This window comes from Pseudomonas sp. KK18, assembly GCF_037094675.1.
In the GTDB taxonomy this organism is placed as follows: domain Bacteria; phylum Pseudomonadota; class Gammaproteobacteria; order Pseudomonadales; family Pseudomonadaceae; genus Aquipseudomonas.
Genome location: NZ_CP146605.1, coordinates 977,737 through 1,092,766 on the forward strand (window position 1 = coordinate 977,737; position 115,030 = coordinate 1,092,766).

97 protein-coding genes, 5 tRNA genes, 3 rRNA genes and 2 pseudogenes (2 of these 107 running past the window's edge) are annotated in these 115,030 nt (G+C 59.9%); 60 read left to right on the plus strand and 47 right to left on the minus strand.

Going from position 1 to position 115,030, the window contains the following annotated elements:
- Nucleotides 1-172 carry the 5' portion of a ribosome assembly RNA-binding protein YhbY gene (gene yhbY, locus V6607_RS04145; RefSeq protein WP_003212205.1) on the minus strand. 137 nt of this gene lie to the left of the window's left edge, so only the first 172 of its 309 coding nucleotides appear in the window; the start codon lies at nt 170-172; the stop codon falls past the left edge of the window.
- 105 nt (nt 173-277) lie between these two features.
- Here yhbY and rlmE point away from each other — a divergent pair, with 105 nt between their 5' ends.
- From rlmE to V6607_RS04225, 16 genes are all read left to right on the plus strand, one after another.
- A complete protein-coding gene (gene rlmE, locus V6607_RS04150; protein WP_003212203.1) occupies nt 278-928 on the plus strand; it encodes a 23S rRNA (uridine(2552)-2'-O)-methyltransferase RlmE in 651 nt (216 codons plus the stop codon).
- Nucleotides 929-1,128: 200 nt separating this feature from the next.
- Nucleotides 1,129-3,039 carry an ATP-dependent zinc metalloprotease FtsH gene (gene ftsH / locus V6607_RS04155; protein WP_008436840.1) on the plus strand — a complete coding sequence of 637 codons (1,911 nt, stop codon included), beginning with the start codon at nt 1,129-1,131 and terminating at the stop codon, nt 3,037-3,039.
- An 8-nt stretch (nt 3,040-3,047) separates the two neighbouring features.
- Nucleotides 3,048-3,899: a dihydropteroate synthase gene (gene folP, locus V6607_RS04160; RefSeq protein ID WP_087693399.1), complete on the plus strand. Its 852-nt coding sequence runs from the start codon at nt 3,048-3,050 to the stop codon at nt 3,897-3,899.
- Nucleotides 3,900-3,915: 16 nt separating this feature from the next.
- Nucleotides 3,916-5,253 (plus strand): phosphoglucosamine mutase, encoded by a 1,338-nt coding sequence (gene glmM / locus V6607_RS04165; protein WP_003212196.1) that lies wholly within the window; start codon nt 3,916-3,918, stop codon nt 5,251-5,253.
- Between the two features lie 66 nt (nt 5,254-5,319).
- Nucleotides 5,320-6,075: a triose-phosphate isomerase gene (tpiA, locus tag V6607_RS04170; protein WP_003212194.1), complete on the plus strand. Its 756-nt coding sequence runs from the start codon at nt 5,320-5,322 to the stop codon at nt 6,073-6,075.
- A 4-nt stretch (nt 6,076-6,079) separates the two neighbouring features.
- Nucleotides 6,080-6,463, plus strand: coding sequence for a preprotein translocase subunit SecG (secG, locus tag V6607_RS04175; protein ID WP_026078118.1), 384 nt, complete (start codon nt 6,080-6,082; stop codon nt 6,461-6,463).
- Between the two features lie 21 nt (nt 6,464-6,484).
- Nucleotides 6,485-6,570, plus strand: a tRNA-Leu gene (locus V6607_RS04180).
- 96 nt (nt 6,571-6,666) lie between these two features.
- A tRNA-Met gene (locus V6607_RS04185) sits at nt 6,667-6,743 on the plus strand.
- A 140-nt stretch (nt 6,744-6,883) separates the two neighbouring features.
- Nucleotides 6,884-7,342 carry a ribosome maturation factor RimP gene (gene rimP / locus V6607_RS04190; RefSeq protein WP_003235029.1) on the plus strand — a complete coding sequence of 153 codons (459 nt, stop codon included), beginning with the start codon at nt 6,884-6,886 and terminating at the stop codon, nt 7,340-7,342.
- A 47-nt stretch (nt 7,343-7,389) separates the two neighbouring features.
- Nucleotides 7,390-8,871: a transcription termination factor NusA gene (gene nusA / locus V6607_RS04195; RefSeq protein WP_003212187.1), complete on the plus strand. Its 1,482-nt coding sequence runs from the start codon at nt 7,390-7,392 to the stop codon at nt 8,869-8,871.
- A 27-nt stretch (nt 8,872-8,898) separates the two neighbouring features.
- Nucleotides 8,899-11,421, plus strand: a complete 2,523-nt coding sequence (gene infB, locus V6607_RS04200; RefSeq protein WP_003212186.1) for a translation initiation factor IF-2 — start codon at nt 8,899-8,901, stop codon at nt 11,419-11,421.
- 159 nt (nt 11,422-11,580) lie between these two features.
- Nucleotides 11,581-11,982, plus strand: a complete 402-nt coding sequence (gene rbfA / locus V6607_RS04205; protein WP_003212184.1) for a 30S ribosome-binding factor RbfA — start codon at nt 11,581-11,583, stop codon at nt 11,980-11,982.
- A gap of 3 nt (nt 11,983-11,985) precedes the next feature.
- Complete coding sequence (truB, locus tag V6607_RS04210) at nt 11,986-12,903, plus strand: tRNA pseudouridine(55) synthase TruB (protein ID WP_003212182.1); 918 nt, start codon at nt 11,986-11,988, stop codon at nt 12,901-12,903.
- Nucleotides 12,904-13,062: 159 nt separating this feature from the next.
- The gene (rpsO, locus tag V6607_RS04215) at nt 13,063-13,332 is read left to right on the plus strand and encodes a 30S ribosomal protein S15 (RefSeq protein WP_003177875.1); all 270 of its coding nucleotides are present in this window, start codon (nt 13,063-13,065) and stop codon (nt 13,330-13,332) included.
- 194 nt (nt 13,333-13,526) lie between these two features.
- Nucleotides 13,527-15,632: a polyribonucleotide nucleotidyltransferase gene (gene pnp, locus V6607_RS04220; RefSeq protein WP_003212180.1), complete on the plus strand. Its 2,106-nt coding sequence runs from the start codon at nt 13,527-13,529 to the stop codon at nt 15,630-15,632.
- 295 nt (nt 15,633-15,927) lie between these two features.
- Entirely contained in the window at nt 15,928-16,548 is a 621-nt protein-coding gene (locus tag V6607_RS04225; protein ID WP_003212178.1) for a BON domain-containing protein, read from the plus strand.
- Between the two features lie 330 nt (nt 16,549-16,878).
- Here the strand turns inward: V6607_RS04225 and V6607_RS04230 are convergent, their stop codons facing one another.
- From V6607_RS04230 to dksA, 14 genes are all read right to left on the minus strand, one after another.
- A complete protein-coding gene (locus tag V6607_RS04230) occupies nt 16,879-19,818 on the minus strand; it encodes a DUF748 domain-containing protein (RefSeq protein ID WP_003212176.1) in 2,940 nt (979 codons plus the stop codon).
- A 108-nt stretch (nt 19,819-19,926) separates the two neighbouring features.
- Nucleotides 19,927-20,943 carry a class I SAM-dependent methyltransferase gene (locus V6607_RS04235; RefSeq protein ID WP_134325717.1) on the minus strand — a complete coding sequence of 339 codons (1,017 nt, stop codon included), beginning with the start codon at nt 20,941-20,943 and terminating at the stop codon, nt 19,927-19,929.
- A gap of 43 nt (nt 20,944-20,986) precedes the next feature.
- A complete protein-coding gene (locus tag V6607_RS04240; protein ID WP_134325718.1) occupies nt 20,987-21,862 on the minus strand; it encodes an oxygenase MpaB family protein in 876 nt (291 codons plus the stop codon).
- 6 nt (nt 21,863-21,868) lie between these two features.
- Nucleotides 21,869-23,806, minus strand: a complete 1,938-nt coding sequence (gene acs, locus V6607_RS04245) for an acetate--CoA ligase (RefSeq protein WP_134325719.1) — start codon at nt 23,804-23,806, stop codon at nt 21,869-21,871.
- A gap of 184 nt (nt 23,807-23,990) precedes the next feature.
- Entirely contained in the window at nt 23,991-25,655 is a 1,665-nt protein-coding gene (pgi, locus tag V6607_RS04250; protein WP_076013744.1) for a glucose-6-phosphate isomerase, read from the minus strand.
- Between the two features lie 225 nt (nt 25,656-25,880).
- On the minus strand, nt 25,881-26,732 hold the full coding sequence (gene panC, locus V6607_RS04255; RefSeq protein ID WP_134325720.1) for a pantoate--beta-alanine ligase: 852 nt from the start codon (nt 26,730-26,732) through the stop codon (nt 25,881-25,883).
- The gene (gene panB, locus V6607_RS04260; RefSeq protein WP_008436874.1) at nt 26,729-27,529 is read right to left on the minus strand and encodes a 3-methyl-2-oxobutanoate hydroxymethyltransferase; all 801 of its coding nucleotides are present in this window, start codon (nt 27,527-27,529) and stop codon (nt 26,729-26,731) included. Before panB ends, panC begins: the two co-directional genes overlap by 4 nt.
- A gap of 348 nt (nt 27,530-27,877) precedes the next feature.
- Nucleotides 27,878-28,366: a 2-amino-4-hydroxy-6-hydroxymethyldihydropteridine diphosphokinase gene (gene folK / locus V6607_RS04265; RefSeq protein WP_003212163.1), complete on the minus strand. Its 489-nt coding sequence runs from the start codon at nt 28,364-28,366 to the stop codon at nt 27,878-27,880.
- Between the two features lie 4 nt (nt 28,367-28,370).
- On the minus strand, nt 28,371-29,777 hold the full coding sequence (locus V6607_RS04270; protein ID WP_003212161.1) for a polynucleotide adenylyltransferase PcnB: 1,407 nt from the start codon (nt 29,775-29,777) through the stop codon (nt 28,371-28,373).
- Between the two features lie 711 nt (nt 29,778-30,488).
- Complete coding sequence (locus V6607_RS04275; RefSeq protein WP_003212159.1) at nt 30,489-31,928, minus strand: sigma-54 dependent transcriptional regulator; 1,440 nt, start codon at nt 31,926-31,928, stop codon at nt 30,489-30,491.
- Nucleotides 31,929-31,950: 22 nt separating this feature from the next.
- Complete coding sequence (locus V6607_RS04280; protein WP_023659379.1) at nt 31,951-34,905, minus strand: sensor histidine kinase; 2,955 nt, start codon at nt 34,903-34,905, stop codon at nt 31,951-31,953.
- On the minus strand, nt 34,889-35,065 hold the full coding sequence (locus tag V6607_RS04285) for a hypothetical protein (RefSeq protein WP_003176118.1): 177 nt from the start codon (nt 35,063-35,065) through the stop codon (nt 34,889-34,891). Before V6607_RS04285 ends, V6607_RS04280 begins: the two co-directional genes overlap by 17 nt.
- Nucleotides 35,066-35,127: 62 nt before the next feature.
- Complete coding sequence (gene gluQRS, locus V6607_RS04290) at nt 35,128-36,015, minus strand: tRNA glutamyl-Q(34) synthetase GluQRS (RefSeq protein WP_134325721.1); 888 nt, start codon at nt 36,013-36,015, stop codon at nt 35,128-35,130.
- An 84-nt stretch (nt 36,016-36,099) separates the two neighbouring features.
- Entirely contained in the window at nt 36,100-36,534 is a 435-nt protein-coding gene (dksA, locus tag V6607_RS04295; protein ID WP_003212154.1) for an RNA polymerase-binding protein DksA, read from the minus strand.
- A 321-nt stretch (nt 36,535-36,855) separates the two neighbouring features.
- On the opposite strand from dksA, the gene V6607_RS04300 reads away from it, so the two are divergent.
- Together V6607_RS04300 and sfsA are read left to right on the plus strand one after the other, a co-directional pair.
- Nucleotides 36,856-38,028 (plus strand): pyridoxal phosphate-dependent aminotransferase, encoded by a 1,173-nt coding sequence (locus V6607_RS04300; RefSeq protein ID WP_102604513.1) that lies wholly within the window; start codon nt 36,856-36,858, stop codon nt 38,026-38,028.
- Complete coding sequence (gene sfsA / locus V6607_RS04305) at nt 38,028-38,741, plus strand: DNA/RNA nuclease SfsA (protein ID WP_003212151.1); 714 nt, start codon at nt 38,028-38,030, stop codon at nt 38,739-38,741. Before V6607_RS04300 ends, sfsA begins: the two co-directional genes overlap by 1 nt.
- Here the strand turns inward: sfsA and V6607_RS04310 are convergent.
- Nucleotides 38,738-39,055, minus strand: coding sequence for a Rieske (2Fe-2S) protein (locus V6607_RS04310; protein WP_003212149.1), 318 nt, complete (start codon nt 39,053-39,055; stop codon nt 38,738-38,740). The genes sfsA and V6607_RS04310 overlap by 4 nt on opposite strands.
- Before the next feature lie 207 nt (nt 39,056-39,262).
- Between V6607_RS04310 and V6607_RS04315 the strand changes: the two genes are divergently transcribed.
- The 3 genes from V6607_RS04315 to V6607_RS04325 are packed head-to-tail and all read left to right on the plus strand — an operon-like array spanning nt 39,263 to nt 41,942.
- Complete coding sequence (locus V6607_RS04315) at nt 39,263-40,141, plus strand: ABC transporter substrate-binding protein (protein ID WP_102368088.1); 879 nt, start codon at nt 39,263-39,265, stop codon at nt 40,139-40,141.
- Nucleotides 40,138-41,175 (plus strand): iron ABC transporter permease, encoded by a 1,038-nt coding sequence (locus V6607_RS04320; RefSeq protein ID WP_134325722.1) that lies wholly within the window; start codon nt 40,138-40,140, stop codon nt 41,173-41,175. The genes V6607_RS04315 and V6607_RS04320 overlap by 4 nt, the downstream gene beginning before the upstream one ends.
- Entirely contained in the window at nt 41,175-41,942 is a 768-nt protein-coding gene (locus tag V6607_RS04325; protein ID WP_134325723.1) for a heme ABC transporter ATP-binding protein, read from the plus strand. Before V6607_RS04320 ends, V6607_RS04325 begins: the two co-directional genes overlap by 1 nt.
- Nucleotides 41,943-42,191: 249 nt before the next feature.
- Here V6607_RS04325 and V6607_RS04330 read toward each other — a convergent pair whose 3' ends face one another.
- From V6607_RS04330 to V6607_RS04340, 3 genes are all read right to left on the minus strand, one after another.
- Nucleotides 42,192-42,464: a TfoX/Sxy family protein gene (locus tag V6607_RS04330; RefSeq protein ID WP_003212140.1), complete on the minus strand. Its 273-nt coding sequence runs from the start codon at nt 42,462-42,464 to the stop codon at nt 42,192-42,194.
- Nucleotides 42,465-42,665: 201 nt separating this feature from the next.
- Entirely contained in the window at nt 42,666-43,010 is a 345-nt protein-coding gene (locus tag V6607_RS04335; protein ID WP_008436884.1) for a pentapeptide repeat-containing protein, read from the minus strand.
- A gap of 94 nt (nt 43,011-43,104) precedes the next feature.
- On the minus strand, nt 43,105-44,661 hold the full coding sequence (locus tag V6607_RS04340) for a bifunctional aminoglycoside phosphotransferase/ATP-binding protein (RefSeq protein ID WP_003212136.1): 1,557 nt from the start codon (nt 44,659-44,661) through the stop codon (nt 43,105-43,107).
- A 118-nt stretch (nt 44,662-44,779) separates the two neighbouring features.
- Here V6607_RS04340 and mrcB point away from each other — a divergent pair, with 118 nt between their 5' ends.
- From mrcB to V6607_RS04425, 17 genes are all read left to right on the plus strand, one after another.
- Entirely contained in the window at nt 44,780-47,104 is a 2,325-nt protein-coding gene (gene mrcB / locus V6607_RS04345) for a penicillin-binding protein 1B (protein WP_003212132.1), read from the plus strand.
- Nucleotides 47,105-47,120: 16 nt separating this feature from the next.
- Nucleotides 47,121-47,861 (plus strand): hypothetical protein, encoded by a 741-nt coding sequence (locus tag V6607_RS04350; RefSeq protein WP_008436887.1) that lies wholly within the window; start codon nt 47,121-47,123, stop codon nt 47,859-47,861.
- On the plus strand, nt 47,861-48,190 hold the full coding sequence (locus V6607_RS04355; protein WP_003212129.1) for a YqcC family protein: 330 nt from the start codon (nt 47,861-47,863) through the stop codon (nt 48,188-48,190). The genes V6607_RS04350 and V6607_RS04355 overlap by 1 nt, the downstream gene beginning before the upstream one ends.
- A gap of 431 nt (nt 48,191-48,621) precedes the next feature.
- Nucleotides 48,622-50,346 carry an acetolactate synthase 3 large subunit gene (locus tag V6607_RS04360; RefSeq protein ID WP_008436892.1) on the plus strand — a complete coding sequence of 575 codons (1,725 nt, stop codon included), beginning with the start codon at nt 48,622-48,624 and terminating at the stop codon, nt 50,344-50,346.
- A 2-nt stretch (nt 50,347-50,348) separates the two neighbouring features.
- Nucleotides 50,349-50,840: an acetolactate synthase small subunit gene (gene ilvN / locus V6607_RS04365; RefSeq protein WP_003176102.1), complete on the plus strand. Its 492-nt coding sequence runs from the start codon at nt 50,349-50,351 to the stop codon at nt 50,838-50,840.
- Nucleotides 50,841-50,890: 50 nt separating this feature from the next.
- A complete protein-coding gene (ilvC, locus tag V6607_RS04370) occupies nt 50,891-51,907 on the plus strand; it encodes a ketol-acid reductoisomerase (protein WP_003212125.1) in 1,017 nt (338 codons plus the stop codon).
- 144 nt (nt 51,908-52,051) lie between these two features.
- Nucleotides 52,052-52,909 (plus strand): CDP-diacylglycerol--serine O-phosphatidyltransferase, encoded by an 858-nt coding sequence (gene pssA, locus V6607_RS04375; protein WP_003212123.1) that lies wholly within the window; start codon nt 52,052-52,054, stop codon nt 52,907-52,909.
- Nucleotides 52,910-52,972: 63 nt separating this feature from the next.
- Nucleotides 52,973-53,986 (plus strand): protein-methionine-sulfoxide reductase catalytic subunit MsrP, encoded by a 1,014-nt coding sequence (gene msrP / locus V6607_RS04380; RefSeq protein WP_003212121.1) that lies wholly within the window; start codon nt 52,973-52,975, stop codon nt 53,984-53,986.
- On the plus strand, nt 53,986-54,606 hold the full coding sequence (gene msrQ / locus V6607_RS04385) for a protein-methionine-sulfoxide reductase heme-binding subunit MsrQ (RefSeq protein WP_134325724.1): 621 nt from the start codon (nt 53,986-53,988) through the stop codon (nt 54,604-54,606). The genes msrP and msrQ overlap by 1 nt, the downstream gene beginning before the upstream one ends.
- A 544-nt stretch (nt 54,607-55,150) precedes the next feature.
- Nucleotides 55,151-56,687 (plus strand): 16S ribosomal RNA (locus V6607_RS04390).
- A 124-nt stretch (nt 56,688-56,811) separates the two neighbouring features.
- A tRNA-Ile gene (locus V6607_RS04395) sits at nt 56,812-56,888 on the plus strand.
- Nucleotides 56,889-56,898: 10 nt separating this feature from the next.
- Nucleotides 56,899-56,974, plus strand: a tRNA-Ala gene (locus V6607_RS04400).
- A 224-nt stretch (nt 56,975-57,198) separates the two neighbouring features.
- Nucleotides 57,199-60,092 (plus strand): 23S ribosomal RNA (locus V6607_RS04405).
- A 153-nt stretch (nt 60,093-60,245) separates the two neighbouring features.
- Nucleotides 60,246-60,361, plus strand: a 5S ribosomal RNA gene (gene rrf / locus V6607_RS04410).
- Together the 16S, 23S and 5S rRNA genes with 2 tRNA genes alongside form the textbook arrangement of a ribosomal RNA operon.
- A gap of 256 nt (nt 60,362-60,617) precedes the next feature.
- A complete protein-coding gene (locus V6607_RS04415) occupies nt 60,618-61,277 on the plus strand; it encodes a paraquat-inducible protein A (protein ID WP_003214364.1) in 660 nt (219 codons plus the stop codon).
- Nucleotides 61,264-61,887 (plus strand): paraquat-inducible protein A, encoded by a 624-nt coding sequence (locus V6607_RS04420; protein WP_003214366.1) that lies wholly within the window; start codon nt 61,264-61,266, stop codon nt 61,885-61,887. The genes V6607_RS04415 and V6607_RS04420 overlap by 14 nt, the downstream gene beginning before the upstream one ends.
- The gene (locus V6607_RS04425; RefSeq protein WP_003214369.1) at nt 61,880-64,183 is read left to right on the plus strand and encodes an MlaD family protein; all 2,304 of its coding nucleotides are present in this window, start codon (nt 61,880-61,882) and stop codon (nt 64,181-64,183) included. The genes V6607_RS04420 and V6607_RS04425 overlap by 8 nt, the downstream gene beginning before the upstream one ends.
- 170 nt (nt 64,184-64,353) lie before the next feature.
- On the opposite strand, the gene mksF is transcribed toward V6607_RS04425, so the two are convergent.
- From mksF to mksB, 3 genes are read right to left on the minus strand one after another with little or no spacing between them, the layout of a single operon-like run.
- Nucleotides 64,354-67,194, minus strand: coding sequence for an Mks condensin complex protein MksF (mksF, locus tag V6607_RS04430; protein ID WP_008437530.1), 2,841 nt, complete (start codon nt 67,192-67,194; stop codon nt 64,354-64,356).
- Nucleotides 67,191-67,898, minus strand: a complete 708-nt coding sequence (mksE, locus tag V6607_RS04435; RefSeq protein WP_003214375.1) for an Mks condensin complex protein MksE — start codon at nt 67,896-67,898, stop codon at nt 67,191-67,193. The genes mksF and mksE overlap by 4 nt, the downstream gene beginning before the upstream one ends.
- A complete protein-coding gene (gene mksB / locus V6607_RS04440; protein ID WP_003214377.1) occupies nt 67,888-69,165 on the minus strand; it encodes an Mks condensin complex protein MksB in 1,278 nt (425 codons plus the stop codon). Before mksB ends, mksE begins: the two co-directional genes overlap by 11 nt.
- Nucleotides 69,166-69,371: 206 nt before the next feature.
- Between mksB and V6607_RS04445 the strand changes: the two genes are divergently transcribed.
- Nucleotides 69,372-70,109, plus strand: coding sequence for a hypothetical protein (locus V6607_RS04445; RefSeq protein WP_003214379.1), 738 nt, complete (start codon nt 69,372-69,374; stop codon nt 70,107-70,109).
- Nucleotides 70,102-70,554, plus strand: a complete 453-nt coding sequence (gene rimI, locus V6607_RS04450; RefSeq protein WP_003214382.1) for a ribosomal protein S18-alanine N-acetyltransferase — start codon at nt 70,102-70,104, stop codon at nt 70,552-70,554. Before V6607_RS04445 ends, rimI begins: the two co-directional genes overlap by 8 nt.
- 73 nt (nt 70,555-70,627) lie before the next feature.
- Here rimI and V6607_RS04455 read toward each other — a convergent pair whose 3' ends face one another.
- Nucleotides 70,628-71,032: a hypothetical protein gene (locus tag V6607_RS04455; RefSeq protein ID WP_003214383.1), complete on the minus strand. Its 405-nt coding sequence runs from the start codon at nt 71,030-71,032 to the stop codon at nt 70,628-70,630.
- 150 nt (nt 71,033-71,182) lie between these two features.
- On the opposite strand from V6607_RS04455, the gene can reads away from it, so the two are divergent.
- Nucleotides 71,183-71,827, plus strand: a complete 645-nt coding sequence (gene can, locus V6607_RS04460; RefSeq protein WP_003214385.1) for a carbonate dehydratase — start codon at nt 71,183-71,185, stop codon at nt 71,825-71,827.
- Here the strand turns inward: can and V6607_RS04465 are convergent.
- From V6607_RS04465 to acpA, 3 genes are all read right to left on the minus strand, one after another.
- A complete protein-coding gene (locus tag V6607_RS04465) occupies nt 71,824-72,348 on the minus strand; it encodes a hypothetical protein (RefSeq protein ID WP_003214386.1) in 525 nt (174 codons plus the stop codon). The genes can and V6607_RS04465 overlap by 4 nt on opposite strands.
- Before the next feature lie 171 nt (nt 72,349-72,519).
- Nucleotides 72,520-73,689 carry a hypothetical protein gene (locus tag V6607_RS04470; RefSeq protein ID WP_134325725.1) on the minus strand — a complete coding sequence of 390 codons (1,170 nt, stop codon included), beginning with the start codon at nt 73,687-73,689 and terminating at the stop codon, nt 72,520-72,522.
- Nucleotides 73,690-73,811: 122 nt separating this feature from the next.
- Nucleotides 73,812-75,512 carry an acid phosphatase gene (gene acpA, locus V6607_RS04475; protein ID WP_134325726.1) on the minus strand — a complete coding sequence of 567 codons (1,701 nt, stop codon included), beginning with the start codon at nt 75,510-75,512 and terminating at the stop codon, nt 73,812-73,814.
- A gap of 159 nt (nt 75,513-75,671) precedes the next feature.
- Here acpA and V6607_RS04480 point away from each other — a divergent pair, with 159 nt between their 5' ends.
- The gene (locus tag V6607_RS04480; protein ID WP_003214393.1) at nt 75,672-75,962 is read left to right on the plus strand and encodes a nucleotidyltransferase; all 291 of its coding nucleotides are present in this window, start codon (nt 75,672-75,674) and stop codon (nt 75,960-75,962) included.
- A pseudogene (locus V6607_RS04485) lies at nt 75,959-76,302 on the plus strand (DUF86 domain-containing protein). The gene V6607_RS04480 and the pseudogene V6607_RS04485 overlap by 4 nt, the downstream one beginning before the upstream one ends.
- Nucleotides 76,303-76,325: 23 nt before the next feature.
- Here V6607_RS04485 and V6607_RS04490 read toward each other — a convergent pair.
- Nucleotides 76,326-77,744 (minus strand): TIGR00366 family protein, encoded by a 1,419-nt coding sequence (locus V6607_RS04490; RefSeq protein ID WP_008437512.1) that lies wholly within the window; start codon nt 77,742-77,744, stop codon nt 76,326-76,328.
- 188 nt (nt 77,745-77,932) lie between these two features.
- Here V6607_RS04490 and V6607_RS04495 point away from each other — a divergent pair, with 188 nt between their 5' ends.
- Entirely contained in the window at nt 77,933-79,216 is a 1,284-nt protein-coding gene (locus V6607_RS04495) for an MFS transporter (protein WP_134325728.1), read from the plus strand.
- 105 nt (nt 79,217-79,321) lie between these two features.
- On the opposite strand, the gene V6607_RS04500 is transcribed toward V6607_RS04495, so the two are convergent.
- Nucleotides 79,322-80,692 carry a gluconate:H+ symporter gene (locus V6607_RS04500; protein ID WP_023659163.1) on the minus strand — a complete coding sequence of 457 codons (1,371 nt, stop codon included), beginning with the start codon at nt 80,690-80,692 and terminating at the stop codon, nt 79,322-79,324.
- A 217-nt stretch (nt 80,693-80,909) separates the two neighbouring features.
- Between V6607_RS04500 and V6607_RS04505 the strand changes: the two genes are divergently transcribed.
- Entirely contained in the window at nt 80,910-81,815 is a 906-nt protein-coding gene (locus V6607_RS04505) for a cation diffusion facilitator family transporter (RefSeq protein ID WP_008437507.1), read from the plus strand.
- A 3-nt stretch (nt 81,816-81,818) separates the two neighbouring features.
- On the opposite strand, the gene V6607_RS04510 is transcribed toward V6607_RS04505, so the two are convergent.
- On the minus strand, nt 81,819-82,493 hold the full coding sequence (locus tag V6607_RS04510; RefSeq protein ID WP_008437506.1) for a heavy metal response regulator transcription factor: 675 nt from the start codon (nt 82,491-82,493) through the stop codon (nt 81,819-81,821).
- Nucleotides 82,494-82,654: 161 nt separating this feature from the next.
- On the opposite strand from V6607_RS04510, the gene V6607_RS04515 reads away from it, so the two are divergent.
- The 3 genes from V6607_RS04515 to V6607_RS04525 are packed head-to-tail and all read left to right on the plus strand — an operon-like array spanning nt 82,655 to nt 88,189.
- Complete coding sequence (locus tag V6607_RS04515; protein WP_134325729.1) at nt 82,655-83,878, plus strand: TolC family protein; 1,224 nt, start codon at nt 82,655-82,657, stop codon at nt 83,876-83,878.
- A gap of 18 nt (nt 83,879-83,896) precedes the next feature.
- Nucleotides 83,897-85,009, plus strand: a complete 1,113-nt coding sequence (locus tag V6607_RS04520; protein WP_003214413.1) for an efflux RND transporter periplasmic adaptor subunit — start codon at nt 83,897-83,899, stop codon at nt 85,007-85,009.
- Nucleotides 85,010-85,027: 18 nt separating this feature from the next.
- Entirely contained in the window at nt 85,028-88,189 is a 3,162-nt protein-coding gene (locus V6607_RS04525; RefSeq protein WP_134325730.1) for a CusA/CzcA family heavy metal efflux RND transporter, read from the plus strand.
- 37 nt (nt 88,190-88,226) lie between these two features.
- On the opposite strand, the gene V6607_RS04530 is transcribed toward V6607_RS04525, so the two are convergent.
- From V6607_RS04530 to V6607_RS04545, 4 genes are all read right to left on the minus strand, one after another.
- Entirely contained in the window at nt 88,227-89,630 is a 1,404-nt protein-coding gene (locus tag V6607_RS04530; protein ID WP_134325731.1) for a heavy metal sensor histidine kinase, read from the minus strand.
- The gene (locus V6607_RS04535; RefSeq protein WP_003214417.1) at nt 89,627-90,301 is read right to left on the minus strand and encodes a heavy metal response regulator transcription factor; all 675 of its coding nucleotides are present in this window, start codon (nt 90,299-90,301) and stop codon (nt 89,627-89,629) included. Before V6607_RS04535 ends, V6607_RS04530 begins: the two co-directional genes overlap by 4 nt.
- 219 nt (nt 90,302-90,520) lie before the next feature.
- On the minus strand, nt 90,521-90,706 hold the full coding sequence (locus V6607_RS04540) for a hypothetical protein (RefSeq protein WP_008437498.1): 186 nt from the start codon (nt 90,704-90,706) through the stop codon (nt 90,521-90,523).
- A gap of 160 nt (nt 90,707-90,866) precedes the next feature.
- Nucleotides 90,867-92,195, minus strand: coding sequence for an OprD family porin (locus tag V6607_RS04545; RefSeq protein ID WP_134325732.1), 1,329 nt, complete (start codon nt 92,193-92,195; stop codon nt 90,867-90,869).
- Between the two features lie 238 nt (nt 92,196-92,433).
- Between V6607_RS04545 and V6607_RS04550 the strand changes: the two genes are divergently transcribed.
- The 3 genes from V6607_RS04550 (at nt 92,434) to V6607_RS04560 (ending at nt 94,819) form a co-directional block, all read left to right on the plus strand.
- Nucleotides 92,434-92,766, plus strand: coding sequence for a DUF2790 domain-containing protein (locus V6607_RS04550; RefSeq protein WP_134325733.1), 333 nt, complete (start codon nt 92,434-92,436; stop codon nt 92,764-92,766).
- 106 nt (nt 92,767-92,872) lie between these two features.
- Nucleotides 92,873-94,189 carry a PAS domain-containing methyl-accepting chemotaxis protein gene (locus tag V6607_RS04555; protein ID WP_003214422.1) on the plus strand — a complete coding sequence of 439 codons (1,317 nt, stop codon included), beginning with the start codon at nt 92,873-92,875 and terminating at the stop codon, nt 94,187-94,189.
- A gap of 54 nt (nt 94,190-94,243) precedes the next feature.
- Entirely contained in the window at nt 94,244-94,819 is a 576-nt protein-coding gene (locus V6607_RS04560) for a flavin reductase family protein (protein WP_003214424.1), read from the plus strand.
- Nucleotides 94,820-94,983: 164 nt separating this feature from the next.
- Here the strand turns inward: V6607_RS04560 and V6607_RS04565 are convergent, their stop codons facing one another.
- Nucleotides 94,984-95,868, minus strand: a complete 885-nt coding sequence (locus V6607_RS04565) for a LysR family transcriptional regulator (RefSeq protein ID WP_134325734.1) — start codon at nt 95,866-95,868, stop codon at nt 94,984-94,986.
- Between the two features lie 94 nt (nt 95,869-95,962).
- Between V6607_RS04565 and V6607_RS04570 the strand changes: the two genes are divergently transcribed.
- Nucleotides 95,963-97,360: an MFS transporter gene (locus V6607_RS04570; protein WP_134325735.1), complete on the plus strand. Its 1,398-nt coding sequence runs from the start codon at nt 95,963-95,965 to the stop codon at nt 97,358-97,360.
- 121 nt (nt 97,361-97,481) lie between these two features.
- Here the strand turns inward: V6607_RS04570 and V6607_RS04575 are convergent, their stop codons facing one another.
- Nucleotides 97,482-98,285: an AraC family transcriptional regulator gene (locus V6607_RS04575; RefSeq protein ID WP_076014932.1), complete on the minus strand. Its 804-nt coding sequence runs from the start codon at nt 98,283-98,285 to the stop codon at nt 97,482-97,484.
- Nucleotides 98,286-98,488: 203 nt separating this feature from the next.
- On the opposite strand from V6607_RS04575, the gene V6607_RS04580 reads away from it, so the two are divergent.
- From V6607_RS04580 to ddlA, 4 genes are read left to right on the plus strand one after another with little or no spacing between them, the layout of a single operon-like run.
- Nucleotides 98,489-99,043: a DUF2975 domain-containing protein gene (locus V6607_RS04580; protein ID WP_134325736.1), complete on the plus strand. Its 555-nt coding sequence runs from the start codon at nt 98,489-98,491 to the stop codon at nt 99,041-99,043.
- 7 nt (nt 99,044-99,050) lie between these two features.
- Nucleotides 99,051-99,266: a helix-turn-helix transcriptional regulator gene (locus V6607_RS04585; RefSeq protein WP_010177071.1), complete on the plus strand. Its 216-nt coding sequence runs from the start codon at nt 99,051-99,053 to the stop codon at nt 99,264-99,266.
- A 40-nt stretch (nt 99,267-99,306) separates the two neighbouring features.
- Entirely contained in the window at nt 99,307-99,945 is a 639-nt protein-coding gene (locus V6607_RS04590) for a LysE family transporter (RefSeq protein ID WP_134325737.1), read from the plus strand.
- A gap of 43 nt (nt 99,946-99,988) precedes the next feature.
- Nucleotides 99,989-101,083 carry a D-alanine--D-alanine ligase gene (ddlA, locus tag V6607_RS04595; protein WP_134325738.1) on the plus strand — a complete coding sequence of 365 codons (1,095 nt, stop codon included), beginning with the start codon at nt 99,989-99,991 and terminating at the stop codon, nt 101,081-101,083.
- A 13-nt stretch (nt 101,084-101,096) separates the two neighbouring features.
- On the opposite strand, the gene V6607_RS04600 is transcribed toward ddlA, so the two are convergent.
- The 4 genes from V6607_RS04600 to ggt form a co-directional block, all read right to left on the minus strand.
- The gene (locus tag V6607_RS04600; RefSeq protein WP_087693783.1) at nt 101,097-101,411 is read right to left on the minus strand and encodes a helix-turn-helix domain-containing protein; all 315 of its coding nucleotides are present in this window, start codon (nt 101,409-101,411) and stop codon (nt 101,097-101,099) included.
- Nucleotides 101,398-101,718, minus strand: coding sequence for a transcriptional regulator (locus V6607_RS04605; protein WP_087693782.1), 321 nt, complete (start codon nt 101,716-101,718; stop codon nt 101,398-101,400). The genes V6607_RS04600 and V6607_RS04605 overlap by 14 nt, the downstream gene beginning before the upstream one ends.
- Before the next feature lie 159 nt (nt 101,719-101,877).
- The gene (locus V6607_RS04610) at nt 101,878-102,600 is read right to left on the minus strand and encodes a polyphenol oxidase family protein (protein ID WP_134325739.1); all 723 of its coding nucleotides are present in this window, start codon (nt 102,598-102,600) and stop codon (nt 101,878-101,880) included.
- Nucleotides 102,601-102,623: 23 nt separating this feature from the next.
- Nucleotides 102,624-104,450, minus strand: coding sequence for a gamma-glutamyltransferase (gene ggt / locus V6607_RS04615; RefSeq protein ID WP_134325740.1), 1,827 nt, complete (start codon nt 104,448-104,450; stop codon nt 102,624-102,626).
- A gap of 142 nt (nt 104,451-104,592) precedes the next feature.
- Between ggt and V6607_RS04620 the strand changes: the two genes are divergently transcribed.
- Nucleotides 104,593-105,537 carry a bifunctional helix-turn-helix transcriptional regulator/GNAT family N-acetyltransferase gene (locus V6607_RS04620; protein WP_134325741.1) on the plus strand — a complete coding sequence of 315 codons (945 nt, stop codon included), beginning with the start codon at nt 104,593-104,595 and terminating at the stop codon, nt 105,535-105,537.
- Between the two features lie 42 nt (nt 105,538-105,579).
- On the opposite strand, the gene V6607_RS04625 is transcribed toward V6607_RS04620, so the two are convergent.
- The 4 genes from V6607_RS04625 to rimJ form a co-directional block, all read right to left on the minus strand.
- Nucleotides 105,580-107,988 (minus strand): TonB-dependent siderophore receptor, encoded by a 2,409-nt coding sequence (locus V6607_RS04625; RefSeq protein ID WP_134325742.1) that lies wholly within the window; start codon nt 107,986-107,988, stop codon nt 105,580-105,582.
- Nucleotides 107,989-108,063: 75 nt separating this feature from the next.
- Entirely contained in the window at nt 108,064-109,008 is a 945-nt protein-coding gene (locus V6607_RS04630) for a FecR domain-containing protein (RefSeq protein WP_087693777.1), read from the minus strand.
- Nucleotides 109,005-109,520 carry a sigma-70 family RNA polymerase sigma factor gene (locus V6607_RS04635; protein ID WP_087693776.1) on the minus strand — a complete coding sequence of 172 codons (516 nt, stop codon included), beginning with the start codon at nt 109,518-109,520 and terminating at the stop codon, nt 109,005-109,007. The genes V6607_RS04630 and V6607_RS04635 overlap by 4 nt, the downstream gene beginning before the upstream one ends.
- Nucleotides 109,521-109,553: 33 nt before the next feature.
- Entirely contained in the window at nt 109,554-110,138 is a 585-nt protein-coding gene (rimJ, locus tag V6607_RS04640; protein ID WP_087693775.1) for a ribosomal protein S5-alanine N-acetyltransferase, read from the minus strand.
- A gap of 145 nt (nt 110,139-110,283) precedes the next feature.
- Between rimJ and V6607_RS04645 the strand changes: the two genes are divergently transcribed.
- Nucleotides 110,284-111,324 carry a DMT family transporter gene (locus V6607_RS04645; RefSeq protein WP_087693774.1) on the plus strand — a complete coding sequence of 347 codons (1,041 nt, stop codon included), beginning with the start codon at nt 110,284-110,286 and terminating at the stop codon, nt 111,322-111,324.
- A gap of 81 nt (nt 111,325-111,405) precedes the next feature.
- Here V6607_RS04645 and V6607_RS04650 read toward each other — a convergent pair.
- Nucleotides 111,406-111,482: transfer RNA gene (locus V6607_RS04650), tRNA-Met, on the minus strand.
- A gap of 269 nt (nt 111,483-111,751) precedes the next feature.
- Nucleotides 111,752-111,994 carry a DUF3077 domain-containing protein gene (locus V6607_RS04655; RefSeq protein ID WP_087693773.1) on the minus strand — a complete coding sequence of 81 codons (243 nt, stop codon included), beginning with the start codon at nt 111,992-111,994 and terminating at the stop codon, nt 111,752-111,754.
- A 306-nt stretch (nt 111,995-112,300) separates the two neighbouring features.
- Between V6607_RS04655 and V6607_RS04660 the strand changes: the two genes are divergently transcribed.
- Nucleotides 112,301-113,518 (plus strand): MFS transporter, encoded by a 1,218-nt coding sequence (locus tag V6607_RS04660; protein WP_093201834.1) that lies wholly within the window; start codon nt 112,301-112,303, stop codon nt 113,516-113,518.
- A gap of 108 nt (nt 113,519-113,626) precedes the next feature.
- On the opposite strand, the pseudogene V6607_RS04665 reads toward V6607_RS04660, so the two are convergent.
- Nucleotides 113,627-113,746: pseudogene (locus tag V6607_RS04665) on the minus strand (RNA polymerase subunit sigma); the annotation flags it as partial.
- Nucleotides 113,747-113,870: 124 nt separating this feature from the next.
- On the opposite strand from V6607_RS04665, the gene V6607_RS04670 reads away from it, so the two are divergent.
- Complete coding sequence (locus tag V6607_RS04670; protein WP_087693771.1) at nt 113,871-114,095, plus strand: hypothetical protein; 225 nt, start codon at nt 113,871-113,873, stop codon at nt 114,093-114,095.
- Between the two features lie 368 nt (nt 114,096-114,463).
- On the opposite strand, the gene ychF is transcribed toward V6607_RS04670, so the two are convergent.
- On the minus strand, nt 114,464-115,030 hold the 3' portion of the coding sequence (gene ychF, locus V6607_RS04675) for a redox-regulated ATPase YchF (RefSeq protein WP_008432257.1). 534 nt of this gene lie beyond the right edge of the window; the window shows 567 of its 1,101 coding nt (coding positions 535-1,101); its start codon lies beyond the right edge, outside the window; it ends in the stop codon at nt 114,464-114,466.

The window sequence follows — 115,030 nt, forward strand, 5'->3', positions numbered from 1 at the left end:
CCTCGCGATCAAGGATGCTGACCTTGATCTTGATTAGCTCGTGATCGCCCAATGCGCGTTCAAGTTCGGCTAACACACCTTCAGTCAAACCGTTGTCAGCCACAATCAAAACTGGTTTCAGATGGTGGCCAATGGATTTGTACTGTTTCTTCTGCTCTTGAGTGAGCGGCATAATCTGACCCCTGCGTCTGATCTTGTAAAAAGCGGCGGCCAGTTTACCCGAGCGAGTCCGGGACCGCCCAGTTAATCACGACCCGTTTTATTTTCGAGGTGGCCCGTGGCCCGTTCCAAAACTAGCCTTAAATGGCTGCAAGAGCATTTCAACGATCCTTACGTCAAAATGGCGCAAAAGGATGGCTACCGTTCCCGGGCCAGCTACAAACTGCTGGAGATCCAGGAAAAGGACAAGTTGATCCGTCCTGGCATGAGCGTTATCGACCTGGGTGCCGCCCCGGGTGGCTGGTCCCAGGTGACCAGTCGTCTGATTGGTGGGCAAGGTCGTTTGATCGCTTCCGACATCCTGGAAATGGACAGCATCCCCGACGTGACCTTTGTTCACGGCGATTTTACCCAGGACGAAGTGCTGGCACAGATCCTTGAGGCCGTCGGAAATTCGCAGGTAGACCTTGTGATTTCCGATATGGCCCCCAATATGAGTGGATTACCGGCTGTTGATATGCCGCGAGCCATGTTCTTGTGCGAATTGGCACTGGACCTGGCAGGACGGGTACTGCGTCCGGGTGGTGACTTCCTGGTCAAGGTCTTCCAGGGTGAAGGCTTCGACGAGTATCACAAGAACATCCGCAAACTGTTCGACAAGGTACAGACACGCAAGCCTGACTCTTCCCGGGACAGGTCTCGCGAGCAGTATTTGCTGGGTCGCGGCTTCCGTGGCATTGAAGGCGCTGCCAGTGAAGAGCGTTTTTGAGAAAATTGACGGAGGCGATAGGTTTTTTTATATCGCTTTCGTCACGAAGCTTTACGAATATTGTGTAGTCAAAGTTTCACAAAGGGTTACAGACGGCGCCTGCCAGAGTTGTAGGTAATGTAGTAAGTTAGGCCGGTGAATATCATGCGAAGCACGCGCCAGTAGCGGAGCTTGCTTCAGAGGGTAGTTAATTGAACGATATGGCAAAGAATCTGATCCTGTGGTTGATCATCGCGGCTGTCCTCGTGACGGTGATGAACAACTTCTCCAGCCCTAACGAGCCGCAGACCCTCAACTATTCCGACTTCATCCAGCAAGTTAAGGATGGCAAGGTCGAGCGCGTAGCGGTTGATGGCTACGTGATTACCGGCAAGCGCAACGATGGCGACAGCTTCAAGACCATCCGTCCGGCAATCCAGGACAATGGCCTGATCGGCGACCTGGTGGATAACCATGTGGTTGTCGAAGGCAAGCAGCCTGAGCAGCAGAGCATCTGGACCCAGCTCCTGGTGGCCAGCTTCCCGATACTGGTGATTATCGCCGTGTTCATGTTCTTCATGCGCCAGATGCAAGGTGGTGCGGGAGGCAAGGGCGGGCCGATGAGCTTCGGCAAGAGCAAGGCACGCCTGCTTTCCGAAGATCAGGTGAAAACCACCCTGGCTGACGTTGCCGGCTGCGACGAAGCCAAGGAAGAAGTGGGCGAACTGGTTGAATTCCTGCGCGATCCGGGCAAGTTCCAGCGCCTGGGTGGCCGTATTCCTCGCGGTGTGCTGATGGTTGGCCCGCCAGGTACCGGTAAAACCCTGTTGGCCAAGGCCATTGCCGGCGAAGCCAAAGTACCTTTCTTCACCATTTCCGGTTCCGACTTCGTCGAAATGTTCGTCGGTGTAGGTGCCAGCCGTGTTCGCGATATGTTCGAACAGGCCAAGAAGCACGCTCCGTGCATCATCTTCATCGATGAAATCGACGCCGTTGGTCGCCATCGTGGCGCCGGCATGGGCGGCGGTCATGATGAGCGTGAGCAGACGCTTAACCAGTTGCTGGTTGAGATGGACGGCTTTGAAATGAACGACGGCATCATCGTGATCGCCGCAACCAACCGTCCAGACGTACTCGACCCCGCTTTGCTGCGTCCGGGCCGTTTTGACCGTCAGGTCGTTGTCGGGTTGCCAGACATCCGTGGTCGTGAGCAGATCCTGAAAGTGCACATGCGCAAAGTGCCAATGGGCGACGACGTGGCTCCGGCCGTGATTGCCCGTGGTACTCCAGGCTTCTCCGGTGCCGACCTTGCCAACCTGGTGAACGAGGCGTCGCTGTTTGCCGCCCGTACCGGCAAGCGCATCGTTGAAATGAAGGAGTTCGAGCTGGCGAAAGACAAGATCATGATGGGCGCCGAGCGCAAATCCATGGTCATGTCCGAGAAAGAGAAGCAGAACACCGCTTATCATGAAGCCGGTCACGCCATTGTTGGTCGCGTTGTGCCTGAGCATGACCCGGTCTACAAGGTATCGATCATTCCTCGTGGCCGGGCGCTGGGCGTCACCATGTTCCTGCCGGAAGAGGATCGCTACAGCCTCTCCAAGCGTGCCTTGATCAGCCAGATCTGCTCGCTGTATGGCGGCCGGATCGCCGAAGAGATGACCCTGGGCTTCGACGGTGTTACCACCGGTGCCTCCAACGACATCATGCGTGCCAGCCAGATTGCACGGAACATGGTGACCAAGTGGGGTCTGTCGGAGAAACTCGGTCCTTTGATGTATGCCGAGGAAGAAGGCGAAGTATTCCTGGGTCGCGGTGGTGGTGGTCAAGCTGCCAGCTTCTCCGGCGAGACAGCCAAGCTGATCGACTCCGAGGTGCGCAGCATCATTGACCAGTGCTACGGCACGGCCAAGCAGATCCTCACCGACAACCGCGACAAGCTCGACGCCATGGCTGATGCCCTGATGAAGTACGAGACCATTGATGCCGAGCAGATTGACGACATCATGGCTGGTCGTACGCCTCGCGAGCCTCGCGATTGGGAAGGTGGTTCGGGTACTTCGGGCACGCCGCCAGTGGTACAGAACGAACGCCCTGAAGCCCCGATCGGCGGCCCTGCTGCTGACCATTAAGGTTTGAAATGACTTCTGCGTTGTCCTCGACCCGGTTGCCTTGCGGCAGCCGGGTTCTTGATTTGGCCCATACACACGTTATGGGCATTCTTAATGTAACCCCTGATTCCTTTTCCGATGGTGGTCGCTTCAGTCAGCTTGATGCTGCCTTGCGCCATGCGGAAGCGATGGTGGCTGCCGGTGCGACTCTGATTGACGTCGGTGGCGAATCAACCCGGCCCGGCGCGCGCGCAGTTTCTCCCCTGGAGGAACTGGAACGGGTTGCTCCGATTGTCGAGCGCATCCATCAAGAGCTGGACGTCATCATCTCTGTCGACACCTCGACCCCTGCCGTTATGCGCGAAACTGCGCGGCTGGGTGCAGGGTTGATCAACGATGTGCGCTCTTTGCAGCGCGATGGCGCTCTGGATGCGGCCGCCGCGACGGGGCTGCCGGTTTGCCTGATGCATATGCTTGGCGAGCCGGGCACGATGCAGGACGACCCGCATTACGACAATCTGGTCGGTGAAGTGAAAGGTTTTCTTGCCGAGCGCATGGCTCAATGCGCGGCTGTGGGGATTGCTCCCGAGCGGATAATCCTCGACCCGGGATTTGGCTTTGCCAAGACCTTGCAGCACAATTTAAGCCTGTTCAAGCATATGGAATCCCTGCATGCCCTTGGTCGCCCCTTGTTGGTCGGGGTTTCGCGCAAGAGCATGATAGGTCTGGCGTTGAATCGTCCCGTGGGTGAGCGGCTGCATGGCGGCCTGGCACTTGCGGCACTTGCCGTGGTCAAGGGTGCGCGCATCTTGCGCGTGCATGACGTGGCCGAGACGATAGATGTAGTGCGGATGATCGCAGCGGTTGAATCAGCCGAATAAGAATGATGGAGCACTTATGACTAAAAAGTATTTTGGCACCGATGGCATTCGCGGTCGGGTCGGCGAATTCCCGATTACTCCCGATTTCATGCTCAAGCTGGGCTGGGCCGCCGGCATGGCGTTCCGCAGCATGGGGGCCTGCCGTATCCTGGTGGGTAAGGACACGCGTATCTCGGGTTATATGTTTGAGTCTGCGCTGGAGGCAGGTCTGTCTGCTGCCGGCGCTGATGTGATGCTGTTGGGGCCGATGCCTACGCCGGCGATCGCTTACCTGACGCGTACCTTTCATGCTGAAGCCGGTATCGTGATCAGCGCTTCGCACAATCCCCACGATGACAATGGCATCAAGTTCTTCTCGGGCCAGGGCACCAAGCTGCCGGATGAGATCGAGCACATGATCGAAGAGTTGCTGGATGCGCCGATGACCGTCGTCGAATCGAGCAAGCTGGGCAAGGTATCGCGGATTAACGACGCTTCCGGCCGTTACATCGAATTCTGCAAAAGCAGCGTGCCTAGCAGCACCAATTTTGCCGGGTTGAAGGTCGTCATCGACTGCGCCCACGGCGCGACGTACAAAGTCGCACCGAGTGTGTTCAAGGAGCTTGGCGCAGACGTTACTGTACTGTCGGCGCAGCCGAACGGCCTGAACATCAACGACAACTGCGGCTCAACCCACATGGGGCAGTTGCAGGCGGCTGTCCTGGCTGAGCATGCCGACTTGGGCATCGCGTTCGATGGTGATGGCGACCGCGTATTGATGGTCGACCACACTGGCGCGATCGTCGATGGCGACGACCTGTTGTTCATCATCGCCCGTGACCTGCATGAGCGTAACAAGCTGCAAGGCGGCGTCGTCGGTACCTTGATGAGCAATCTTGGCCTGGAGCTGGCCCTGGCAGATCTGGGGATCCCGTTTGTGCGCGCCAATGTCGGTGACCGCTACGTGATTGCCGACCTGCTGGAGCGTAATTGGCAGGTGGGTGGCGAAAATTCCGGTCATATCGTCTGCTTCCAGCACACGACTACCGGGGATGCGATCATTGCGGCGCTGCAGGTGCTGCTGGCGCTGCGTCGCCGTGAAGAAAGCCTGGCCCAGGCGCGGCAGGCGTTGCGCAAGTGCCCGCAAGTGCTGCTCAACGTGCGCTTTGCAGGCGGTGACAACCCTATCGAGCATCCAGCTGTCAAAGAGGCCAGTGAGCGCGTGACTGCCGCCATGGCGGGGCGTGGCCGGGTCTTGCTGCGCAAGTCGGGTACCGAGCCTTTGGTGCGTGTAATGGTCGAGGGCGAGGACGAAACACAGGTTCGCGGCTATGCCGAAGAGCTGGCAAAACTGGTAACTGAAGTTTGCGCCTGAATTCGGCTTGCCAGTGATGATGTGGTTGGGTAACATCTGCGCCCACTTTGACCGACGAGGTACAGCATGCGTCGCACTATGGTAGCTGGTAACTGGAAGATGCACGGTACCCGCGCCAGTGTCGCTGAGCTGATCAATGGCCTTCGTCATTTGGCCTTGCCTAGCGGTGTTGATGTCGCGGTATTCCCGCCTTGCTTGTATATCAATCAAGTGATTGATGGCTTGAAAGGCAAGTCGATCCAGGTCGGCGCGCAGAACTCTGCGGTGGAATCCATGCAAGGTGCGTTGACCGGTGAGATTGCACCGAGTCAGCTGGTTGATGCGGGTTGTTCCCTGGTGCTTGTTGGGCACTCCGAGCGCCGCCAGATCATGGGCGAGCGTGATGGGACACTCAATCGCAAATTCGCGGCGGCACAGGCTTGCGGCTTGGTTCCGGTGTTGTGCATAGGGGAGACCCTTGAGCAGCGTGAGTCCGGTAAAACTCTTGAGGTTGTCGGGCGTCAGCTGGGCAGCATCATCGAGGAGCTGGGAGTCGGTGCCTTTGCAAATGCAGTAATTGCTTACGAGCCGGTCTGGGCCATTGGCACCGGGCTGACTGCTTCGCCGCAACAGGCGCAGGATGTGCACGCAGCCATCCGCGCGCAGTTGGCGGCAGAGAATTCTGAGGTCGCACGAGGTGTGCGGCTTCTATACGGCGGCAGCGTGAAGGCGGCCAATGCGGTCGAACTGTTCGGCATGCCGGATATCGATGGGGGGCTCATTGGTGGAGCTTCCCTGAATGCAGATGAGTTCGGTGCGATTTGTCGCGCCGCGGGAAACTGAAAAAATGCTGGAAACAGTCATCGTTGTTTTTCATCTGCTGGGTGCACTGGGCGTAGTTGCTCTGGTTTTGCTGCAGCAGGGTAAAGGTGCGGACGCTGGTGCGTCTTTCGGGGCAGGTGCTTCAAATACTGTGTTCGGAAGCCAAGGTTCCTCTACCTTTCTTAGTAAGTTTACTGCTATACTTGCCGCCGGTTTCTTCATAACCAGCTTGGGGTTAGGTTACTTTGCTAAAGAGAAAGCTCATGTGCTGACTCAAGTAGGTCTCCCAAACCCAGCAGTGTTGGAAGTACCAAAAGCAAAACCGGCTTCTGATGATGTCCCGGTGCTTCAAGAGCAAAAGTCGGCTACTCCAGCGACTGACGTACCTCCAGCTCAAGAGCAGAAGTAAGAAGGTTGTAAACGCTGTATTGCCGAGGTGGTGGAATTGGTAGACACGCAACCTTGAGGTGGTTGTGCCCATAGGGTGTAGGGGTTCGAGTCCCCTTCTCGGTACCAATTATCAGGAGAGCCCGCTGTTGCGGGCTTTCTTGTAGGTGGAAGGTTACATTGACCCTGTAAGGGATCGGTCGTATACTTCCGCCCCAGCTTTGTCGCGGGGTGGAGCAGTCTGGTAGCTCGTCGGGCTCATAACCCGAAGGTCGTCGGTTCAAATCCGGCCCCCGCAACCAGTTTTAGCGGAGCCCCTTTTAAGGGGCTTTTTGTTAGCTGGACACTTTCAACGCCGCTGTTCGACGGCGTTTCAAGGATGGGCGTTTCGCCCATTTTTTTATTTTGCACAGCATGCACATACATGCACGAGGGGGTTCAGGTGTCGAGCAAGCTAGAAGAGTTGCAGGCCTTGTTGGCCCCGGTGGTCGTGGCCCTAGGCTATGAATGCTGGGGTATTGAGTTTTCGGCTCAAGGTCGCCACTCAATGTTGCGCGTTTATATCGATAAAGAGGGCGGCGTGCTGGTGGACGATTGTGCCATTGTCAGCCGTCAGATCAGCGGTGTCCTGGATGTTGAAGACCCGATCTCCGTTGAATACACCCTCGAAGTTTCCTCGCCTGGCATGGAACGCCCACTGTTCACTATTGATCAGTTTGCAAAATTTGCCGGTGAACAAGTGAAGATCAAGCTGCGCTCTCCCTTTGAAGGGCGACGCAACTTTCAGGGCCTTCTGCGCGGTGTAGAAGAGCAGGACGTCGTGGTGCAGGTAGAAGACCATGAGTTCCTGTTGCCGATCGATATGATCGACAAGGCCAACATTATTCCCAGTTTTGACTGAGACGCGGATCCCGCGGATCCAATGGCTTGCGAAAGGCGAGGCGTACGATGAGCAAAGAAGTACTGCTGGTTGTTGAGTCGGTATCCAATGAAAAGGGCGTACCGGCAAACGTGATTTTTGAAGCGCTGGAGCTGGCCCTGGCCACTGCTACCAAAAAGCGTTTTGAAGACGAAGTTGATCTGCGTGTGGAAATCAACCGCCACACCGGTGCCTACGAGACTTTCCGTCGCTGGACGGTCGTCGAAGAAGCCGATCTTGATGATCCGGCCATCGAAACCTGGCCGAGCAAGGTTGCTGAAACGCATCCGGGCGCCCAGGTCGGTGATGTCGTCGAAGAAAAGATCGAATCCATCGAGTTCGGCCGCATCGCTGCACAGACTGCCAAGCAAGTCATCGTGCAGAAGGTCCGCGAAGCCGAGCGCGCTCAAGTCGTTGACGCTTATCGCGAGCGCCTGGGGGAAATCATCTCCGGCACCGTGAAAAAAGTCACTCGCGACAACGTGATCGTCGACCTGGGTAACAACGCTGAAGCGTTGCTGGCCCGCGAAGACATCATTTCCCGCGAAACTTTCCGGGTTGGCGTGCGCTTGCGTGCGCTGCTCAAGGAAATCCGCACCGAGAACCGCGGCCCTCAGTTGATCCTGTCGCGTACCGCGCCGGAAATGCTGATCGAGCTGTTCCGCATCGAAGTGCCGGAAATTGCCGAAGGCCTGATCGAAGTCATGGCTGCGTCCCGCGATCCGGGTTCACGCGCCAAGATCGCGGTCCGCTCCAAGGACAAACGCATCGACCCGCAAGGCGCTTGCATTGGTATGCGCGGTTCGCGCGTCCAGGCAGTGTCGGGCGAATTGGGCGGTGAGCGTGTGGACATCGTCCTGTGGGACGATAACCCTGCGCAGTTCGTGATCAACGCAATGTCGCCTGCTGAAGTGGCGGCAATTATCGTTGACGAGGATGCCCATGCAATGGACATCGCCGTTGGCGCAGACAATCTGGCTCAGGCCATCGGTCGCGGTGGTCAGAACGTACGTTTGGCCAGCCAGTTGACCGGCTGGACCCTGAACGTGATGACCGAATCGGACATCCAGGCTAAGCAGCAAGCAGAAACCGGTGACATCCTGCGCAACTTCATCGACGAGCTGGAAGTCGACGAAGACCTGGCACAGGTGCTGGTAGATGAAGGCTTCACCAGCCTGGAAGAGATTGCCTACGTACCGTTGGAAGAAATGCTCAACATCGACGGCTTTGACGAAGACACCGTCAACGAGCTTCGCGCTCGGGCCAAGGATCGTTTGTTGACTAAAGCCATCGCTACTGAGGAAAAGCTGGCAGACGCCCATCCGGCCGAAGACCTGCTCTCGCTTGAGGGTATGGACAAGGATTTGGCGATGGAACTGGCGGTGCGCGGCGTAATTACCCGCGAAGACCTGGCCGAGCAGTCTATTGACGACCTGCTCGACATCGACGGCATTGACGATGATCGTGCCGGCAAGTTGATCATGGCCGCCCGAGCCCATTGGTTCGAGTAATTAGGCGCGGCCTGAGGAGAGAAGTGCATGACGCAAGTCACGGTGAAACAACTGGCCGATGAGGTCAAAACACCGGTAGAGCGCCTGTTGCAGCAGATGCGTGAGGCAGGTCTGCCGCACACCGCCGCCGATGAAGGTGTGAGCGATAGTGAGAAGCAGTCTTTGCTGACTCACTTGAAGAGCAGCCACAAGGCGAAAGTGGAAGAACCGCGCAAGATTACATTGCAGCGCAAAACCACCAGCACCCTGCGTGTTGCTGGCAGCAAGAGCATCAGCGTTGAAGTACGCAAGAAGAAAGTCTTCGTACAGCGCAGCCCGGAAGAAATCGAAGCCGAGCGCAAACGCGAACTGGAAGAACGTCGCGCAGTAGAAAATGCTGCTCGTCAGAAGGCTGAAGAAGAAGCCAAGCGTCGCGCCGAAGAAGAAGCGCGTCGCCAGCCTGCTGCTGCGCAACCTGCTAACACTGAGGCCGTTGCTGCGCCTAGCGCGCCTGTTGAAGCTGTTCGTGAGGCCGCTCCGGTTGCCGCCGCGCCAGCTCCTGCAGCCGACGCTCGCAAACGCGAAGAACCTCGCCGCCCGGACAAACCACGTGCCGACGATAACAATCGTCGTGGCAGTGGCGATGGTGAGCGCAAAAACGCTCCACATCGTGCTTCGGTCAAAGAGAAGGCGCCAGCACCACGTGTTGCCCCACGTACTACCGACGAAGAAAGCGACAGCTTCCGTCGCGGTGGTCGCGGCAAGGCCAAGCTGAAGAAGCGCAACGCCCACGGTTTCCAGAGCCCAACCGGCCCTGTCGTGCGTGACGTGCAGATCGGCGAGACCATCACTGTTGGCGACCTCGCCAATCAGATGTCGGTCAAGGCTGCTGAAATCATCAAGTTCATGTTCAAACTGGGTACCCCAGCGACCATCAACCAGGTACTGGACCAGGAAACTGCCCAACTGGTTGCTGAAGAGCTGGGCCACAAAGTGACCCTGGTCAGCGACACCGCCCTGGAAGATTCCCTGGCCGAGTCCCTGAAGTTTGAAGGCGAGACGTTCTCCCGTGCGCCAGTCGTGACCGTAATGGGCCACGTTGACCATGGTAAGACCTCGCTGCTCGACTATATCCGTCGTGCCAAGGTAGCTGCAGGCGAAGCCGGCGGCATCACCCAGCACATCGGCGCATACCACGTTGAAACCGAACGCGGCATGGTCACCTTCCTCGACACCCCTGGTCACGCCGCGTTTACCGCCATGCGTGCCCGTGGTGCCAAGGCGACTGACATCGTGATCCTGGTAGTTGCAGCGGACGACGGCGTAATGCCGCAGACCATTGAAGCTGTCCAGCACGCTAAAGCCGCTGGTGTTCCTCTGGTTGTTGCAGTGAACAAAATCGACAAGCCGGGCGCCGATCTCGATCGCATCCGTAGCGAACTGTCGGTTCACGGCGTGACTTCCGAAGAGTGGGGCGGTGATACGCCATTCGTTTCGGTTTCGGCGAAAGTCGGTACCGGTGTAGACGAACTGCTCGAAGCTGTCCTGCTGCAAGCCGAAGTTCTTGAACTGAAAGCAACTCCATCGGCCCCGGGTCGTGGTGTTGTGGTTGAATCGCGTCTCGACAAGGGTCGTGGCCCGGTTGCAACCGTTCTGGTTCAAGACGGTACCCTGCGCCAAGGCGACATGGTCCTGGTCGGTTCGAACTATGGCCGTGTACGTGCCATGCTCGACGAGAACGGCAAGCCAATCAAGGAAGCCGGTCCTTCCATCCCTGTCGAGATCCTCGGCCTGGACGGTACCCCGGACGCTGGCGACGAGATGAGCGTGCTGTCGGACGAGAAGAAAGCCCGTGAAGTGGCTCTGTTCCGTCAAGGCAAGTTCCGCGAAGTCAAGCTGGCCCGTGCTCACGCCGGCAAGCTGGAAAACATCTTCGAGAACATGGGCCAGGCAGAGAAGAAGACGCTTAACATCGTCCTCAAATCTGACGTTCGTGGTTCCCTCGAAGCGTTGAACGGCGCCTTGAATGGCCTGGGTAACGACGAAGTGCAAGTGCGTGTGGTCGGCGGCGGTGTCGGTGGTATCACCGAATCCGATGCCAACCTGGCGCTGGCCTCCAACGCTGTACTGTTCGGCTTCAACGTGCGTGCCGATGCTGGCGCACGGAAGATCGTCGAGCAGGAAGGCCTGGACATGCGTTACTACAACGTCATCTACGACATCATCGAAGACGTCAAGAAAGCCCTCACCGGCATGCTTGGCAGCGACGTCCGGGAGAACATCCTGGGTGTGGCCGAGGTGCGTGACGTGTTCCGCTCGCCGAAATTCGGCGCGATCGCCGGTTGCATGGTTATCGAAGGTGTTGTGCACCGTAACCGTCCAATCCGTGTACTGCGTGAAGACATCGTTATCTTCGAAGGCGAGCTGGAATCCCTGCGCCGCTTCAAGGATGACGCTTCCGAAGTACGTGCCGGCATGGAATGCGGTATTGGCGTCAAGAGCTACAACGACGTCAAGGCGGGTGACAAGATCGAAGTCTACGAGAAGGTCCAGGTTGCTCGCAGCCTCTAACTCGCGTACTTCAAGGGCCACGCAGCGCCCGGGCATGCAAATGCCTGGCGCTGTGTCCGGACTCTAAACGCAACGCCCGGTCTGGCTTTTGTCAGGCCGGGCGTTTGCCGCTTTCAGACCCCACGGGTTTCACCGTGTGGCAGCAACAGGTAACAAGACATGGCAAAAGAATACAGCCGTACCCAACGTATCGGCGATCAGATGCAGCGTGAGCTGGCACAGCTGATCCGTCGTGAAGTAAAAGACCCACGTGTTGGCCTAGTCACCATCACCGCCGTTGAAGTCAGCCGTGACGTTGGTCACGCCAAGATCTTCATCACCGTGATGGGTCAGGACAACAGCGAAGAAATCGCGCAAAGCATCAAGGTGCTCAACTCCGCCGCAGGTTTCCTGCGTATGCAGTTGGCCCGCGAAATGAAGCTGCGCAGCGTTCCTCAGTTGCACTTCCACTACGACGAAAGTGTCGTGCGTGGCGCGCACCTGTCGGCACTGATCGAGCGGGCCGTGGCTGAAGACAATCAGCACCCGGAATCCGCCACGCCTGAAGACGCCAAGGAGTAATCGGTGGCTCAGGTCAAACGTATCCGTCGTAATGTCAGCGGCATCATTCTGCTCGACAAGCCCATTGGTTTTACCTCCAATGCGGCGTTGCAGAAGGTTCGCTGGCTGCTCAATGCCGAGAAGGCAGGGCACACCGGCAGCCTCGACCCCTTGGCCACCGGCGTGTTGCCGTTGTGCTTCGGCGAGGCCACCAAGTTTTCGCAATACCTGCTCGATTCCGACAAGGGCTACGAGACCCTGATGCAACTGGGCAAGACCACCACCACGGCAGACGCCGAAGGTGATGTTTTGCAGGTTCGCGAGGTGACCGTTGGTCGTGCTGATATCGAAGCTGCCTTACCTGCTTTTCGTGGGCAAATCAGTCAGATACCGCCGATGTACTCGGCTCTCAAGCGTGATGGCCAGCCTCTTTACAAGCTGGCACGTGCAGGGGAAGTGGTGGAGCGCGAACCGCGTTCTGTTACTATTGCGCGCTTGGAATTGCTCGCCGCTGAAGGCGACACTGCCCGGTTGGCGGTGGACTGCAGCAAAGGCACCTATATCCGCACCCTCGTGGAAGATATCGGTGAGCAACTAGGCTGTGGCGCATACGTTGCAGAACTGCGACGCACCCAGGCAGGCCCTTTCACCCTGGCCCAGACGGTCACGCTGGAAGAGCTGGAAGCAGTGCATGCCGAAGGCGGCAACGAAGCGGTTGATCGCTTCCTGATGCCATCGGACAGCGGTTTACTGGATTGGCCATTGCTGCACTTCTCGGAGCACAGCGCGTTCTACTGGCTTAACGGCCAGCCGGTACGTGCACCGGATGCCCCGAAGTTCGGCATGGTGCGGGTACAAGATCACAACGGTCGCTTTATCGGTATCGGTGAAGTGAGCGAAGACGGGCGCATCGCGCCGCGTCGACTGATTCGGTCAGAATGACCGAAACCAGTTTGTGGTAAAAGCGCAGTAGCTTTTACTCAAACTGGAACGAGGGTGGCTGTTAGCAGGCATGGTCACTACTCATTTTTAGATACAGGGATTTGTCCCTGGCCTGTTGAAACTGCCCTTTGGGTGGTTTCCTGAAAAAAGGATTGCCTCATGGCTCTCGACGTTCAAGAAAAAGCACAAATCGTTGCTGACTATCAGCAAGCTGTTGGTGACACTGGTTCGCCAGAAGTGCAAGTTGCACTGCTGACCCACAACATCAACAAGCTGCAAGGTCACTTCAAGGCCAACGGTAAAGATCACCACTCCCGTCGTGGTCTGATCCGCATGGTAAACCAGCGCCGTAAGCTGCTGGACTACCTGAAAGGCAAGGATCTGGGTCGTTATCAGACTCTGATCGGTCGCCTGGGTCTGCGTCGCTAATAAGCGATTGCGCTAGAGGTTGGTTGGCTGTCGTGTGTCAGTGGGTTTCCCGCTGGCCCATGGCAGGCTTCCAGCCTCAAGTTTTATCTGGATACACGTTTTACCCTGGACAGGCGTTGGGCCGATTCCCGACATTGCCCAAGAATTTCGCAAGAAGACAAGTTCCCCAAGAGCCACAAAGAAGGTAGGACACCGTGAACCCGGTTATCAAAAAATTCCAGTTCGGTCAGTCGACCGTTACCCTCGAGACAGGCCGTATCGCCCGTCAAGCCTCCGGCGCAGTGCTGGTTACCGTTGACGACGACGTCACCGTATTGGTGACCGTTGTAGGCGCCAAGACCGCTGACCCAAGCAAAGGCTTCTTCCCTCTTTCCGTTCACTACCAGGAAAAGACTTACGCTGCAGGTAAGATCCCTGGTGGTTTCTTCAAGCGTGAAGGCCGTCCTTCCGAGAAAGAAACCCTGACTTCCCGACTGATCGACCGTCCGATCCGTCCGCTGTTCCCAGAAGGCTTCATGAACGAAGTGCAGGTTGTCTGCACCGTCGTTTCCACCAGCAAGAAGACCGATCCGGACATCGCTGCGATGATCGGTACCTCGGCGGCCCTGGCCATCTCCGGTATTCCTTTCGATGGCCCGATCGGCGCTGCCCGTGTTGCATTCCACGAAAGCACCGGCTACCTGCTGAACCCGACTTACGAACAGCAGAAAGCTTCGAGCCTGGACATGGTCGTTGCCGGTACTTCGGAAGCCGTGTTGATGGTTGAATCGGAAGCCAAAGAGCTGACCGAAGACCAGATGCTGGGCGCTGTACTGTTTGCTCACGACGAGTTCCAGGTTGTGATCAACGCTGTAAAGGAACTGGCCGCTGAAGCTGCCAAGCCAACCTGGACCTGGGCTCCTCAGCCAGAAGCTACCGCACTGCTGGGCGCTATCCGCTCCGAGTTCGGCACCGCTATCTCCGACGCCTACACCATCACCATCAAGGCCGACCGTTACGCTCGCCTGGGTGAGTTGAAGGACCAGGTTGTTGCCAAGCTGTCCGGTGAAGAAGGCCAGCCTTCTTCCAGCGAAGTCAAAGCAGCCTTCGGCGAAATCGAATACCGCACCGTTCGCGAAAACATCGTTAACGGCAAGCCACGTATCGACGGCCGCGACACCCGCACCGTACGTCCGCTGAACATCGAAGTCGGCGTTCTGCCAAAAACCCACGGTTCGGCCCTGTTCACCCGTGGTGAAACCCAGGCCCTGGTTGTTGCAACACTGGGTACTGCCCGTGACGCACAGCTGCTGGACACCCTGGAAGGCGAGAAAAAAGACCCGTTCATGCTGCACTACAACTTCCCTCCATTCTCGGTAGGTGAGTGTGGTCGCATGGGTGGCGCTGGTCGTCGCGAAATCGGTCACGGCCGTCTGGCCCGTCGTTCGATTGCAGCCATGTTGCCTGCCGCCGACGTGTTCCCGTACACCATTCGTGTTGTGTCGGAAATCACCGAGTCCAACGGTTCCAGCTCCATGGCTTCGGTCTGCGGCGCTTCCCTGGCTCTGATGGATGCCGGCGTTCCGATGAAGGCACCGGTTGCCGGTATCGCCATGGGCCTGGTTAAAGAAGGCGAGAAGTTCGCCATCCTGACCGACATCCTGGGCGACGAAGACCACCTGGGCGACATGGACTTCAAAGTAGCCGGTACCGCCAAAGGTGTTACCGCGCTGCAGATGGACATCAAGATCAAGGGCATCACCGAAGAAATCATGGAAATCGCTCTGGGCCAAGCCCTGGAAGCGCGCCTGAACATCCTCGGTCAGATGAACCAGATCATTGGCCAGTCCCGTACCGAACTGTCGGAAAATGCTCCGACCATGATCGCGATGAAAATCGACACCGACAAAATCCGTGATGTTATCGGTAAAGGCGGCGCGACCATTCGTGCGATCTGTGAAGAGACCAAGGCTTCGATCGACATCGAAGACGACGGCTCGATCAAGATCTTCGGCGAAACCAAGGAAGCGGCTGAAGCGGCACGTCAGCGCGTCCTGGGTATCACTGCTGAAGCCGAGATCGGCAAGATCTACGTCGGTAAGGTTGAGCGCATCGTCGACTTCGGCGCATTCGTCAACATCCTGCCGGGCAAGGACGGTCTGGTTCACATCTCCATGCTGAGCGATGCTCGCGTTGAGAAAGTGACCGACATCCTGAAAGAAGGCCAGGAAGTGGAAGTGCTGGTACTGGACGTGGACAACCGCGGCCGTATCAAGCTGTCCATCAAGGACGTAGCAGCAGCCAAGGCTTCGGGCGTTTAATCACCCCGTCGCTGCAAGCTGAAAAAGGACTCTTCGGAGTCCTTTTTTTATGCCTGCGGGAAAGTGTCGCGAAATCAGGCGTTTAGCCATACCCCAAAAGCCGCAACTTGCATGCAGGCACGTTCGTCTTCATGCAAGTTGCACGATTCCGAAAATCACCTGTTTTCATAACGTATTGTTTTATAAGGATTTAATTGTTCGCATCGAGTTGGCACACTGTCTGCAATATCCCTGTTAACGCTGCAGCATCAAGGTTTACGTACTGCAGACTTTTAATAAAACAGGAGTTACTCGTATGAAGAAGTTCGCTCTCGCTACTGCTACCGCTCTGACCCTGGCCATGGGTGCTAACGTAGCCTTTGCTCAGACTTCCCAAGCCCCTATGACGCTGGCGGCCGGTGAAGTCACCAAGGCTAAAGAGTCCACTTCGGATACCTGGATCACCACCAAAGTCAAAGCTGACCTGCTGACCGAGAAAGGTATTCCTGGTTCGGACATTAAGGTTGAGACCAACAAAGGTGTGGTTTCCCTGTCCTCGACAGTTGCTATCTCCGACGCTCAGAAAGCTACTGCTGTAGCGATCACCAAGAAAATCAAAGGCGTAACCGCAGTTTCGGCTGACGGCCTGATGGCTGGCGGCGCTACCAAGGCTGATAACGTCGACAAAACCAAAAGCGCAGCTGCTGGTGCCAAAGAGTCCACCTCGGACACTTGGATCACCACCAAAGTGAAAGCTGACCTGGTAACCGAGAAAGGTATTCCTGGCACCGACATCAAAGTCGAAACCAACAAAGGCGTAGTTTCCCTGTCGTCGACCGTCGCAGTGACTGAAGCGCAGAAAACTACCGCGGTGAACATCACCAAGAAAATCAAAGGCGTTAAAGCTGTATCGGCCGACGGCCTGAAAGCAGAGTAACGCTTAAAGAATCGCCTGAGCTAGGCGGAGGCGGCCACGAGCGAGTTAGATATCCGCTCAATGCACCTCACAGGTTCATGCGACCGACCACACGGATGTGGTCATTACAGGCCCCGGCACTTGTGTCGGGGCCTGTTCTATTGTGGGTAGAAAAGTGGGGAGGTCAGCGAGGCTCTTGTGGCGAGGGGGCTTGCCCCCGTTGGGCTGCGTAGCGGCCCCTTGGTATGACGACGGTGATCCGCCTGAATGACCGCGACGCCCTCATTGGGGCCGCTACGCAGCCCAACGGGGGACAAGCCCCCTCGCCACAGGTGCTCAGCGGGTGCCGGTTTATTCGGCATCCAGATGCATCGGTGTTACCACCCGACCATCTTTCTCCGCTTCCCCAAGGTTTGCATCGATAAAGTAAACCCGCTCATCTTCCAGCTGCGCCTTGTCTACCAGGTAGTCCTTGATCGCGCTGGCGCGGTCCTGGCCCAGTTGGCGCAGCAACACGTCACTGCCACTCCAGAACTTGATCACACCGTCCCGCAGCTTGGCGGTGCGCTCGTCATTGCTCAGGTCTTTCCATTCGGCCGGAGGCTGTTGTTTCAGGCGGGTGCGGTAGATGCCTTCCAGCAGCGGCGCCTTTTCCTTTTCCGGTACTTCAAGCAGCGACGCCTGGGCCGGCACCTTGTCGCCACGGCGCTGGAGGATCTTGTAGTAGTTGTACTGGTATTCGCGTTCCAGCCGTTGTGCGGCCAAAAGCGGGCCGTCACTGCTGGCAGCGGCGGTGCCTTCGATCTCCAGGCGCAGCGCAGGGCGCTCCTTGAGGGCTTTGGCCAGGCTGTCGAGGGCCGACTGGGAATCCTTGCTCAGCTCGCTGGAGCCTGCGGCAAACGACACGTTGCCAAGGTCTTGGGCACCACCACCGCTGATCAGGCCGCCAATGAACTTGAATGGCGCCGTGGCCGCACGCACTACCAGGTTGCGCAGGGTCTGCCAGACAATCGGCATGACGCTGAACTGCGGGTTGTTCAAGTCGCCGGTCACCGGCAGTTCGATCGAGATCTTGCCGTCGGAGTCCTTGAGCAGGGCTATCGCCAGGCGAATCGGGAGGTCCACGGCGTCGGCGCTGTCGACCTTCTCACCCAGTTGCAGTTGCTCGACCACCACCTTGTTTTCGGCCTTCAACTGGCCCTTGGTGATGACGTAATGCAGGTCAAGGTTGAGCCGACCCTTGCGGATGCGGAACCCGGCAAACTTGCCCGAGTATGGCGTCAGGGTGGTCAGTTCGACGCGTTTGAAGCTGGTGGCGATATCCAGTGCGGCCATCGGGTCAAACGGATTCACGCTGCCCTTGATGGTGACCGGTGCATAACGGTCAACCTTGCCCTTGACGTCGACGCTGGCCGGTTTGGCCTGGCGACTGTCAATGGTGCCGATCTGGCCGTTGAGCTGCTGGATGGCCGTGGCGAAGTTCGGGGTCAGGCTGAAGTCGGCGAAGTTGGCCGAGCCGTCGTTGATCGCAATTTGACCAATATGAATGCCCAGGGGCTTCTCTTTGCTGGCCGCAGGTTTCGCCGCGGACTTGCCGGGGCTGTTGGCCGGCTGCGGGATCAGCAGGTCATCGATGTTGGTGGTGCGGTCATCGTTGATCATGAAGCGCGCATAGGGCTGCAACAGGTTGACCTTGTCGATCGACAGGCTGTCGCCATGTTGATAATTCACGCCTTCCAGCACCAGGCGCTGCCACTTGAGGAAGTCGCGGGTCTTCATGGTGTCCAGGGTGTGCAACTGGTCGACCTGGGCCCGGCCGGTCACCTGGAATGCCAGGGGGGCGGTGCTTTTCAGGTTCACGTCGAGGTTGCTGCCGAGCATGCCGCTACGCAGTTCCAGGCGGATAAACGGGCTGATATAGGACTGGGCGACGCGCAGGTCGATGTCTTTGGTGTCCACTTTCAGCTTGGCGCTGACCGGGCTCAGGTTGACCTGGCCGGTCGCCTCGAGCTTGCCTTGTTTGCCTACGCCGGTATCGAGCTTGAGGGTAAAAGGGCTCTGGTTAAGGCTGTCGAAACCCTGCAGGTCAAGGTTCAGCGGCCCGACTTCCAGGGCGACTGCCGGTTTGGCCGAGCGGTCAGCCAGATGCACTTGATAGTCGCGCAGTTGCACGTCCTTGAGCAGCACTTGCCAAGGCTTGCTCGGCGCTGCCGGTGCAGGTTTTGGCGAGTCGGCGGTAGCGGGTGCGGTGGCTGGCTCGGCTGCGGGTGCAGTTGCAGGTTTGCTCGGTTGGCTGGCAAACAGCTTCTGCCAGTCCAGCTGGCCGTCGGCTTCAAGGGCGGCCCAGGTTTCGAGTTTATTACTGCGGATCTTGCCGACGATCACTTGCTGTTTGGCCAGGTCCACGGTGGTTTCGCTGACGTCCAGCTTCTGCAGGCGCGCGAGCGGCCGGCCATCCGGTGCCTTGATCGCAAACGGCGCGACACTCAGGGCGACGTTGGTCAGGTTCAGCTCGGTTTCCTTGGCCAGGCTCAGCTTGTAGTCGGTGCTGAAGTTGAGGATGCCGTCTTCCAGAACCAGCGGCACCGCGTCACGCACATACGGCCACCAGACTTTCATCTTGCCGTCGGTAACCTTGAGTTTGCCCTCGGAGGCGATCGGGATCAGGCTGAAGTTACCGGTCCAGTCGATCTGGCCGCCTTCAGGGCCGGCTGCTACCAGGGTCATGTCGGCGTTGTCATCGGGCAGCGTGCTGAGGTTTTTCAGCTCGAAATCGAGTTTGTCGTAGAGAAACTCGATCGGCTCGCTCGGGCGCAAATCCTGGAAGTGCACATAGCCGCCTGCCAGCTTGATGTTATCGATGCGCAGCGGGAATGGCTTGGCGTTCGGATCGGTTGGTGTCGGTTCGCTGGCCGGGAGTTTGAACAGCTGCGCCAGGTTGAGCTGGCCGGATTTGTCGAACAGCAGCTCGGTCTTGGGCTTGTCGAGTTGTACGTCGGCCAGGTGCAGGGCGCGGGTCCACAGGCTGTCGATCTGCAGGTTGGCATAGAGGCGTTCAAAGGCCACTTGCTCCTTGCCCGGCTCACCGATATTCAGGCCCCACACGGTCAGTTCGAGGCTGAACGGGTTGAGCTCGATACGCTCGACACGCGCCGGCACCGTGGCGTAGTTGGCCAACTGTTGGTTGGCCACGCGAAGGGCAATGCCGGGGAGAATCAGGAAGCCCAGCAAGCTGTACAGGGCAAGGGCGGTCAGCAAGGCGCCAGCGGCGCGAATCAATCCTTTGGGCATATGTGACGCCATCTATGTCAATCAAGAGTGCCTTGGAGTATGGCACGGGTTTACGGTTCCGAAGAGTCGGGCCTTTATTACTGCGCCCTGACCCTTTTGGGACAAGTCCTACAGTTGCAGGATCAGGGTCTTCAGCGGTGGTTGCTGGTCGTGGGACGGGAAGTCTGCGCCGGGTGTCATGACCTGCCAGTCGCGCACCGGGCGCCCGGCCTTTTCCGCGCAGCGCAGGACCTGGTCACGCCAGTCGTCCATGCCGACTTTCGCCAGGTTGTTGCAGCAGATCAGCACGCCGTTGTCGGCCGTGGCCAGCAGCGCCGGCTTGAGCAGGCTCTGGTAGTCGCGCAGCAGGTCGACGGTACCGAAGGCGCTCTTGGCCCAGGCGGGTGGGTCGAGCAGTACCAGATCGTATTGACGCTGCTCCAGGCGCGGGTAACTCGGCAGCTTCTGCCCCCGACGCTGGCTGATGGGCAGGCCGGCCAGCTGGCGGATTGCCGGGAAGTAGTCGGACTGGATGAATTCCATCGTCGGCAATTGCGGGTTGAGTTGACCGTTTTCGCGACCGACCGCCAGGTTGCCCTCGGCAAAGTCCAGGTTGCACACCTCACGAGCGCCACCGGCAGCAGCACTCAGGCCTACGCCGCAGGTGTAGGCAAACAGGTTCAGCACGCTTTTGCCGGCGCTGTGTGCCTTGACCCAGCCACGGGTGTTGCGCAGGTCCAGGAACAACAGCGGGTCTTGCCCGGCATGGCGGCCGCGCACGCGGTAATTGAGGCCCCATTCGTGGCCGACCAGGTCTTCCAGGGCTGCGGGCTCGGCGCGGTACACCGTGTCTTCACGGTCGATGCGCGAGTTGCCCCGGGAGCGGTCGTTGTAGACCGGCAGCAGTTCAAGCCCCAGGTGCTGGTTGATTGCTTGATGCAGGTGCAACAGGTCGTCGCTTTCCAGCGACTGGTGAAAACTCTGCACCAGCAGTTGCGGGCCGTAGCGGTCGATCGTCAGGCCGCCGGCGCCTTCCTGGCTGCCGTGGAACAGGCGATAGCAATCGGTACCTTGTGCATGCAACTCGGCGAGCAGGTCCTGGCGATGATCGAGGGCGGCGCGCAGCGCCTGATTCAAGGAAGACATAGTGCGCGCCTTGCAGAGTAATTGGGGCGCGGGAGTTTAACAGTTATGGCTCCAGCAGGCCCATTCGCCTGTGGGCCCGCTGCACCGAACCATTGCGCATGGCCCAGCGCAACAACGGCGCGCTGCGCCTGACCCCGGCACGAATCATCTGGCGCTGGATCGGGCTTTGCTTCTGCCCGAGCATGTCGCTGGCCCAGTCCGGCAGCAGGTCGATACCGGCCTGCATCATCAGCGAGCCAAACGGCTTGGCCAGGGTGCTCGGAGACGGCGCATTGAGCAGCAGGCGCAGGACTTCGTCGCTGCGCTGGTCACACAGCAGTTGCGGGCGGATACGCTCAAGGTAATCGGAAATTTCCTGGCGCGAACGCGGCACATGGCGCGCGCCCAATTGCTCGGCCACCAGGGCGATTTCGCTGTAGTACCGGTCTTGATCCCTCGGAGATAAATCCGGGTTGCGATAACGCAGGTGGGCCGCGAGAAAGTTGCTGACCTCCGCCACATGCACCCAGGTCAGCAACTCGGGATCACTGGCGGCATACGGTCGGCCGTCCGGTGCATGGCCGACCACTTGCAGGTGAATGGTGCGCACTTTCTCGATCAGCCATTCGGCGTCACGCCGCGAACCAAACGTGGTGCCGGAAATGAACTGCGAGGTGCGTCGTAACCGCCCCAGCATGTCCTGCCGAAAGTTCGAGTGGTCCCACACGCCGGCCAACGCCAGCGGGTGCAATGCCTGCAACATCAACGCGCTGATGCCGCCGATCAACATGCTGCTGAAGTCGCCATGGACCTTCCAGCTCACCGAGTTCGGCCCAAAGAGACCCGGATCGCCCTTGGGGTTCTCCAGGTCGAGTTGGCCCAGCGACAAGCCGGTCAGGCTCATCAGCTGGTTTTCGATGCGGCTGCGAATGAATTCCATGGGTTCCTAGCGGTTGAGGCGCTTGTCGATCAGGCCATCCACCACGCTCGGGTCGGCGAGGGTGGACGTATCCCCCAGGCTGTCCAGCTCGTTGCAGGCAATCTTGCGCAGGATCCGCCGCATGATCTTGCCTGAGCGGGTTTTCGGCAAGGCCGGCGCCCATTGAATCAGCTCGGGCTTGGCGAAGCTGCCGATTTCCTTGCTGACCAGGTCCAACAGGTGCTTTTTCAGCGCGTCGTCGGGCTCGACGCCATTCATGGGCGTGACGAAGGCATAGATGCCCTGGCCTTTTACGTCGTGTGGATAACCGACCACCGCGGCTTCTGCGACCTGATCATGCAGCACCAGGGCGCTTTCGACTTCGGCGGTGCCGATGCGGTGCCCGGAAACGTTGATCACGTCGTCGATGCGGCCGGTGATCCAGTAGTCACCGTCCTCGTCGCGCCGCGCGCCGTCGCCGGTAAAGTAGTAGCCGGGGTAGGGTTTGAAATAGGTGTCGATCATCCGCTGCGGGTCGCCGTACACGCTGCGGATCTGCCCTGGCCAGCTGGATTTGATCGCCAGCACGCCGCTGCCGGCGCCACTGATTTCCTTGCCTTGCTCATCAAGCAGCACCGGCACTACGCCAAACATCGGCTGGGTAGCGCAGCCGGGCTTGATGCGCTGGGCGCTGACCAGCGGGCTGAGCATGATGCCGCCGGTTTCGGTCTGCCACCAGGTGTCGACAATCGGGCAGCGTTGTTCGCCGACCGCGTTGAAGTACCAGTCCCAGGCCTCCGGGTTGATTGGCTCGCCGACACTGCCCAGCAGGCGCAGGCTGGCGCGGGAAGTGTTTTCCAGTGGCCCGTGGCCTTCCCGCATCAGCGCGCGTAACGCGGTCGGCGCGGTGTAGAAGATGTTGACCTTGTGTTTGTCGATCACCTGCCAGAACCGCGAGCTGTCGGGGTAGCTCGGCACGCCTTCGAACATCAGCGAGGTCGCACCATTGGCCAGTGGCCCGTACACGATATAGCTGTGGCCGGTGACCCAGCCGACATCGGCGGTGCACCAGAACACTTCGCCGTCACGGTAATCGAGCACGTACTTGAAGGTCATCGCAGCCTGCAGCAGGTAACCGCCGGTGGTGTGCAACACACCTTTGGGTTTGCCGGTGCTGCCGGAGGTGTAGAGGATAAACAGCGGGTCTTCCGCATCCATCGGCTCGGGCGGGCAGTCGTCGCTGGCTGCATCCAGGGCCTGTTGATACTTGAGGTCGCGCCCTTCAGTCCAATTGACTGCCGCGCCAGTGCGCTGCACCACCAGTACCGTGCTGACACCCGGGCAACTGGCCAGGGCCTTGTCGACATTCTGTTTCAGCGCCACCGGCTTGCCGCCGCGCACGCCTTCATCGGCGGTGATCACCGTGTGGCAATCGGCGTCGAGAATGCGGTCGCGCAGGGCGTCCGGCGAGAATCCGCCAAACACCACCGAATGCACCGCACCGATCCGCGTACAGGCCAGCATCGCGTAGGCCGCCTCGGGAATCATCGGCATGTAGATGCACACCCGGTCGCCTTTCTTCACGCCACGGCTTTTCAGCACGTTGGCCAGGCGGCTGACGTTTTGGTGGAGCTGGCGGTAGGTAATTTTGGAAGACGTCGCAGGATCATCGCCCTCCCAGATGAAGGCCGGCTGATCAGCGCGTTGCGCGAGGTGACGGTCGATGCAGTTGTAACTGACGTTCAGTTGGCCTCCGGCAAACCATTGCGCGGCGCCGGTCTTGATGTCGGATTTCTGGACGGTCTGCCAAGGCGTGCTCCAGTCGAGAAAACGCTTGGCCTGTTCGGCCCAGAACGTATCGGGTTGCTCGACGGATTGGCGGTAGAGGCGCTGGTATTCCTCTTGACTGAGTTGCGCAGCCCGGCGGACGGCATCGGCGGTGGGGAACGTGCTGATATCGAACATGAGGGATCCTTATTCTTGTTTTTTGCGACAAGAGGGGAGCTTTGCGACCCTCGTAGGAGCTGGCTTGCCAGCGATTGCATCACCTCGGTAGTGAGTTTCACCGAGGTGTTGCAATCGCTGGCAAGCCAGCTCCTACAAGGGTCCGCTCCCGCAGGTTCAGACCCTCATTGTAGTGCTGATACCATCAACCGCGGTGACGGCCGCGGAAGTAGTTGATCAACCCTTGGGTGGACGCGTCGTCCGCAGGCTGTTCTTCGGTGCCGGTCAGGCGGTTGTAGACGCCTTTGCCCAGCTCCTTGCCCAACTCCACGCCCCACTGGTCGAACGCGTTGATGCCCCAGATGACGCTTTGCACGAACACTTTGTGTTCATACATCGCCACCAGTGCGCCAAGACGGCGAGGGCTGATGCGTTCAACCACAATGGTGTTGCTCGGACGGTTGCCCGGGATCACCTTGTGCGGTGCCAGCTTCTGCACTTCGGCCTCGTCCATGCCTTTGTCGCGCAGCTCGGCTTCAGCTTCGCTGCGGGTCTTGCCGAGCATCAGGGCCTGGCTCTGGGACAGGCAGTTGGCGTACAGCCACTGATGGTGGTCGGAGACCGGGTTGAAGCTGACGATCGGCACGATGAAGTCGGCCGGGATCAGTTGGGTGCCCTGGTGCAGCAGCTGGTGGTAAGCATGCTGGCCGTTGCAGCCTACGCCGCCCCAGATAACCGGGCCGGTGTCGGTGGAAACCGGCGTACCGTCCTGGCGCACGCTCTTGCCGTTGGATTCCATGTCCAGCTGTTGCAGGTGCTTGGTGATGTTACGCAGGTAGTGATCGTACGGCAGGATTGCGTGGCTCTGCGCGCCCCAGAAGTTGCCGTACCACACGCCCAGCAGGCCGAGCAGCACCGGCATGTTCGCCTCGAATGGAGCGGTCTGGAAATGCTGGTCCATGGTGTAGGCGCCGGACAGCAGTTCCTTGAAGTTGGACATGCCGATGGCCAGCGCGATGGGCAGGCCGATGGCCGACCACAGCGAGTAACGACCGCCCACCCAGTCCCACATCGGGAAAATGTTCTCTTCGCGGATACCGAAGGCCACGGCCGCCGCGTTGTTGCTCGATACGGCGATGAAGTGGCGATACAGCTCGGCTTCCGAGCCACCCTGGGCCAGGTACCAGGCGCGGGCGGCCTGGGCGTTTTTCAGGGTTTCGAGGGTGTTGAAGGATTTTGACGAGACGATGAACAGCGTGGTCTCGGCGCGCAGCTTCATGGTCAGCTCGTGGAACTCGCTGCCGTCGATGTTCGCCAGGTAATGGCAGCGCACGCCTTTGTGGGCGTAGGACAACAGCGCTTCAGACACCAGCTCCGGGCCGAGGAACGAGCCACCGATACCGATGTTCACCACGTCGGTGATCGGCTTCTCGGTGTAGCCACGCCACAGGCCGTCGTGGATGCGGCCGACCAGGTCAGTGATCTGGTTCAGCACCTTGTGCACGTCCGGCATGATGTTCACGCCGTTGACCGACAGCTTGTCACCCACCGGGCGACGCAGTGCGGTGTGCAGCGCCGGGCGGCCTTCGGAAGAGTTGACCGGCTCGCCGTTGAACAGCGACTTGATCGCGCCCTGAAGGTCGACTTCCTTGGCCAGGCCTACCAGCAGGTCGCGGGTTTCGCTGGTGATCAGGTTTTTCGAGTAATCGAGGAAAAGTCCGCAGCTGCTCAAGGTGAACTGGGTAAAGCGCTGGGGATCGGCATTAAAGGCTTCGCGCATGCTGAAATCCTGCATGGCTTGGCGATGTTGATTGAGCGCTTGCCAGGCGGGCAGAGCGGTAACGTCATGAGGAGTGCGGTAGTACGCCATCGCTGCGGGTTTCCTTTTTATTGCTGGGACTGCTTTTAGGACACTTGAAAGCCGGGAATGTCCTGTCTTTGTGAAGATGACAGGCTCCGGTCAACGCCAACGAAGAGCGTAGGGCGAATACATTAAACCTAGCGTGTCGATCTGTCTTGGCTTTGTCTGCGCTGTGGCCGGTACTTTTTTATACCGGCCGATCAGGCAGTGCAACAGGCGGGGTGTGCGGCGGGGTCAGTTCAGGTGCAGATGCAGGTTGTCGATCAGCCGGGTGGCGCCCAGGTAGGCGGCGACCAGGATCACCAGGTCCTTGTCTTCGGCGGTGGCCGGACGCAGGTGCAGGCCCTGGCGAACCTCCAGGTAGTCCATGCGAAAACCTGCCGCTTCGATCTGCTGGGCCTGTGCGGCGCGCAGTTTGGCGAAGTCGCGGTCGCCCGCTTCAATGGCGGCGGCGATCTGGCTGAGGCTGCGGTACAGCACCGGTGCGATCGCGCGCTGCTCGTCGGTGAGGTAACCATTGCGCGACGACAGCGCGAGGCCGTCGTCGGCGCGCACGGTCGGCTCGCCGATAATCTGGATCGGCATGTTCAGGTCATGGACCATGGCGCGAATCACCGCCAGTTGCTGGTAGTCCTTCTGGCCAAAGATCGCCAGGTCCGGCTGGACCATGTTGAACAGCTTGCTGACCACCGTGGCCACGCCTTCAAAATGCCCGGGCCGGCTGGCGCCGCACAGGCCTTCGGACAGTTGCGGCACGCTGACGCGTGTCTGGCCGGCCATGCCGTCGGGGTACATCTCCTCGACGGTCGGGGCGAACAGCAGGTTGCAACCGGCTTGCAAGAGCTTCTCCTGGTCGGCCGCCAGGGTGCGCGGGTATTTGTCCAGGTCTTCGCCGGCGCCAAATTGCAGCGGGTTGACGAAAATGCTCGCCACCACGAAATCGGCTTGTTGCGCAGCCTTGGTGACCAGCGTGGCATGGCCGCTGTGCAGGTTGCCCATGGTGGGCACGAAGCCGATGCGTTTGCCCGCGCTGCGGGCATGGGTGACGGCGGCGCGCAGTTCGCGCACGGTCTTGACGGTGTTCATGCGGAGAATCCGTGTTCGGCGCCCGGGAAGGTGACGGCTTTGACTTCGCTGACGTAGGCGGCGAGGGCTGATTGGATACTGTCCTGGCCCGCCATGAAGTTCTTCACGAACTTGGGTACGCGGCCGGTAAGGGACAGGCCCAGCATGTCATGCAGTACCAATACCTGGCCGTCTGTGGCAGAACCGGCGCCGATACCGATCACCGGTACTTTAACGGCCTGGGTGATTTCCGCTGCCAGCTCGCTTGGCACGCATTCGAGCAGAATCATGCACGCACCGGCCTGTTCAAGGGCGATGGCATCGGCCCGCATCTGGCGCGCCTGGGCTTCGCCGCGGCCTTGTACCTTGTAGCCGCCGAGGATATTCACCGACTGTGGCGTCAGGCCCATGTGCGCGCAAACCGGCACGCCGCGTTCAGCCAGCAAACGAATCGACTCGGCGAGCCAGGCGGCACCTTCAACCTTGATCATGTGTGCACCGGCACGCATCAGTTGAGCACTGTTGGTCAGGGTCTGTTCGATGGTGGCATCGGCCATGAAGGGCAGGTCGGCAATGATGAAGGCGCCTTCGTTGCCGCGCTTGACGCAGGCCGTGTGGTAAGCGATTTCATCATTGGTGACGGGCAGGGTGCTGTCATTCCCTTGTAGAACCATGCCCAGGGAGTCCCCCACCAGCAACACTTCAACTCCTGCCTGGCTGCTGGCCTGGGCAAAAGTGGCGTCGTAGCAGGTCAGCATGGTGATCTTTTCACCTTTGAGCTTGAGGCTCTGCAAGGTGCTCAGGGTAACGTTTGGCATGAAAAGGGTCCTCATTCAGGCGCTTGGAAACAGCGAGTAACGCGCGTGAGTCTTCGTTTATACAGGCGCACTTTCTTAAGGATCAGTGCTTATAAGGCCTGGATTGCGCCCTTTAGCGCCGGGTAGGCGGCAGCGGGACGCCTATAGTCGTGAGGAGGACTCTGGAAGTCAATTGGATGTGTTACCGCATTGTTACGGCGGTGGTGTTACCGCTGTTACTGATGCGATTCAGCAGTAAATGATGCGTAGTAAATGCAGGAGCGAGCTTGCTCGCGAAGGTCGTCAATGATGACGCGGGAAGCCTGGCGCCCAGCGGTGCTCTCAGGTTTTTCGCGAGCAAGCTCGCTCCTACAGGTTTGAAGGCAGGCGTTCCAGGCCGACAAACGGGCAGGCATCCAGCAGGTCGCCGAGCAGGCGGCCATCGGCCAGTTGCAGGCTGGCCGGGGCCAGTTCTGCCAGCGGGTAAAGCACGAACGCCCGCAGGTGCATTTGATAGTGCGGCACCTTCAAGCGCGGCTCATCGATCAGCCGGTCGCCAAACACCAGGATATCCAGGTCCAGGGTGCGCGGGCCCCAACGCTCAAGACGCTCGCGGCCCTGGTCATTCTCGATGGCTTGCAGCGCATCGAGCAGTTCCAGTGGTGCAAGCGCGCTGTCCAGGGCCGCGACCGCATTGGTATAGCGCGGCTGGCCCGGGAGCAGGGAATCACTTTGATAGAAGGCGGAGACGCCCGCCAGCGTGGTGTCCGGCAATTGCGCGAGGGCCTCGATGGCGTCGCGCAATTGTTGTTCAGGGGCAGCCAGGTTGCTGCCCATGCCGACGTAGATACGTTCCACGTGCTTACTCGCCCGACGCGCTCGATGAATCGCCAGCGCTGCGTTTGCGCTTGCTGCCACTGCTGCGGCGACGTTTTTTCGGGCCATCGCCGGTGGCTTCGCCTTTGCTGCTGAGCTCTTTGATCATCTCGCGGCGCTGGCTGTCGTTGGCGTCCTGGTAGTCGGTCCACCATTCGCCCAGGCCGTCGGTCTGTTCGCCGGCGCTTTCGCGCAGCAGCAGGAAGTCATAGCCGGCACGGAAGCGCGGGTTGTCCAGCAGCAGATCGGCGCGTTTGCCGCTGCGGCGTGGCAGGCGCTCCTGCATGTCCCAGATCTCGCGGATCGGCATGGTGAAGCGTTTCGGGATGGCGATGCGCTGGCATTGCTCGGCGATCAGCTCGTGAGCGGCTTCCTGCATGGCCGGAATTGCCGGCATGCCACGGTCTTGCAAGCGCATGACGCGTTTTGGAAGCGCTGGCCACAACAGGGCGGCAAACAGGAACGCCGGGGTTACCGGTTTGTTCTGCTTGATGCGCAGGTCGGTGTTGATCAAGGCTTCGCTGATCAGCGTGTGGGTGTAGGTCGGGTTGTACTCCAGTGCTTCGGCGCTGGCCGGGAACAGTGGGTCGAACAACTGCAGGTCAACCAGCATTTCGAAGGTGTCGGCAGCATAGCCGGAGAGGAACAGCTTGAGCACCTCTTCGAACAGGCGTGCCGACGGGATTTCCCGCAGCATCGGCGCCAGGTCGCGAATCGGCGCGGCCGTGTGCTTCTCGATGCCGAAGTTCAGCTTGGCGGCAAAACGCACGGCCCGCAGCATGCGCACCGGGTCTTCCTGGTAGCGTTGCGTCGGGTCGCCGATCAGGCGCAGCAAGTTGTTGCGGATGTCGTGTACGCCATTGGCGTAATCGAGGATGCGCTCGCTGACCGGGTCGTAATACAAGGCGTTGATGGTGAAGTCGCGGCGTTGCGCGTCTTCTTCCAGGGTGCCATAGACGTTGTCCCGCAGGATGCGCCCGCTTTCATTGCGGGAAGACTGGTTAGTGTCTTCTTCTTCATCGTTTTGCGGATGGTTGGCGCGGAAGGTCGCGACCTCGATGATCTCGCGACCAAAGTGGATGTGCACCAACTTGAAGCGCCGGCCGATGATCCGCGCATTGCGGAATTCGGCACGCACTTGTTCCGGCGTGGCGCTGGTGGCGACGTCGAAATCCTTGGGAGTGATATTGAGCAACATGTCGCGCACGCAACCGCCAACCAGGTAGGCCTGGTAGCCGGCGTTCTGCAAACGTTCGACGATGTTCACCGCATAACGGCTGAACTGGGCGCGTTGCAGCGAATGCTGGCTGCTATTGAGCACTTCAGGCGTGCTGCGTTTGTGTTGCGTACGACGCAAGGGAGAACGGAATGACTGGAACAACTTCTTCAGCATGGGATGCACTGTTTGAAGGAATGTTCGGCCATAACGAAGAATGACCGCATGATGGGCCGGGATTCTAGCATTTAGTCAGGGGATGGTGTAGGAACTAGCTGCAAGGCTTGAGCCAGAAGCTTAAAAGAAGGGTGGCAAGTGCCAAATCGCAGAAACTACAAGGGGAGCCGAAGCTCCCCCAGAAGTAGTTGCGTGCTCTATTTTTATTATTGGTTTCGGGCTTCTTGTTTTTGTTGATCGCCCTCGCCATGAAGCTTCACCTTCATGACACTCCCAATCGGGAGCCAAGAGCAAACGGATTGCTTTGGTCGCTGTGTTGCTGATCTACGATCCAACCAGTTCAGGCTCTGCCTTAGGGCAGTTTTTGTTGTTCTCGGCCTGGTTGCGGGGCAAGCCCCAAATGCAACGCCTCTCCAAAAGAATCAGTTAGCTGCGCCTCCGCCGTGTTGTTTTTGTTATGCGTGAGTCGATTCGTCTTATTTTTATTGTCTTGTACATTTGCTTGTTATTGTTTTTGTACTAAGCATATAGCAGGGTGCGTGCCAACTTTTGCGAGGCCCAGCAAAATAAGGGGTTCGGGGCGTTTTCAGGTTTTTTGAAGGCGAAAAAAAGCCGGGGCTTCGTTACCGTAAGCCCCGGCTTTTGTTACGTGAAAAATCAGCGGTAACAGTTTTTTCACATCTGCGGGTGTTACCTGTGGGGGCAGCCCACTCAGCTTTCGCTGGCAACCCCGGTCTTGCGCCGCGGGATACCCAGGCGCTGGCGCCGTTCCCACAGGCATTTACGGCTGACGCCCAGTTTGCGCGCCAGTTCGGTCTCGGTCATGTGGTCCTGGTGCTCCAGCACGAAATGCTGGAAGTAATCTTCCAGTGACAAATCTTCTGTCGGCTCGTGGCTGTTGTTACTGCCGCCACCTTGCTGCGGTGGCAAACCGATGAAGTCATCATCATCCAGGTCGCTGAGCTCGATATCGATCCCCAGCAGCTCGGCGGAAATTTCCGGGCTCTCCGACAGAATCACCGCACGCTCTACCGCGTTTTCCAGCTCCCGCACGTTACCCGGCCAGGAGTAGTGACGAATCGCCTGCTCGGCATCGGCAGCAAACTTCAGGTCGGTACGGTTGATGCGCGCACTCTGGCGCGCCAGGAAGGCCGTGGCGATTTCGTTGACGTCGGCGCCGCGCTCACGCAGGGCCGGCAGTTTGAGAGCTATCACGTGCAGGCGGTAATAAAGGTCTTCACGGAACTGGCCAATCTTGGCCAGGCTCTTCAGGTCACGGTGAGTGGCCGCAATCAGTCGTACGTCGACCTTTTGCGACTGTACCGAACCGACGCGACGTATTTCGCCTTCCTGGAGTACCCGCAGCAAGCGTGCCTGGGCTTCCAGCGGCAGTTCGCCAATCTCGTCGAGGAACAGCGTGCCGCCGTCGGCGGCTTCAACCAAACCCGCACGGCCAGCACTGGCGCCGGTAAAGGCGCCTTTTTCATGGCCGAACAATTCGGATTCGATCAGGGATTCGGGGATCGCCGCGCAGTTCACCGAGATCATCGGTGCCTTGGCGCGTTTGGACAGGTTGTGCAGGGCGCGGGCCACCAGCTCTTTACCGGTGCCGGACTCGCCCTGGATCAGTACATTGGAGTCGGTTGGCGCCACTTTGCGGATCTTGCTGTAAAGGTCCTGCATGGGTGGGCAGGAGCCGATGATGCCGATTTCGCCGTTACTGTTATCAATACCGGGTTTTTCAGAACCATTGGCGGCCTTGCCCGCTGCCGGGCGTTCAGCCGGTGCGCTGCTGGCCGATTGACGGTCACGCAGGATGCGCGCTACGGCCTGGAGCATTTCGTCGTGGTCGAAGGGCTTGGCAATGTAGTCCACCGCGCCCATCTTCATGGAGTCCACGGCCGAGCGCAGGCTGGCGTAGCTGGTCATGATCAGCACCGGAGTGCCTTGGCCGAGCTTGATCAGCTCGGTGCCGGGGGCGCCTGGCAAACGCAGGTCACTGACGATCAGGTCGAACGTGGGAATGCTGAAACGCTCTTGGGCTTCCTGCACCGAGCCGGCTTCGCTGACCTGGTACTGATTACGTTCAAGCAGGCGACGCAAGGCAGAGCGGATAATGGTTTCGTCTTCGACGATCAAAATGTGCGGCATTGATTCAACTCTCTCGACGGTCTCAGTTCACAGCGGACGTCGCTTCGACATGACGCGGCAAGGTCACCCGAATACGGGTGCCGCGTTGGCTTTCGGTGTCAGCCGGGCTGTCGATGGTGATTTGTCCATAATGCTCTTCAACGATGGAATAGACCAGTGCAAGGCCCAGACCGGTACCTTCACCCGGATCCTTGGTGGTGAAGAAGGGTTCGAACAATCGATCCATGATGTTCTGTGGAATGCCGCTGCCTTCGTCCTCGACGATCAGATCGACCGTGTGCTCGAAAGCCTCGCTCTTGACCCGTACTGCGCTGCCGGCCGGCGATGCGTCGCGGGCGTTGGACAGCAGGTTGATCAGCACTTGGGCCAGGCGTTGTGAATCACCGTCGACCCAGTGTTCCGGGTCGCACAGGTTGAAGAACTGTACTTCGAAATTGCGCCGGTTCAAGGCCAGCAGCCCAATGGCATCCTGGGCCACTTCGGCCAGGCACACCGCTTCGTCGTGATTCTGATGGGCGCCCGCGTGGGCAAAGCTCATCAGCGACTGCACGATGCGCGAAACACGCTTGGTCTGCTCGAGAATCTGCCCGCTGATTTCGATGATTTCGCCGTCTTCTTCGCGCTCTTCCCGCAGGTTTTGCGCGAGGCAGGCGATACCGGTGATCGGATTGCCGATTTCATGGGCCACACCCGCGGCCAGGCGCCCGATGCTGGCCAGGCGCTCGGAGTGCACCAGCTTGTCTTCGAGCATCTGGGTTTCGGTCAGGTCTTCCACCAGCAGCACCAGGCCGCTGTTGCCGGGCGCCAGTGGCTCGTCGATGGCGGCCTTGTGCAGGTTGAGCCAGCGGGTCTGGCCATCCAGCGCCAGGTGCTGTTTGTGCAAGTGTTCGTCGGGCAGGTTGATGAAGCCCTGGAGCAATTCTTTCCACGGGTCGCCAATGGTGTTCAGGCGCGAGCCCACCACACGTTGGGCGGCGATGCCGGTAAGCTCTTCCATGGCCTTGTTCCACATCAGGATCTCTTGATCCTTGGCCAGGGAGCAGACGCCCATCGGCAGTTCCTGCAACGTCTGGCGGTGATAGCGGCGCAGGGCGTCGAGTTCGGCGGCAAGGCCGGTGAGGCGGGAGTGGTAATCCTCCAGCCGGCTCTCGATGAAGTGGATGTCTTCGGTCACGTAGTTTTCGCCGCCGGCCTTGTAGGGCAGGAAGGTCTCGACCATGTCCTGGGACACGCTCGGGCCCATCAGGCCGGAGAGGTTGGCTTCGATACGGTCCCGCAGGCGGCGCAGGGCATAAGGCCGGCGCTCGTCGAACGGCAAGTAGAGATCGCGCAGGGCCTGCTCGACCTCCTTTTGTGCGGCCTTGGCGCCCAGCGGCTTGGCCAATTGCGTCGCGAATTCCTGGGGTGAGGCGGCGTGCAGTTCGCGGCGTTGCGGGCGACGGACGTTGTCCACTGCGCAGGCTTCGGCGGCGCTGGTTTCTTCGGGGCTGGCGTTGGTGAACAGCGAGATCAGGGTGAACATCAGCACGTTGGCCGCCAGCGAGGCAATTGCCGCCATGTGCCAACTGGTGTCATCCAGCACGTAGATCATGTTCAGCAGCGGGATGTAGAAGCCCTGCAGGTTGCCCACCAGCGGCAGCAGCATGGTCACGGTCCATACCAGGATCCCGGCGAGCAAACCGGCGATAAAGCCTCGGCGGTTGGCGGTCGGCCAGTACAGCACCGACAGCACGCCCGGCAGGAACTGCAAGGTGGCGACGAAGGCGACAATCCCCAGGTTGGCCAGGTCCTGTTCTGCACCCAGCAACAGGTAGAAGCCATAGCCGGCCATGATGATCGCGACGATCAGGGCCCGGCGGGTCCATTTCAGCCAGCGGTAGATATTGCCTTCGGCCGGCGGCTGGTAGAGCGGCAGCACCAGGTGATTCAGCGCCATCCCCGACAGCGCCAGGGTACTGACGATGATCAGCCCGCTGGAGGCCGATAATCCGCCGACATAGGCCAGCAATGCGAGGGATTTGCTGTTGGCGGCAATACCCACGCCCAGCGTGAAGTATTCGGGATTGGTGGTGGCGCCAAGTTTCAGGCCGGCCCACAGGATCAGCGGCACCGCCAGGCTCATCAACAGCAGGAACAGCGGCAAGCCCCAGCTGGCGCTGACCAGCGAGCGCGGGTTGAGGTTTTCGGTGAAGGTCATGTGGTACATGTGCGGCATCACGATGGCCGAGGCGAAGAACACCAAAAGCAGCGTGCGCCATGGGCCTTCCTGCAACGGCGTGTGCAGTGCGGCCAGGGCGGTCTGGTTTTGCAGCAGCCACAGTTCCAGCTGTTGCGGGCCGTCGAATACGCCATACAACGCATACAGACCGACACCGCCGATGGCGATCAGCTTGATCACCGATTCAAACGCGATCGCAAACACCAGTCCTTCATGTTTCTCACGGGTGGCGATATGCCGTGAGCCGAAGAAAATCGTGAACAGAGTGATCAGTGCGCAGAAGCTCAATGCCACGCGGTGTTGCACCGGTTCGCGGGTGAGGATGCTGATGGAGTCGGCCACGGCCTGGATCTGCAATGCCAGCAACGGCAGCACGCCGATCAGCATGAAAATCGTGGTCAGTGCACCGGCCCAGGTACTGCGAAAACGGAACGCAAACAGGTCGGCCAGGGACGACAACTGATAGGTGCGGGTGATTTTCAGGATCGGATACAACAGCACTGGCGCCAGCAAAAACGCGCCGGACACCCCGAGATAACTGGACAGAAAGCCGTAACCGTACTGATAGGCCAGGCCCACGGTGCCATAAAACGCCCAGGCACTCGCGTACACGCCCAAGGACAAGGTGTAGGTCAATGGATGGCGAATGATCGCCCGCGGAATCATCCCGCGTTCACTGATCCAGGCTACCCCGAACAACGCGGCCAGGTAGGCGGCGCTGATCAGCAGCATCTCGGTCAGGCTAAAGCTCATCGGCATCTTTTTGGCTCTGCAGGATGAAAGTCACGACGATCAGAATCAGCCAAAGCAGATAGGGCCGGTACCAGGCGCCTGTGGCGTCGATCCACCAATCCATGATGGCGGGAGAAAACAGGTAGATCCCGACGACCAGCAGCAGGACCAATCGATAGATGTACATGTTGGCCTCTGATTGAAAAACTGCGGCGATGGTAACGGATGGCTCGCAAGCTGCAAGCGCCTTCAGCGCAATTGCGCTTCGGCCAGCGTGAGTGTGCGCGGGATCTGTGCGGCATCCCAGTGTTCAATGCCCCAATCCAGCAGTTCCCGTGGGCTGGCGTGGTGCAGTTCGTCGCCCGCCGGCTGGCCCAGGGCGCGCAGTGCTCTTAACAGCAAAGGCGTGGCCTGGTCAGTGGTCAAGGGCGGTGAGCGGTAGGATTTGCCCAGCTTGTTACCGTCCGGCTGGATGATCAACGGCACATGCAGGTAACGCGGTTGGCGTAGGCCCAGCAGTTCTTGCAGATACAGTTGGCGCGGCGTGGAGTCGAGCAGGTCGGCGCCACGCACGATGTCGGTCACACCTTGCCAGGCATCATCGAGGACTACCGCCAGTTGGTAGGCATACAGGCCGTCGCGACGGCGGATGATGAAGTCGCCTACGTCGCGACCCAGATGCTGTCGGAATTCGCCTTGTACGCGGTCGGTAAAGTGGTACTCCAGCTCCGGTACTCGCAGGCGGATGGCGGCATCTTGCTGGTCATGCCCGGCATTGCGGCACAGTCCCGGATAAATCCCGTTATAGGGCTCCAGTTGCTTGCGCGAGCAGGTGCAGGCGTAGGCCAGGCCATGATTGAACAGGCGGTTGAGCACTTCAGCGTAGGCATCGTGCCGCTCGCTTTGTCGGACCAACTCCCCGTCCCATTCAAAACCATAGCGTTCCAGGGCATTCAGGATGGCGGCCTGGGCGCCGGGTTCTTCCCGTGGCGGGTCGAGGTCTTCCATGCGCATCAGCCAGCGGCCTTGATTGGCACGGGCGTCGAGGTAGGAGGCGAGGGCGGCGACCAGGGAACCGAAGTGCAGGTGTCCGCTGGGCGTGGGGGCGAAACGCCCGATATAGGAGGAGGCTGTCATGGGCCGGATATTACTGGAAAACCAGCAAACGCCAGAAACAAAAATGGGGCGTTCGCACGCCCCATTTGTCCAGCCCGGCAGTGATTACTTGCCGACCTGTTTTTCCTTGATTTCAGCCAAGGTCTTGCAGTCCACGCACAGGTCGGCGGTAGGACGCGCTTCCAGGCGGCGAATACCGATCTCGACGCCGCAGGACTCGCACCAGCCGTACTCTTCGTCTTCGATGAGTTGCAGGGTCTTGTCGATCTTCTTGATCAGCTTGCGCTCGCGATCACGGGCGCGCAGTTCAAGGGCGAACTCTTCTTCCTGGCTGGCACGGTCTGCCGGGTCCGGGAAGTTGGCCGCTTCGTCCTTCATATGGTCAACGGTACGGTCAACCTCTTGCATCAAGTCCTGTTTCCACTGCTTCAGGATCTTGGAGAAGTGTTCGCGCATGGGCTTGCCCATGTATTCCTCACCCTTCGCCTCGACGTAGGGTTGGAAGCCGCTGATGCTCTGTTGCTTTGCTTGGGTGGGCATGAATGGACCGCCTCTCACTCTTCTAATCCATTGCGCAGGATTGCAACATCACCGACACCTGCCGGCCCTGCGGCTGCAAGCGGGCGAACTTACCAGATAGATTCGGGGTGCGCCACTCCCGGTTGTCGAGGCACCGTCTCCTGAGGCTTGCAAACCGCCGCAGGCCCCAGCAGGGCGGGCTTGTACGGTCTCGAATGTTGATTTTAGCTGTTTTGCAGGTAGTTGCTTGCCGTGCTTGCTACATGTCTTGGGGCAATAGAGCAGGTTTTGCGCGGCGGGTTGGGTAGAATCGGGGTTTGTCCTCAGAGTTAAGGAAGGCTAATGGCTCAGCCCTACAGTGCGCGCAGCCGCGCTATCGAACCTTTCCATGTCATGGCGTTGCTGGCGCGGGCCAATGAATTGCAGGCCGCCGGTCACGACGTGATTCACCTGGAAATCGGCGAGCCGGACTTCACCACCGCCGAACCCATCATCAAGGCCGGGCAGGCGGCGCTGGCCAATGGCAAGACCCGCTATACCGCGGCCCGCGGGCTACCGGAGTTGCGGCAAGCCATCAGCGGTTTCTACCAGCAGCGCTACGGGTTGAGCATCGATCCCGAGCGAATTCTGATTACACCCGGCGGCTCGGGAGCCTTGTTGCTGGCGAGCAGCCTGCTGGTGGATCCCGGCAAGCACTGGCTGCTGGCAGACCCAGGCTACCCCTGCAACCGCCACTTCCTGCGGCTGGTGGAGGGCGCGGCCCAACTGGTCCCGGTGGGCCCCGAGGTGCGTTATCAACTGACCGCCGACCTGGTGGCGCGCCATTGGAATCAGGACAGCGTGGGCGCGTTGGTCGCTTCGCCTGCCAACCCTACCGGCACCATCCTGACGCGGGACGAGTTGGCGGGGTTGTCGAGCGCCATCAAGGCGCGCAATGGGCATTTGGTGGTGGATGAGATCTACCACGGCCTGACCTACGGCACCGATGCCGCCAGCGTGCTGGAAGTTGACGATGAAGCCTTCGTTCTAAATAGTTTTTCGAAGTATTTCGGAATGACCGGCTGGCGCCTGGGCTGGCTGGTGGCGCCGCCTGCTGCGGTGGGTGAGCTGGAGAAGCTGGCGCAGAATCTCTACATCAGCGCGCCGAGCATGGCCCAGCATGCGGCCCTGGCCTGCTTCACCCCGCAAACATTGAACATTCTTGAAGACCGCCGGGCCGAGTTTGGCCGGCGTCGCGATTTCCTGCTGCCAGCGCTGCGCGAGTTGGGTTTCGGTATTGCCGTGGAGCCGGAAGGCGCGTTCTACCTGTATGCCGATATCAGCGCATTCGGCGGCGATGCCTTCGCGTTTTGCCGGCACTTCCTCGAAACCGAGCACGTTGCGTTCACGCCGGGCCTGGATTTCGGCCGTTATCAAGCCGGTCACCATGTGCGTTTTGCCTACACGCAAAACCTTGATCGCCTACAGCAAGCCGTTGAACGGATTGCCCGCGGCCTGCGGAGTTGGCAAGGCTGATGCGCTTTAATCCTCCCCTTGAAGAAGGCCGGCTGATCCGCCGCTACAAGCGATTTCTCGCCGATATCGAAACCGTTACCGGCGAGTTGTTGACCATTCACTGCCCGAACACCGGCTCGATGTTCAACTGCATGGTGGAAGGTGGCCAGGTCTGGTTCAGCCGCTCCAATGACCCCAAGCGCAAGCTGCCGGGCACCTGGGAAATCAGCGAAACCCCACAAGGGCGCCTGGCGTGTGTGAACACGGCGCGGGCCAATCAGTTGGTTGAAGAAGCGCTGCGCGCGGGGGTTATCACCGAGCTCAATGGCTTTACTGCCTTGAAACGCGAAGTCGCCTACGGCCAGGAAAACAGCCGGATCGATTTCCGCCTGGACTACCCGGCGGGCGCGGCATATGTCGAAGTCAAAAGCGTCACCCTCGGGTTTGACGGGACCTCGACGGCGGCGTTTCCCGATGCCGTGACCCAGCGCGGTGCCAAGCATCTGCGTGAGCTGGCGCATCTGGCGCGTGAGGGTGTACGGGCAGTGCAGTTGTACTGCGTCAACCTCTCGGGGATCGATGCGGTGCGTCCTGCCGAAGAAATTGATGCAGGTTATGCGGCAGCGTTGCGTGAGGCCAAGGCGGCGGGCGTCGAGGTGCTGGCCTATGGCGTGCGAGTGACGTCAGAGGAAATCTGCGTCGATCGCCGGCTGGAAGTATTGCTCGGCGACTAGAGTTGTACCCACAGGCCTTGTTCGTCCTCGCGGCCGGGCAGGGCTGTCAGGCTCTGGCCGGCGCAAGGGCCGGCGACGCACTCACCGCTTTCGATCAGGAACAGCGCGCCATGGGTGGCGCACTGGATCAGGCTGGCGCTGGGGTCGAGAAACTGGTGCGGCTGCCATTCCAGCGGCACCCCGCGATGTGGGCAGCGGTTGATATAGAAGTAGGCAATGCCTTCGCGGCGCACGGCAAACAGCTTGCGGCCGTCGATATCGAAACCGAGGCTGGCGTTGGGTGCGAGTTCGCTGGAGGCGCAGAGAAACTTCATATCGATCCTTAAGTGCCGCCGTTTGCGGGCTGTAAGGCTATCCTGGTTTTTGCCGCAGAGCCCGGTGCTTGACGTGCAAATGCAAACAATTATCAAATGCCGGCTTCGCCCGTAAGCTGACTGGGCGCTCTGTACGATGTCGGGCAGCCTTGATCTGTCACATTGCGAGTGTTTCAGCGGGCTCACCCCTTGGAAGGAAACCCTTTTATGCGCCTGAGTGCCAGTGCTATCGCGCTCGTTGTCGGACTGCTGGTCAACGCTGGGGCCCAGGCCTCTGAACTGCCACAACGCTGGGTCAGCGCCGGTGGTGCGTTGTCGGAATGGGTGACGGCCCTGGGCGGTGAGTCAAAGCTGGTGGGCGTGGATACCACCAGCCAGCATCCGGAATCCCTCAAGGCGTTGCCGAGCATTGGTTACCAGCGTCAGTTGTCGGCGGAAGGCATTCTGAGCCTGCGCCCGCAAATCCTGGTGGGCACCGAGGAAATGGGGCCGCCACCGGTGTTGGCGCAAATCCGCAATGCCGGTGTGAAAGTGGAGCTGTTTTCAGCCGAGCCGGATCTGCCGACGCTGCAGGGCAACCTTCAGCATTTGGGCAAGCTGCTGGGTAACGAAGCGAAGGCTGCAGAACTGTTCAGTGACTATCAGCAACAACTTGACCAACAAAAGAACTGGGTGGCCAAGGCCCAGGCCACTCAAAAGGCGCCTGGAGTGCTGTTGCTGCTGGGACATGCCGGCGGCAAACCGCTGATTGCGGGCAAAGACACGGCGGCTGACTGGATGTTGCAGCAGGCCGGCGGCCATAACCTGGCGACCCACGATGGTTACAAGCCGTTTTCCGTAGAGTCGCTGGCGGGGCTCAATCCTGAGGTGCTGGTGTTTGCCGATCGCGCTTTGACCGGGGATGCGGCCCGCGCCGCGTTGTTCAAGGAAAACCCGATCCTGGCTTCGACGCCAGCGGCCAAGAATGGACGCGTCTATGAACTGGACCCGACGCTGCTGGTGGGTGGGCTTGGGCCACGCTTGCCGCAAAGCCTGGTGAGGCTGTCTGCCGGGTTCTATCCGTCTCAGGCTAATACCGCCCCATGACCACTCTGGTTAAACCGCGAACCCTGTTTATCGGCTTGAGTCTGCTGTGTGTATTGGCGATCTGGTTGTCATTGGCCCTGGGGCCGGTGAGTTTGCCGTTAATGGACACACTGCGGGCAGCCTTACGCTTGATGGGTGTGCCAATCGAGGCCCAAGGCCTGGAGCAGGCGGAGTTGATCCTCGGGCAGATTCGCCTGCCGCGTACGTTGCTGGGATTGGCCGTCGGTGGGGTTCTGGCGCTTTCCGGCGTTGCAATGCAGGGGCTGTTTCGCAATCCATTGGCTGATCCCGGGTTGGTCGGGGTTTCCAGCGGTGCAGCGTTGGGCGCGGCGATTGCGATTGTCGGTGGTTCGTTTTTTGGCGGTTTGCCGGATGCACTCGGGCCTTATCTGCTGTCGTTGTGTGCCTTCCTCGGCGGTTTGGGGGTAACAGCGCTGGTCTATCGCCTGGGGCGGCGCAACGGCCAAACCAACGTCGCGACCATGTTGCTGGCGGGTATCGCCCTGACGGCGCTCGCCAGTTCGGCGGTGGGCCTGTTCACCTACCTGGCAGATGACGCTACCTTGCGCACCCTGACGTTCTGGAACCTGGGCAGCCTGAATGGCGCCAGCTACTCGCGCTTATGGCCGCTGCTGCTGGTCAGCGCCGGCGTAGCACTGTGGCTGCCGCGCCGGGCCAAGGCGCTGAATGCACTCCTGCTGGGTGAGTCGGAAGCCAGTCACTTGGGCATTGATGTTGAAGGCCTCAAGCGCGAACTGGTGTTCTGCACCGCGCTGGGCGTGGGCGCGGCCGTGGCGGCTGCGGGGATGATCGGCTTTGTCGGGCTGGTGGTGCCGCATCTGGTACGCCTGCTGGCGGGGCCGGATCATCGGGTGCTGCTGCCAGCCTCGGTGCTGGCGGGGGCGAGTTTGCTGTTGTTTGCCGATCTGGTGGCGCGCATGGCCTTGGCGCCGGCGGAATTACCGATCGGCATTGTTACCGCGTTTATCGGTGCGCCGTTTTTCCTCTACCTGTTGTTACGAGGGCGCGCCTGATGCTGCGAGTAGAAGACCTGCAGATCTGCCGTGGGCGCAAAACTGTGCTGGCGGACATCACCCTGGACCTGTTGCCAGGAGAAGTGCTCGGCGTATTGGGCCCCAACGGTGCGGGAAAAAGTACATTGCTCGGTGCGTTATGCGGCGAGTTGCAGCCCGACCAAGGCCGTGTGTGGCTAGATCAGCGTGAGTTGAAAGACTGGGGCGGAGCGCAGCGTGCCCAGCGGCTGGCGGTGTTGCCGCAGACCTCGACCCTGGACTTTGCCTTTCGCGTCGAAGAGGTGGTGGGCATGGGGCGCTTGCCTCATCAGACGGGCCGGGTGCGTGACGATGAAATCATCAATGCTGCCTTGCAGGCTGCCGACGTTAGCCATTTGAGCGGGCGCAGCTATCTGGCGTTGTCGGGCGGCGAGCGGCAGCGTGTGCACCTCGCACGGGTGCTGGCGCAGCTATGGCCGGGTGAAGCGGGGCAGACCTTGTTGCTGGATGAGCCGACGTCAATGCTTGACCCGCTGCACCAGCACACCACCTTGCAGGCGATCCGCCGCTTTGCCGACCGTGGCGCGGCGGTGCTGGTGATCCTTCACGACCTGAACCTGGCGGCGCGCTACTGTGATCGCATCCTGTTGCTGGAGGATGGCCGGCCCCATGCGTTGGACACACCGGCACAGGTGTTGCGGCCTGAGCCGCTGAAGGCGGTATTCGGGCTGGATGTGTTGGTGCAGCCGCATCCGGAGCGCGGCCATCCGTTGATCATTGCCCGCTGAAAATCGCCGCAGTTTTTTATGGGCAAAAAAAGACCCGGCAAGAGCCGGGTCAAATAACCGTGATTAGCCTGATGAGGAGATAATCTGAGAGTCCGAACCAATGGTCTTTCAGTTATCGGCTGATCTCGCGACCAGTTGTGATAATCATAACGATTCTCATTTGAGAGTCAACATTTGTTTTTGCGGTCTCTTCGAATTTCCTCAAACTTCTGTTTGGAATCCCCGTAAACGCGGGTGCAAGTTGGCATCTCAATTCTTTTGGCGTGCCGTCAGAGCGTCCAGCTGACGATTTAAAGCTTCCTTGCGTTCAACGGGAATGTCATTCCAGTGCACATCCATCAGCGCGCCTTCAATGGCATACAACAACACTTTGGATGCCCTGAAACCGCGGGTGCGTACGGCACGGTACGCGTCGACTGCCCCCAGGCGGCGTAGGTCGGACGCACTGTGGATGCCCACCGCATGCAGCCATTGCGCCGACGTCTTGCCAAGGTTTTTCAGGTGTTGCAGCTCATCATTCATCAAGCCTCCTTGCGACGGCCGAATGGTTCGGTGGGTATCGTGACCAGGCAAGCCTGAAAGGAGTGTAGCGCTCAGTAGGAAAAGCGTAGTTCTTTGGTCGGCAACGACCTAAAAGCTTCTAAGACAGGCGGGGGGGGGGTTAGCGTAGGAAAGGGTGAAGCCCCCGGTACCTTGTGCGTAGCCGGGAGCTGATGCAGCGGTTTAGCGTGTGCGGTAGCGCAGGCGTGTGCCGAAATTGACGGACATCAGGATCTCGTCGGCGCTTAACTCAGGGGGGAAATAAGTGCCGGAGATCTGGGCGTGCGCCAGGCTCGCGCCTTCCAGTGGGCAGTCACGCAAATCCAGGCCGCGCAAGTCGGCGGAGCGGAAATAAGCGTCGGTGAAATCGACGCCCTCGGCATTCAGGTCGCGCAGGTCCAGGCCGCGAAAGTCGCCACCGCGCATATCGATGGTGCCGTCTTTCGGACGCTCCTGGTTGAAGCCGCGGATATCATCTTTATGCAGAAGCGCGTACAGCGGGGTATCAAGTAGCTTCGGCTGGCTCACAATGGCGACTCCCGTGTTGGAATTATGGCGCCATTATAGTGCCACTATTTCTCGGCCGTGAGCCCCGGAAGGCTGCACGACCAAGAAATATTTCTTACAGCCCCGGCAGGCGCTGGCGAATATGTGCCACCAATGCGTCCAGGGTCCCGCTTTCATTGGTCTCCACGCGCTTGCTGAGCAGCAACTCCTCGGCGCTGAGCGGGTCACGGGTGGCCTGCTGTTCTTCGATGATGGCCAGGGTGGCGTCGGAAGGGTCGTTCTTGTCCGCCTGACGTTGTGCCAGCCAAGCGGCGATTACCGCCTGTGGCGCATTGCAGTCAAGGATCAGGAATGGCGCGCCGGTGGCCTCGGCGATCTTGGCCGCCGCGTCGCGTTGTTCTCGCTTGAGGAAGGTCGCGTCCAATACCACCGGGAAACCGGCGCGCAGTACGGTGTCGGCGATTTCGTTCAGGCGCGCGTAGGTCGCGGCGCTGGCGTCTGCGGCGTAGATCCCGGCCTGCGGCGTGTTCTCGACCTTCTGCTCGCCGAACAGGCGCTTGCGCTCTACGTCCGAACGCAGGCGAATCGCCCCCAATGCTTCTACGAGGCGCATGGATACATGGCTTTTGCCAACGGCCGATACCCCATGGGTGATGGCCAGGAAGCGAGATGGGATGGTGCTGTAGCTTTCTGCCAGGTTGGCGTAGTTGCGGTACTGGCGCAGGGTGGTAGCGCGCTGCACCGCGTCCGCCTCGGAAGGCATGCTGAACAGCGCGATCTTCGCGCGTACCAGAGCGCGGTAGGCTTTATAGAAGTTCAGTACTTCCAGGCCTTGATAGTCGCCGGTCAGCTCCAGGTACTGGCTGATGAAGCGTCGTGCCAGGCTCTTGAGGCCGCGGTCTTCCAGGTCCATCGCCAAAAAGCCGGTGTCGGCATACACGTCGGTGAAGCGGAACGGCTCGTTGAACTCGATGCAGTCGAAGATCACCACGTGGCCATCAATCATCGTGGCGTTGCCCAGGTGGATATCACCGTGGCATTCGCGGGTGAAGCCATTGAGCTTGCGTTGTTCAAACAGCGGCTTGAGACGCTCGAAACTGCTTTCGGCCCAGGCCTGCAAGGCGTCCAGTTGTGCCAGGTCGGCCTTGTCGCTGAGGAACGGACGGATCTGCTCGAAGTTCTGCAGCACCGGTGCCATGACATCGTGCGGCGTGCCAGCAGAGTTAGTGGCCGGCACTTTAGGGGCATTCAGGTGAAAATGCGCGATCTGCCTGGCCATTTCGTCGATGTGTGCGCTGGTCAGTTCGCCGTTGGCCTGCAGAGTGCTGAGCAGTTGGCTTTGCGGGAACTGGCGCATTTTCAGCATGTAGTCGACCACCGGACCGTCGCCGCCCAACTGCGGTGCCTCGGCGCTGCCGGTGATCGGCAACACTTCAAGATACAAATCATCGGTCAGGCGCTGGTTGAGGCGCAGCTCTTCATTGCAGAAGTGGCCGCGGGCTTGCAAGGTGGTGAAATCGAGGAAGCCGAAATTCACCGGCTTCTTCATCTTGTAAGCATAGGGCCCAGTGAGCAGGACCCAGGAAATATGGGTCTCGATGACTTGGAACTGATCCACCGGATGGGGAAACAGGGCCGGGTTTTGCAGGGCAGCAATCAGGGACTGGCTCACGGGCGATCCTTCAGAGTCTGGGAAAATTCATGGCGGGCATTATGGCTCCTACAGGCGGTCGTGCAAACCGCTGTCCGGCTCATGTTGGTCATCAATAAAGTGCGTATAATCCGCCGCCATGACTCGTACCCGATCTCCCCGTTCCCGTAAAAAACCTCCTTCCCGCGGCCTGCGCCCTTGGCTGGGCTGGGCGCTTAAGCTCAGCCTGGTAGGGCTTGTCGTGATCGCCGGCTTCGCGGTTTACCTCGATGCCGTGGTCCAGGAGAAGTTCTCCGGCAAGCGCTGGACCATTCCGGCCAAGGTCTACGCGCGCCCGCTGGAACTGTTCAGCGGCCAGAAGCTGAGCAAGGATGACTTCCTCACCGAGCTCGATGCCCTGGGCTATCGCCGCGAACCCGTGAGCAATGGCCCTGGCGCCGCTGCCGTCAGCGGCAACACGGTTGACCTGAACACCCGCGGCTTCCAGTTCTATGAAGGCCTGGAAAAACCCCAGCCGGTGCGCGTGCGTTTCTCTGGCGACTACGTAGCCGAACTGTCCTCGCTCAACGGCTCGAAGTTGCCGGTGGTGCGCCTGGAACCCTTAATGATCGGTGGGATTTATCCGAAAAACCTGGAAGACCGCATCCTGATCAAGATCGATCAGGTGCCGCCTTACCTGCTGGATACCCTGATCGCCGTCGAAGACCGGGATTTCTACAGCCACTGGGGCGTATCACCGAAGTCCATCGCGCGCGCCCTCTGGGTCAACACCTCCGGCGGCAAGATGACCCAGGGCGGCAGTACGCTGACGCAGCAATTGGTCAAGAACTTCTACCTGACCAACGAGCGCAGCCTGACCCGTAAGCTGACCGAAGCCATGATGGCGATGCTGCTGGAGCTGCACTACAGCAAGCAGGAAATTCTTGAGGCGTACCTCAATGAAGTGTTCGTTGGCCAGGACGGTCAGCGTGCCGTCCACGGTTTTGGTCTGGCCAGCCAGTTCTTCTTCGGCCAGCCGTTGTCCGAGCTGAAGTTGCACCAGGTGGCGCTGCTGGTGGGCATGGTCAAGGGGCCGTCCTACTACAACCCGCGTCGCAACCCGGAGCGGGCGCTGGAGCGCCGTAACCTGGTGCTGGATGTACTTGAGCAGCAAGGTGTCGCCACCCCTGAACAAGTGGCCGCCGCGAAGAAAATGCCACTGGGTGTAACCACCCGCGGCAAGCTCGCCGACAGCTCCTTCCCGGGCTTTATCGACTTGGTCAAACGCCAACTGCGTGAAGACTACCGCGACGAAGACTTGACCGAAGAAGGCCTGCGGATCTTCACCAGTTTCGACCCGATCCTGCAGATGAAGGCCGAAGCGTCGGTCAATGACACCTTCAAACGCCTGACAGGTCGTAAAGGCTCTGACGACGTCGAGGCTGCGATGGTGGTGACCAACCCGGAAACCGGCGAAGTCCAGGCCATGATCGGCAGTCGCCAGGCCAGCTTTGCCGGGTTCAACCGGGCGCTGGACGCGGTGCGGCCGATTGGCTCGCTGGTCAAGCCGGCGGTGTACCTGACCGCGCTGGAAAAACCGAGCAAGTACACGCTGACCAGTTGGCTGTCCGATGACCCGCTGTCGGTCAAAGGGGCTGATGGCCAGATGTGGACGCCGCATAACTTTGATCGTCGCTCCCACGGTACGATTTTCCTGTACCAGGGGTTGGCGCATTCCTACAACATCTCGACTTCCCGCCTCGGCCTTGAACTGGGCGTGCCGAACGTGCTCAAGACGCTCGGCCGGTTGGGCATCACTCGTGAGTTCCCGGCGTTCCCATCGATGCTGTTGGGTGCGGGTGCGATGAGCCCGATGGAAGTGGCGACCATGTACCAGACCCTGGCCAACGGTGGTTTCAATACGCCGATGCGTGGGATCCGGAGCGTGTTGACGGCCGAAGGCGAACCGCTCAAGCGCTATCCGTTCCAGATTCAGCAACGCTTTGACCCGGCCTCGATCTACCTAATCCAGAACGCCATGCAGCGCGTGATGCGCGAAGGTACCGGGCGCTCGGCCTACAACGTGCTGCCGGCCAACCTGACACTGGCCGGCAAGAGCGGTACCAGTAACGATTCGCGGGACAGCTGGTTCGCAGGTTTCAGCCAGGACCTGCTGGCAGTGGTTTGGCTGGGGCGTGATGACAACGGCAAGACGCCGTTTACCGGTGCCACCGGCGCGTTGCAGGTATGGACCAGTTTCATGAAAAAGGCCGATCCACTGCCGCTGAACATGCCGCAGCCGGACAATATCGTCCAGGCCTGGATCGATCCGCACACCGGCCAGGGTTCCGATGCCAACTGTCCGGGCGCGGTGCAGATGCCGTATATTCGCGGCAGCGAGCCACCACCCGGTGCAGCGTGCGGAGCCAGTGCGCCCGCCAGTGCTGAATCGGTGATGGATTGGGTCAAGGGCTGGATGAATTAAGCAAAGAGGGTTTCACGTGAACAAGTTGTTGATTCCAGCTATTACAGTTTTGGCATTGCTCGGTGGTTGCGCCAGCGTGGAGCGGGGCTCTATTCCGGTGGTGGACTCCAGTACAACGGTGTCCAACAACGACCGGATCTCGGCCAACGGCGGCTTCCGCCAAACCGTTACCAACCGTCCTGCCCAGGCCCGGCCCCAGGCGCAAGCCGTGCCTCAGGACTCTGGTGTAGTGGTGATGATCCCGGGTGGCGGTGCTGCCACCTCGGCTCCGATCAGTACTCAGCCGTGGACCCCAGGCCCAAGTACATCGGGCCCGATCGACGCCACGCCGATTCAAACGGCACCGATCAACCAGGGCACCTACAACATGCCGTCGACGCCGAGTGGAATTCCTTCCGCCAGCAGTGCCGGCGGTCTGTCAGCCGATGAGCAGTTGGATGGCCCGGTGCTGGCGTTGCTCACCACTGCCCAACAGCAGCAGTCGGGTGGCGATTTGAACGGCGCATCGTCGAGCCTCGAGCGCGCCCAGCGCGTGGCACCGCGTGAACCGCAAGTGCTATACCGCCTGGCTCAGGTTCGCATGGCCCAGGGCGATGCCCCACAAGCTGAACAATTTGCCCGCCGCGGCCTGACCCTGGCCAATGGCCGTCCAGACCTGCAGGCCAGCCTGTGGAGCTTGATCGGTGATGCCCGCGAGAAGCAAGGCGATGCTGCTGGCGCCGCCCAGGCTCGGCAAAAAGCCAAGGTAAGCCTCTGATGGATGCACGCTTTCCGGCGATTGCCGAACAGTTGTTGTTGATCGAGCGCGAACTGCGCTTGCAGGGCTGGTGGGACGAAGTGTCCCCCAGTGCTGAAGCCTTGAGCAGTGTTGAGCCGTTTTCCGTCGACACACTGGACTTTCACCAGTGGCTGCAATGGATTTTCCTGACACGGATGAAGCAAATCCTCGAACAGGACCTGCCATTGCCCAATGCGTCTGGGATTCTGGAGATGGCCGAGATGGTTTACGCCGATCGGCCACTTGAGAGCCTTGGCCTGCGGACTGCGCTGAAAAAGTTCGATCAACTGATCGTCGACGCTCGTTAATTGCCTGGCTGCCGGTTTTTCCGGCAGTCTTGCGCATATTTCTACCGCTTTGCGCCATTCAGGCGAGTTTTATCCCTCCTCAAGCCCCTTTCTTCTACGTTCTCATGCGCTTAGTTGGAAAAAAGCGCAATTATTGCTTGACTTGGAGAGGCTGAAACAGAAGAATCCAAAGTCCGCTGTAGAGGGACTGCCAGAAGCAGACCCACTCAGCAGATCATGAGGCGCATACCCGCGCCGACCTGTTACACCCGCAACGCGTTACCTCGCGCTGGGTGGGAAAATCCCGCAACACTTGGGACGCTCCCAATACTTGCTCAGTCAGTGCTGACGTAGTCGGCGACCACCGTCGCTCATGCTCTGCTGAGAAGTAAACCTATTAAGACCCGTCGGTTTTTAACGGACGGTATTCTGGCGTTTTAGAGGTGAACAACGTGGAGCTTTTATCTGGCGGTGAGATGCTCGTCCGCTTTTTGCGTGACGAAGGCGTCGACTATATCTACGGGTACCCAGGTGGTGCTCTGCTGCATGTCTACGACGCACTGTTCAAGGAACCGGCTGTTACCCACATCCTGGTTCGCCACGAACAAGCTGCTACCCATATGGCTGACGGTTACGCCCGTGCCACCGGTAAAGCCGGTGTGGTACTGGTGACTTCCGGCCCTGGCGCGACCAATGCCATTACCGGCATAGCGACGGCCTATATGGACTCCATCCCGATGGTGATCATTTCTGGCCAGGTGGCGAGCACCATGGTCGGTACCGATGCATTCCAGGAAACCGACATGATCGGTATTTCCCGGCCGATCGTGAAACACAGCTTCATGATCAAGCATGCCTCGGAAATCCCGGAAGTCATGAAGAAGGCGTTCTACCTCGCACAGTCCGGTCGCCCGGGTCCTGTGGTGGTCGATATCCCGAAAGACATGACCAACCCGGCGGAAAAATTCGAATACATCTTCCCGAAGAAAGCCAAGCTGCGTTCCTACAGCCCGGCCGTTCGCGGGCACTCGGGGCAAATCCGCAAGGCGGCAGAAATGCTGTTGGCGGCCAAGCGTCCGGTGCTCTACTCGGGTGGAGGGGTGATTCTGGGCGGCGGTTCTGCACCGCTGACCGAACTGGCCAAGCTGCTCAACCTGCCAGTCACCAACACCTTGATGGGCCTTGGCGCGTTCCCGGGTTCGGACCGTCAGTTCGTCGGCATGCTCGGCATGCACGGCAGCTACACCGCCAACCTGGCCATGCACCATGCTGACGTGATCCTCGCCGTCGGTGCGCGGTTCGATGACCGGGTGATCAATGGCGCGAGCAAGTTCTGCCCGAATGCCAAGATCATCCACATCGATATCGACCCGGCATCCATCTCCAAGACCATCAAGGCCGACGTGCCTATCGTTGGTCCTGTGGAAAGCGTGCTGACCGAAATGGTCGCTGCGCTGAAGGAAATCGGCGAAGCCCCGAACAAGGATTCCGTTGCCAGCTGGTGGAAGCAGATCGACGAGTGGCGCGGTGATCGCGGTCTGTTCCCTTACGACAAGGGTGATGGCAGCGTCATCAAGCCACAGACCGTGATCGAAACCCTGTGCGAAGTGACCAAGGGCGATGCCTTTGTGACCTCCGATGTGGGCCAGCACCAGATGTTCGCGGCGCAGTACTACAAGTTCGACAAGCCTAACCGCTGGATCAACTCCGGTGGCCTGGGCACGATGGGCTTTGGTTTCCCTGCGGCCATGGGTGTGAAGCTGAGCTTTCCGGATACTGACGTTGCGTGCGTCACCGGCGAAGGCAGTATCCAGATGAACATCCAGGAACTGTCGACCTGCCTGCAATATGGCTTGCCGGTGAAGATCGTCTGCCTGAACAACGGTGTACTGGGCATGGTTCGCCAGTGGCAGGACATGAGCTACGGCAGCCGTCACTCCCATTCCTACATGGAGTCTCTGCCTGACTTCGTCAAATTGGTTGAAGCCTATGGCCATGTCGGCATGCGCATCACCGATCTGAAGGATTTGAAGCCGATGATGGAAGAGGCGTTCGCCATGAAGGACCGCCTGGTGTTCCTCGATATTCAGGTCGACACCAGCGAGCACGTCTACCCGATGCAGATCAAAGACGGCTCCATGCGCGATATGTGGCTGAACAAGACGGAGCGTACCTAATCATGCGGCACATTATCTCCCTGCTTCTGGAGAACGAACCGGGCGCTCTGTCACGTGTGGTCGGACTGTTTTCGCAACGCAACTACAACATCGAAAGCCTGACGGTGGCGCCGACCGAAGACCCGACCTTGTCGCGTCTGACGTTGACCACCGTTGGCCATGATGAGGTGATCGAGCAGATCACCAAGAACCTCAACAAGCTGATCGAAGTGGTCAAGCTGGTCGACTTGTCGGAGAGTGCCCACATCGAGCGTGAGCTGATGCTGGTCAAGGTCAAGGCCACGGGTGCACAACGGGCCGAGATCAAGCGCACTACCGACATTTATCGCGGGCAGATCGTCGATGTGAGCGCCAGCGTTTATACCGTTCAACTGACCGGTACAAGCGACAAGCTGGACAGCTTCATCCAGTCGATCGGGACGGCCTCGATTCTGGAAACTGTACGCAGTGGCGTCACCGGGATTGCTCGTGGCGACAAAGTACTCAGCATCTAACTCAAATTTAGCGAATGGCCTTAAACGGCCTGGATATATAGAGGAACCTCATGAAAGTTTATTACGATAAAGATTGTGACCTGTCGATCATCCAGGGCAAAAAAGTCGCCATCATCGGCTACGGTTCCCAGGGCCACGCCCAAGCGTGCAACCTGAAAGATTCCGGCGTTGACGTGACCGTTGGCCTGCGCAAAGGCTCGGCCACTGTTGCCAAGGCTGAAGCCCACGGCCTGAAAGTGACTGACGTTGCTTCTGCTGTTGCTGCTGCCGACCTGGTCATGATCCTGACCCCGGACGAGTTCCAGTCCGCGCTGTACAAGAACGAGATCGAGCCGAACATCAAGAAGGGCGCCACCCTGGCCTTCTCCCACGGCTTCGCGATCCACTACAACCAGGTTGTGCCGCGCGCCGACCTCGACGTGATCATGATCGCGCCGAAAGCACCGGGCCACACCGTGCGCTCCGAGTTCGTCAAAGGCGGCGGTATCCCTGACCTGATCGCGATCTACCAGGACGCCTCGGGCAACGCCAAGAACGTCGCACTGTCCTACGCTGCTGGCGTGGGTGGCGGTCGTACCGGCATCATCGAAACCACCTTCAAGGACGAGACTGAAACCGACCTGTTCGGCGAACAAGCCGTTCTGTGCGGCGGTACCGTTGAGCTGGTCAAAGCCGGTTTCGAAACCCTGGTTGAAGCTGGCTACGCGCCAGAAATGGCCTACTTCGAATGCCTGCACGAACTGAAGCTGATCGTTGACCTCATGTACGAAGGCGGTATCGCCAACATGAACTACTCGATCTCCAACAACGCCGAATACGGCGAGTACGTGACTGGCCCGGAAGTGATCAACGCCGAGTCCCGTCAGGCCATGCGCAACGCCCTGAAACGTATTCAGGACGGCGAATACGCCAAAATGTTCATCAGCGAAGGTGCAACCGGCTACCCTTCGATGACCGCCAAGCGTCGTAACAACGCCGCTCACGGTATCGAGATCATCGGCGAGCAACTGCGCTCCATGATGCCGTGGATCGGTGCCAACAAGATCGTCGACAAAGCCAAAAACTAAGTCGTACGGATCAAGGGAAAACGCGGCTTAGGCCGCGTTTTTTCGTTTGCGGGGCAGGTTCTGGTATAAAGCTGCATCGTTTGCGGGCGAACACTCGCCGCAAGTTTCTGTCGAAATTTTTCACACCGTTGCAAGGTAAAGTCCATGAGCGAACGTCCCGAAGAGCCAAACCAGGCCTCTGACGCCGAAAGCCTGCTACCGATCGATGAACATGTCGAAGAAGGGCACGATGCTGAAGGCCGTAAAGTCCGGCATCGTGGCATCTATCTTCTGCCCAATCTGTTCACCACTGCGAACCTGTTCGCGGGGTTCTACTCCATCATCAATTCCATGAGTGCCCAGAGTGCGTTGGCGGCCGGCGATGCGGCCGGGGCCAGCAAGTACTTTGGTTTTGCCGCGATAGCGATCTTCGTCGCCATGGTCCTTGATGGCCTGGATGGCCGGGTTGCGCGGATGACCAACACCCAGAGTGCCTTTGGCGCCGAGTATGACTCGCTGTCGGACATGGTTGCCTTCGGTGTGGCGCCGGCGTTGCTCGCATTTGCCTGGGCGCTGGGTGATATGGGCAAGGTTGGCTGGATGGTTGCCTTCATCTATGTGGCGGGCGCGGCATTGCGTCTGGCGCGCTTTAATACCCAGGTGGGGACTGCCGACAAGCGCTACTTCATTGGCTTGGCCAGTCCGGCTGCGGCGGGTGTGGTAGCCGGTATTGTCTGGGCATTCAGCGACTACGGTATCCAGGGTTCCAAGATGTCGTTCCTGGTGGCCTTGATGGTTGCGGCGGCCGGCATGCTGATGGTCAGCAATATCAAGTACAACAGCTTCAAGGAGCTGGATCTCAAAGGGCGTGTGCCGTTTGTGGCTATCCTGGCAGTGGTGCTGGTGTTTGCCGTGGTCTTCAGTGATCCGCCGCGAATCCTGCTGCTGGCTTTCCTTGTGTATGCCGCGTCCGGCCCGGTGCAGTACCTTCTGCATCTTCGTCAGCGCAAAACGTTGCCTTAATGTAATTTCCCCCATACTCCGCAGTCTATTGGTGCATCTGTCCTCCAAAGCTGCGGAGTTGCCATGTTAATCAAGTTTCCCAAAGCGTCTGATTGCCAAGAATCGGATGTCACGCCTGAATCCCTCTATTTCTCTCGCCGCAGCTTGCTCGGTGGTGCGCTTGCCGGCCTGGCTGCCAGCAGCCTGCCGCGTTGGGCCAGTGCGGATGATGCGGCACGTTATGCCGATGTCGAGCCGGGCAATGCACCTGGCTGGTTTGCCGAAAAGCTGCCGGGTACCAAATGGCAGGCGATTACCGTCAAGGACGAGGCCATCACCCCTTTCAAGGACGCAACCCACTACAACAACTTCTATGAGTTCGGTACGGACAAGGGCGACCCTGCAGCCAATGCCGGGTCTCTGAAGACTGAGCCGTGGAGTGTGGTGATAGATGGTGAGGTCGCCAAACCTGGGCGCTATGCGCTTGAAGACTTCATGAAGCCCTATCAGTTGGAAGAGCGAATCTATCGACTGCGCTGTGTAGAGGCCTGGTCGATGGTCATTCCGTGGATAGGGTTCCCTATATCGGAACTGCTCAAGCACGTCGAGCCGACCTCGAACGCCAAGTACATTCGTTTTGAAACCCTGCAGGACCCCAAGAGCATGCCGGGGCAGCGGTCCAACTTCGCCTTGATCGACTGGCCTTATGTAGAAGGGCTGCGATTGGATGAGGCGATGAATCCCCTGGCGATCCTTGCGGTGGGCATGTATGGGCGGGAGCTGCCGAACCAGAACGGCGCGCCGTTGCGGTTGGTGGTGCCGTGGAAATACGGATTCAAGAGCGTCAAGTCGATCGTACGCATCAGCCTGGTCAGCGAGCAGCCGAAAACCACCTGGCAAAGTATTGCCGCGAGTGAGTATGGGTTTTACGCAAATGTGAATCCTACCGTCGACCATCCGCGTTGGACCCAGGCGCGGGAGCGGCGGTTGCCCAGCGGGCTGTTCAGCCCCAATGTGCGTGAGACACAAATGTTCAACGGCTACGCCGATGAAGTCGCCTCTCTTTATACGGGCCTCGATCTGCGGAAGAACTATTGATGCGCTATCCGATCTGGCGCATCGGCGTCTTTATAGCAGCGGCGGTGTGGCCGCTGTTCTGGCTGTACGAGGCCTGGAGCTTTGCGCTGGGACCTGACCCGGGCAAGGTGCTGATGGATCGGCTCGGGCTTGGCACCTTGATTCTGTTGTTAATAACCCTGGGTATGACACCGTTGCAGAAGCTCAGTGGTTGGGCGGGGTGGATCGCCGTGCGACGGCAACTGGGATTGTGGTGCTTTGCCTATGTGGTTTTGCATCTCGCTGCTTACTGCGTGTTTATCCTTGGGTTGGATTGGTCGCAGTTGGGGGTTGAGCTACGGAAGCGGCCTTACATTATTGTGGGTACCTTGGGATTCCTTTCTCTATTGGTGCTGGCAGTCACCTCCAACCGATACAGCCAGCGTCGCCTTGGTGTGCGCTGGAAGAAACTGCATCGTTTGGTTTACGTGATTCTCGGGCTTGGTTTGCTGCATATGTTGTGGATCGTGCGGGCAGATCTCAAGGAGTGGGCTATCTATGCATCTATAGGGGGGGTGCTTCTGGTCCTGCGTATACCGCCGGTGATGCGCCGAATTCCCCGTCTTATTGCTAAAAAACCATCTTCTGCAACAAAAGCGTAATTAACCCTTGACGGCAGATTCTGGAAGTCTATAATTCGCCCCACTTCCGGCGCAGTCGAAACGGAAAACTCCTTGGTAAACAAAGAGTTATGTAGGTTTCGGCAGCGAGTTGCTTCAGGTCATCGAAGCCCAGAAGGAGTTAGTAAGGCAGTGTTGTTTGGCCCTATTAACGTTTCGATCTTCTCGGTCGAAAGCGGAGAAAAAGAGGTGTTGACAGCAGCGTGTAACGCTGTAGAATTCGCCTCCCGCTAACGAGAGATCGGAAGCGCAAGTGGTTGAAGTTACAAAGGAAACTTTGAAAACTTCTGAAAATAATCACTTGACAGCAAATGAGGCTGCTGTAGAATGCGCGCCTCGGTTGAGACGAAAGATCTTAACCAACCGCTCTTTAACAACTGAATCAAGCAATTCGTGTGGGTGCTTGTGGAGTCAGACTGATAGTCAACAAGATTATCAGCATCACAAGTTACTCCGCGAGAAATCAAAGATGTAACCAACGATTGCTGAGCCAAGTTTAGGGTTTCTTAAAAACCCAAAGATGTTTGAACTGAAGAGTTTGATCATGGCTCAGATTGAACGCTGGCGGCAGGCCTAACACATGCAAGTCGAGCGGTAGAGAGAAGCTTGCTTCTCTTGAGAGCGGCGGACGGGTGAGTAATGCCTAGGAATCTGCCTGGTAGTGGGGGATAACGTCCGGAAACGGACGCTAATACCGCATACGTCCTACGGGAGAAAGCAGGGGACCTTCGGGCCTTGCGCTATCAGATGAGCCTAGGTCGGATTAGCTAGTTGGTGGGGTAATGGCTCACCAAGGCGACGATCCGTAACTGGTCTGAGAGGATGATCAGTCACACTGGAACTGAGACACGGTCCAGACTCCTACGGGAGGCAGCAGTGGGGAATATTGGACAATGGGCGAAAGCCTGATCCAGCCATGCCGCGTGTGTGAAGAAGGTCTTCGGATTGTAAAGCACTTTAAGTTGGGAGGAAGGGCAGTAAATTAATACTTTGCTGTTTTGACGTTACCGACAGAATAAGCACCGGCTAACTCTGTGCCAGCAGCCGCGGTAATACAGAGGGTGCAAGCGTTAATCGGAATTACTGGGCGTAAAGCGCGCGTAGGTGGTTCGTTAAGTTGGATGTGAAATCCCCGGGCTCAACCTGGGAACTGCATTCAAAACTGACGAGCTAGAGTATGGTAGAGGGTGGTGGAATTTCCTGTGTAGCGGTGAAATGCGTAGATATAGGAAGGAACACCAGTGGCGAAGGCGACCACCTGGACTGATACTGACACTGAGGTGCGAAAGCGTGGGGAGCAAACAGGATTAGATACCCTGGTAGTCCACGCCGTAAACGATGTCAACTAGCCGTTGGGAGCCTTGAGCTCTTAGTGGCGCAGCTAACGCATTAAGTTGACCGCCTGGGGAGTACGGCCGCAAGGTTAAAACTCAAATGAATTGACGGGGGCCCGCACAAGCGGTGGAGCATGTGGTTTAATTCGAAGCAACGCGAAGAACCTTACCAGGCCTTGACATCCAATGAACTTTCTAGAGATAGATTGGTGCCTTCGGGAACATTGAGACAGGTGCTGCATGGCTGTCGTCAGCTCGTGTCGTGAGATGTTGGGTTAAGTCCCGTAACGAGCGCAACCCTTGTCCTTAGTTACCAGCACGTTATGGTGGGCACTCTAAGGAGACTGCCGGTGACAAACCGGAGGAAGGTGGGGATGACGTCAAGTCATCATGGCCCTTACGGCCTGGGCTACACACGTGCTACAATGGTCGGTACAGAGGGTTGCCAAGCCGCGAGGTGGAGCTAATCCCAGAAAACCGATCGTAGTCCGGATCGCAGTCTGCAACTCGACTGCGTGAAGTCGGAATCGCTAGTAATCGCGAATCAGAATGTCGCGGTGAATACGTTCCCGGGCCTTGTACACACCGCCCGTCACACCATGGGAGTGGGTTGCACCAGAAGTAGCTAGTCTAACCTTCGGGGGGACGGTTACCACGGTGTGATTCATGACTGGGGTGAAGTCGTAACAAGGTAGCCGTAGGGGAACCTGCGGCTGGATCACCTCCTTAATCGACGACATCAGCTGCTCCATAAGTTCCCACACGAATTGCTTGATTCATTGAAGAAGACGATAGAAGCAGCTTTAAGCTCCAAGCTGATAGCTCTTAGCTAATCAGTTACGCGCTCGAAATTGGGTCTGTAGCTCAGTTGGTTAGAGCGCACCCCTGATAAGGGTGAGGTCGGCAGTTCGAATCTGCCCAGACCCACCAATTTTGTTATGGGGCCATAGCTCAGCTGGGAGAGCGCCTGCCTTGCACGCAGGAGGTCAACGGTTCGATCCCGTTTGGCTCCACCATTAACTGTTTCTACTGTTAGAGTTTAGAAATGAATATTCGCCAATGAATATTGATTTCTAGTCTTTGATTAGATCGTTCTTTAAAAATTTGGGTATGTGATAGAAAGATAGACTGAACGTTACTTTCACTGGTAACGGATCAGGCTAAGGTAAAATTTGTAAGTAATTGCGAATTTTCGGCGAATGTCGTCTTCACAGTATAACCAGATTGCTTGGGGTTATATGGTCAAGTGAAGAAGCGCATACGGTGGATGCCTTGGCAGTCAGAGGCGATGAAAGACGTGGTAGCCTGCGAAAAGCTTCGGGGAGTCGGCAAACAGACTTTGATCCGGAGATGTCTGAATGGGGGAACCCAGCCATCATAAGATGGTTACCTTACACTGAATACATAGGTGTATGGAGCGAACCAGGGGAACTGAAACATCTAAGTACCCTGAGGAAAAGAAATCAACCGAGATTCCCTTAGTAGTGGCGAGCGAACGGGGACTAGCCCTTAAGTGGCTTTGAGATTAGCGGAACGCTCTGGAAAGTGCGGCCATAGTGGGTGATAGCCCTGTACGCGAAAATCTCTTAGTCATGAAATCGAGTAGGACGGAGCACGAGAAACTTTGTCTGAATATGGGGGGACCATCCTCCAAGGCTAAATACTACTGACTGACCGATAGTGAACTAGTACCGTGAGGGAAAGGCGAAAAGAACCCCGGAGAGGGGAGTGAAATAGATCCTGAAACCGTATGCGTACAAGCAGTGGGAGCAGACTTTGTTCTGTGACTGCGTACCTTTTGTATAATGGGTCAGCGACTTATTTTCAGTGGCGAGCTTAACCGAATAGGGGAGGCGTAGCGAAAGCGAGTCTTAATAGGGCGTCTAGTCGCTGGGAATAGACCCGAAACCGGGCGATCTATCCATGGGCAGGTTGAAGGTTGGGTAACACTAACTGGAGGACCGAACCGACTACCGTTGAAAAGTTAGCGGATGACCTGTGGATCGGAGTGAAAGGCTAATCAAGCTCGGAGATAGCTGGTTCTCCTCGAAAGCTATTTAGGTAGCGCCTCATGTATCACTGTAGGGGGTAGAGCACTGTTTCGGCTAGGGGGTCATCCCGACTTACCAAACCGATGCAAACTCCGAATACCTACAAGTGCCGAGCATGGGAGACACACGGCGGGTGCTAACGTCCGTCGTGAAAAGGGAAACAACCCAGACCGTCAGCTAAGGTCCCAAAGTTATGGTTAAGTGGGAAACGATGTGGGAAGGCTTAGACAGCTAGGAGGTTGGCTTAGAAGCAGCCACCCTTTAAAGAAAGCGTAATAGCTCACTAGTCGAGTCGGCCTGCGCGGAAGATGTAACGGGGCTCAAACCATACACCGAAGCTACGGGTATCACCTTCGGGTGATGCGGTAGAGGAGCGTTCTGTAAGCCTGTGAAGGTGAGTTGAGAAGCTTGCTGGAGGTATCAGAAGTGCGAATGCTGACATGAGTAACGATAATGGGTGTGAAAAACACCCACGCCGAAAGACCAAGGTTTCCTGCGCAACGTTAATCGACGCAGGGTTAGTCGGTCCCTAAGGCGAGGCTGAAAAGCGTAGTCGATGGAAAACAGGTTAATATTCCTGTACTTCTGGTTATTGCGATGGAGGGACGGAGAAGGCTAGGCCAGCTTGGCGTTGGTTGTCCAAGTTTAAGGTGGTAGGCTGGAATCTTAGGTAAATCCGGGATTCTAAGGCCGAGAGCTGATGACGAGTTATCTTTTAGATGACGAAGTGGTTGATGCCATGCTTCCAAGAAAAGCTTCTAAGCTTCAGGTAACCAGGAACCGTACCCCAAACCGACACAGGTGGTTGGGTAGAGAATACCAAGGCGCTTGAGAGAACTCGGGTGAAGGAACTAGGCAAAATGGCACCGTAACTTCGGGAGAAGGTGCGCCGGTGAGGGTGAAGGACTTGCTCCGTAAGCTCATGCCGGTCGAAGATACCAGGCCGCTGCGACTGTTTATTAAAAACACAGCACTCTGCAAACACGAAAGTGGACGTATAGGGTGTGACGCCTGCCCGGTGCCGGAAGGTTAATTGATGGGGTTAGCTAACGCGAAGCTCTTGATCGAAGCCCCGGTAAACGGCGGCCGTAACTATAACGGTCCTAAGGTAGCGAAATTCCTTGTCGGGTAAGTTCCGACCTGCACGAATGGCGTAACGATGGCGGCGCTGTCTCCACCCGAGACTCAGTGAAATTGAAATCGCTGTGAAGATGCAGTGTATCCGCGGCTAGACGGAAAGACCCCGTGAACCTTTACTATAGCTTTGCACTGGACTTTGAATTTGCTTGTGTAGGATAGGTGGGAGGCTTTGAAGCGTGGACGCCAGTTCGCGTGGAGCCAACCTTGAAATACCACCCTGGCAACTTTGAGGTTCTAACTCAGGTCCGTTATCCGGATCGAGGACAGTGTATGGTGGGTAGTTTGACTGGGGCGGTCTCCTCCTAAAGAGTAACGGAGGAGTACGAAGGTGCGCTCAGACCGGTCGGAAATCGGTCGTAGAGTATAAAGGCAAAAGCGCGCTTGACTGCGAGACAGACACGTCGAGCAGGTACGAAAGTAGGTCTTAGTGATCCGGTGGTTCTGTATGGAAGGGCCATCGCTCAACGGATAAAAGGTACTCCGGGGATAACAGGCTGATACCGCCCAAGAGTTCATATCGACGGCGGTGTTTGGCACCTCGATGTCGGCTCATCACATCCTGGGGCTGAAGCCGGTCCCAAGGGTATGGCTGTTCGCCATTTAAAGTGGTACGCGAGCTGGGTTTAGAACGTCGTGAGACAGTTCGGTCCCTATCTGCCGTGGACGTTTGAGATTTGAGAGGGGCTGCTCCTAGTACGAGAGGACCGGAGTGGACGAACCTCTGGTGTTCCGGTTGTCACGCCAGTGGCATTGCCGGGTAGCTATGTTCGGAATAGATAACCGCTGAAAGCATCTAAGCGGGAAACTAGCCTCAAGATGAGATCTCACTGGAACCTTGAGTTCCCTGAAGGGCCGTCGAAGACTACGACGTTGATAGGTTGGGTGTGTAAGCGCTGTGAGGCGTTGAGCTAACCAATACTAATTGCCCGTGAGGCTTGACCATATAACACCCAAGCAATTTGCGTCGAAGAGACCAGATTGCGGTGTGTGAAGACGAAACGAACCGAAAGTTCGAGATCTTGCAAAACACCGAAAGCTATCACATACCCAATTTGCTGAAGCGAGGCCAACTGGCCGCGACTCAGTACCCGAATTTCTTGACGACCATAGAGCATTGGAACCACCTGATCCCATCCCGAACTCAGCAGTGAAACGATGCATCGCCGATGGTAGTGTGGGGTTTCCCCATGTGAGAGTAGGTCATCGTCAAGATTAAATTCCAGAACCCCTGATTGCTTATGCAGTCAGGGGTTTTGTTTTGGGCGGTCGGAAAGTATGGCGAGCTTGCTGGCGAAAAACTCCAACGGTAACGCGGGCTACCTGATGCCACGCATTGGTCTAAATCCCCTCGTCCCAATCCCCCCTCGCGCGCACAAACGCTACTGAATCCCCCGACAAATTTGCACAGTTATTTCTGAACCAGAACACTAGAATAGGCACCTAATCTTTTTTAGAGTCCGAGCCCTATATGCCCGACCCGGTTGATGCCCTTGAGGCGTCAGACTTACCGCTGGACGAACTCGTGGCATGCCATGAGTGCGACTTGTTGATGCGCAAGCCGGAGCTTGCCCGCGGTGAGAAGGCCCAATGCCCGCGCTGCGGCTACGAGCTGTACGCTCACCGCCACAACGTCGTTGAACGAAGCCTGGCGTTAGTGCTTGCGGCGCTATTGTTGTACGTCCCCGCGAACTTTTTACCCATCATGCAGCTCAATCTACTCGGGCAGTCCTCGCAGGACACCGTATGGACCGGCGTCGTCGGCCTGTTCGACACCGGCATGCAGGGAGTCGCCGTGGTGGTGTTCCTCTGCAGCATGGGCATTCCGTTGCTCAAGCTCCTGTGCCAACTGGCGGTATTGCTGAGCATTCGCTGGAACATCGGTCGCAGCTACGGCCTGCTGTTTTATCGCATTTACCACCACCTCAAGGACTGGGGAATGCTCGAGGTGTACCTGATGGGCGTGCTGGTGGCGATCGTAAAACTGGCTGACATGGCCACTATCACCGTAGGGCTCGGTCTGGCCTGCTTCGTCAGTCTGTTAATGGTCCAGATACTGCTGGAGGTGGTCATGTCACCTCACCAGATCTGGGAAGCGCTGTCAGGAGAGGATGCTCATGCGGGCGATTGATGCGGGCATTCTGATCTGTACCGAATGCCACGAACTAAACAAACAAGACCCGGACACCGACGAGCAAACCTGCACCCGTTGCGGCGCGCTGGTCCACGCCCGTCGTCCGAACAGCCTGACGCGCACCTGGGCGCTGCTGATCACGGCAGCCATCTTGTACATCCCGGCCAATTTGTTGCCGATCATGACCGTAAGCTCCCTGGGCCAAGGCGATCCGAGCACCATCATGTCCGGCGTGATCCAGTTGATGCAGCACGGCATGTTCCCGATCGCCGCTGTAGTGTTCATCGCCAGCATTCTGGTGCCCACCTTCAAGCTGGTGGGCATCGGCTTGTTACTGTTCTCGGTGCAGCGTCACCAGCCACTTTCCGCGCAACAACGCATTATCATGTACCGCTTTATCGAGTTCATTGGCCGTTGGTCCATGCTGGATATCTTCGTGATTGCCATCCTGGTGGCGGTCGTAAACTTTGGGCGACTTGCCAGTGTCGAGGCCAATCTCGGTGCCGTAGCGTTCGCCAGTGTGGTGATCTTGACGATGCTTGCCGCAGTAACTTTTGATCCCCGACTGATTTGGGATAACACGGAGTCGGACGACGACCATGAGTGATTTGCCTAAGGCTAAAACCCGCCCAGCTTCCAACTGGTCGGCCATTTGGGTGCTGCCCCTGATTGCCCTGATCATCGGTGGCTGGTTGGGATGGCGTGCGTACAACCAGCAAGGTATCGAGATTCAGGTACGCTTTGAAAGCGGCGAAGGCATCCAGGCCAACAAGACCGAAGTGGTCTACAAAGGCATGTCCGTGGGTAAGGTGAAAACCCTGGCCCTGGATGACGAAGGTAACAATCGCGGGGTGATTGCTACCATCGAGATGAACAAGGATGTGGAGCAATACCTCAAGACCAACACCCGCTTCTGGCTGGTCAAGCCAAGTGTCAGCCTGGCCGGGATCACAGGCCTGGAAACCCTGGTCTCGGGTAACTACATCGCCGCCAGCCCAGGCGATGGTGAGCCGACGCGCAAGTTCAAGGCCCTGTCCGAAGAACCGCCTTTATCCGACGCCAAGCCCGGCCTGCACCTGACGATCAAAGCTGATCGACTCGGCTCGCTGAACCGTGGCAGCCCGGTGTTCTACAAGCAGATCCAGGTCGGCCAGGTCAAAAGCTACCTGCTCTCCGAAGACCAGACCACCGTTGAAATCAAGGTCTACATCGAGCCGACCTACGCCAGCCTGGTGCGTAAACACACGCGTTTCTGGAACGCCAGCGGCATCAGCATAGACGCCAACCTTTCCGGCGTAAAAGTCCGCAGTGAATCCCTGGCCAGCATCGTTGCCGGCGGTATCGCCTTCGCCACGCCGGAGAACCGCAAGGACAGCCCACCGACGGACCCGAGCCTGCCGTTCCGCCTGTACGAAGACTTCGATGCAGCCGCGGCGGGCATCAAGGTCAAAGTCAAACTCACCGACTTCGAAGGCCTCCAGGCGGGCCGCACCCCGGTGATGTACAAAGGCATCCAGGTCGGCAGCCTGAAAACCCTGAAGATCGATCCGGACCTGTCCAGCGCCAATGCAGAGTTGACCCTCGACCCACTGGCCGAAGACTACCTCGTCCAGGACACCCAATTCTGGGTGGTCAAGCCGTCTATCTCCCTGGCGGGCATCACCGGGCTGGAAGCGTTGGTCAAAGGTAACTACATCGCCATCCGTCCCGGCGACAAGGGCACCGCGCCACAACGGGAGTACGTCGCCCGCGCCAAGGCGCCGCCACTGGACCTGCGTTCCCCCGGCCTGCACATGGTGCTCTTCACCGACAACCTCGGTTCCCTGGATGTCGGCAGCCCGATCCTCTACAAGCAGGTCAAGGTCGGTTCCGTGCAGAGCTACCAGTTCTCCCGCAAGAACAAGCAACTGGTGATCGGCGTCCATATCGAGAAAGAATACGAAGGCCTGGTCAATGGCTCGACCCGTTTCTGGAATGCCAGCGGCGTGACCCTGACCGGTGGGCTTACCGGCGGCATCCAGGTGAAAAGCGAATCCCTGGCCAGCCTGATGGCGGGCGGTATCGCCTTCGAAACCCCGGAGCCGAATGTGCCGCTGAAAAAGCGCATCCCACGTTTCCGTCTGTTCCCGGATCGCGAAGCCGCCAACCAGCACGGTACATTGGTGACCATCAAGGTCGACCGCGCCGATGGCCTGCGCCCGGGTACGCCAGTGCGCTTCAAGGGCCTGGACGTAGGCAAGATCGAAAGTGTCGACCTGAGCGCCGACATGCAATCGGTGCTGCTCAGCGCGCGTATCACCCAAGTGGCCGACCGCATCGCACGGGCCGGCAGTCAGTTCTGGGTGGTCAAGCCTGAACTGGGCCTGATGAAAACGTCGAACCTGGAAACCCTGGTGACCGGCCAGTACATCGAAGTACAGCCAGCGACCAAAAGCATCGGCCCACAGAAGAGTTTCGTCGCGCTGGACAAGCCGCCAGAAGCCGTTCATCAGGAGGAGGGCCTGAGCCTGGTACTCAGCGCCGCACGCCGTGGCTCGTTGAAGGAAGGCGTTCCGGTCACTTACCGCGAAGTCACCGTAGGCAAAGTTACCGGCTACGAGCTGGGCCAGACCGCCGACCGTGTGCTGGTTCACATCCTGATCGAGCCCAAGTACGCGCCTCTGGTGCGCAGTGGCAGCCGGTTCTGGAACACCAGCGGCTTCGGGCTCGACTTCGGCTTGTTCAAGGGCGCGACTGTTCGCACGGAGTCCCTGGAGACCCTGGTCGCCGGCGGCATCGCCTTTGCCACGCCGGACGGCGAGCGTATGGGCAACGCTGCACGGCCCCAGCAGACCTTCCCGCTGTTCGACAAGTTTGAAGATGAATGGCTGACCTGGGCGCCTAAAATCCCGCTCGGCAAATAGATCGAGGCGCGGCCTTCGCGAGCAAGCCCGCTCCCACATTTGACCCAGTTCCCATTGAAGGAACCCGATTGAATGTGGGAGCGGGCTTGCTCGCGAAGAGACCCTCAAGAACACAAAAAAAAGGCCGCGATCCAGAAGATCGCGGCCTTTTTGCATTTCAGCGCAACTGATTAAACCTCATCCAGCTCCGGCTCATCCGCCTGCACATTCACCGTCGCCTTCACCACATCGTGACGACGGATGTACTTCCAGTCCGCTTCATCAATGTAGATCCCGTTCGGCCCGCTGCCGCCTTCCAGGTCGATCGCCACCTGGGCGGAAACCTGCGGCTTCACACTCGCCAGAATCGGCACGAAGCCCAGTTGCAAGCTGGTCTCCAGCAATGCCGCCTGGTTCTTCTCATCGATGTCCGCGGCTTCATCGAGGTAGTACGGCAGGCGCACACGACCGGCCTGGTCGCGGTCCATCAAGTGCAGCAACAAATACATGTTGGTCAGCGCCTTGATGGTCATGGTGGTGCCGTTGGAGGCGGCGCCATCGATGTCGGTGTGAATGATCGGCTGGCCGTTGACCTTGGTGATCTCGAACGCCAGTTCGAACAAGTCCTTGAGGCCCAACTGGTTATGGTTGGCCGCAACCAGGCGCGCCAGGTATTCCTTGGCTTCCTCGTTCTTGTTGTCCTGCTCGGCGCTCTGGCTCAGATCGAACACCGACAGGGTTTCGCCTTCTTCATACTGACCGGCACTGTGGATGATCTGGTCGATATGCTTGAGGGCTTCCTTGTTCGGCGCGAGCACGATGCGGAAGCTCTGCAGGTTGGACACCTGGCGCTTGTTGATCTCACGGTTGAACAACGCCAACTGGTGCTCAAGGCTGTCGTAGTCGCTGCGGATATTGCGCAAGGTGCGCGCGATATCCGTGACCGCCGCCCGCCGGGCCTTGCCCAGGGTCAGGGCTTCATCGGTACGGTGCGCGTAAGCGTTGATCAGCAGGTGCAGGCGGCGCTCCATATCGTCTTCACTGTCGAACTTGGCCACGCCCTTGAGGCGCACCTGTGCGTACAGCGCGTCGATCTGGCCATCAGCGCGCAGCAGGCCTTGCCAGCTGTCCTGGTAGTCATTGAGCAGCGGCAGCAGGTTGTCCATGGAATCGTCGACCGGGTCCATGAACGGCGTACCAAACGGCAAGTCTGCCGGCAGCAACTGGCGACGACGCAATGCGTCATCCAGGGTGCGCTGCTTGGCTTCCATATCACCAATCTGCCGGCCTACCAATTGCAGCTTGGCCGACAGTTGCTGGACGCGCTCGGTAAACGCATCGCTGGAGCGTTTCAATTCGTCCTGGGCCGCTTCCATCTGCGCCAGGCTTTCCAGCTTCTCGCCTTCCTCGGCGCTCAGGGTTTGTGCTCGGCGGAAATCTTCCAGCGCCTTCTGCGCGTCCAGTACCTGTTGGTACAGCGCTTCAGTCTGGGTCTTGCTCGCCGCGCGGTCGGCCGCCACGGCTTGCTGGGTTTTCAGTTGCTTGAGTTCTTTTTCCAGACGCTCTTTCTGGTCGCGCAACGCGGCGCGGTCAGCCAGTGCCTGCAACGCCGGTGGCTCGATGTGCGAGATGTCGATGGCCAGCCCCGGCACTTCAAAACGCTCGCCCTTGAAGCCATCAAGGATCTGCTCCAGGGATTTCACCCACAGGCCGTCCTCGTCCAGCGTGATGCCATGCTCACCCAGCGGCAAGCTGAACAGCGAACTGTTGAACAGGCGCATCAGACGCTCGACATCCTGCTGCGAGAATTCTTCCCGCAGCTTGGCGTAGCTGTTGTTGTCGGCGTGATCGAGTTGCTGCTTCACCGACTTCAGGCGTTTTTCCAGGTCCCGCAGACGTTCGTCCAGATCCTCGGCGCTGAACTGACGCGACTGCGCCAAGGCCCCGGCCAGTTCATCGTGGGCATCCTTGGCGGCCAGCAGTTGCTGCTCCAGCACCTTGACGTCATCCACCAGCGCGAAGCGGTGCTTGAGCACCGACAGCTCACCCAGCCAGCGCTGAATCCCGCTGATTTCCCGCTCCAGACGCATCAGCTCCTGAGTGCCGCCGCGCTGGTCGTTCTGCAGCGAATCCTGCTCGTTGCGGTAATGCTCGGCCTGGATCGTCAGTTCTTCCTTGCGCGCACTGGCGTAGTCCGACCAGGTGCCCAGCAACGAATCCAGCAGCGGTGACAGGCGATGCAGCTTGCCCCGCAGAATATCCCGCTGCTTCACGCCGTTGGCCAAGGCTTCTACCAGAGGGCCGGCAGCCACCAGCGAGTTGTAGTCCTGCTCCATGCGTCGTACATCGCGGAAGGCTTCTTCGCACGCCGCGATGTAATCGACACTGCCGGAACGCAGGCTGTGTTCGAACGCATCCAGAAACAGCTGCTTCAACTTGGCCGCGGTGATTTCCCGCATGTGCAGCAAATTGATAAACAGCGCGCGGAAGGTCTTCAGGCTCTGCTCGCTGGTGGAGCGCAGCGGAATCAGGGTCAGGTCCAGCGGGATCGACGTATGGCCGCCCACCAGCAAACGCCGCAGCTCATCGGGCTTGAGCTCATAGGCTTTCAGGCCTTCGCGCTCAAGGTTGGTGAACAGCTCTTTCTGGCGCAGGCAGGTGTCGTTCTTCTGGTAGTGCGCCAGGTCCAGCTTGCCGGCGTAGGCAAAGAACTGGTGACCGAAACCACCGCCCGGGCCGCGACCGACCACGCCGATCACGTGCGGGCCATGGGGAAGCGAGACTTCCACGAGGATGTAGCTGGTGTCGGTGGCAAAGTAGAAACGCCGGGATTGCTCCAGGGTGTACTTGCCGAAACTCATGTCCGACATGCGCGCCAGAATCGGGAACTGCAAGGCGTTGATCGACGCCGATTTGCCGAGGTTGTTCGCGCCGTACACCGACAGCGGTTCTTCCAGCGGGAACAAACCCAGGCTGTAACCGGCGGTGTTCAAAAGGGCGAAGCGGCGAATGCCGTAGCGTTCCTTGCTCATGCGTCGGTCTCCTGTTCTTCGGCAATGGCGCGGGCCAGGGCGTCTTCTTCGCTTTCTTCTGCAAAGTCACTCAAGTCCAGCGGGTCATCGGTCTTCAGCAGTTTTTCATCGCTGTCTTCGTCGATGATCACCGGGGCCGGCAACGGCAATACGCTGTGGATGCTCGCGGCCAGGTCGCGGTCTTGCTGGACCGAGAGGCACACATCGAGGAAGCGGTGCATCGGCGGCAGGAAGCGGTAGATGCCGTTCTCTTCACCGGCAAAACCCAGCTGGGTCATGCGGCGCATGATTTTTTCTTCCAGTTCCTCGACGGTCTGCACTTCGGCCTGGATAAACAGGTCGCGGTACTTTTCCAACAACGACGGCAGTTCGTCACGGCCCAGGCTGCCACCGTCGAGCACGGCGATCGGGTCGCGGCCCTGGTCGGCCAGGTGCTCGACGATGATGAAGGTGAACAACGCCAGGCGCTGGGCGGTCTTGTTGACCTGCGCGGCGGCCACGGCCGAGTCCGGCACGAAGTAGTAGAAACCCCGCGTGTCGCACACCAACTCAAAGCCCAGGGCCTTGAACAACGTGCGGTACTGGTCCTGGAAGTTCGACAGTTGGGCGTACAGCTCCGGGTCGCGGCGGCTGACGTGGTAACCCTTGAACAGCTCGCGAAAGATCGGCGCCAGCTGGGACAGTTCGGATAGATCAAGATGCATGAGGGGTGCTCGCAGAATTCCCGGCCGTATCAATACTGGCTGGAAGCAGGGCGAATGAGCGCAGGCTGACCTGGTGCTCGTGAGTGTGGTAATCCCGTCGTTCCAGACGTTCGCGCTTGAAGCGTTTTTCCCGCGACAGGCGTGAGAACCAGTACAGCAACTCGTCGGTTGCGCCGTCCGGTTCCTGCTCCAGCAGCCAGGTCATCAGGTCCGGCATCGGCAGCGCGTCTTCACAGCGCTCGAGCATTTCCTTGACCGTGCGCGGTGCGCGAGGGGCTTCGCCCTTGTGGGATTTATGCGCCTTGGGGAAACGCGCCGGCTTCGGTTCGAAGTTGGCCAGGGCGTACACGTAGGCTTCGACCTGGCTGGCACTGCCAAGAAAGGTGCTTTGCGGCCGGGTGAACATCGGCATCGCCGCTTGCGGCACCGCGTCCAGGCCCTTGCGGCGAATCGCCGACAAGGCCAGCGCCGCGCCCCGGGTCACGGCATTGTGCCGGCGCGCTTCTTCCCGCAACGGCAGCAGCAGTTCCCGGGCGTGACGCAAGGTCAGTTGGGCGCTGGTCTGCATTTCGAGGATGCGCGCGTGGGTGCGCAGCAGCATGTCGTCGTCCACCAGGTGGCCGAGGCGCTGCTGCTCGGTGAGCATGCGCAACAGTACGTTTTCCACCTTGCGCACGCCTTGTTCGAAGGCGCCGTCGGCGTTCACCAGTTGAATCATCGGCTCGACGTATTCGTCCCAGGTCGCCAGTACTTCGGCGTAGCGCTGGCGCAACGGGATCTGCCGGTCGCTGGTCTTGGCGCGATCGGCCACGGCAGCGAGGGCCTGTTCGTCGTTGGCGAGTTTTTTCAGCACGTCGCGCACGCGCATGTCCAGCAGGCGCAATTGGCGCGCCAGGTCATGGCCGTCGCGGATGTCGAAGGCGTCCTGGATATAACCCGCCAGGCGCTCAAGGTGGCGCAGGTAGGCTTCGATTTCCAGGCACAGGCCTAGCCGGTGCTCCTTGCGAAGATACGCCAGGAAGTCGTGGATCTGTGCGTTGAGCTCGAAACGGTTCGGGCTCTTGGCGACAGGCACCAGGATATCCAGGCGAATCCACACGTCCAGCAGGCTGGTGATGTCCTGTGGCGTGCTGTCCAGTTGTTGGGCGGCCAGCTGGGCGCGCAGTTCGCTGAGGCTCAGGGTGCCTTGGTCGAAGTGTTCGCACAGTGGCTCAAGCAGGGCCCAGTGTTCGGCGAGGGCGCGCAAGACGCGCTTGGGTTCGATCATCGGAATGGCCGGCTGGTTAGCGATTAAAAGCAGCGATTGTACTGCATCGGTGCCGGGATTTATCCACAGCCGGTCGTGAGGCGCTCACCGGAACGATCAACTGCGGGCGATCTTCGTCGAAGGGCGGTAGAATCCCTGTTCTTTAGTTATCCACAAGTGGCCGACCTTTGCTTATCGAGTCCCGACGTCGCGCTTACTTGACCGCCATGCAGGTGGTCAACTGGCTGCCGCGCACTGAATTACCGTTCGCCGCCCCTTCGCGGCCCGAGCTGCTGGAGGCCCCGGAACCGTTCGAGGCTTTCGAGCCTTCGGGTGAGGAGGCGGCTGCGCCGGTGCCGCTGGTCAAGCCCGTGGCAGAAACCCCGGTGGTCCGGCCAAAGGTCGAAGTGCCGCGCCCGTCGCCGGTGGCCAAGCCGGTCGTCGCCGAAGAGGCACCTGCCGTGGTCAAGGCTCCGGTCGTACCGCCGCCACGCTTTGCCCTGCAACTGCTGCGGGCCGGGCGATGCCTGCTGCTGGTGGAGTTACCCACAGGCGAGCGCTTCCAGGCCCGCGACCCAGCCTATCTGCTGCTCAAGGACATGTTGCGCGCCGCCGGCCTGCCCGACAGTCCGCAAATCGTTGGCGAGCCGGTGCGCTGGCCGCTGCTGGCCCGGGGCACCATGGACCAGGGCCCGGAAGCCGCACGGGATTTTGTGCAAGGTTTTGTCTCGGCGCGCCTGGAAGACGAACCCTGCGTGTGCCTGTGGCTGATCGGCCTGCCCGCCGTGCGTTTTGCCGGCGAAGCGAATGCCGAGGCCTGGTACCGCGAACTGCAGGTCGAAGGCCTGGGCTCCGTCTGGGCCCTGCCGGGCCTGGAACTATTAATGGAAGAGCCACAGCGTAAGGCTGATGTCTGGCAAGCCATGCGCCGGCTGATGGCGCGCTGGAAAAGTACCGATGAGTGAAGCTTTATCCTTCCGCCCGATGACCGAGGCGGACCTCGACGCTGTACTGAAGATTGAATACGCAGCGTTCAGCCACCCCTGGACCCGCGGGATTTTTCTCGACGGGCTGGGCAAGTACCAGATCTGGCTGATGTTTGAAGGTGAGCAGCAGGTGGGCCACGGGGTGGTGCAGATCATCCTCGATGAAGCGCATTTGCTGAACATCACCGTCAAGCCGGAAAACCAGGGCCGTGGCCTGGGCTTGAGCTTGCTGGAGCACCTGATGTCCCGGGCCTACGAGGCCAAGGCGCGGGAATGTTTCCTGGAAGTGCGCGACAGCAACACCGGCGCGTTCCGGCTGTACGAGCGTTATGGTTTCAACGAAATTGGCCGTCGGCGGGATTATTACCCCGCCGTCGGTGGCCGCGAAGATGCGGTGGTGATGGCCTGCACCCTGGTCGACTAAACACAGGGCCCAATGTGGGAGCGGGCTTGGTGGGAGCGAGTAAGCCCGCTCCCACATTCAGTTCGGCAGGGTGTCAGCGGTTGCCGTCTACTGGATCGATATCGGCCAACTCGGCCTCATCCAGGCCATTGCCGCCGCCGATCTCGTCTTCATCGACGATACTCAAATCGTAATCCGCCGGATGGTCTTCACCTGCTTCCTGCGCATCCCGCGCGCCATCCTCATGGATCAGCGTTTCCGGGCTCATGTCATCATCGGTTGAGTCATGATCGTCAGTGGAAGCACCGGTCATCCCGGCTTCGCGCACCCGTTCGTCGGGCATCAGGTGCTCACGCTCCCGAGGCGGAATTTCGTCGCCGATTTCCGCAGTCGGCTCCTCCTTGTCAAAATCCAGCTCGCGCATTTCGCCCATGCGATCTTCGTTGTCATCAATCGGTTCCGGCTGTGTAGCGCCGTAGGGACGTCGTGATTCAGTCATGGCGATTCCTCATACTGTGGGGCTTATAGTGTGTGGACAGGCATGGCTCCCCAAGATTCAAGAAATTGCCGCCGGCTATCTTTATTGTTGGCGTGACCCGGACGGGCGGTCGAGTGTCAAAACTGCGCATCATTCCTGAGGCTTTCCCTGATGAACGAACTACAAGACTTGCTTGATAACAACGAACGCTGGGCGGATGCGATCAAACAGGAAGATCCCGAATTCTTCGCCAAGCTCGCCCGCCAGCAAACCCCGGAATACCTGTGGATCGGCTGTTCCGACGCCCGGGTACCGGCCAACGAGATCGTCGGCATGCTGCCTGGCGACCTGTTTGTGCACCGCAACGTGGCCAACGTGGTATTGCACACCGACCTCAATTGCCTGTCGGTGATCCAGTACGCAGTCGACGTGCTCAAGGTCAAACACATCCTGGTGACCGGCCACTATGGCTGCGGTGGCGTACGCGCCTCGATGCAGGACAACCAGTTGGGCCTGATCGACGGCTGGCTGCGCACCATCCGTGACCTGTACTACGAAAACCGCGACGTACTGGCCCAGTTGCCCACGGAAGAGGAACGCGTAGACCGCCTGTGCGAACTGAACGTGATCCAGCAGGTGGCCAACGTCGGCCACACCAGCATCGTGCAGAACGCCTGGCACCGCGGGCAGAGCCTGTCGGTTCATGGCTGCATTTACGGGATCAAGGACGGCCGCTGGAAAAGCCTGAACACCACCATCAGTGGCTTCGAGCAACTGCCGCCGCAATACCGCCTGCGCCCGCTGGGTGCGGTCTAAGGGCTTTTGCGTTCGCGCCACTGCTCCATGAATTGCTGACCCTCGGGATTCAACGGCTCCTTCATGCCGGTGATCCAGCCCCGACAGTTGAGCTCGCCGCACTGGCAGCGAAACTGTCGGAACAATACGTCCTCGGTGTGGGCGTAATCCATGGTCAGCAGGGCACCAGCGGGAATGGGCTGAACGGACCACAGTTCCAGGTACGTCATGTCGAGAAACGCGTTCGGGTTGCATGAATGCGAAAGCAGGCCGCTGAACCAAGGGTCGTACAAGTGGATACGCGAGGACATCTGCACCGTATGCAGGCGCCGCTCATTCAATGCGTAGCCGGACACCCTGGCGATACACAGGCGGCTGTCAAAGGCGACGCGGGTCTTGATTCCGTCGCCTGAACCGTCTCGGGTACGCACCACTTCATAGTCGCGAGCGCGGGGGTAGCCGTGTTCGGCGAGGGCGGTCGCGAACGGGTAAAGACACTTGCTCACAGCGGTTTTAGCCTTGTCCATGGCTTGAGTTTTCATAACTCTCCAGGAGGGGCTGCATCGACCTGCCGGTGGTGTCTTGACTGCCAGTCTTGCAGCGGATGGGCGCGGCTCAAGACTCGCTTAAGTGGGAACCAATTTCTACTGTCAAATCTGACAGTAGAAATTGGCTATCTTTTATGTAGGAAAATGCCCTTCTTGCAGCCTGCTTCAGAGCGCCGGTGCTTCAATCGCCGGTTCTGGCACTGCGCTTTTCAATTGCCTCAGCTGGGTCTTGATCGCCGGCTGGGCACACTTGGCGTTCGCTTGATCGGGCGTCAGCTCGCGGATAGAGGTGTAGAACAGTTCGCAGGTCTGCTCCTTGCGCGTTACCTGCCAGGTGTTCATGCAGCCTTTGAGCTGCACATTCGGATCGCTGGCTGGCTTCTGGCCCATCGAGGCCTGCCAGCAGGCGGCGCTCAAGTCCTGGCCCATCACCTTCAAACCGGCCTCGTCGGCCTTTTGCTCGTCACCGTCATAGGTGTCGGGGTTGGCGGCATACCAGATGTAGCTCGGGTGATTGGCACCCAGTACGGCGACCTGGCTCCCGACGGCCGGGCTGATTTGCGCCAGGCCCAGTACGGCAACGGTTTGCCCGTATTGCTGCTTGATCCAGCTGCGCACCGGCGCGCCGAAGGCCACCATCGGCAACGCGCCGCCCGCGTGCTGGCTCAGCTCCTTGACCATCCGGGTCTGATAGTCGGTGAAGTAACCGTACACACCTTCCAGGTCCTTGCCCGCCGTGGCAGGGGCGGCGATCGGGGCGATGTCGATGATGGTCTGGTATTCCGGCGTCTGGGGCGCCGGGATGCCGTTGGCCGTGAGCAAGGTCGCCCAGCGGTCGGTGGTGGCCGACTCCAGGTAGTCCTGGAAGTGGGTCAGGGAATAATCCGGCGGGAAGTGCAGCAGCTCGATGCTCTTGCGGTTTTCCAGGGCCATGCCCAGCGGCAGGAACAGGTACCAGTTGAACTGCCACTTGCCATCGCCATTGAGTTTGCTGGCGCCCTGGTAAGCCAGGTCGGCGGTATCGAGCAAGGTGGTCAACGGCTGGCCATAACCGTCTGGCACACCGCTGAACGTGGCCAGCACCTGGTCATGCTCGGTCTTGACGCTGACTTTGGCCCGGCTGTAACCGTCGCGTTGCAGGCTCTGGTTCAGGTAGTGCTCGACGGTCTGTTCCAGCGTCCAGGGACGAAAACAGATGACGCTGCAATTGTTCGGGTACGCGAACAACTGGGTGACCCGTTGCGGGGTACCCAGCGGTACGGTGATGTCAGCCTGTACGACCGCACTCAAGGTCAGTGCGGCCAGGGTGAAGGACAACCTGGTGAGTTTGAACATGGATGGTTCCCTGTCAGCGAAAGCCCGTCTGCGCGGGGTGAATGCCCACCCTCACACAGTAGCGGTTGACCGGGAAAAGCGCGTAGAAAAACTGCGCGCTTGTCGCTTTTGAGCAAGTGCGTCTACACCTTGAAGTGCAGGGCGTTGGTCAAATCCCCCATGGGCTTTTGGCCGCGCGCGGTCATGGCGTCGTCACGCTGCTTGAGCCCGTCGAGGGTTTCCAGCTGGAACACCCGGGTGATCAGACGCAGGATCGACGCGGTGTCGTAGACGGTATGGTCCACCGTGCCCTTGCGCGCGAACGGCGAGACCACCAGTGCCGGGATCCGCGTGCCAGGGCCCCAGCGATCGCCTTTCGGTGGTGCAACGTGGTCCCACCAGCCGCCGTTTTCATCGACGGTGACGATCACCACCATGTTCTTCCACTGCGGGCTTTCCTGCAGCACCTTCAAGGCGCGGGTGATATGCCGGTCGCCCGAAGCGACGTCGGCGTAACCGGCGTGCATATTCAGGTTGCCCTGGGGTTTGTAGAAGGTCACCGCAGGCAGCTTGCCGGCCTGGGCATCGGCGAAGAACTTGTTGGTGCTGGCGTCATCCCCCAGGCCGCCATCGCGCAGGCGTTTATTGCGCTCAGCCGGGTTTTCCGGGCCTTGCTGCTTGAAGTAGTTGAAGGGCTGGTGGTGGTACTGGAAGTTCGGAATCTTCGGAATGCCGCCCGAGTCCTTGAACTGATCCAGCGTTGCTTGCCACGCACCGGCGTACCAGGCCCAGTCGACGTTCTTTTTCGACAGTTTGTCGCCGATGTGCTCGTGGGTTTGTGGCACCAGCACGTTAGGCAAGTCGGGCTTGGAGTAATCCGGGCGCTCGGGGTCGCGAATCCAGGTAGGCCAGTAAGGCGGGGCCAGGGTGTTCACGCCGAAACCGTCCGGGGTCAGTGCGCTGGGGCCGAATTGCGGCGGGCCGGTCATGGCGCTGGCCGGGGACTTGTCCAGAGGCTTGAGGCGCGGGTCGGTCGGGTCGTCGCTTTGCAGCGTGGCGATCTGTGCCTTGGCCACCGATTGCGCAGCGTTTGGGTACACCGGGGGGGTGGCGCTGATCAGGTATTGGTGGTTGAGGAACGAGCCGCCAAACGCGCCCTGGAAGAAGTTATCGCAAAGCACAAACTCCTTCGCCACGTCCCACAAGCGCAGGGCGTAACGGCTCTGGGCGTAATGGCCCATCAGCAGGCCGCCGGAGTCGCCCCAGGCGACGAACGCGTCATTTTTACCGCCGTTGATCTGCATCTGGTTCTGATAGAACACATGCCACAAATCCCGGGTGACCAGGCTCAGGGGCTGGTCTTCGCCGTTCGGGCCTTTGAGGGCGAACGGAGCGTTGGGCAGGTTTTCCTGGTATTGCACTTCGCTGGGGTACGTGACGCCATCCACGGTCTGCGGGCCAACTTGCAACACGCCGCCCCAGGTCGGGGGCAGGGTGCTCAGCAGGCTGCCGTCGCGGTCGCGCTGCTGATAGTCCGCAGGGGCGAGGGCCGACAATGGTTTCTCGACCCCGGGGAAATCCGCAAACAGGTTGTTGAAGCTGCGGTTTTCGGCGTAGATCACCACCACGGTTTTAACCTGTTCCTGCAGGGCCTTGTCCAGCTCTTGCGGCGTCAGCGGGCGGTCCACCGGCTTGCCGGGTGCCTCGCTGGTATTGCCGCAGGCACTCAGGGTCGCACCCACGCCCAGCACGGCCGCGCCTCCCAGGAAGCGCCGCCGGCTGGTGTCGACTGGCGGTTTGGCTTCAATGTCTTGGGAAGGGCGGTCTTTGTGCTCGTCGCTCATTGCTGGGAGTCCATGCGGGTTAGTTGTTGCAATATGTTTCGCCGGAACGGTAGCAATGGAATGTGACGGAACGAAGACAGCGGTGTGATCATGTGGGCATGCTTCCTGATCCCAAGCACTGCTAGACTGGCCCGATATTGCATACCGCAGAGGTGCCCCATGAAACCTTCAACTGCCCTGGATCTCAAGAGGGCTGCCGTGCGTGAAGTAGTAGGACGTTTCCATACCTCCAACCCAAGGGTGTTTGGGTCCGTTTTGTTGGGGACTGATAAAGACGGCAGTGATCTCGATTTACTGGTTGATGCGCTACCGGGAGCGACCCTTTTTGACCTTGGTGGGCTGCAGGTGGAGTTGGAAGACTTGCTCGGGGTAAACGTCGATTTGCTGACGCCTGGCGATCTGCCTCTGAAGTTTCGTGCTCAAGTCTTGGCTGAGGCCCGGCCCGTATGATCTCAAATCGGATTGGCGACTACCTGGAGCACATGCGCCAGGCATCGTCCGACGCGATCACCTTTGTCGAAGGGGTGAGCAACCTGAGTTTTTTGAAGACAAGCGTACCCAACAAGCCGTGATCATGAGTTTGATCATCATCGGCGAAGCGTCGACCAAAATAATGGATCAACATCCAGAGTTTGCAGCCGCCCAACCGCAGGTGCCTTGGCGCAGTATGCGCGGGATGCGCAACCGGATTGCCCATGGTTACTTCGACATAAATCTTGAAGTGGTATGGGACACGGTTCAGCACGCGCTACCTGAGCTGCTGAACAACCTGCCAACCGCACCCGCCTGAAGAGCGGGTGCAGCTTCAGATAATTAAGGCATCACCGGCGGCAAATATTTAAGCGTCGTGCCCAACGCCCACAGCAGGAACAATACCAGCGGCGTATGCACCAGCAGCTGCACAAACGAAAAACCGATCAAGTCCCGCGCCTTCAACCCCAGCACGCCCAGCAGCGGCAGCATATAGAACGGGTTGATCAGGTTCGGCAGCGCTTCGGCGGCGTTGTAGATCTGCACCGCCCAGCCCAGGTGATATTCCAGGTCGTTGGCGACCTGCATCACGTACGGCGCCTCGATGATCCACTTGCCGCCGCCCGACGGGATAAAGAAGCCCAGCACCGCCGAGTACACGCCCATCAACAGCGCGTAGGTGTCGTGGGACGCGATCGAGGTGAAGAAGGTCGAGATGTGGTGCGCCAGGGTCGCGCCGTCACTGCCTTTCACCACGGTCATCAGCGCGGCAATCGAGCCATACAGCGGGAACTGGATCAGCACCCCGGTGGTGGTGGGTACCGCACGGGCCACCGCATCGAGAAAACTGCGCGGACGCCAGTGCAGTAGGGCACCGACCATCAGGAACAGGAAGTTATAGGTGTTCAGCCCCGAGATCGCGCTGATCGCCGGCTTGGTCGAGAATTCATGGAACAACCAACCGGCGGCCAGCAACGCCAGCAGGATGGTCAGCAACGGGCTGTGCTCCAGCCACTCGCCCGGACGGGTCGGCGGTTGCGGCTTGGGCATGTTGAAGGCCGGGTCGATACCGCAAGCCTTGGCGTCACGGGCGGAGTTCGGCCCGGGCGCGGTGGCGTAGGCGATGATCAGCGACACCACGATCAGCGCCAGCAACAGCACGCCGGACTGCCACAGAAAGATGGTGTCGGTGAACGGGATCATCCCGGTGATCGACAGGATCGACGGCGGCAAACTGGCCGGGTTGGCCTGCAACTGCGCCGCTGACGACGACAGCCCCAGCGCCCAAACAGCACCGAGACCGAGGTAGGCCGCAGCACCGGCCGCGCGGTAATCCATGCGCAAATCCGTACGCCGGGCCAGCGCACGCACCAGCAAACCACCGAACACCAGGGACAGGCCCCAGTTGAGCAACGAGGCGACCATCGAAATCAGCGCCACCCAGGCCACGGCAGAACGGCCGTTCTTCGGGATGCGCGCCAGGCGGTCGATCAATTTCACGGCGGGCGGGGAGCTGGCGACCACGTAACCGCCAATCACCACAAAGGCCATTTGCATGGTGAACGGGATCAAACTCCAGAAACCGTCACCAAACGCCTTGGCGGCCTCGGTCGGCGCGGCGCCCATGCCCAGGGTCGCCACGGCGACAATGATCACGGCGAGGGCGGCAAACACCCAGGAGTCAGGGAACCAGCGCTCGGCGAAGTTTGAACAACGCAGGGCGAATCGGGCGTAGCGGCTGTCTTCGATAGCATCGGCCACGTTCAGTACCTCTATTTGTATTTATTATGGGGGCGGCAGTTTTGCTGCATGTTCCTCTACGGCTATTCATTTGGGAATGTAGTTATCTTCATTGATCAATGAGTAAAGCAAATATATCCGGCGAGATTGCCATCACCGGGCCCAGCTCATAACCTGCAGGCCATTTTGTTTGTCTGCCGAGCTTTTCCATGACTGCCACCTCTTATCCACAGGCGCAGCGTTTCTCCCGCTCCGACTACAAAACCCTGGGCCTGGCTGCCCTGGGCGGGGCCCTGGAAATCTACGACTTCATCATCTTCGTATTTTTCGCGCTGACCCTCAGCCAGCTGTTTTTCCCGCCGGAAATGCCCGAGTGGCTGCGCCTGCTGCAAAGCTTCGGCATCTTCGTCACGGGCTACCTGGCACGCCCGCTGGGCGGAATCCTGATGGCGCACTTCGCCGATCACCTGGGGCGCAAACGAGTGTTCAGCCTGAGCATCCTGATGATGGCGCTGCCGTGCCTGCTGATCGGCATCATGCCCACCTACGCACACATCGGTTATTTCGCGCCCTTGATCCTGCTGGCGCTGCGCATCCTCCAGGGCGCGGCAGTGGGCGGGGAAGTGCCCAGCGCCTGGGTGTTTGTCGCCGAACACGCTCCGGACAACCATCGTGGTTATGCCCTGGGCTTCCTCCAGGCCGGGCTGACCTTCGGCTACCTGCTCGGCGCGCTGACGGCGACGCTGCTGGCGCAAGTCTTCACCCCGGCCGAAATCCTCGACTACGCCTGGCGCTTCCCGTTCCTGCTCGGCGGCGTGTTCGGCGTGATCGGTGTCTGGCTGCGGCGCTGGCTCAGCGAAACCCCGGTGTTCCTGCAAATGCAGGCCCGTCGCCAGGCCGGCGCCGAACTGCCGCTGCGTACCGTCCTGCGGGAACATCGCAGCGCGCTGCTGCCGGCGATGATCCTCACCTGCGTGCTCACCTCGGCCGTCGTCGTACTGGTGGTGATCACCCCGACCATGATGCAGAAAACCTTCGGCATGAGCCCCAGCCACACCTTCGCCCTGAGCGCGTTGGGCATCGTGTTCCTGAATATCGGTTGCGTGTTGGCCGGGCTGCTGGTGGACCGCATCGGCGCCTGGCGTGCGGTGTTGGTCTATAGCCTGCTGCTGCCGGTGGGGATTGCCGTGCTCTATGCGAGCCTGATTGCCGGTGGCGTGTGGCTGGGCGCAGCGTATGCAATTGCCGGCTTGAGTTGCGGGGTGGTGGGCGCGGTGCCGTCGGTGATGGTCAGCCTGTTCCCGGCGCAGGTGCGCGTCTCGGGGATTTCCTTCACCTACAACATTGCCTATGCGCTGTGGGCGAGTACCACGCCGCTGATGTTGATCGCGCTGATGCCGACCAGCCCGTGGATCTGCGTGGGGTATTGCGTGGTGATGGGCGCGGTGGGCGCAGTGAGTGCGGCGCATTTTGGCAAGCGCCTACCCACCTGATCGTTCCCACGCTCTGCGTGGGAACGCCTCACTGGACGCTCCGCGTCGGCTCGTGTGACGCGGAGCGTCACGGATGCATTCCCACGCGGAGCGTGGGAACGATCATTACGTCAGGAAGTGCCACATCAGCAATGTGCCCACCAGGCCCACCACCGACACAATGGTCTGCAACACCGACCACACCCAGATCGTCTGCTTCAGTTGCAAGCCGAAGTATTCGCGCACCATCCAGAAGCCGGCATCGTTGACGTGGCAGAAGAACACCGAGCCGGCACCAATCGCCAGGGCGACCAGTGAGCTTTGCGTCGCCGCCAATCCCGCCATCATCGGCGCGAGGATGCCCGCCGTTGTCGTGGTGGCGACGGTCGCCGACCCCGTGGCCTGACGCAGCGCCACCGCAATCAACCAGGCCAGCAACAGGTACGGCATGTGCGCGCCTTCGGCCACCTTGCTGATGGTCTGGCTCACGCCGGCATCCAGCAGGGTTTGCTTCAACCCGCCACCGGCGCCGATGGTCAGCAACAGCACCGCGATCGGCGCCAGCGCCTTGCGCAGGGTGTTGCCGACATCGGCCCGCGGCATGCCGCTGGCCCAGCCCAGGCAGATCACCGCGGCAATCACCGCCAGGCCCAGCGCGATCAACGGCTCACCGAGGAACTTCAAGGTCAGTGCCACCGGGCTTTCCGGCGACATGGCAACCTTGGCCAGGGTGCTGCCGAGCATCAGGATCACCGGCAACAGGATGATCAGCAGCGACACACCAAAACTCGGCTGGCGCGGCGCCTTGGGCGGAGCACTGAACAGCGCGCCAATGTCGGCCGGCTCATCCACGTGCATGCGCTTGGACAGCCAGTTGCCGTACAACGGGCCGGCCAGAATCACGGCCGGTACCGCCAGGCAGAAGCCCAGCAACATGGTCAGGCCCAGGTCGGCGTGCAATGCGCCCACCGCAATCAGCGGCCCCGGATGCGGCGGCATCAAGGCGTGCAGGGTGGTCATCCCCGCCAGCGCCGGGATCGCGATTTTCAGCAGCGGCTGGTTCGAACGCTTGGCCATCACAAAGATGATCGGCACCATCATCACCAGGCCCACTTCGAAGAACAGCGGCAAGCCAATCACCATCGCCACCAGCGCCATCACCCAGGGCAACGACTTGCCCTTGCCCAACCCCAGCAGGGTGGTGGCGATACGGTCGGCAGCGCCGGACTCGGCCATCAACGCGCCGAGCATCGAGCCCAGGGCAATGATGATCCCGGCTTCACCGAGAATCGCCCCGGCGCCTTTGCTGAAGGCCTTGGCCACTTCTTCCGGCGGCAAGCCCGCGCCGACACCGGCGATAAACGTACCGATCAGGATCGACAGGAAGGGCGGCAGCTTGGTCGCGCTGATCAACACAATGATGCTGGCGATGGCCAGTAATACGCAGAACATGAGGCGGGTGTCGTGAACCATCCACGCGGCAGTCGATAACTCCAAAACGGGACTCCTTATCGAACAGGTTGGCTAATGTGTTTCTTTTTGTTTCCTGCTCGAAAAGCATACCTGATACAACGGTTCCAGAGCGTTCATGTTCAATTTTGGTGCGCATGGCTTAACGCCCAGCTGACGGCGAGATGACAATTTTGCAATTCGTGCCGGTGGTTTTGGCCTATAGCTCTATGATCAACCGGACCACGACCCACGAGGACATTTCATGAGCGCAGGACACAGCCACGCCCAGGTACGCGCCGGCCACGAACGGCTGTTATGGATCGCATTGGCACTGACCGGCAGCTTTATGATCGCCGAGGTGATCGGCGCCTTTATCACCGGCAGCCTGGCGCTGTTGTCCGATGCCGCGCACATGATGACCGACGCCCTGGCGCTAGGGATTTCCCTGGTGGCGATCCAGGTCGCCAAGCGCGCCGCCGACCGCAAGCGCACCTTCGGCTATGCGCGTTTCGAGATCCTGGCGGCAGCGTTTAATGCGCTGCTGTTGTTCGGCGTGGCGTTCTACATTCTTTATGAGGCGTATCAACGCTTGCAGGCGCCCGCCGAGATCCAGTCCACCGGCATGCTGGTGATCGCGGTGCTGGGGCTGGTGGTCAATCTGATTTCCATGCGATTGCTGAGTGCGGCCAGCGGCGAAAGCCTGAATGTGAAGGGCGCTTACCTGGAGGTCTGGAGCGACATGCTCGGCTCCATCGGCGTGATCATCGCGGCGCTGGTGATCATGTACACCGGCTGGGGCTGGGTGGATTCGGTGGTGGCGGCAGCGATTGGCTTCTGGGTGTTGCCCCGCACCTGGACGCTGCTCAAGGAAAGCATGAACGTGCTGCTGCAAGGTGTGCCGGATGGCATTGATATCGACAAGGTGGAGCAGGCGATTCGCGGCGTTCCCGGCGTCAAGGACGTGCACGACCTGCATATCTGGGCCCTCACCAGCGGCAAAAATGTGCTGAGTACTCATCTGGTGGCGGATTCGGCGCAAGGCAGCGAGCAACAGATCCTCAGCCAGGTGACGGAGTTACTGCATGAACAATTCGATATTTCCCACGCCACGATCCAGATCGAGGGCGAAGGTTTTCAGCACGACGAGCACGACGAGGTGCACGCCTGACCGTCACTCACGGTCTTCCAGCACATAACCCACGCCGCGCAAGGTATGGATCAACTTGCGCTCGAACGGGTCATCGATCTTCGCCCGCAGGCGGCGGATCGACACTTCCACCACATTGGTGTCGCAATCAAAGTTCATGTCCCACACGAACGAGATAATTTGCGTGCGCGACAGCACCACGCCGCTCTGGCGCATCAGCAGGTGCAGCAGGGCGAACTCCTTGGTGGTCAGGTCGATGCGCTGCAAACCGCGAAACGCCCGGTGGCGGCCCTGATCCAATTCCAGGTCGGCCACCCGCAACACATCCGGCACCGGCGAATGCACGCTGCGGCGCATCAAGGTGCGCACCCGCGCGAGTAATTCGGGGAACTCAAACGGCTTGACCAGGTAATCATCGGCGCCCAGGTCCAGGCCCTTGATCCGGTCGGCGAGGCGGCCCTGGGCGGTCAGCATCATGATGCGGGTGCTGCTGTTCTGGCGGATGCGTTGCAGCACGTCCCAGCCATCCATCAACGGCAAATTCACGTCGAGCATCACCAGGTCGTAGGCGTGCTGGCGAGACAAATGCAGGCCGTCGGCGCCAGTGGCGGCACAGTCGACGATATAGCCACTTTCGCTCAATCCCTGATGTAGATAATCGGCGGTTTTAGGTTCGTCTTCGATAACCAGAATACGCATGTCGAGGATCCCGCTGGGCAGTGGAAAAGTTGCCCGGAGCTTAAAGCAAAAGCCCGCGCCAGAGCCGTTGCTAACGGATTTGTAATGTTCTGGCCACTCCTCTGATAAGTACCGAAAGTTACATTGCCCACCTGTTAACTCATGGGCATGGAACTCTTGTTATGCCAACTTTTGTCCGCACGTTTATCGGCGCTTCGGTGCTGTTGCTGATGACGGTCCAGGGCGCAAACGCGCAAACCCTGACCCTCGAATCGGCCCTGCAAACCGCCTTCGCCAACAACCCCGACATGGCCGCTGCGCAGTGGGAAATCGACATCGCCCAAGGCGGTCGCCAGCAGGCCGGTTTGATCCCGAATCCGGTGGCCTCCTGGGATGCCGAAGACACCCGCCGCAACTCGCGCACCACCACTGTGAAACTGAGCCAAACCCTGGAACTGGGTGGCAAGCGCGGCGCCCGGATTGATGTCGCCACCCGTGCCCAGGAGGCGGCCGCACTCACCCTGGAACAGCGCCGCAACGGTCTGCGAGCGGAGGTCATCGACGGTTACTACGGTGCACTTCGCGCCCAGGAACGCCTCGACCTGGCCCAGCGCTCATTGGCATTGGCCGAGCGCGGCCTGGTGGTGGCCAATGGTCGCGTCACCGCCGGCAAAACGTCCCCGGTGGAAGCCACCCGGGCCCAGGTGCAACTCTCGGAAATCCGCCTGGAATTCAACCGCGCGCAGATGGGCCTGACCGATGCCTACCGGCGTCTCGCCGCCAGTACTGGCGCGGCCAGCACCGATTTCCAGGCCGTCGCCACCCAAGCCCAGGCCGCCCCGGCATTACCGTCGCCCGCGCAGCTGCTGGCGCGCCTGGAACAGACCGCCGAACTGCGCCTGGCCGAGCTGCAAATCGTCCAGGGCGAAGCGGCCCTGGGCCTGGAAAAAGCCCAGCGCATTCCCGACCTCGACGTGTCCATCGGCAGCCAATACGACGCCAGCGTGCGCGAGCGGGTCAACGTGGTGGGCGTGTCGATGCCGATCCCGCTGTTCAACCGCAACCAGGGCAACGTGCTGGCCGCGAGTCGCCGTGCCGACCAGGCCCGCGACCTGCGCAACGCCGCCGAACTGCGCCTGCGCACCGAAACCCGCCAGGCCCTGGACCTTTGGCAAACCGCGAATACCGAAGTGCGCTCGTTCAACCAACAGATCCTGCCCGCCGCACAAAGCGCGGTGGACAGCGCCACCCGTGGTTTCGAGATGGGCAAGTTCAACTTCCTCGACGTACTCGACGCCCAGCGCACCTTGATTGCGGCCCGCACCCAATACCTCGCGGCGACGGCCCAGGCCACCGAAGCCTGGGTGCGCATCGAACGGATTTACGGCGACCTCGCCCGGTTTTGATTTTTTCAGGAGCGTTCCATGAACAACAAACACAGGATGGCACTGGCCGTTGCGCTGATGCTGGCGTGGCCGGCCATCAGCGGTGCGGCAGAGGCGGAAGAAGAAGGCAAGATCGAGCTGACCGAACAGCAGGTCCAGGCCGCCGGTATTCAACTGGCCCCGGCGCAATCCCGGCAGATCAGCACTGTGCTTTCGCTGCCGGGCGAGGTGCGTTTCGACGAAGACCGCACCTCCCACATCGTGCCGCGTGCTGCCGGCGTGGTGGAGTCGGTGAAGGTCAACCTCGGCCAATCGGTGAAGAAGGGCGAGCTGCTCGCGGTGATCGCCAGCCAGCAGATTTCCGATCAGCGCAGTGAACTGGCGGCCAGTGAGCGCCGGGTGGTACTGGCCCGCACCACCTTCCAGCGCGAGCGCCAGTTGTGGCAGGACAGGATCTCCGCCGAACAGGATTACCTGCTGGCGCGCCAGGCGCTGCAAGAGGCCGAAATCGCCCTGAACAATGCCCGGCAAAAGATGAACGCCCTGAGCGGCAGCGCCGTATTGGTCGGCGGCAATCGCTACGAACTGCGGGCGCCGTTCGACGGCGTAGTAGTGGAAAAACACCTGGGTGTCGGCGAAGTGGTGAGCGAGACCAGCAACGCCTTCACCCTGTCGGACCTGTCCCAGGTGTGGGTGACCTTCGGCGTGTTCCCCAAGGATTTGAACAAGGTCCGGGTCGGCAAACCGGTGAAGGTCACGTCCTCGGAAATGGGCACCGAAGTGCTCGGTACCGTGGCCTATGTCGGCAACTTGCTGGGGGAGCAGACCCGCACGGCCACCGTGCGCGTCACGGTGCCGAACCCCGACGCTTCGTGGCGTCCAGGGCTGTTCGTTTCCGTGCAGGTCGCCACCGACACCTACCCGGCCAAGGTCACCGTCCCCCAGGAGGCAATCCAGACCGTCGAGGACAAACCCTCGGTGTTCGTGCGCACCAGCGACGGCTTCATGACCCGGCATATCGAACTGGGCGTCAGCGAAAACGGTTTCGTCGAAGTGCGCCAGGGCCTCGACGCCGGCGCGCAGGTGGCCACCGTCGGCAGCTTCATCCTCAAGTCCGAGTTGGGCAAGGCCTCGGCCGAGCACGCCCATTGATCCTGCGAGTGATTCCCCATGTTTGAGCGCCTTATCCAATTCGCCATCGAGCAGCGCATCATCGTGCTGTTGGCGGTGCTGTTGATGGCCGGTGTCGGTATCGCCAGCTATCAGAAATTGCCCATCGACGCCGTGCCGGATATCACCAACGTCCAGGTGCAGATCAACTCGGCGGCGGCGGGTTTTTCGCCGCTGGAAACCGAGCAGCGCATCACCTTTCCCATCGAGACCGCCATGGCCGGGCTGCCGGGCTTGCAGCAGACCCGCTCGCTGTCGCGCTCGGGCTTGTCCCAGGTCACGGTGATTTTCAAGGACGGCACCGACCTGTTCTTCGCCCGCCAGCTGGTCAACGAACGCTTGCAGGTGGCTCGCGAGCAACTGCCTGATGGCATCGAAAGCATGATGGGGCCGATCTCCACCGGGCTCGGGGAAATCTTCCTGTGGACCGTGGAGGCGAAAGACGGCGCGCGCAAGGAGGACGGCTCAGCCTATACGCCGACCGACCTGCGGGTGATCCAGGACTGGATCATCAAGCCGCAACTGCGCAACGTGCCGGGGGTGGCCGAGATCAACACCATCGGCGGCTTTGCCAAGGAATACCAGATCGCCCCGGACCCCAAGCGCCTGGCGGCCTACAACCTGACCTTGGGCGACCTGGTCACGGCGCTGGAGCGCAACAACGCCAACGTCGGCGCCGGCTACATCGAGCGCAGTGGCGAGCAATTGCTGATCCGTGCGCCGGGGCAAGTCGCGTCCATCGACGACATTGCCAACATCGTCATCACCACTTCCGACGGTACGCCGATTCGGGTACGCAACGTCGCCCAGGTCGACATTGGCCGCGAGCTGCGTACCGGTGCCGCCACGGAGAATGGCCGCGAAGTGGTGCTGGGCACGGTGTTCATGTTGATCGGCGAAAACAGCCGCACGGTGTCCCTGGCGGTCGCGAAAAAACTCGAAGAGATCAACCGTTCGCTGCCTGAAGGTGTGGTGGCCGTCACCGTCTACGACCGCACCAACCTGGTGGAAAAAGCCATCAGCACCGTGAAGAAAAACCTCTTCGAAGGGGCGCTGCTGGTGGTGGCGGTGCTGTTTCTGTTCCTCGGCAATATCCGCGCTGCGATGATCACCGCGATGGTGATTCCCCTGGCCATGTTGTTCACCTTTACCGGGATGTTTACCAACAAGGTCAGCGCCAACCTGATGAGCCTCGGCGCGCTGGATTTCGGGATTATCGTGGATGGCGCGGTGGTGATCGTCGAAAACGCCATCCGCCGCCTGGCCCACGCCCAGCAGCGCCACGGGCGATTGCTGACCCGCAGCGAGCGCCTGCATGAAGTGTTCGCTGCGGCCAAGGAAGCGCGGCGCGCGCTGATCTTCGGGCAACTGATCATCATGGTGGTGTACCTGCCGATCTTCGCCCTCACCGGGGTGGCCGGGAAGATGTTCCACCCGATGGCGTTCACCGTGGTGATCGCGCTGCTGGGGGCGATGATTCTGTCCGTGACCTTCGTGCCGGCGGCCATTGCGCTGTTCGTCACCGGCAAGGTCAAGGAAGAGGAAAACCTGGTGATGCGCAGCGCACGCCGTGTCTACGCGCCGGTGCTGGATTGGGTGATGGCGCGCCGGCCGCTGGTGTTCGGCCTGGCGGTGCTGGCCATCGTTGCGTCGGGACTGGTGGCCAGTCGCATGGGCAGCGAATTTATCCCCAGCCTCAGCGAGGGTGATTTCGCCCAACAAGCGTTGCGGGTGCCGGGCACCAGCCTGACGCAGTCGGTACAGATGCAGCAGCAACTGGAAAAGACCTTGATGGCCGAGGTGCCGGAAATCGAGCGGGTATTCGCCCGCACCGGCACCGCGGAAATCGCCTCCGACCCGATGCCGCCGAACATCTCCGACAGCTACGTGATGCTCAAGCCCAAGGACCAGTGGCCCGACCCGAAGAAGTCCCGCGAGGCAATCATCGCCGACATCCAGCGCGCCAGTGCGATTGTGCCGGGCAGCGTGTATGAACTGTCGCAACCGATCCAGCTGCGCTTCAACGAACTGATTTCCGGCGTGCGCAGTGACGTGGCGGTGAAGGTGTTTGGTGACGACATGGCGGTGCTCAACAAGACCGCCGGGGAAATCGCCGAGACCTTGCAAACCCTCAAGGGCGCCTCGGAAGTGAAGGTGGAACAGACCTCCGGCCTGCCGGTGCTGACCATCAATATCGACCGCGACAAGGCCGCGCGTTTCGGCCTGAACGTGGGCGATGTGCAAGACACGATTGCCGTCGCCGTGGGTGGGCGCCAGGCCGGGACGATGTACGAAGGCGACCGGCGTTTTGACATGGTCGTGCGTTTGTCGGACGCGCTGCGCACCGATATCGAAGGCCTGTCGCGGCTGTTGATTCCGATCCCGGCGCTGGCGAATAACGCGGCGGGGCAGTTGGGTTTTATCGCGCTGTCGGAAGTCGCCAGCCTGGACCTGGTGCTCGGCCCCAACCAGATCAGCCGTGAAAACGGCAAGCGCCTGGTGATCGTCAGCGCCAACGTGCGTGGGCGGGATATCGGCTCGTTTGTCGAGGAAGCCGGGACGGCCATCGACACTCAGGTGAAAATCCCCGCGGGCTACTGGACCAACTGGGGCGGCCAGTTCGAGCAGTTGAAGGAAGCTTCCGAGCGCTTGCGCATCGTGGTGCCGGTGGCGTTGCTGCTGGTGTTCGGGTTGCTGTTCATGATGTTCAACAACCTCAAGGACGGGCTGCTGGTGTTCACCGGGATTCCCTTCGCGTTGACCGGCGGGATCATGGCGCTGTGGCTGCGGGACATTCCGTTGTCGATCTCGGCGGGCGTGGGTTTTATCGCGCTGTCGGGGGTGGCGGTGCTGAACGGGTTGGTGATGATTGCGTTCATTCGCAACCTGCGGGAAGAGGGGCGCTCATTGTCGGTGGCCATCAACGAAGGCGCCCTGACGCGCTTGCGCCCGGTGTTGATGACGGCGTTGGTGGCGTCGCTGGGGTTTATCCCCATGGCCCTGGCCACCGGCACCGGCGCCGAAGTGCAGCGCCCGTTGGCGACGGTGGTGATTGGCGGGATTATTTCGTCGACGCTGCTGACCCTGCTGGTATTGCCGGCGCTGTATCACTGGGCGCACCGGCGTGAAGAACAGGAAGACCGCCTGATGCCTGACCAATAACCTGTGGCGAGGGAGCAAGCTCCCTCGCCACAATGGGTTATTGGCAGATAGCGTTGGTATGAAGGGGAAACACCAACCGAAACACAGTGAAATCTCCGGGCTCGCTGCTGACTTCTGCCCGGCCTTGATGCAGGGTCATGATCGACCGCACGATGGCCAGCCCCAGCCCGGTCCCCCCTTCGGAGCGGGCGCGGCTGCTGTCGACGCGGTAGAAACGCTCGAACAGGTTCGGCAGGTGGTGCGCTTCAATCCCCGGGCCCGGGTTGCCCACCGACAGCGAGACTTGCTGCCCGTGGGTTTCCACCTGCAACGACACCGTGGAAGCGTGTGGCGTATGACGGATGGCATTGGACAACAAGTTGGAAATCGCCCGCTGAATCATCAGGCGGTCGCCATGCACCGAGGCATCACCGTGAAGGCTCAGGCTCAGTTGCTTGTCTTCGGCACTCAACGCAAACAGCTCCATCACCCGGCGCGCTTCATCGGCCAGGGACACGGGTGCAAACGAAACCCGCGCCGCCGGGTGGCTGACCTGTGCCAGGAACAGCATGTCGGAAACGATCCGCGCCAGCCGCTCCATTTCTTCGGTGCTGGATTCCAGCACCGCCTTGTACTCCTCGGGCGGGCGCTCTCGGGACAACGTCACCTGGGCCTTGCCCATCAAGTTGGTCAGCGGTGCGCGCAGCTCGTGGGCCAGGTCATCGGAGAACTGCGACAGCTGCTGCACACCGCCATCCAGACGCTGCAGCATGAAGTTGATGCCCTGCGCCAACTCGCCCAACTCGTTGGGCAAGTTATCCACAGCCAGGCGGTGGGTCAGATCCTGTGTGGTGACCTTGGCCGCGACGCGGCTGAACTGTTGCAGCGGTGCGAGCCCGCGTTGCACCACCCACCACGCGCCGATGCCGATCAGCAGCAACAGCAGCGGCAGGGCGATCACCGTGGAGCGCAGGTAAGCACTGAGCAATGCCTGATCGTCCCTGCGGTCCAGGGACAGCAGCACCCGCACGCGTTCGCCGCTGGACAGGCGCATCAGGCTGGAGGCGCTGAGCACCTGGTTGCCGTTGCTGTCGTCCCAGTTCAGGTAACCGAGGGTCTGGCGTGGGGCGAAGTCGGTCAGCAACGGTTCCTGTGGCTTGGCACCGACGCTCAGCAGCACCGCTTCATCGGGTGCGGTGCCGACGATGGTCAGGTAGAAATTGTCATGCCCCATCACCAGGTCCATCAGCGAATGCGGGCGGGCCTTTATGTCGCGGGTGTCCAGGCCGAGGGCGAGGCTGTGCTGGATCTGCTCCATCTTGCTTTCCAGGCCCTTGCGCGCCAGTTTCTCAAGCTCGTGGGTCAGCGCCAGGTAGGCCAGTGTCGCGAGCAGCACCACCAGGCCCGCGCCCATCAGGCTCACCGTCAGCCCGAGGCGCATCGACAGGCTGCTGGCTTTCATTGGCGGGCCTCCAGCACATAGCCCACGCCGCGAATGGTATGGATCAGCTTGACGTCACTCTGGTCATCGACCTTGGCCCGCAGGCGGCTGATGGAGACTTCCACCACGTTGGTGTCGCAGTCGAAATTCATGTCCCACACCAGGGAAATAATCTGCGTGCGGGTCAGCACTTCGCCGGACTGACGCATCAGCACATGCAGCAGCGCGAACTCCTTGGTGGTCAGGTCAATGCGCCGGGTGCCGCGATAGGCGCGGTGGCGGCGCGGGTCCAGTTCAAGGTCCGACACGCGGAAGACTTCCGGCACCGGTATGTGCTCGCTGCGGCGCAACAGCGTGCGCACCCGGGCCAGCAATTCGGGGAATTCGAAGGGTTTGACCAGGTAATCATCGGCGCCCATGTCCAGGCCCTTGATCTTGTCAGTCAGCCGGCCACGGGCTGTGAGCATCATCACCCGTTGGTTGCTGTCGCGGCGCAGTTGCTCAAGCACTTCCCAGCCGTCCTTGGCCGGCAGGTTTACATCGAGAATCACCAGTTCATAAGCGTGTTGCCCGGCCAGGTGCAGGCCGTCCACGCCGCTGGCGGCGCAGTCGACTACGTAACCGCTTTCGGTCAGGCCCTGCTGCAGGTAGGCGGCGGTTTTTTGCTCGTCCTCAACCACAAGGATACGCATGGGGGTTTACCTTTTACTGATAGAGAGAGACTGAAATTCGAATTTTCCGAAGCCTGAAGGCTGAAGTAGCTACAGGGTCAATCAGCCAGTTTGTGACTGGTTGTTGCGTTGCAGAACGGGCGGGCAAAAAAAACGCCCCATCCGGGGCGTTAAAAATTCATCTCTTTCCAAAGGAGCTACACAAAAGCTTCAGAGATGAATGTGCTCGGTGTGCGCCGTTCAGATCGACTGCTTCTGTGCGTCGGCGGGCGCGGTCTCGGCCACGGACTGTTCACCGTGGACCTGCTGCTGTTGCTGGCGGAACTCGGCGAGGAACTGCCGGGAACGGTCGGCGCCGTCGTCGGCGAATGCGAGGGTGGAAGTGGCGCCGAGAAAACTGATCAATAACAGGTGGGATGGCTTCATGACGTGTCTCCAAATAAGGCGTGTGCCGTTAGTTGTGACCAGTATATGAAGCGCAACTTAACGAGAAGGTGAGGCGCATATTACAGTTCTGACAGGCTTCAATTTGTGAACAGATGTTAGTCAACGGCAAATGAATGTAAGCATTTGCCGTTGTGTTCATTTACAGAATTGCCAATGGGTATTCGACAATCAACCGAACTTCTTCCAAGTCCGACTCAAAGGCACTTGAGCGAACGGTCGCCTGGCGCAAACGCAGCGACAGGTCTTTCAAGTTACCGCCCTGCACCACGTACTTCGCCTCGATATCCCGCTCCCAGCGGCGTTGATCGGTCAGCGGGTCGCCGGCCGCGTCACGGCGCATGTACACGCTGTTGGCGTTGCTGTAGTCGGCGCCGGTACCTTTGCCATAGCGGGTCATGAAGGTCAGGCCAGGAATGCCGAAGGCCTGCATGTCGAGGTTATAGGCGAGCATCCACGAGCGTTCCCTGGGCGAGTTGAAGTCGCTGTACTGGATCGAGTTGTTGAGGAAGATCGAGTCCGACATGCGCAGGTAGTCAAAGTCGTCATCGCCGTTGTTGCGCTGGTGCGACAGGGCCAGGCTGTGGGCGCCGACCTTGACCCCGAGCCTGGCGCTCCAGATGTTGTTATCGAACTCGCCAAGGCGTTTCTTGCCCTCGTCCACGGCCTTGTAATAGTTGAAGTCGCCAAACAGCGACACGTCATCGTTCAGCGGGTAGCTGGCGGCGCTGCCGAAGTAGTACTGGTCCCAGGCATCCTTCAGGCGGCTGGTGTACAGGCTGACGCTGAGGTGTTTGTTCACCTGGTAGTCGCCGCCGGCATAGCCGATCCAGGGTGAATCCACCTTGCCCGCATAAAACGTCGCGAAGCCTTTATCCATGCCGCTTTGAGTAGGCTGGCTCATGCCGCTCAAGTGCCCGGCCTGCAAGCTCAAGCCGTCAATGCTGGTGTTTTGCGCGGTGACGCCACGGAAGCTTTCCGGCAACACCCGCGAGTCGCCGTAGGCCACCACCGGGGTCAGCGGGAACACGTCACCGGCCTTGATCACGGTATCCAGCAGACGCACTTTTACCGCGCCGCCGAGCTTGCTGTAGCCATCCTCGGGGTGGTTGTCGCTGTCTACCGGCAGTACGCCGAACGAGCCCTTGCCGCCGCTGCGGCCGGTGCCGGAGTCGAGTTTCAGGCCATACATCGCAAACGCATCGAGGCCGAAACCCACCGGACCCTGAGTGAATCCGGATTCGAACTTGCCGATAAAACCCTGGGCCCAGGCTTCGGAATAGCCATTGCCGGTGGGGCTCGACTGGCCCTTGCGGTCATCGCGGTTGAAGTAGAAGTTGCGGGCCAGCACGTTCAAGGTGCTGCCTTCGATAAACCCTTCGGGTTTTTCTTCCACGGCCATGCCTGACAGCGGGGTGAGCCCCGCCAGGGCGGCAATCATGGAGAGTGAAAATGTGCGGTTAGTGCTCATGTAGCGCTCCTCGGTAGTGGCAGCTATCAGCTTCTTATCGATGGGGCATTCTTGTTGTGATGGCGCCCGGGCAGATAGTTGCAAACACGAGATAACGGCGAGGTGGCGCACAGATTACAATTTTGGAATTTCAATAAAACATAACGGATAAGTAATCTGTCGGTGAACTTTGCGACAGGCTTGGTTAGTTATTCTTGCTCTGAACTTTTAATTCAATAAGTCAGACGAGGACGCCCTCATGAATACCCTGAAAACCACTGTCGCTGCATTGGCCCTGATCGTTTCCGCTGGCGCGATGGCCGAAGGTGGAGGCGACCGCACCTTCGCCCAATTGATGCAAAACAATGAGCAAGCCATGGCCGCCTACGCCGCCAGAAAGGGCAAGCCTGCGCCCGAGGTGATGGTGTATCGCTACGGCATGAAGCTGGACATTGCCAAGGTGGTGAATGTCACGCCGCCGATCCGCTCGTGCAGCGCGGTGCCGTCACGCATGACCTACGAAGACTCCACCGGCAAGCTCAACACGCTCCACTACCAAGTGATGGGCATCTGCCGTAACAACGGCAGTTGAGGGGCTGAAAAAATATAGTTGGGCAATGGGCTAAAGCTCTCTTAAGAAAATGCCGGCAGCGCCGATGCAGGTCAGATCCCGCCCTCATTTGCCCACCGGTGCCTCCATGTTCAACACCCGTCTCAAGCAGGAGCTGTCTGCTCTTCGCGAAGAATTATCCAGTTTGCAGCAGGTCAAGGAGAGCCTGGAAAGCGAAATGATGGCCCTGACCCTGGATCCCGAAGGGCGCATCGAATCCGTCAATGCCATCTTCCTTCAAGAGATGGCTTACCAGGCAAGCCAGCTGCAAGGCCGCCTGATCGAGGATCTGGTGCCGGCGCACGTCAAGCACGACACTTTTCAACTGCGCTTCACGAACGCCCTGGTGCGTGGCGAACACTTCGCCGGTTCCGTACGCCTGATGCGCGGCAACGGCAATGAGGCGTGGCTGCGCTCCATCGTGCAACCGGTGCGTGGCAGTGACGGGCGTATCAAGCATATTTCGATGTACTCCAGCGACCTGACCCGCACTATCGAGGCGTCCCGCGAGCACGAAAACCTGATCACCGCGCTGGTGCGTTCCACGGCAGTGATCGAGTTCGACCTCAACGGTAATGTACTGACGGCCAACGACCGTTTTCTCAACGGCATGGGTTACAGCCTGGCGCAGATCCAGGGCAAACATCACCGGATATTCTGTGAGCCGCAGGATGCCGGCAGCGTCGAGTACCAGCAGTTCTGGAAGCGCCTGAACGCCGGTGAATTCGTCGCGGGCCGCTTCAAGCGAGTGGACAGCCACGGGCGGGTGGTGTGGCTGGAGGCTTCGTATAACCCGGTGCTCGACGCCAACGAGCGGCTGTACAAAGTGGTCAAGTTCGCCACGGTGATCACCGACCAGGTCAACCAGGAACAGGCCGTGGCCGACGCGGCCAACATCGCCTACAGCACCTCGCTGCACACCGACAGCAGCGCCCAGCGCGGCACCACCGTGGTCACCCAGGCGGTGGAGGTGATGCGCGACCTGGCCAAGCACATGGAGCAGGCGGGTGAGGGCATTGAAGCGCTGAACGCCCAGTCCCAGGTGATTGGCAGCATCGTCAAGACCATCAGCGGCATCGCCGAGCAGACCAACCTGCTGGCGCTCAACGCCGCCATCGAAGCCGCCCGTGCCGGTGAGCAAGGCCGTGGTTTTGCGGTGGTGGCCGATGAGGTTCGGCAACTGGCGTCGCGTACCAGCAAGGCCACCGAGGAAATCGTCGGCGTGGTGCGCCAGAACCAGGACATGGCCCGCGATGCAGTGGCGCTGATGACCGATGGCCGCCTGCAGGCCGAGCAAGGGCTGGCATTGGCGGCCGAGGCGGGCACGGTGATCGTCGAGATCCAGGACGGCGCCCAGAAAGTGGTCAGCGCCGTAGGGCAATTCGCCAATCAACTGAGCAGCTAGTCACCCGGGCTCAAGCTTGAGGTATCGTAGGTTTTTTTTCCGAGCCTTTCGTCCATGAGCCCTAACCATCGCCGTCCCGTCCCGCTGTCCAAGGCCTACCGCTTGCTCAACCACGGCCCGACCGTACTGGTCAGCGCCGCGCACAACGGCCAGCGCAACATCATGGCCGCGGCATGGGCGATGCCGCTGGATTTCGAGCCGCCCAAAGTCGCCGTCGTGCTGGATAAGGCCACCTGGACCCGGCAACTGCTCGAAGGCGCCGGCACTTTCGTGCTCAACGTACCGTGTGCGGCCCAGGCTGATATCGTGCAGACCGTGGGCAACACCACCGGCAGCGAGACCGACAAGTTCGCCGCATATGACTTGCAGACGTTCAGCGGCGAACACACCGAAGCGCCGATGCTTGAAGGCTGCGTGGCGTGGCTGGAATGCCGCTTGCTGCCGGAACCGCATAACCAGCAGACCTACGATCTGTTCCTCGCCGAAGTGGTGGCCGCCCAGGCTGATGAGCGCGTATTCAGCGACGGTCGCTGGCATTTCGAAGGGCAGGATGCGCTGCGTACCTTGCACCATGTGGCGGGCGGGCATTTCCTGACGATTGGTGAGCCGATTGATGGGCGACAGCTTTAAGCCCAGTGCCAATTCTTCCGGTACAGCCTGGTTTTGTGGCGAGGGAGCTTGCTCCCGCTGGAGCGCGAAGCGGTCCCATTGTTTCCTGCCAATACACTTGGTCGGTAGATATACGACTGCTGCGCAGCCGAGCGGGAGCAAGCTCCCTCGCCACAAAGGTTGTGTTACCACTGGGTTTTGCTGAGCGCCTCGGCAAACGCCGTCAACTTCGGCGAGTACTGCCGCGATGGCGGATACACCAGCGATATCGCCCGACTGCGACCGGCAAATTCCTCCAGCAAGGGCACCAGGCGCCCGGCCGCCAGATCTTCCCGCACCGCAAAGTCCATCACCTGGGCGATGCCGAATCCGCCCAGCGCGCCGTCCACCAGCGCATCGCCGATATCAAAGATCAACCGCCCCTCGACACTCACGTCCTGCACCCTGCCATCGAGCATGAACTGCCAGTCCACCAGCCGGCTGGTGCGCAGGTTACGTACGGTCAGGCAATTGTGGTCCTGGAGTTCATCGACGGTTTGCGGCGTACCAAAACGCGCGAGATAAGCCGGGGAGGCGACGGTGACCCAGCGCAGCGGTGGCAGTGCCCGGGCGATCAGGCGTTGGTCCTGGATGTCGCCGGTGCGCAGCAAGGCGTCAAAGCCTTCGTCGACGATGTCCACCAGGCGGTCGGTCATTACCGCTTCAATGCGCAGATCGGGGTATTGCAGGGTCAGCTCGCCGATTACCGGCATCACCACCTTGCGGCCAAACAACGAGGGCGTGCTGATCTTCAGCAAACCGGACGGTGAGGCACGGCGGTCGAGCATTTGCCGCTCGGCTTCGGCCAGTTCCGCCAGCAGCGGCGCGCTGCGTTCATACAGCATCTGCCCGTCGGGCGTGAGGCTGACGCTGCGGGTGTTGCGTTGCAGCAGGCGCACACCCAGCTGGTTTTCCAGCCGGGAAATGGCCCGGGACAAGCCCGATTGGGTCAGCCCCAGGTCTCCGGCGGCGCGAGTGAAACTGCGGGTTTCGGCGACGCGCACCAGCAGGCGAACAGCATTCAGATCCATGATTAAAGTCATTACTGAAAGAGTGATAGGGCTATTTATCATCTGTTGGGCATGAAAGAAACTGGCGCCTCTCATTTTCAGGCAGGACGCTGTGATGTCTTCTTCTCGACCCTCTGGCTGGATGCTGTTGCTGCTGGCAACCGCGCAACTGATCATCGCCCTCGACGCGACCATCGTGTTTGTCGCGCTGCCGCAAATCGGCAGCCACCTGGGTTTTTCTGCCCAGCAATTGCAGTGGGTGGTCAGTGCCTACAGCGTGGCGTTTGGTGGCTTCCTGTTGCTGGGCGGTCGGGCGGCGGACCTGTTGGGCAAGCGGCGCTTGTACATGCTTGGCCAGTCGCTGTACGCGCTGTCTTCCCTGGCGGCGGTGCTCGGTGGCAGCGCCTTGCTGCTGGTGCTGGCGCGGGCGGTGCAGGGTGTGGGTGGGGCGCTGTTGTTCCCGGCCACGCTGGCGCTGATCAACACCCACTACGCCGAAGGGCCCGCGCGTAATCGGGCGTTTGCCGTGTGGAGCGCGGCGTCTGCGGCGGGCCTGGCATTGGGCGCGTTGCTCGGCGGCGTGCTGACCCAGGCCTGGGGCTGGGAAGCGGTGTTCCTGGTGAACGTGCCGTTGGCCGGTGCCTGTGCCCTGGCGGCGCGCTACTGGATTCCCGCCGATGGCGAGCGGGCCCGCGGGCGCAACTTTGATATCAGCGGTGCGTTGACCGTGACGCTGGGCGGCACCTTGCTGGTGTTCTCCCTGGTGCAGGGGCCGGAGTGGGGCTGGGCGGCGCCGTCGACCCTGGGCTGCATGGCCCTGGCGTTGGTGCTGCTCGGGTTGTTTGGGTGGATCGAACACCGGGGCCGTGATCCGTTGATGCCGCTTCGCTTGTTGGGCTATCGCGAGTTGCGCATGGCCATGGTGTTGACGGCGGTGTTCATGAGCAGCTTTGGCGTGCAGTACTACTTTCTGGCGGTGTACTACCAGCAGGTCTACGGCTACAGCGTGTTGCAGGCGGGGTTGGCGTTTTTGCCGGCGACGCTGGTGTGCACCGCGGGCATCTGGCTGGCGGAGCGTTCATTGGCGCGTCTGGGGTTGCGCAACACCCTGGTCAGCGGCCAGTTGGCGGGCGCGGTGGGTATCGCTTTGGTATGTGTGGCGTTGCCGACGGGGGCGGGGTTCTGGTCGTTGCTGCCGGGGATTTTCATCCTGAGTATTGGCCAGGGCATGACCTGGACGGCGATGTGGGTGGCCGCCGGGCTGGGCATCCGGCCGGGCGAGCAGGGCGTGGCGGCAGGCATGGCGTCCACCAGCCAGCAGATTGGCGGTGCGTTGGGGCTGGCGTTGCTGGTGTCGTTGGCGAATGCCGGAGGGTCGACGGGCGCGGCGCAGGCGGGCGGGATTGAACTGGCGTTGTGGTGGAGCGCGGCGATTGCCCTGGCGGGGGCGGTTCTGGCGTTAGCACTTAAAGAGCGCGCTATAGAGTCGGATGCGATTTCAGCAGCGACATAAATCAACTGTGGGAGCTGGCTTGCCTGCGATGGCGGAGTGTCAGCCAACAATTTATTAACTGATCCACCGCTATCGCAGGCAAGCCAGCTCCTACAGGTTGATCGCGTTTCAAGGCGGGATTTCAGCGCCCGAGCATCTTCACCCAGCGCGACGGCGGCATGCCGAAAGTGCTGCGGAACTGGCGGGTCATGTGGCTCTGGTCGGTGAAGCCGGCGGTCAGTGCCGCATCCACCAGTGACTGGCCCTGGCCCAGCAGGCTGCGCACCAGGTCCAGGCGGCGCATGGTCAGGTAGCGATAGGGGCTGGTGCCGAACAACAAACGAAAATCCCGCGACAACGCCCAGCGGTCGCGGTTGGCGTATTCCGCCATTTCATCGAGGGTAATCGGCCGGCCCAGGGCACTGTGGATAAATTCCCGTGCGCGCTCGGCGGCCCGGTAGTCGAAGGTCTTGCGATTGACCGTGATGCCCGACGCGTTATTCAGCGCCTGGGCCAAGTCAAACATCGCGTCCTGTTCCTGCAGCGGGTCAATCGGGCAATCCAGGCTTTGCAGCAACACTTCACTGGCGCGGTATAGCCACGGGTCGCTGGACAATCCGCCGGGGATGAACGGTAACGGCTTGCCACCGAGCACCTGCTGGATCAGCGCCGGCTCCACGTAAATCATCCGGTATTTGAAACCTTCCTCGCTGCCGGCCCAGCCGTCATGCACTTCATCGGGATGGATCACCATGGTCCGCCCCGGCAGGCTGTGGGTCATGCCGCCGCGATAGTGAAAGCTCTGCACACCGAACAGGGTACGGCCGATGGCATAGGTGTCGTGGCGATGGGGGTCGAAGCCAAACCCGGCAAAATACGCCTCAATGCGCTCCAGGCCACTGGCGTGGGGCGCGCGGTGCAGCCAGTCGAGAGAGGGTTTGATCATGGTGTCAGTCGCAGGTCGGGACGCAAATACGTTACCCCAGTGTGACCGGGCTGTCTGCTGCGGTCTTGAACGATTGTGCCACTGCTGAAATTTCGGGGGGCAGTATCGGTTTTGTGTTCAGGTATCGCTAATCATTAAAAAATGATTGTTTTACGATAATTAATCGTTTATTTTTCCGCCTCAAATTTCTGAGAGGCTTACCCATGAATTCTCAACGTCTTGCCCAGCTCAGCCAGCGCATGGCACTGCTTACCCTGTTGTTGATCGTCGCCATACTGCTGCTCAATACCGCCGCGTGGCTTTACCCGGTGCAAAGCGCTTCGTTCGGGTTTGGTTTCGCCCTGAGTGGTCAACAGATCGAGGGACGGGCGGAGATCGTTGCGACGTTCCCTTGGTGGCAGACACTGGGCGGCGTCCTGCTCTCCAGCATTCCCTTGATGGCGCTGGTGTCCGGTTTGAATCATTTGCGCCAGCTGTTCCAGAACTATGCTCGTGGGGAGTATTTTTCCTGCGCCGCCGCGCAGCACTTGGGTAAAGTAGGCCGGGCCGTGGCACTGTGGGTGTTGCTGGATTTTCTGTGTGAGCCCTTGCTCAGTGTCTGGGTCACGATGAACGAGCCGGTTGGCCAGCGGCTGCTCACCTTGAGTTTTACCCCGCCCAGCATCGTGGCGCTGTTTCTCGCCGGCTGCATCTCGGTGATCGCGCGTATCCTGTGGCAGGCCAGTGAAGTGGATTCTGAAAACCGCACGTTTGTTTGAGAACAGCATGTCTATTGTGATTGAGTTGGACGTTATGCTCGCCCGGCGCAAGGTCAAGTCCAAGGACCTGGCCGCCGCCATTGGTATCACCGAACAAAACCTGTCATTGCTCAAGCAAGGCAAGGTCAAGGGCATACGGCTGGCGACCCTGGATGCAATCTGCAAGTATCTGGAGTGTCAGCCGGGCGACCTGCTGGTGCATGAACCCGAACCTGAGCTGTAAACGGCAAGGATCTTTAATTCCCTGAAGGATGGATCAACCGATGCTTTTCCCAAGCCTGCCGTACGCCGCGCCTCTTCTGTCGCTGGCCTTGCTCTGGACCGTCGCGGTCGTGACGCCAGGCCCGAACTTTTTCAATACCGCGCAGTTGGCTGCCAGTTGCTCACGTCGCCATGGCGTAGTGGCGTCCGCTGGCGTGGCCACTGGCACCGTGATGTGGGGCCTGGCCGGCGGCTTGGGGATCAAGTCATTGTTTACCGCAGCGCCGATGTTGTACCTCGCGTTCAAGATCATCGGTGGCTGCTACCTGATTTACCTGGGGTTGAAACTGTTCCGGCGCTCGGCACCGGCCATGGCCCAGAACCTGTTGCCCGACGAACCTCGGCGCTCGCTGTTTTCCGCCTGGCGCCTGGGTTTATTGGGCAACCTGTCCAACCCCAAGGCGGCGCTGTTTGTCGCGACGATCTTTGCGTCCACCATGCCCCCATCACCGTCGCCGATGCTGCTGACCCTGGCCGTGATCACCATGGCGACGCTGTCATTCAGTTGGTATTCCTGCGTGGCGCTGGTGTTTTCCAGTGAACGGATGGCCAACGCCTACAGCCGCTCGCGCAAGTGGCTGGACCGGTTTGCCGGTGGTTGTTATGTGCTGTTCGGCGCCACGCTGGTAGCGAATCGCTGACGGCTCATGGTAAGAAGCCTTACTTTCAAATGTGAGGCCGATCATGAGCAAGCTGCGGGTAGGGATTATTTTTGGTGGCCGTTCGGCCGAGCATGAAGTGTCGCTGCAGTCGGCGCGCAACATCGTCGATGCACTGGACCGTTCGCGCTTCGAGCCGATCCTGATCGGCATCGACAAGGCCGGCCACTGGCACCTCAACGACACCTCGGGCTTCCTGCTCAACGAAGAAAACCCGGCGCTGATCGCCCTCAATCAATCCAATCGTGAACTGGCGGTCGTGCCGGGTAAGGCCAGCCAGCAACTGGTGGAAACCGCCAGCCAGGCCTCGCTGGAACACGTCGATGTGATCTTCCCGATCGCCCACGGCACCCTCGGCGAAGACGGCTGCCTGCAAGGCCTGCTGCGCATGGCGGACCTGCCGTTTGTTGGCTCCGATGTGCTGGGTTCGGCGGTGTGCATGGACAAGGACATCAGCAAACGCCTGCTACGCGATGCCGGGATTGCCGTGACGCCGTTCATTACCCTCAACCGCAGGAATGCGGCGCGTACCACCTTCGAACACGCCCAACAGAAACTCGGATTGCCGATGTTCGTGAAACCGGCGAACCAGGGTTCGTCCGTGGGGGTGAGCAAGGTGGGCAGCGAGGCTGAATATCACGCTGCTGTAGAGCTGGCACTTGGGTTTGATAAAAAGGTGCTGGTGGAGTCGGCGGTAAAAGGCCGGGAAATTGAATGTGCCGTGTTGGGTAACGAGAACCCCATCGCCAGCGGCTGTGGCGAGATCGTGGTGCGCGACGGGTTCTATTCCTACGACAGCAAATACATCGATGACCAGGCAGCCCAAGTGGTGGTGCCGGCGGATATCAGCGTTGAAGCCAGCGAGCGCATTCGTGCGTTGGCCATCGAAGCGTTTGAAACCCTGGGCTGTGCCGGGCTGGCGCGGGTGGATGTGTTCTTGACGGATGAGGGCGAGGTGCTGATCAACGAAATCAACTCGTTGCCTGGGTTCACCCGCATCAGCATGTACCCGAAGTTGTGGCAGGCGGCAGGCATGAGCTACAGCGAGCTGGTGAGCCGCTTGATCGAGCTGGCGCTGGAGCGGCATGCGGGGCGCAAGGGGTTGAAGATTAGCCGGTAGACCAGTAACGCCATCAGGCGTTACTGAGGACTTCTCGAAAAACGTCTGGCCTGATGGCTGCTATGTGCAGCAAGGAACGTGCTGCGCCGGAAGGAGAACGGCGCCCTTGCTCCCATTCTTGAAGCGTTCGTACAGAGACCCCCAGCAGTTCGGCAAACTTGGGTTGTGACAACCCGGTCTTGCTGCGCGCCTCAGCCGCTTGGGTAATTTCGACGTGATGGACGTGACCATGACGCGCTTCCTTGACGTCGATAACGGCAGCCAGCAATTCCTCGCCGATGTTGCGCTTGGCGTCACGTTCCTTCAGCTGTTTCTCAGTGAGTGGCATGGTTCATCTCCTTGGCGATTTTGTAGAGGACATGCGCGGGAATATTCTCGGTGGCACCTTTGCCATAAATCAGCAAGGCAACTAGTGCGCCGCACGCCAATTGCGTTGTGTAAATGATCCGTACTGAGCTGCTCTTGCCCCGGCCTTCCAAGCTCCAGCGTACTTTTCGGCAACCACCAGAACCTGGAATGACAGTACCTGAATCGGGGTGGTTGGCTAGAAAAGCCATAAAAATACCCCGTTCTTCTTCGGTCCAGTAATCGGGCCATAGCTTGCTGAATAATGGTGACTCGATGATCGTTAACACGCAAAAATTCTACGTCTTTGACGTAGCCTCTGGCAAGAAGGGGCGGGGCCAGAAAATGTCAGCGGATGGAGAGGGATTCAAGAAACGTTGTTTCGCAAAAAATGACAGCCCACAGATTTTCTAAGGCTAATAGCTAAGAGAGCTGTGGGCGTCGTCCCATTACACTGCGCGAGCAACCCACGAGTACAACAACGTCTTCCTCTCCGTACTGTCATGGGTCCTTCTGCGATAACTCGCAAACGCCGGCGAGGTGCAATACGTACACACTTCGCTTACCTCAACCTGCTCACGTTTTATCCCTGCCGCCTCCAGCAAGATCAGCGCATAGCGGCTCAAATCAAACCACGCACTCAAGGCCTGCCTGGGTTCTGGCGGCTGAATCTCCGGTGCCAACAAAGGCCCCGGCTGCTCGAACGTCCACGGCGCATTTCCATCCCGCCACAAATGCCCCTGACTCGCCTGCAACTGCGCCACAAACTCGCCACTCACCTCATAACAACAAGGCTTGATCGAAGGCCCAATCGCAATCCGCAACTGATCCAGCGCCACACCCTCGGCGGTAAACCGTTGCATGGCATTGGCGATGATCCCGCCTTGCAGTCCCTTCCAGCCGCCATGAATCGCCGCGACAAAGTCCCCGTCCTCCGAGGCCATCAGCAGCGGCAGGCAGTCGGCGGTAACCACCGCAATCGGCTGCAGATCCCGGCTGAAAACCCCATCGGCTTCAACCGTATTGGCGGCGAGCTCCGGGCGCCATTCAATGGTCGTGGCGCTGTGCACCTGCTTGCAGATGAACACCTCGTCAGGCCGCAACGGATCGTCAATCGAACAAAATCCATGATCGACGCCCATCAGGGCGCCGAGGTTATTTGCCTTGTGCACGCGCAGCTCTCCAATGAGTCAACTTAATCCCCCAGTGCTTCGCCTTCACGGCGTGGATCAGCCCCGCCGATCAACGACGCCTTGCCTTGCGCATCGCGCACTCGGACGATCGCCTGGGCGCCGCTGGTCATGTCGATTTCGCTCAGGGCGTGGCCCTTGTCCTTCAGTGCCTGTTTCAGCTGAGCACTGAACAACCCGGCTTCCAGCTCGGTCGCGCCGTTGCGGCTGCCGAAGTTGGGCAGGCCGACGGCCGCTTGCGGGTCGAGGTTCCAGTCGAGCATGGCCACCAGGGATTTGCTCACATATTCGATGATCTGCGAACCGCCCGGCGAACCCACCGTGGCCACCCACTCACCGCTCTGGCGATCAAACACCAGGGTCGGTGCCATCGACGAACGCGGGCGCTTGCCCGGCTCGATCCGGTTGGCCACCGGCTGGCCGTTCTCTTCGGGGATGAAGGAGAAGTCGGTCATCTGGTTATTCAGCAAAAAGCCCTGGACCATTACATGGGAACCGAATGCGGACTCCACCGTGGTGGTCATCGACACCGCGCCACCCACGTCATCCACCGCCACCACTTGCGAGGTGGAAATGCGCAACGGCGAGCGATCCGGCGCGTAGGCCACTTCAATTCCCGCAGGCTTGCCCGGCTTGGCGACGCCCATGCTGCGCTCACCAATCAATGCGGCCCGCCCGGCCAGATAGTCCGGCGCGACCAGCCCGGCCACCGGCACCGGCACATAGTCGGAATCCGCCACGTACTGGGCGCGGTCGGCATAGGCCAGGCGGTCGGCCTCGGCGATCAGATGCACCGCTTCAGGCACCGGTTCCAGGCCGGCCGGGGAGTCGTTCTTCACCGGCTTCAACAGCCCAAGCGTCATACGCGGGTCGCGGGTTTCCAGGGCCTGCAACGTGCCGAGGATCTGCGCAATGGCGATCCCGCCCGACGACGGCGGCGGCATGCCGCAGACTTTCCAGCGTTTGTAGTCGGTGCACAACGGCGCCCGCTCAACTGCGCTGTAGCCCTTGAGGTCGGTCAGCGTCAGGCTGCCGGCGTTGCTGTTGCCTTGCACCTTGCGGGTGATTTCGTCGGCAATCGGGCCGTAGTACAGCGCGTCCGGCCCTTCCTTGGCGATGCGCTTGAACACGTTGGCCAGCGCCGGGTTTTTCAGCAGCGTACCGGTGGCCTTCGGGCTGCCGTCGGCATTCAGGAAGTACGCGGTCATTTCCGGCGAGCGGCTGATGTAGCGGTCAGCGGCAATCAGGCTGTGCAGGCGCGCAGAGATCGGGAAACCCTCTTCGGCCAGGCGAATGGCCGGCTCAAACAGTTTGGCCCATTGCAGGTGGCCGGTCTTTTTATGGGCCATTTCCAGGGCACGCAACACCCCCGGGGTGGCCACCGAACGCCCGCCAATCTGTGCCTGCGGGAACGACATCGGCGTGCCATCGGCGTTGAGGAACAACCGCTCGGTAGCGCCCGCCGGTGCGGTTTCGCGACCGTCGTAGGCGTGCACCTGCTTGCCGTCCCACAGCATGATGAACGCACCGCCGCCGATCCCGGAGGACTGCGGCTCCACCAGGGTCAGCACGGCCTGCATGGCAATCGCGGCGTCGATGGCCGAGCCGCCCTTGCGCAATATCTCGCGCCCGGCTTCGGCGGCCAGCGGGTTGGCGGCGGCGGCCATGTGGCGCTCGGCGTGGCGGGGGCTCATGTCGGTGCGATAGCCCGAGCCGAGCTCCGGGGCGGACGGCAGTTCCGGCGCGGTAGCGCTGTGGCAGGCGGCGAGGGTGAGGGCAGCGGTGATCAGCGAGAGGGTGAAAAGGCGTTGGCGGTGAAAAATCGAAAACACGCGATGACTCCGTTCATTTGAGAATGATCTGTTGTCCGTGGGGAGGGAATGTACCTCAGTGGTTTGCAGGTTGGGAGATTGATCTGTATTTGGTTGTGCGGTACAACTATGTCTCTCGTCATTCGGGCAAGAGGTTTCCCCCGTGAACCGTTCCAAGCCAGACCTTATCGATCAGATCCGCTGTGCCTCGCGTCTTATGGTGCGAGAGCTGGGCTTCATGCAGCCGAAGTTGGCGGCCAGCAGTTACCCACCGTCATCGGTACACACGATTGTTGAAATCGGCGAGCGTGGCGCGCTGACAGCGGCTGAACTGGTCATGTTGCTGGGGCTGGAAAAGTCGTCGGTGAGCCGCATGGTGCGCAAGCTGGTCGAGGCGGGCGAGCTGGAAGAGTTTGCCAACGAGGACGATGCCCGTTCGAAAAAGCTGCGCCTCACCACACGAGGCCAGAAGACGTTACGCGACATCGAAACGTTTGCCCGGCGCCAGGTGGGCGAGGCGATTGGCGACTTGTCCAGCGAACAGCAACAGGCCGTCAGCCGTGGGCTCGATCAATACGCCGCAGCCCTGCAAACCCAACGTACTGGCGCCCGGCAGTCGAGGTACTACCGCATTGCCCATGGCTACCGGCCAGGCATCATCGGGCGTATCGCGCAGATGCACGCCGAGTACTACGCCCAGCATGCGAATTTTGGCCAGCCGTTTGAAAGCCTGGTGGCGGCGGACATGGCCGAGTTGATGGGGCGCCTGGCCAACCCGCGCAACCAAGTCTGGGCAGTGCTGGACGCAGAGCAGATCGTCGGTTCGATCGCGATTGATGGCGAGGGCGAAAACGGCGAGGCGATCCTGCGCTGCTTCATCCTCGACCCGTCGGCTCACGGCCAGGGCTTGGGTAAACGGTTGTTGAAAGAGGCGCTGGATTTCTGTGACGGGCACCGGTTCCCGGCGGTGCGGCTGTGGACGTTCAAGGGCCTGGATGTGGCGCGCAAGCTCTATGAAAACGCGGGCTTTGTGCTGGAGTCGGAACAGGAGGGGCAGCAGTGGGGCAAATCGGTGGTGGAGCAGTGTTTTGTGCGGCACGCTGTTTGACGCAACAGCGCCCCACGTCACGGGGCGCTGGCGCCTGGCCGGTTAGAAGTCCCAGCGCGTTGTGAGCATCACGTTGCGCGGGGTGCCGTAATAGGCCGTGTTATAGAAGCCGATGTTGGTGTAGTACTGCTTGTCGAACAGGTTGTTGACGTTCAGCGTCGCGGAAAGATGTTCGCTGACCTGATACTTGGCCATCGCGTCCACCACCCAATACGCTTCCTGCGAGAACTCTTCGTTTTGCGCCTTGGGCCGGTTGTACACCACTTGCCAGCTTCTGCTCTGCCAGCGCGCGCCGCCGCCGACGGTCAGGCGGTCCAGCGGACCCTTGAGTTTGTACGAGGTGAAGAAACTGAGCTGGTCCTCCGGCTCCCAGGTCGAAGCCTTGTCGCCATGCTCATCCCGCAGGATCTTGTGGGTGTAGCCGGCCTGGGCCTGCCAGCCCGGCGCCAGCTCGCCGGACATCTCGGCCTCGAAACCCTTGGTTTTGGCCTTGATGCCTTTCTCGGCATACCCGAGGGATGGGTTGGTCGGCGCGGCGTTGTATTCGGCGTCCGGCTCCGCACGGTTGGTTTCGTGCACTTCGAAGTAGGCCATGCTGGTGTTGAGCCGGCCCTCGAAGAACTCACCCTTGAGGCCGGTCTCGTAGTTCTTGCCTTCATCCGGTTCCAGCAATTTGTTGTTGCGGTCGCGGCTGTAGGTCGTCGGCATGAAGATGTCGGTGTAGCTGGCATACGCGGTGAAGTTGTCGTTCAGGTCGTAGGTGACCCCGGCGTAGGGCACCAGCTTGCCGGTCTCGGTGGAGTCGTCTTCGCCACGCAATTTGTAGTTGGCCACGCGGCTGCCGAGGAACAGGTTCAGGTCATCCATGAGGTTGAAACGTGCGGCCATATAGCCTGCGGATTGTCGGGTCGTGGCATCGATGATCCGTGTCGGTTCACCCCAGTTCGGCTCCGGAGCGTTGCCATCGAAGTTCCAGAAATCGATCTCGTTGTTGCCCACATAAGTGGGGGCGCCGTAGTCCTTTCCGGTCCAGTGGGAGTTCGAGGCCGACGCGCCAATCACCAATTCATGGGTACGGCCCAGCAGGCTGAACGGACCGCTGGCGTAGACATCGCCCGAGTCGGCGCGGGTGTTGCCGGTGAACTTGTTCGCGTACAGGGACGACAGTCCGGTGGCGGGGAACGGGCCACTCATGATCGAGCCCAGGGGCGCGTCGTAGCCCATGAGTTGGTGGGTGTATTGGCCCTTGATCACCCAGCCATTGTCGAAGTTGTGTTCCAGGGTGGAGAACACGCTGCGGGAGTACTGCTCCCAGCGGCTCCACTTGGCGCCGTTGTTGTAGGAGCGTTTTACATCGATGCGGTTGCCGTTGCGATCGAACAGCGCACGGCTGCCGGACCAGCCCGAGCCTTGCGGGTCGCTGTCCAGGTAATCGAAACCGACGGTGAGCAGGGTGTCGTCGGTCAGGTCGGCTTCCAGCGTGCCGAAATACACATTGGTGCTGCGCTGGTAGTGGTCCATGAACGAGTGCTTGTCCTGGTACGCCGCCACCGCACGCCCGCGCACGTTGCCGCTGTCGGTCAGCGGGCCACTCACGTCGATCTGGGAACGATAGTTGTCCCAGCTGCCGGCGCCGAGTTCGACGCTGGCCTTGAAGTCCCGCGTGGGATTTTTGCGGATCAGGTTGATCGTCGCGCCAGGGGCGCCGGCGCCGGTCAGCAGTCCGGTGGCACCCTTGAGGATTTCCACGCGGTCATAGATCGCCATGTCGCTGAGGGTCTGGCTGGACGAGTAGGCGGAGTTGCGCAGGGTCGGGATGCCGTCGTACTGGAAGTTTTCCACCGAGAAGCCGCGGGCGTAGTAATTGTTACGCTCGCTGTCGAAGGTCGACACGGTGATGCCCGGTGTATGGCGCATCACGTCGTCGATCGAAGTGAGCGCGAAGTCATCCATATGCTGGCGCGTGATCACGGTGATCGACTGCGGGGTTTCCCGTGGGGTCAGCACCATGCGCGTGGCGGTGGCGATGGTGCCCGGGGTGTAGGAACCGCTGCCCTCAGTGATGGTGCCCAACTGATTCGCGGTGATCTCTGTGGCACCCAGCGACAGCGCGCCGCCGGCCACCGGCAGGCTTTCCAGCTGGTAGCCATCGGCATTGCCGCGTGCTGCGAAGCCGGTGCCGGCCAGCACCTGCGCGAACCCGTCCTCCACGTTGTAGCTGCCGCGCACGCCGGGGCTGTCCAACCCGGCCACTTGTTGCGACAGGAACGAGATCGGCACGCCGGCGGCCTGGGCGTAACGCGTCAGCACGTCACCGAGTTTTCCGGGGGCGATGTCGAACGCCTGTACCTGCTGCTGCGCGTAGGCCAGGCCCGGCACCGCCAGGGGCAGGCAGCCAAGCAACAGTCGACTGGCCAGCAACAGGCCGCCGCGTGTGGGGGTTGAAGACATGTTATCGGTGCTCCTTTGGATGTTGGCCAAGGAAAGGACGCGGCAAAACCGAAAACACGCAACGGTGCGTAAGAATTATCCGGCGGGGGATTTCAGGCGCACACGTGTGAGCCACGGGGTGTAGGTGCTGACTTCAATCGGCAGGGTGCGTGTGAGCAGGCGCAATGCGCGGTCGCTGTCGTCCGTCGGCAGCATCACCGTCACCCGAATGCCTTGCAGCGCCTGGCGATCGAACATCAGCACACCCGGGCGATGCCGCGCCAGGCGCTCAAGTACATCCGCCAGCGGCTCGTCGTTGGCCAGCAACTGGTGGGCCGTCCAGGCTTGCTGCTGTGCTTGCACATCAACGCTTTTCGGCGTGCCGGGCCCGCTTGCATCCAGGCGCACCTGCTCGCCGGGGCCGAGGGTAATCGTATGCCCGGCACTGTCGATGCGGGTCGAGGATTCGAGCATCTTGACCACGGTGGCGGTGTCGCTGAGTTCGACGATAAAACGCGTGCCCAGGGCGCGAATGCTGCCCTGCGGGGTGTCGACATAAAACGGGCGCTGGGTGTCCTTGGCCACTGTTACCAGAATCTCACCATGCAGCAGTTGCACGCGGCGCTGGCTGGCGTCCAGGTGCAGGTTCACCGCAGAGCTGCCTTCCAGTTGCAGGTCGCTGCCGTCGGCCAGCAGCGTCTGGCGCCATTGGCCACGGTCGGTGCTCAGGTCGGCGAACAGATAGCCACGTTGCTCGTACTGGTACGCCGGCACCCCCGCGAGCAGCAGGGCCAGGGCGAGACACTTGACCAGCGTTGCCCCTTGGCGAGGCTGCCGGGCCCGGCGCAATGCGGCACGGGCCGGGGCTTGTTTGAGAGGCAGCAAGTGGCCCTGAAGGCGGGCAATGGCTTGCGGGTGCTGCGGGTCGGCGGCCAGCCAGGTGCGAAACGCCTGTTCGCTGGCGTCGTTGCCTTCGTGATCCAGCCGCACCAGCCATTCGGCAGCCTGGCGCAGCACTGCGTGGGGCAGAGGCTGGTTCATGGCTGGGCGCACGCATCACACGCCAGCAAGGCTTCCACCAGATCGTTCTGTACCGTGCGCACCGAGACCCCGAGGCGCTGGGCGATTTGCGCCTGGTCCAGGCCTTCGAGGTAACGCAGGATGAAGGTGTCGCGTATCCGCTTGTTCATGCGCGCCAAGGCCCGATCAATCGCTTCAAGCATTTGCGCGGCTTGCAGGATCTGCTCCGGCGAAGGCGCCTGTTCAAGGTACGCGGCGCAGCGTTCGAGCTCTTCGCGGTAGGCCTGTTCCAGGCGTCGGCGGCGGCCATTGTCCATCAGCAACCGGCGCGCGATGGTGGCCAGATAAGCCCGTGGCTCACCCGGCGCCACGTAAGTACCCGATGCCAGCAAGCGTACGAAAGTGTCTTGCGCCACGTCGGCCGCCTGATGGGAGCAATGCACGCGACGCCGCAACCAGGTCAACAACCAGCCGTGGTAGCCGCGGTACAGCGCATCGAGCGTAGGAGCGTCGGTGGGCGAAGACAGCTTCATGAGAGAGAGTCGTAAGTGAGAATTAATCCCATTCTAGTGGTTTAAAACTTCGGGCTGCAATAGACGGTCGCTTGCCGGATTGATCAGTGCCGTTAACACATGGTCCGCCCAGACCCCGTTGATCCTCAGATACGCCCGCGCCTCGCCCTCTTTTTCAAACCCCAGCCGTGCCAGCAGGCGCGCACTGCGCTCATTCTCTGGGCGGTAGTTGGCCATGATTCGGTGCAGCTGCATGGCGTCGAACACATGGGCAATCGCCGCCGTCAGCGCTTCGTGCATCAAGCCTTGGCCTTGGGCGGATTTAGCCAGCGCATAACCCAAGTGGCAGGCCTGAAACGCACCGCGCACGATGTTGCTGAAGTTGCAGGCGCCGATGATTTGGTCCTGGCTGAATATCAGCAGGTGCAACGCTTCGCCGCTGGCGGTTTTGTCGGCCATGGCGTGGAGGCGTTCGGTGATGGCGTCCGGTTCAAAAAAGGCGTCGTCACGCGAAGGCTCCCAAGGCTGCAGAAAGGCGCGATTTTGCAGCAGGTACATTTGCAGGGCGCGAGCGTGGGAAGGGTGGGCGCCCAGCAGTAAGAGGCGGTCAGTGCTGATGCCGGTAGCGGGGAATGTCATGCGTCACCTTCTTGTGGTTTGCCAGCCGGGCTATCCTGCCGCTTCAGTCGTACAGAATCCAGCCAGGCTGGCATTCACATAATTCTTACCCGGGCACGGCTATGATGCTCGTCCTTATGCAATAAGCCTGACAGGGCGACCCATTATGAATGTGAGCATTCTCTACGCGTTGGCGGCGGCGGCGTTGTTCGGCGCCAGCACTCCGCTTGCCAAGCTCCTGGGGGTGGATACGCCGCCCATCCTGTTGGCCGGACTGCTCTATCTGGGCAGCGGCCTGGGCCTGGCCATCGTTCGGTTTGCTCGCGACCACGGCTGGAAACGGCCCGGCCTTGCAGCCGGAGAGTGGCCCTGGTTGATGGGCGCCATCGTCTTTGGGGGCGTGCTTGCGCCAGTGGCGCTCATGTATGGCCTCACCCGTACCGCGGGCGCCACCGCATCGCTGATGCTCAATCTTGAGTCGGTGCTCACGGCCGTGCTGGCGTGGGTCGTGTTCAAAGAGAACGCAGATCGCCGCATCGTGATCGGCATGATCGCTATTGTTCTGGGCGGGATCGTTTTGTCATGGCCGCAGGGGACGGCGACGGCTCATGATTGGACGGGGCCGCTGGCCGTGGCTTTCGCCTGTTTTTGTTGGGCCATCGACAATAACCTGACCCGTAAGGTCTCTGCCTCGGATGCGCTGTTTATCGCCGGCAGCAAAGGCTTGGCGGCGGGTGTGGTCAATTGCTGTTTGGCGTTGGCCATCGGGTCGCAACTGCCAGCGGTGGCCACGCTCGGGTCAACCATGGTGGTTGGGCTGCTTGGGTATGGCGTGAGTCTGGTGCTGTTTGTGCTCGCTCTGCGCGGGCTTGGCAGCGCGCGCACCGGCGCCTATTTTTCCACGGCTCCCTTTCTGGGTGCGGTCATCTCGATCCTGATCCTGGGCGAGTCGGTTTCGCTGATGTTCTTGCTCGCTGCCGCCTTGATGGCCATCGGGGTGTGGATTCATCTGATGGAACATCATGCGCACGAGCATCAGCACGATCCCCTCACACACGGTCATCGCCATACACACGATGAGCACCACCAGCATGTGCATAACTTTGCGTGGGACGGTACCGAGCCACATAGTCATGCCCATGAGCACGCACCGATTCAGCATAGTCATGCGCATTTTCCCGATGTGCACCATCGGCATAAACACTGACGTCTGTGGGGCAATAGGGCGGTTTACTTTTCTTCAGGCATAAAAAAACGGCCTACCTTTCGGTAAGCCGTTTTTAGTACTTGGTGGCTACACAGGGACTTGAACCCCGGACCCCAGCATTATGAATGCTATGCTCTAACCAACTGAGCTATGTAGCCAAGTGGCGCGCATTATTCGCGGAGAACGGGAATGCGTCAAGCGCTTTTTTTGAAAATTTATCTACGCTATCAACTGTTTAACGGGAAACACCGTGTTTGGTGACGAGCGGTTGGGGTTTGCGCAGGTCCCAAGGCGGCGAAGATCAAAAGGTGGGAGCGGGCTTGCTCGCGAATGCGGTGTGTCAGTCAGCAGAGGTATTGGCTGGTCCACCGCATTCGCGAGCAAGCCCGCTCCCACATTTGATCTGCTGTGTTCTGGCGTTCGTGCGTCAGGTTTTGCGCGGGTGCAGGCACTCTATCGAGCGATCCACCATGGCTTTGGCCATTTCCAGCAGGTGCCATACGGCTTGAATTTTGGCTCGATCATGGTGTTGCATAGTGTCGCGGCAGTCGAGAGCAGTGGCGGATGCGCTGTTGAGCAGGTGTGAGGTGTAGAGCAGGGCGTCTTCGAAACTGAGGTCTTCGCTTACGACGAAGCAATCTGATGGAGGCTCGGGAAGTGATTTATCCATGGTGTAACTCCTGTTTTTACCTTAGGAAGCTGACACCTATTGATTTCAGGCTGCTAAACCCGATCACTGAAAACCAGCGACGGACCGAAGACTAGCCACCGACTCCCCCAGGCACAAGGCCGAAAGATTCTCTAGGAAACGTCCCGCAAATTAAAGGGATTCATCTTGCTGGCCCTTTACAAACCATGACCGCTGCATCGATTCATCTACTCGTTAGCCTGCTAACGGGATAGCCTTCCTGCACCCAAAAGTGGCACATTGTCGCACCTGCACCTGTGCATCCATCTGCTGTACGGAAAACCTCCCATGGCTCTGAGCAATTCCCAGCCCTCCGTGGCTACGACGCCTGCCGCCGGGCAAACCAGCCCGTTGGTGATGCGTGTAATCGGCGCGGTGGCGCTGGCGCATTTGATCAATGACTTGATCCAGTCGGTACTGCCCTCGATCTACCCGATGCTCAAGGCCAATTACGGCCTGACGTTCACCCAGGTCGGCCTGATCACCCTCACGTTCCAGCTCACCGCGTCCCTGCTGCAGCCGTGGGTGGGTTATTACACCGATCGCCATCCCAAGCCGTACCTGTTGCCCTGCGGAATGATCTGCACGCTGGTGGGCATTTTGATGATGTCCCAGGTGGGCAGCTTCCCGTTGATCCTGCTGGCGGCGGGGTTGATCGGCATCGGCTCGTCGACCTTCCACCCGGAAGCGTCCCGCGTGGCGCGCCTGGCGTCGGGCGGGCGTTATGGTCTGGCGCAGTCGACGTTCCAGGTGGGCGGTAATGCCGGCTCGGCCTTCGGCCCGTTGCTGGCGGCGGCGATCATCATTCCGTTCGGCCAGGGCAATGTGGCCTGGTTCGGCCTGTTCGCGGTGTTTGCGTTGTTTGTGCTGTATGCGATCAGCCGCTGGTACGCCCACCACTTGAACCTGTTCAAGCTCAAGCAAGGCCAGGCGGCCACTCACGGCCTGTCCAAGGGCCGGGTGTTGAGCGCGCTGGTGGTGCTGGGCCTGCTGGTGTTTTCCAAGTACTTCTACATGGCCAGTTTCACCAGTTACTTCACCTTCTACCTGATCGAGAAGTTCGACCTGTCGGTGGCCAGTTCCCAGCTGCATCTGTTCCTGTTCCTCGGCGCGGTGGCGGCGGGCACGTTCTTTGGCGGGCCGATTGGCGACAAGATCGGCCGTAAGGCGGTGATCTGGTTTTCGATCCTCGGGGTGGCGCCGTTCACCCTGATTCTGCCCCATGTGGACCTGTTCTGGACCAGCATTCTGAGCGTGGTGATCGGCTTTATCCTGGCCTCGGCGTTCTCGGCAATTGTGGTGTATGCGCAAGAGTTGGTGCCGGGCAATGTGGGGATGATCGCCGGGGTGTTCTTCGGTTTGATGTTCGGTTTTGGCGGGATTGGTGCGGCGCTGCTGGGGCACCTGGCAGACATCCACGGCATCGAGTACGTGTACACGCTGTGCTCGTTCCTGCCGCTGTTCGGGGTGTTGGCGATTCTGTTGCCGCGTACCAAAAAGGCCTGATACCAGATCAATCGAGTCGGGCAGATATCCCTGCTGCCCAACGCTTGCGTCAAACGGGTAAATCAACTGCTCCTGCAAAGGGTGTCGGCGTTGCGCCGGTGCGCTGATTTACGGTTGTAGCGGGTTGTAGGTGGCCCGCTTGAGCTGTTCTCGCGCCCGGGACAAACGTAGGCGCACCGTGCTAATGGGGATGTCCAAGGTGTCGGCGGTGTATTGGGCGTTTCCATCGGCAAGTGCTTGTTGCTGTACTAAGTCAGCAGGTTCCAGCCGCCGGTAGATATGCTTTCCATGAAAGTGATTCCGAGTGATTAAGGCGTCGGTGCTACGCTTGCTCAAAACACGGAGAGCCGCCATGACGGATATCAAACTGATTGCTAGCTTGTTTGATCGCCTTAATCAGAACCAACTCGCCCTAGGCGCCGCAGTTGAAGAGCTTTCCAAGTGGGTCGAACAACGTGGGTCGGCAGAAATTGCCAACAACGTGCGCGGTGCGCTCGAAACACTGGATGAGAACCTTGTGTTTATTCGTCAGGGAATTGCTGAGCTAACAGTCACAGGGAGTTTAGGAAAGCTGTGACGGTCTGGAGCAGTAGAAGGTCCGGCTGTCTAACATCGAGGCAAGTAGTCCGATTCCGCCCAGGTGCCGTCGTTAGCAGTAACGGCAGGGTAGGCCGCTTACTAGCTTACAACGGCGCCCTATCGCAGGGAGGCGCTTCCCCAGGGGCATGCGCACGTTGGTAGCGAGCTGGACTGCCTACCGGGCTGGTGATTTTTCATATCTACCGAATCGAATTCTGAAGTTCTCGCTGCTAATTTTAGAGATGGGACTGGCTCTAACAATATTGAATACCGAAGTTTTTTTCGGTGGCGGGGAAGTGAGCGCCCACAAAAAAGCCGATGCAGTGCATCGGCTTTTTGTTTTGCGGCATAGGCCGCAGGTAAAGCTTATACGTTGAAGCGGAAGTGCATCACGTCGCCATCCTTGACGATGTATTCCTTGCCTTCCAGGCGCCATTTACCGGCTTCCTTGGCACCGGCTTCACCCTTGAACTGGATGAAGTCGTTGTAGGCGATGACTTCGGCGCGGATGAAGCCTTTTTCGAAGTCGGTGTGGATCACGCCAGCCGCTTGCGGGGCAGTGGCACCGACCTTGACGGTCCAGGCGCGTACTTCTTCAACACCGGCGGTGAAGTAGGTCTGCAGGTGCAGCATTTCGTAGCCGGCACGGATCACGCGGTTCAGGCCAGGCTCTTCCAGGCCCAGGGCCTCGAGGAACATGTCTTTCTCTTCGCCGTCTTCCAGCTCGGCGATTTCCGCTTCGATCTTGTTGCACACCGGAACAACGATAGCGCCTTCTTCTTCGGCAATGGCCAGGACCACGTCGAGCAGCGGGTTGTTCTCGAAACCGTCTTCAGCCACGTTGGCGATGTACATCACCGGCTTGGTGGTCAGCAGGTGGAAGCCCTTGATCACAGCTTTTTCGTCGGCGCTCATGCTCTTCATCAGGCTGCG

Excerpts from the sequence above, each read along its gene's own strand:
- ftsH (WP_008436840.1), top strand. The coding sequence starts at position 1,129 with ATGGCAAAGAATCTGATCCTGTGGTTGATCATCGCGGCTGTCCTCGTG.
- folP (WP_087693399.1), top strand. The coding sequence starts at position 3,048 with ATGACTTCTGCGTTGTCCTCGACCCGGTTGCCTTGCGGCAGCCGGGTT.
- glmM (WP_003212196.1), top strand. The coding sequence starts at position 3,916 with ATGACTAAAAAGTATTTTGGCACCGATGGCATTCGCGGTCGGGTCGGC.
- tpiA (WP_003212194.1), top strand. The coding sequence starts at position 5,320 with ATGCGTCGCACTATGGTAGCTGGTAACTGGAAGATGCACGGTACCCGC.
- secG (WP_026078118.1), top strand. The coding sequence starts at position 6,080 with ATGCTGGAAACAGTCATCGTTGTTTTTCATCTGCTGGGTGCACTGGGC.
- nusA (WP_003212187.1), top strand. The coding sequence starts at position 7,390 with ATGAGCAAAGAAGTACTGCTGGTTGTTGAGTCGGTATCCAATGAAAAG.
- infB (WP_003212186.1), top strand. The coding sequence starts at position 8,899 with ATGACGCAAGTCACGGTGAAACAACTGGCCGATGAGGTCAAAACACCG.
- rbfA (WP_003212184.1), top strand. The coding sequence starts at position 11,581 with ATGGCAAAAGAATACAGCCGTACCCAACGTATCGGCGATCAGATGCAG.
- rpsO (WP_003177875.1), top strand. The coding sequence starts at position 13,063 with ATGGCTCTCGACGTTCAAGAAAAAGCACAAATCGTTGCTGACTATCAG.
- V6607_RS04225 (WP_003212178.1), top strand. The coding sequence starts at position 15,928 with ATGAAGAAGTTCGCTCTCGCTACTGCTACCGCTCTGACCCTGGCCATG.
- V6607_RS04230 (WP_003212176.1), bottom strand. The coding sequence starts at position 19,818 with ATGCCCAAAGGATTGATTCGCGCCGCTGGCGCCTTGCTGACCGCCCTT.
- V6607_RS04235 (WP_134325717.1), bottom strand. The coding sequence starts at position 20,943 with ATGTCTTCCTTGAATCAGGCGCTGCGCGCCGCCCTCGATCATCGCCAG.
- V6607_RS04240 (WP_134325718.1), bottom strand. The coding sequence starts at position 21,862 with ATGGAATTCATTCGCAGCCGCATCGAAAACCAGCTGATGAGCCTGACC.
- acs (WP_134325719.1), bottom strand. The coding sequence starts at position 23,806 with ATGTTCGATATCAGCACGTTCCCCACCGCCGATGCCGTCCGCCGGGCT.
- pgi (WP_076013744.1), bottom strand. The coding sequence starts at position 25,655 with ATGGCGTACTACCGCACTCCTCATGACGTTACCGCTCTGCCCGCCTGG.
- panC (WP_134325720.1), bottom strand. The coding sequence starts at position 26,732 with ATGAACACCGTCAAGACCGTGCGCGAACTGCGCGCCGCCGTCACCCAT.
- panB (WP_008436874.1), bottom strand. The coding sequence starts at position 27,529 with ATGCCAAACGTTACCCTGAGCACCTTGCAGAGCCTCAAGCTCAAAGGT.
- V6607_RS04270 (WP_003212161.1), bottom strand. The coding sequence starts at position 29,777 with ATGCTGAAGAAGTTGTTCCAGTCATTCCGTTCTCCCTTGCGTCGTACG.
- V6607_RS04275 (WP_003212159.1), bottom strand. The coding sequence starts at position 31,928 with ATGCCGCACATTTTGATCGTCGAAGACGAAACCATTATCCGCTCTGCC.
- V6607_RS04280 (WP_023659379.1), bottom strand. The coding sequence starts at position 34,905 with ATGCCGATGAGCTTTAGCCTGACCGAGATGCTGCTGATCAGCGCCGCC.
- V6607_RS04285 (WP_003176118.1), bottom strand. The coding sequence starts at position 35,065 with ATGTACATCTATCGATTGGTCCTGCTGCTGGTCGTCGGGATCTACCTG.
- gluQRS (WP_134325721.1), bottom strand. The coding sequence starts at position 36,015 with ATGACAGCCTCCTCCTATATCGGGCGTTTCGCCCCCACGCCCAGCGGA.
- dksA (WP_003212154.1), bottom strand. The coding sequence starts at position 36,534 with ATGCCCACCCAAGCAAAGCAACAGAGCATCAGCGGCTTCCAACCCTAC.
- V6607_RS04300 (WP_102604513.1), top strand. The coding sequence starts at position 36,856 with ATGGCTCAGCCCTACAGTGCGCGCAGCCGCGCTATCGAACCTTTCCAT.
- sfsA (WP_003212151.1), top strand. The coding sequence starts at position 38,028 with ATGCGCTTTAATCCTCCCCTTGAAGAAGGCCGGCTGATCCGCCGCTAC.
- V6607_RS04310 (WP_003212149.1), bottom strand. The coding sequence starts at position 39,055 with ATGAAGTTTCTCTGCGCCTCCAGCGAACTCGCACCCAACGCCAGCCTC.
- V6607_RS04315 (WP_102368088.1), top strand. The coding sequence starts at position 39,263 with ATGCGCCTGAGTGCCAGTGCTATCGCGCTCGTTGTCGGACTGCTGGTC.
- V6607_RS04320 (WP_134325722.1), top strand. The coding sequence starts at position 40,138 with ATGACCACTCTGGTTAAACCGCGAACCCTGTTTATCGGCTTGAGTCTG.
- V6607_RS04325 (WP_134325723.1), top strand. The coding sequence starts at position 41,175 with ATGCTGCGAGTAGAAGACCTGCAGATCTGCCGTGGGCGCAAAACTGTG.
- V6607_RS04330 (WP_003212140.1), bottom strand. The coding sequence starts at position 42,464 with ATGAATGATGAGCTGCAACACCTGAAAAACCTTGGCAAGACGTCGGCG.
- mrcB (WP_003212132.1), top strand. The coding sequence starts at position 44,780 with ATGACTCGTACCCGATCTCCCCGTTCCCGTAAAAAACCTCCTTCCCGC.
- V6607_RS04355 (WP_003212129.1), top strand. The coding sequence starts at position 47,861 with ATGGATGCACGCTTTCCGGCGATTGCCGAACAGTTGTTGTTGATCGAG.
- ilvN (WP_003176102.1), top strand. The coding sequence starts at position 50,349 with ATGCGGCACATTATCTCCCTGCTTCTGGAGAACGAACCGGGCGCTCTG.
- ilvC (WP_003212125.1), top strand. The coding sequence starts at position 50,891 with ATGAAAGTTTATTACGATAAAGATTGTGACCTGTCGATCATCCAGGGC.
- pssA (WP_003212123.1), top strand. The coding sequence starts at position 52,052 with ATGAGCGAACGTCCCGAAGAGCCAAACCAGGCCTCTGACGCCGAAAGC.
- msrP (WP_003212121.1), top strand. The coding sequence starts at position 52,973 with ATGTTAATCAAGTTTCCCAAAGCGTCTGATTGCCAAGAATCGGATGTC.
- msrQ (WP_134325724.1), top strand. The coding sequence starts at position 53,986 with ATGCGCTATCCGATCTGGCGCATCGGCGTCTTTATAGCAGCGGCGGTG.
- V6607_RS04415 (WP_003214364.1), top strand. The coding sequence starts at position 60,618 with ATGCCCGACCCGGTTGATGCCCTTGAGGCGTCAGACTTACCGCTGGAC.
- V6607_RS04420 (WP_003214366.1), top strand. The coding sequence starts at position 61,264 with ATGCGGGCGATTGATGCGGGCATTCTGATCTGTACCGAATGCCACGAA.
- V6607_RS04425 (WP_003214369.1), top strand. The coding sequence starts at position 61,880 with ATGAGTGATTTGCCTAAGGCTAAAACCCGCCCAGCTTCCAACTGGTCG.
- mksF (WP_008437530.1), bottom strand. The coding sequence starts at position 67,194 with ATGAGCAAGGAACGCTACGGCATTCGCCGCTTCGCCCTTTTGAACACC.
- mksE (WP_003214375.1), bottom strand. The coding sequence starts at position 67,898 with ATGCATCTTGATCTATCCGAACTGTCCCAGCTGGCGCCGATCTTTCGC.
- mksB (WP_003214377.1), bottom strand. The coding sequence starts at position 69,165 with ATGATCGAACCCAAGCGCGTCTTGCGCGCCCTCGCCGAACACTGGGCC.
- V6607_RS04445 (WP_003214379.1), top strand. The coding sequence starts at position 69,372 with ATGCAGGTGGTCAACTGGCTGCCGCGCACTGAATTACCGTTCGCCGCC.
- rimI (WP_003214382.1), top strand. The coding sequence starts at position 70,102 with ATGAGTGAAGCTTTATCCTTCCGCCCGATGACCGAGGCGGACCTCGAC.
- V6607_RS04455 (WP_003214383.1), bottom strand. The coding sequence starts at position 71,032 with ATGACTGAATCACGACGTCCCTACGGCGCTACACAGCCGGAACCGATT.
- can (WP_003214385.1), top strand. The coding sequence starts at position 71,183 with ATGAACGAACTACAAGACTTGCTTGATAACAACGAACGCTGGGCGGAT.
- V6607_RS04465 (WP_003214386.1), bottom strand. The coding sequence starts at position 72,348 with ATGAAAACTCAAGCCATGGACAAGGCTAAAACCGCTGTGAGCAAGTGT.
- V6607_RS04470 (WP_134325725.1), bottom strand. The coding sequence starts at position 73,689 with ATGTTCAAACTCACCAGGTTGTCCTTCACCCTGGCCGCACTGACCTTG.
- acpA (WP_134325726.1), bottom strand. The coding sequence starts at position 75,512 with ATGAGCGACGAGCACAAAGACCGCCCTTCCCAAGACATTGAAGCCAAA.
- V6607_RS04480 (WP_003214393.1), top strand. The coding sequence starts at position 75,672 with ATGAAACCTTCAACTGCCCTGGATCTCAAGAGGGCTGCCGTGCGTGAA.
- V6607_RS04495 (WP_134325728.1), top strand. The coding sequence starts at position 77,933 with ATGACTGCCACCTCTTATCCACAGGCGCAGCGTTTCTCCCGCTCCGAC.
- V6607_RS04505 (WP_008437507.1), top strand. The coding sequence starts at position 80,910 with ATGAGCGCAGGACACAGCCACGCCCAGGTACGCGCCGGCCACGAACGG.
- V6607_RS04510 (WP_008437506.1), bottom strand. The coding sequence starts at position 82,493 with ATGCGTATTCTGGTTATCGAAGACGAACCTAAAACCGCCGATTATCTA.
- V6607_RS04515 (WP_134325729.1), top strand. The coding sequence starts at position 82,655 with ATGCCAACTTTTGTCCGCACGTTTATCGGCGCTTCGGTGCTGTTGCTG.
- V6607_RS04520 (WP_003214413.1), top strand. The coding sequence starts at position 83,897 with ATGAACAACAAACACAGGATGGCACTGGCCGTTGCGCTGATGCTGGCG.
- V6607_RS04525 (WP_134325730.1), top strand. The coding sequence starts at position 85,028 with ATGTTTGAGCGCCTTATCCAATTCGCCATCGAGCAGCGCATCATCGTG.
- V6607_RS04530 (WP_134325731.1), bottom strand. The coding sequence starts at position 89,630 with ATGAAAGCCAGCAGCCTGTCGATGCGCCTCGGGCTGACGGTGAGCCTG.
- V6607_RS04535 (WP_003214417.1), bottom strand. The coding sequence starts at position 90,301 with ATGCGTATCCTTGTGGTTGAGGACGAGCAAAAAACCGCCGCCTACCTG.
- V6607_RS04540 (WP_008437498.1), bottom strand. The coding sequence starts at position 90,706 with ATGAAGCCATCCCACCTGTTATTGATCAGTTTTCTCGGCGCCACTTCC.
- V6607_RS04545 (WP_134325732.1), bottom strand. The coding sequence starts at position 92,195 with ATGAGCACTAACCGCACATTTTCACTCTCCATGATTGCCGCCCTGGCG.
- V6607_RS04550 (WP_134325733.1), top strand. The coding sequence starts at position 92,434 with ATGAATACCCTGAAAACCACTGTCGCTGCATTGGCCCTGATCGTTTCC.
- V6607_RS04555 (WP_003214422.1), top strand. The coding sequence starts at position 92,873 with ATGTTCAACACCCGTCTCAAGCAGGAGCTGTCTGCTCTTCGCGAAGAA.
- V6607_RS04560 (WP_003214424.1), top strand. The coding sequence starts at position 94,244 with ATGAGCCCTAACCATCGCCGTCCCGTCCCGCTGTCCAAGGCCTACCGC.
- V6607_RS04565 (WP_134325734.1), bottom strand. The coding sequence starts at position 95,868 with ATGGATCTGAATGCTGTTCGCCTGCTGGTGCGCGTCGCCGAAACCCGC.
- V6607_RS04570 (WP_134325735.1), top strand. The coding sequence starts at position 95,963 with ATGTCTTCTTCTCGACCCTCTGGCTGGATGCTGTTGCTGCTGGCAACC.
- V6607_RS04575 (WP_076014932.1), bottom strand. The coding sequence starts at position 98,285 with ATGATCAAACCCTCTCTCGACTGGCTGCACCGCGCGCCCCACGCCAGT.
- V6607_RS04580 (WP_134325736.1), top strand. The coding sequence starts at position 98,489 with ATGAATTCTCAACGTCTTGCCCAGCTCAGCCAGCGCATGGCACTGCTT.
- V6607_RS04585 (WP_010177071.1), top strand. The coding sequence starts at position 99,051 with ATGTCTATTGTGATTGAGTTGGACGTTATGCTCGCCCGGCGCAAGGTC.
- V6607_RS04590 (WP_134325737.1), top strand. The coding sequence starts at position 99,307 with ATGCTTTTCCCAAGCCTGCCGTACGCCGCGCCTCTTCTGTCGCTGGCC.
- ddlA (WP_134325738.1), top strand. The coding sequence starts at position 99,989 with ATGAGCAAGCTGCGGGTAGGGATTATTTTTGGTGGCCGTTCGGCCGAG.
- V6607_RS04600 (WP_087693783.1), bottom strand. The coding sequence starts at position 101,411 with ATGCCACTCACTGAGAAACAGCTGAAGGAACGTGACGCCAAGCGCAAC.
- V6607_RS04625 (WP_134325742.1), bottom strand. The coding sequence starts at position 107,988 with ATGTCTTCAACCCCCACACGCGGCGGCCTGTTGCTGGCCAGTCGACTG.
- V6607_RS04630 (WP_087693777.1), bottom strand. The coding sequence starts at position 109,008 with ATGAACCAGCCTCTGCCCCACGCAGTGCTGCGCCAGGCTGCCGAATGG.
- V6607_RS04635 (WP_087693776.1), bottom strand. The coding sequence starts at position 109,520 with ATGAAGCTGTCTTCGCCCACCGACGCTCCTACGCTCGATGCGCTGTAC.
- rimJ (WP_087693775.1), bottom strand. The coding sequence starts at position 110,138 with ATGACATTCCCCGCTACCGGCATCAGCACTGACCGCCTCTTACTGCTG.
- V6607_RS04645 (WP_087693774.1), top strand. The coding sequence starts at position 110,284 with ATGAATGTGAGCATTCTCTACGCGTTGGCGGCGGCGGCGTTGTTCGGC.
- V6607_RS04655 (WP_087693773.1), bottom strand. The coding sequence starts at position 111,994 with ATGGATAAATCACTTCCCGAGCCTCCATCAGATTGCTTCGTCGTAAGC.
- V6607_RS04660 (WP_093201834.1), top strand. The coding sequence starts at position 112,301 with ATGGCTCTGAGCAATTCCCAGCCCTCCGTGGCTACGACGCCTGCCGCC.
- V6607_RS04670 (WP_087693771.1), top strand. The coding sequence starts at position 113,871 with ATGACGGATATCAAACTGATTGCTAGCTTGTTTGATCGCCTTAATCAG.